Annotated in this window: 108 protein-coding genes, 4 tRNA genes and 1 other RNA gene; 68 read left to right on the forward strand and 45 right to left on the reverse strand. The window is 59.1% G+C overall.

From position 1 onward, the window contains the following. Positions 1-460 precede the first annotated feature (460 nt). Together G5221_RS13565 and fabR are read right to left on the reverse strand one after the other, a co-directional pair. The gene (locus G5221_RS13565) at positions 461-826 is read right to left on the reverse strand and encodes a YijD family membrane protein (RefSeq protein ID WP_005339919.1); all 366 of its coding nucleotides are present in this window, start codon (positions 824-826) and stop codon (positions 461-463) included. Between the two features lie 19 nt (positions 827-845). Then, complete coding sequence (gene fabR, locus G5221_RS13570; RefSeq protein ID WP_005339921.1) at positions 846-1466, reverse strand: HTH-type transcriptional repressor FabR; 621 nt, start codon at positions 1464-1466, stop codon at positions 846-848. A gap of 147 nt (positions 1467-1613) precedes the next feature. Here fabR and G5221_RS13575 point away from each other — a divergent pair, with 147 nt between their 5' ends. Beyond that, positions 1614-2732 (forward strand): fatty acid desaturase, encoded by a 1119-nt coding sequence (locus tag G5221_RS13575; protein ID WP_216952228.1) that lies wholly within the window; start codon positions 1614-1616, stop codon positions 2730-2732. A 216-nt stretch (positions 2733-2948) separates the two neighbouring features. Here G5221_RS13575 and G5221_RS13580 read toward each other — a convergent pair whose 3' ends face one another. Then, a complete protein-coding gene (locus tag G5221_RS13580) occupies positions 2949-3104 on the reverse strand; it encodes a hypothetical protein (RefSeq protein ID WP_164537866.1) in 156 nt (51 codons plus the stop codon). Positions 3105-3279: 175 nt separating this feature from the next. Between G5221_RS13580 and G5221_RS13585 the strand changes: the two genes are divergently transcribed. Next, positions 3280-3906: a lysoplasmalogenase gene (locus G5221_RS13585; protein ID WP_421223133.1), complete on the forward strand. Its 627-nt coding sequence runs from the start codon at positions 3280-3282 to the stop codon at positions 3904-3906. 77 nt (positions 3907-3983) lie between these two features. Here G5221_RS13585 and G5221_RS13590 read toward each other — a convergent pair whose 3' ends face one another. Together G5221_RS13590 and G5221_RS13595 are read right to left on the reverse strand one after the other, a co-directional pair. Continuing rightward, positions 3984-5537 (reverse strand): DHA2 family efflux MFS transporter permease subunit, encoded by a 1554-nt coding sequence (locus G5221_RS13590; protein ID WP_421263405.1) that lies wholly within the window; start codon positions 5535-5537, stop codon positions 3984-3986. Beyond that, the gene (locus tag G5221_RS13595; RefSeq protein ID WP_421263406.1) at positions 5537-6589 is read right to left on the reverse strand and encodes an HlyD family secretion protein; all 1053 of its coding nucleotides are present in this window, start codon (positions 6587-6589) and stop codon (positions 5537-5539) included. Before G5221_RS13595 ends, G5221_RS13590 begins: the two co-directional genes overlap by 1 nt. 96 nt (positions 6590-6685) lie before the next feature. Between G5221_RS13595 and G5221_RS13600 the strand changes: the two genes are divergently transcribed. Continuing rightward, on the forward strand, positions 6686-7588 hold the full coding sequence (locus tag G5221_RS13600) for a LysR family transcriptional regulator (RefSeq protein ID WP_019444678.1): 903 nt from the start codon (positions 6686-6688) through the stop codon (positions 7586-7588). 9 nt (positions 7589-7597) lie between these two features. Continuing rightward, positions 7598-7912: a DUF2007 domain-containing protein gene (locus G5221_RS13605; RefSeq protein WP_005339933.1), complete on the forward strand. Its 315-nt coding sequence runs from the start codon at positions 7598-7600 to the stop codon at positions 7910-7912. Positions 7913-7923: 11 nt separating this feature from the next. Here the strand turns inward: G5221_RS13605 and G5221_RS13610 are convergent, their stop codons facing one another. After that, entirely contained in the window at positions 7924-9207 is a 1284-nt protein-coding gene (locus G5221_RS13610) for a dicarboxylate/amino acid:cation symporter (RefSeq protein WP_421263407.1), read from the reverse strand. Between the two features lie 209 nt (positions 9208-9416). Between G5221_RS13610 and G5221_RS13615 the strand changes: the two genes are divergently transcribed. Continuing rightward, complete coding sequence (locus G5221_RS13615; protein ID WP_201984085.1) at positions 9417-9662, forward strand: YecH family metal-binding protein; 246 nt, start codon at positions 9417-9419, stop codon at positions 9660-9662. A gap of 99 nt (positions 9663-9761) precedes the next feature. Beyond that, positions 9762-10361 carry a YhgN family NAAT transporter gene (locus tag G5221_RS13620; RefSeq protein ID WP_042057060.1) on the forward strand — a complete coding sequence of 200 codons (600 nt, stop codon included), beginning with the start codon at positions 9762-9764 and terminating at the stop codon, positions 10359-10361. A gap of 76 nt (positions 10362-10437) precedes the next feature. Here the strand turns inward: G5221_RS13620 and G5221_RS13625 are convergent, their stop codons facing one another. After that, complete coding sequence (locus G5221_RS13625) at positions 10438-11406, reverse strand: LysR family transcriptional regulator (protein WP_005357635.1); 969 nt, start codon at positions 11404-11406, stop codon at positions 10438-10440. A gap of 276 nt (positions 11407-11682) precedes the next feature. On the opposite strand from G5221_RS13625, the gene tatA reads away from it, so the two are divergent. The 3 genes from tatA to G5221_RS13640 all read left to right on the forward strand — a co-directional run bounded on the left by tatA (position 11683) and on the right by G5221_RS13640 (position 13813). After that, positions 11683-11844: a twin-arginine translocase TatA/TatE family subunit gene (tatA, locus tag G5221_RS13630; RefSeq protein ID WP_005339944.1), complete on the forward strand. Its 162-nt coding sequence runs from the start codon at positions 11683-11685 to the stop codon at positions 11842-11844. Positions 11845-11860: 16 nt separating this feature from the next. Continuing rightward, a complete protein-coding gene (locus G5221_RS13635; RefSeq protein WP_101531245.1) occupies positions 11861-12163 on the forward strand; it encodes a YfcZ/YiiS family protein in 303 nt (100 codons plus the stop codon). Between the two features lie 228 nt (positions 12164-12391). After that, entirely contained in the window at positions 12392-13813 is a 1422-nt protein-coding gene (locus G5221_RS13640) for a transglycosylase SLT domain-containing protein (RefSeq protein WP_421263408.1), read from the forward strand. Here the strand turns inward: G5221_RS13640 and G5221_RS13645 are convergent. Further along, complete coding sequence (locus G5221_RS13645; protein WP_200879906.1) at positions 13791-13967, reverse strand: hypothetical protein; 177 nt, start codon at positions 13965-13967, stop codon at positions 13791-13793. The two genes, G5221_RS13640 and G5221_RS13645, sit on opposite strands and share 23 nt — an antisense overlap. Positions 13968-14040: 73 nt before the next feature. Here G5221_RS13645 and G5221_RS13650 point away from each other — a divergent pair, with 73 nt between their 5' ends. Further along, positions 14041-15294 (forward strand): phospholipase D-like domain-containing protein, encoded by a 1254-nt coding sequence (locus G5221_RS13650; protein ID WP_421263409.1) that lies wholly within the window; start codon positions 14041-14043, stop codon positions 15292-15294. 578 nt (positions 15295-15872) lie between these two features. On the opposite strand, the gene murA is transcribed toward G5221_RS13650, so the two are convergent. Genes murA through mlaF form a run of 7 tightly spaced genes read right to left on the reverse strand, consistent with a single transcriptional unit; the run spans position 15873 to position 20393 of the window. Further along, positions 15873-17129 carry a UDP-N-acetylglucosamine 1-carboxyvinyltransferase gene (murA, locus tag G5221_RS13655; protein WP_005336355.1) on the reverse strand — a complete coding sequence of 419 codons (1257 nt, stop codon included), beginning with the start codon at positions 17127-17129 and terminating at the stop codon, positions 15873-15875. A gap of 18 nt (positions 17130-17147) precedes the next feature. Beyond that, complete coding sequence (gene ibaG / locus G5221_RS13660; RefSeq protein ID WP_005306001.1) at positions 17148-17405, reverse strand: BolA family iron metabolism protein IbaG; 258 nt, start codon at positions 17403-17405, stop codon at positions 17148-17150. Beyond that, entirely contained in the window at positions 17405-17677 is a 273-nt protein-coding gene (locus G5221_RS13665) for an STAS domain-containing protein (protein WP_279500655.1), read from the reverse strand. The genes ibaG and G5221_RS13665 overlap by 1 nt, the downstream gene beginning before the upstream one ends. After that, a complete protein-coding gene (locus G5221_RS13670; RefSeq protein ID WP_005336350.1) occupies positions 17674-18306 on the reverse strand; it encodes an MlaC/ttg2D family ABC transporter substrate-binding protein in 633 nt (210 codons plus the stop codon). The genes G5221_RS13665 and G5221_RS13670 overlap by 4 nt, the downstream gene beginning before the upstream one ends. Positions 18307-18308: 2 nt before the next feature. After that, positions 18309-18806, reverse strand: a complete 498-nt coding sequence (gene mlaD / locus G5221_RS13675; RefSeq protein ID WP_005336348.1) for an outer membrane lipid asymmetry maintenance protein MlaD — start codon at positions 18804-18806, stop codon at positions 18309-18311. Positions 18807-18813: 7 nt separating this feature from the next. Next, positions 18814-19593: a lipid asymmetry maintenance ABC transporter permease subunit MlaE gene (mlaE, locus tag G5221_RS13680; RefSeq protein ID WP_005341787.1), complete on the reverse strand. Its 780-nt coding sequence runs from the start codon at positions 19591-19593 to the stop codon at positions 18814-18816. Next, the gene (mlaF, locus tag G5221_RS13685; protein WP_421263410.1) at positions 19593-20393 is read right to left on the reverse strand and encodes a phospholipid ABC transporter ATP-binding protein MlaF; all 801 of its coding nucleotides are present in this window, start codon (positions 20391-20393) and stop codon (positions 19593-19595) included. The genes mlaE and mlaF overlap by 1 nt, the downstream gene beginning before the upstream one ends. 207 nt (positions 20394-20600) lie before the next feature. Between mlaF and G5221_RS13690 the strand changes: the two genes are divergently transcribed. From G5221_RS13690 to npr, 10 genes are all read left to right on the forward strand, one after another. Continuing rightward, on the forward strand, positions 20601-21596 hold the full coding sequence (locus G5221_RS13690) for a KpsF/GutQ family sugar-phosphate isomerase (RefSeq protein ID WP_058057518.1): 996 nt from the start codon (positions 20601-20603) through the stop codon (positions 21594-21596). Then, the gene (kdsC, locus tag G5221_RS13695; protein ID WP_149151982.1) at positions 21596-22150 is read left to right on the forward strand and encodes a 3-deoxy-manno-octulosonate-8-phosphatase KdsC; all 555 of its coding nucleotides are present in this window, start codon (positions 21596-21598) and stop codon (positions 22148-22150) included. Before G5221_RS13690 ends, kdsC begins: the two co-directional genes overlap by 1 nt. Further along, positions 22147-22707: an LPS export ABC transporter periplasmic protein LptC gene (lptC, locus tag G5221_RS13700; RefSeq protein ID WP_421263411.1), complete on the forward strand. Its 561-nt coding sequence runs from the start codon at positions 22147-22149 to the stop codon at positions 22705-22707. Before kdsC ends, lptC begins: the two co-directional genes overlap by 4 nt. After that, on the forward strand, positions 22694-23221 hold the full coding sequence (gene lptA / locus G5221_RS13705) for a lipopolysaccharide transport periplasmic protein LptA (protein ID WP_421263453.1): 528 nt from the start codon (positions 22694-22696) through the stop codon (positions 23219-23221). The genes lptC and lptA overlap by 14 nt, the downstream gene beginning before the upstream one ends. 3 nt (positions 23222-23224) lie before the next feature. Next, a complete protein-coding gene (lptB, locus tag G5221_RS13710; protein WP_005336333.1) occupies positions 23225-23950 on the forward strand; it encodes an LPS export ABC transporter ATP-binding protein in 726 nt (241 codons plus the stop codon). 65 nt (positions 23951-24015) lie between these two features. Continuing rightward, entirely contained in the window at positions 24016-25455 is a 1440-nt protein-coding gene (locus G5221_RS13715) for an RNA polymerase factor sigma-54 (RefSeq protein ID WP_149151984.1), read from the forward strand. Between the two features lie 20 nt (positions 25456-25475). Then, on the forward strand, positions 25476-25763 hold the full coding sequence (hpf, locus tag G5221_RS13720; RefSeq protein ID WP_005336323.1) for a ribosome hibernation promoting factor: 288 nt from the start codon (positions 25476-25478) through the stop codon (positions 25761-25763). 2 nt (positions 25764-25765) lie between these two features. Next, positions 25766-26212 carry a PTS IIA-like nitrogen regulatory protein PtsN gene (ptsN, locus tag G5221_RS13725; RefSeq protein WP_005336322.1) on the forward strand — a complete coding sequence of 149 codons (447 nt, stop codon included), beginning with the start codon at positions 25766-25768 and terminating at the stop codon, positions 26210-26212. A 45-nt stretch (positions 26213-26257) separates the two neighbouring features. Next, positions 26258-27124, forward strand: a complete 867-nt coding sequence (gene rapZ, locus G5221_RS13730) for an RNase adapter RapZ (protein WP_021231839.1) — start codon at positions 26258-26260, stop codon at positions 27122-27124. A gap of 20 nt (positions 27125-27144) precedes the next feature. Beyond that, on the forward strand, positions 27145-27417 hold the full coding sequence (gene npr / locus G5221_RS13735; protein WP_005336318.1) for a PTS phosphocarrier protein NPr: 273 nt from the start codon (positions 27145-27147) through the stop codon (positions 27415-27417). Between the two features lie 146 nt (positions 27418-27563). Here the strand turns inward: npr and degS are convergent, their stop codons facing one another. The 3 genes from degS to G5221_RS13750 all read right to left on the reverse strand — a co-directional run bounded on the left by degS (position 27564) and on the right by G5221_RS13750 (position 30621). Next, on the reverse strand, positions 27564-28688 hold the full coding sequence (gene degS / locus G5221_RS13740) for an outer membrane-stress sensor serine endopeptidase DegS (RefSeq protein WP_421206659.1): 1125 nt from the start codon (positions 28686-28688) through the stop codon (positions 27564-27566). Positions 28689-28797: 109 nt separating this feature from the next. Next, positions 28798-30159: a Do family serine endopeptidase gene (locus G5221_RS13745; RefSeq protein ID WP_005336295.1), complete on the reverse strand. Its 1362-nt coding sequence runs from the start codon at positions 30157-30159 to the stop codon at positions 28798-28800. A gap of 81 nt (positions 30160-30240) precedes the next feature. Further along, on the reverse strand, positions 30241-30621 hold the full coding sequence (locus G5221_RS13750; protein ID WP_216952219.1) for a YhcB family protein: 381 nt from the start codon (positions 30619-30621) through the stop codon (positions 30241-30243). A 140-nt stretch (positions 30622-30761) separates the two neighbouring features. On the opposite strand from G5221_RS13750, the gene zapE reads away from it, so the two are divergent. From zapE to G5221_RS13790, 8 genes are all read left to right on the forward strand, one after another. Beyond that, on the forward strand, positions 30762-31856 hold the full coding sequence (gene zapE / locus G5221_RS13755; protein ID WP_421263412.1) for a cell division protein ZapE: 1095 nt from the start codon (positions 30762-30764) through the stop codon (positions 31854-31856). A gap of 266 nt (positions 31857-32122) precedes the next feature. After that, entirely contained in the window at positions 32123-32551 is a 429-nt protein-coding gene (rplM, locus tag G5221_RS13760; RefSeq protein ID WP_005341737.1) for a 50S ribosomal protein L13, read from the forward strand. 15 nt (positions 32552-32566) lie between these two features. After that, the gene (gene rpsI, locus G5221_RS13765; RefSeq protein WP_005336286.1) at positions 32567-32959 is read left to right on the forward strand and encodes a 30S ribosomal protein S9; all 393 of its coding nucleotides are present in this window, start codon (positions 32567-32569) and stop codon (positions 32957-32959) included. Positions 32960-33254: 295 nt separating this feature from the next. Then, the gene (gene petA, locus G5221_RS13770; protein ID WP_216952217.1) at positions 33255-33845 is read left to right on the forward strand and encodes a ubiquinol-cytochrome c reductase iron-sulfur subunit; all 591 of its coding nucleotides are present in this window, start codon (positions 33255-33257) and stop codon (positions 33843-33845) included. A 2-nt stretch (positions 33846-33847) separates the two neighbouring features. Further along, the gene (locus G5221_RS13775; RefSeq protein ID WP_005341735.1) at positions 33848-35065 is read left to right on the forward strand and encodes a cytochrome b; all 1218 of its coding nucleotides are present in this window, start codon (positions 33848-33850) and stop codon (positions 35063-35065) included. Next, the gene (locus tag G5221_RS13780; protein WP_201938939.1) at positions 35062-35796 is read left to right on the forward strand and encodes a cytochrome c1; all 735 of its coding nucleotides are present in this window, start codon (positions 35062-35064) and stop codon (positions 35794-35796) included. Before G5221_RS13775 ends, G5221_RS13780 begins: the two co-directional genes overlap by 4 nt. 87 nt (positions 35797-35883) lie before the next feature. Continuing rightward, a complete protein-coding gene (gene sspA / locus G5221_RS13785; protein WP_421263413.1) occupies positions 35884-36513 on the forward strand; it encodes a stringent starvation protein SspA in 630 nt (209 codons plus the stop codon). Continuing rightward, positions 36510-36935 carry a ClpXP protease specificity-enhancing factor gene (locus G5221_RS13790; protein ID WP_041234002.1) on the forward strand — a complete coding sequence of 142 codons (426 nt, stop codon included), beginning with the start codon at positions 36510-36512 and terminating at the stop codon, positions 36933-36935. Before sspA ends, G5221_RS13790 begins: the two co-directional genes overlap by 4 nt. A gap of 41 nt (positions 36936-36976) precedes the next feature. Here the strand turns inward: G5221_RS13790 and dolP are convergent, their stop codons facing one another. The 4 genes from dolP to G5221_RS13810 are packed head-to-tail and all read right to left on the reverse strand — an operon-like array spanning position 36977 to position 40260. Continuing rightward, positions 36977-37555, reverse strand: a complete 579-nt coding sequence (gene dolP, locus G5221_RS13795) for a division/outer membrane stress-associated lipid-binding lipoprotein (protein ID WP_227341815.1) — start codon at positions 37553-37555, stop codon at positions 36977-36979. 4 nt (positions 37556-37559) lie between these two features. Then, complete coding sequence (locus G5221_RS13800) at positions 37560-38150, reverse strand: D-sedoheptulose-7-phosphate isomerase (protein ID WP_005341724.1); 591 nt, start codon at positions 38148-38150, stop codon at positions 37560-37562. Between the two features lie 9 nt (positions 38151-38159). Continuing rightward, a complete protein-coding gene (locus G5221_RS13805) occupies positions 38160-38552 on the reverse strand; it encodes a YraN family protein (RefSeq protein ID WP_058057529.1) in 393 nt (130 codons plus the stop codon). Further along, complete coding sequence (locus G5221_RS13810) at positions 38473-40260, reverse strand: penicillin-binding protein activator (protein ID WP_421263414.1); 1788 nt, start codon at positions 40258-40260, stop codon at positions 38473-38475. The genes G5221_RS13805 and G5221_RS13810 overlap by 80 nt, the downstream gene beginning before the upstream one ends. A gap of 199 nt (positions 40261-40459) precedes the next feature. On the opposite strand from G5221_RS13810, the gene rsmI reads away from it, so the two are divergent. From rsmI to mutT, 20 genes are all read left to right on the forward strand, one after another. After that, positions 40460-41293, forward strand: a complete 834-nt coding sequence (gene rsmI / locus G5221_RS13815; RefSeq protein WP_421263415.1) for a 16S rRNA (cytidine(1402)-2'-O)-methyltransferase — start codon at positions 40460-40462, stop codon at positions 41291-41293. Between the two features lie 156 nt (positions 41294-41449). After that, positions 41450-41836, forward strand: an RNA gene (gene rnpB, locus G5221_RS13820) — RNase P RNA component class A. A gap of 442 nt (positions 41837-42278) precedes the next feature. Next, positions 42279-42737 carry a division/cell wall cluster transcriptional repressor MraZ gene (mraZ, locus tag G5221_RS13825; RefSeq protein ID WP_421263416.1) on the forward strand — a complete coding sequence of 153 codons (459 nt, stop codon included), beginning with the start codon at positions 42279-42281 and terminating at the stop codon, positions 42735-42737. Further along, on the forward strand, positions 42738-43676 hold the full coding sequence (gene rsmH / locus G5221_RS13830; RefSeq protein WP_005336168.1) for a 16S rRNA (cytosine(1402)-N(4))-methyltransferase RsmH: 939 nt from the start codon (positions 42738-42740) through the stop codon (positions 43674-43676). 3 nt (positions 43677-43679) lie between these two features. Continuing rightward, on the forward strand, positions 43680-43994 hold the full coding sequence (ftsL, locus tag G5221_RS13835) for a cell division protein FtsL (RefSeq protein WP_216952213.1): 315 nt from the start codon (positions 43680-43682) through the stop codon (positions 43992-43994). After that, on the forward strand, positions 43991-45745 hold the full coding sequence (locus G5221_RS13840) for a penicillin-binding transpeptidase domain-containing protein (RefSeq protein ID WP_216952212.1): 1755 nt from the start codon (positions 43991-43993) through the stop codon (positions 45743-45745). Before ftsL ends, G5221_RS13840 begins: the two co-directional genes overlap by 4 nt. Next, positions 45678-47210 (forward strand): UDP-N-acetylmuramoyl-L-alanyl-D-glutamate--2,6-diaminopimelate ligase, encoded by a 1533-nt coding sequence (gene murE / locus G5221_RS13845; RefSeq protein ID WP_407959327.1) that lies wholly within the window; start codon positions 45678-45680, stop codon positions 47208-47210. Before G5221_RS13840 ends, murE begins: the two co-directional genes overlap by 68 nt. Beyond that, on the forward strand, positions 47207-48562 hold the full coding sequence (locus G5221_RS13850; protein WP_421263417.1) for a UDP-N-acetylmuramoyl-tripeptide--D-alanyl-D-alanine ligase: 1356 nt from the start codon (positions 47207-47209) through the stop codon (positions 48560-48562). Before murE ends, G5221_RS13850 begins: the two co-directional genes overlap by 4 nt. After that, positions 48556-49638, forward strand: coding sequence for a phospho-N-acetylmuramoyl-pentapeptide-transferase (mraY, locus tag G5221_RS13855; protein ID WP_421258849.1), 1083 nt, complete (start codon positions 48556-48558; stop codon positions 49636-49638). Before G5221_RS13850 ends, mraY begins: the two co-directional genes overlap by 7 nt. 4 nt (positions 49639-49642) lie before the next feature. Next, entirely contained in the window at positions 49643-50926 is a 1284-nt protein-coding gene (gene murD, locus G5221_RS13860; RefSeq protein ID WP_421263418.1) for a UDP-N-acetylmuramoyl-L-alanine--D-glutamate ligase, read from the forward strand. Then, the gene (ftsW, locus tag G5221_RS13865) at positions 50923-52104 is read left to right on the forward strand and encodes a cell division protein FtsW (protein WP_421263419.1); all 1182 of its coding nucleotides are present in this window, start codon (positions 50923-50925) and stop codon (positions 52102-52104) included. The genes murD and ftsW overlap by 4 nt, the downstream gene beginning before the upstream one ends. Continuing rightward, positions 52104-53186 (forward strand): undecaprenyldiphospho-muramoylpentapeptide beta-N-acetylglucosaminyltransferase, encoded by a 1083-nt coding sequence (murG, locus tag G5221_RS13870; RefSeq protein ID WP_421263420.1) that lies wholly within the window; start codon positions 52104-52106, stop codon positions 53184-53186. Before ftsW ends, murG begins: the two co-directional genes overlap by 1 nt. Before the next feature lie 111 nt (positions 53187-53297). Beyond that, complete coding sequence (gene murC, locus G5221_RS13875; RefSeq protein WP_421263421.1) at positions 53298-54752, forward strand: UDP-N-acetylmuramate--L-alanine ligase; 1455 nt, start codon at positions 53298-53300, stop codon at positions 54750-54752. A gap of 97 nt (positions 54753-54849) precedes the next feature. Next, positions 54850-55602 carry a cell division protein FtsQ/DivIB gene (locus G5221_RS13880; protein ID WP_421263422.1) on the forward strand — a complete coding sequence of 251 codons (753 nt, stop codon included), beginning with the start codon at positions 54850-54852 and terminating at the stop codon, positions 55600-55602. Next, positions 55583-56842 (forward strand): cell division protein FtsA, encoded by a 1260-nt coding sequence (gene ftsA / locus G5221_RS13885; protein WP_005336148.1) that lies wholly within the window; start codon positions 55583-55585, stop codon positions 56840-56842. Before G5221_RS13880 ends, ftsA begins: the two co-directional genes overlap by 20 nt. Positions 56843-56881: 39 nt before the next feature. Continuing rightward, positions 56882-58033, forward strand: coding sequence for a cell division protein FtsZ (gene ftsZ / locus G5221_RS13890; RefSeq protein WP_005336147.1), 1152 nt, complete (start codon positions 56882-56884; stop codon positions 58031-58033). A 99-nt stretch (positions 58034-58132) separates the two neighbouring features. Next, entirely contained in the window at positions 58133-59056 is a 924-nt protein-coding gene (lpxC, locus tag G5221_RS13895; protein ID WP_026456701.1) for a UDP-3-O-acyl-N-acetylglucosamine deacetylase, read from the forward strand. Positions 59057-59196: 140 nt separating this feature from the next. After that, positions 59197-60102 (forward strand): peptidoglycan DD-metalloendopeptidase family protein, encoded by a 906-nt coding sequence (locus G5221_RS13900; RefSeq protein WP_257124209.1) that lies wholly within the window; start codon positions 59197-59199, stop codon positions 60100-60102. A 60-nt stretch (positions 60103-60162) separates the two neighbouring features. After that, on the forward strand, positions 60163-62883 hold the full coding sequence (gene secA, locus G5221_RS13905) for a preprotein translocase subunit SecA (protein ID WP_421263423.1): 2721 nt from the start codon (positions 60163-60165) through the stop codon (positions 62881-62883). Positions 62884-63068: 185 nt separating this feature from the next. Beyond that, a complete protein-coding gene (gene mutT / locus G5221_RS13910; RefSeq protein ID WP_257124211.1) occupies positions 63069-63473 on the forward strand; it encodes an 8-oxo-dGTP diphosphatase MutT in 405 nt (134 codons plus the stop codon). Positions 63474-63548: 75 nt separating this feature from the next. Here mutT and yacG read toward each other — a convergent pair whose 3' ends face one another. The 9 genes from yacG to G5221_RS13955 all read right to left on the reverse strand — a co-directional run bounded on the left by yacG (position 63549) and on the right by G5221_RS13955 (position 71301). Next, complete coding sequence (gene yacG, locus G5221_RS13915; RefSeq protein WP_005336142.1) at positions 63549-63743, reverse strand: DNA gyrase inhibitor YacG; 195 nt, start codon at positions 63741-63743, stop codon at positions 63549-63551. A gap of 9 nt (positions 63744-63752) precedes the next feature. Beyond that, the gene (zapD, locus tag G5221_RS13920) at positions 63753-64475 is read right to left on the reverse strand and encodes a cell division protein ZapD (RefSeq protein ID WP_216952203.1); all 723 of its coding nucleotides are present in this window, start codon (positions 64473-64475) and stop codon (positions 63753-63755) included. A 37-nt stretch (positions 64476-64512) separates the two neighbouring features. Continuing rightward, entirely contained in the window at positions 64513-65127 is a 615-nt protein-coding gene (gene coaE / locus G5221_RS13925; RefSeq protein ID WP_421263424.1) for a dephospho-CoA kinase, read from the reverse strand. Between the two features lie 14 nt (positions 65128-65141). Next, positions 65142-66014 carry a prepilin peptidase gene (locus tag G5221_RS13930; RefSeq protein ID WP_421263425.1) on the reverse strand — a complete coding sequence of 291 codons (873 nt, stop codon included), beginning with the start codon at positions 66012-66014 and terminating at the stop codon, positions 65142-65144. A 60-nt stretch (positions 66015-66074) separates the two neighbouring features. After that, positions 66075-67316 (reverse strand): type II secretion system F family protein, encoded by a 1242-nt coding sequence (locus G5221_RS13935; protein WP_421263426.1) that lies wholly within the window; start codon positions 67314-67316, stop codon positions 66075-66077. Positions 67317-67445: 129 nt separating this feature from the next. After that, positions 67446-69152: a PilB family type IVa pilus assembly ATPase TapB gene (gene tapB, locus G5221_RS13940; RefSeq protein ID WP_266134898.1), complete on the reverse strand. Its 1707-nt coding sequence runs from the start codon at positions 69150-69152 to the stop codon at positions 67446-67448. Positions 69153-69202: 50 nt separating this feature from the next. Then, positions 69203-69649 (reverse strand): type IVa pilus major pilin TapA, encoded by a 447-nt coding sequence (gene tapA, locus G5221_RS13945; RefSeq protein ID WP_421263427.1) that lies wholly within the window; start codon positions 69647-69649, stop codon positions 69203-69205. A gap of 314 nt (positions 69650-69963) precedes the next feature. Continuing rightward, on the reverse strand, positions 69964-70827 hold the full coding sequence (gene nadC / locus G5221_RS13950; protein ID WP_421263428.1) for a carboxylating nicotinate-nucleotide diphosphorylase: 864 nt from the start codon (positions 70825-70827) through the stop codon (positions 69964-69966). A gap of 3 nt (positions 70828-70830) precedes the next feature. Further along, the gene (locus G5221_RS13955; RefSeq protein WP_040068932.1) at positions 70831-71301 is read right to left on the reverse strand and encodes a retropepsin-like aspartic protease family protein; all 471 of its coding nucleotides are present in this window, start codon (positions 71299-71301) and stop codon (positions 70831-70833) included. 130 nt (positions 71302-71431) lie between these two features. Between G5221_RS13955 and ampD the strand changes: the two genes are divergently transcribed. The 5 genes from ampD (at position 71432) to lpdA (ending at position 79375) form a co-directional block, all read left to right on the forward strand. After that, positions 71432-72007 carry a 1,6-anhydro-N-acetylmuramyl-L-alanine amidase AmpD gene (gene ampD / locus G5221_RS13960; protein ID WP_069554218.1) on the forward strand — a complete coding sequence of 192 codons (576 nt, stop codon included), beginning with the start codon at positions 71432-71434 and terminating at the stop codon, positions 72005-72007. A 278-nt stretch (positions 72008-72285) separates the two neighbouring features. Beyond that, entirely contained in the window at positions 72286-73050 is a 765-nt protein-coding gene (gene pdhR, locus G5221_RS13965) for a pyruvate dehydrogenase complex transcriptional repressor PdhR (protein ID WP_335827370.1), read from the forward strand. A 79-nt stretch (positions 73051-73129) separates the two neighbouring features. Beyond that, complete coding sequence (gene aceE, locus G5221_RS13970) at positions 73130-75790, forward strand: pyruvate dehydrogenase (acetyl-transferring), homodimeric type (RefSeq protein ID WP_421263429.1); 2661 nt, start codon at positions 73130-73132, stop codon at positions 75788-75790. 119 nt (positions 75791-75909) lie between these two features. Further along, the gene (gene aceF / locus G5221_RS13975) at positions 75910-77799 is read left to right on the forward strand and encodes a pyruvate dehydrogenase complex dihydrolipoyllysine-residue acetyltransferase (protein WP_421263430.1); all 1890 of its coding nucleotides are present in this window, start codon (positions 75910-75912) and stop codon (positions 77797-77799) included. Between the two features lie 148 nt (positions 77800-77947). Beyond that, positions 77948-79375, forward strand: coding sequence for a dihydrolipoyl dehydrogenase (gene lpdA / locus G5221_RS13980; RefSeq protein WP_005341659.1), 1428 nt, complete (start codon positions 77948-77950; stop codon positions 79373-79375). A gap of 68 nt (positions 79376-79443) precedes the next feature. Here the strand turns inward: lpdA and G5221_RS13985 are convergent, their stop codons facing one another. After that, a complete protein-coding gene (locus G5221_RS13985; protein ID WP_005341657.1) occupies positions 79444-79626 on the reverse strand; it encodes a hypothetical protein in 183 nt (60 codons plus the stop codon). 143 nt (positions 79627-79769) lie between these two features. Next, on the reverse strand, positions 79770-81680 hold the full coding sequence (locus G5221_RS13990) for a methyl-accepting chemotaxis protein (RefSeq protein ID WP_421263431.1): 1911 nt from the start codon (positions 81678-81680) through the stop codon (positions 79770-79772). Positions 81681-81914: 234 nt separating this feature from the next. On the opposite strand from G5221_RS13990, the gene G5221_RS13995 reads away from it, so the two are divergent. From G5221_RS13995 to G5221_RS14015, 5 genes are all read left to right on the forward strand, one after another. After that, complete coding sequence (locus G5221_RS13995) at positions 81915-84176, forward strand: patatin-like phospholipase family protein (protein ID WP_421263432.1); 2262 nt, start codon at positions 81915-81917, stop codon at positions 84174-84176. 229 nt (positions 84177-84405) lie between these two features. After that, positions 84406-87003 (forward strand): bifunctional aconitate hydratase 2/2-methylisocitrate dehydratase, encoded by a 2598-nt coding sequence (acnB, locus tag G5221_RS14000; protein WP_019444774.1) that lies wholly within the window; start codon positions 84406-84408, stop codon positions 87001-87003. A 280-nt stretch (positions 87004-87283) separates the two neighbouring features. After that, positions 87284-88870, forward strand: coding sequence for an EAL domain-containing protein (locus G5221_RS14005; protein WP_263718051.1), 1587 nt, complete (start codon positions 87284-87286; stop codon positions 88868-88870). A 162-nt stretch (positions 88871-89032) separates the two neighbouring features. Beyond that, a complete protein-coding gene (locus G5221_RS14010; RefSeq protein ID WP_421263433.1) occupies positions 89033-90427 on the forward strand; it encodes a D-arabinono-1,4-lactone oxidase in 1395 nt (464 codons plus the stop codon). 9 nt (positions 90428-90436) lie between these two features. Further along, entirely contained in the window at positions 90437-91564 is a 1128-nt protein-coding gene (locus G5221_RS14015) for a CobW family GTP-binding protein (RefSeq protein ID WP_076494042.1), read from the forward strand. On the opposite strand, the gene G5221_RS14020 is transcribed toward G5221_RS14015, so the two are convergent. Both G5221_RS14020 and G5221_RS14025 read right to left on the reverse strand, forming a co-directional pair. After that, positions 91549-94656: an efflux RND transporter permease subunit gene (locus G5221_RS14020; protein WP_421263434.1), complete on the reverse strand. Its 3108-nt coding sequence runs from the start codon at positions 94654-94656 to the stop codon at positions 91549-91551. The two genes, G5221_RS14015 and G5221_RS14020, sit on opposite strands and share 16 nt — an antisense overlap. Then, positions 94653-95753 (reverse strand): efflux RND transporter periplasmic adaptor subunit, encoded by a 1101-nt coding sequence (locus G5221_RS14025; protein WP_421263435.1) that lies wholly within the window; start codon positions 95751-95753, stop codon positions 94653-94655. Before G5221_RS14025 ends, G5221_RS14020 begins: the two co-directional genes overlap by 4 nt. A gap of 90 nt (positions 95754-95843) precedes the next feature. Between G5221_RS14025 and G5221_RS14030 the strand changes: the two genes are divergently transcribed. After that, on the forward strand, positions 95844-96452 hold the full coding sequence (locus G5221_RS14030) for a TetR/AcrR family transcriptional regulator (protein WP_158113360.1): 609 nt from the start codon (positions 95844-95846) through the stop codon (positions 96450-96452). A gap of 11 nt (positions 96453-96463) precedes the next feature. Beyond that, positions 96464-97867, forward strand: coding sequence for a multidrug transporter subunit MdtD (mdtD, locus tag G5221_RS14035; protein ID WP_158113361.1), 1404 nt, complete (start codon positions 96464-96466; stop codon positions 97865-97867). On the opposite strand, the gene G5221_RS14040 is transcribed toward mdtD, so the two are convergent. The 3 genes from G5221_RS14040 to folB all read right to left on the reverse strand — a co-directional run bounded on the left by G5221_RS14040 (position 97839) and on the right by folB (position 99334). Then, positions 97839-98327 (reverse strand): YbaK/EbsC family protein, encoded by a 489-nt coding sequence (locus G5221_RS14040; RefSeq protein WP_158113362.1) that lies wholly within the window; start codon positions 98325-98327, stop codon positions 97839-97841. The genes mdtD and G5221_RS14040 overlap by 29 nt on opposite strands. A gap of 126 nt (positions 98328-98453) precedes the next feature. Further along, positions 98454-98963, reverse strand: a complete 510-nt coding sequence (gene folK / locus G5221_RS14045; RefSeq protein WP_107684303.1) for a 2-amino-4-hydroxy-6-hydroxymethyldihydropteridine diphosphokinase — start codon at positions 98961-98963, stop codon at positions 98454-98456. Next, complete coding sequence (gene folB, locus G5221_RS14050) at positions 98963-99334, reverse strand: dihydroneopterin aldolase (RefSeq protein ID WP_042053564.1); 372 nt, start codon at positions 99332-99334, stop codon at positions 98963-98965. Before folB ends, folK begins: the two co-directional genes overlap by 1 nt. 157 nt (positions 99335-99491) lie before the next feature. Between folB and plsY the strand changes: the two genes are divergently transcribed. From plsY to G5221_RS14080, 6 genes are all read left to right on the forward strand, one after another. After that, a complete protein-coding gene (gene plsY / locus G5221_RS14055) occupies positions 99492-100154 on the forward strand; it encodes a glycerol-3-phosphate 1-O-acyltransferase PlsY (protein ID WP_064337611.1) in 663 nt (220 codons plus the stop codon). Positions 100155-100201: 47 nt separating this feature from the next. Further along, positions 100202-100277, forward strand: a tRNA-Phe gene (locus G5221_RS14060). 52 nt (positions 100278-100329) lie between these two features. Then, positions 100330-100405 (forward strand) — tRNA-Thr (locus G5221_RS14065). 3 nt (positions 100406-100408) lie between these two features. Continuing rightward, positions 100409-100484, forward strand: a tRNA-Phe gene (locus G5221_RS14070). A gap of 8 nt (positions 100485-100492) precedes the next feature. Continuing rightward, a tRNA-Asn gene (locus tag G5221_RS14075) sits at positions 100493-100568 on the forward strand. Between the two features lie 105 nt (positions 100569-100673). Then, positions 100674-101846 carry a nucleoside recognition domain-containing protein gene (locus tag G5221_RS14080; protein WP_421263436.1) on the forward strand — a complete coding sequence of 391 codons (1173 nt, stop codon included), beginning with the start codon at positions 100674-100676 and terminating at the stop codon, positions 101844-101846. A gap of 76 nt (positions 101847-101922) precedes the next feature. On the opposite strand, the gene G5221_RS14085 is transcribed toward G5221_RS14080, so the two are convergent. Next, positions 101923-102615, reverse strand: coding sequence for a B3/4 domain-containing protein (locus G5221_RS14085; RefSeq protein WP_158113363.1), 693 nt, complete (start codon positions 102613-102615; stop codon positions 101923-101925). Positions 102616-103057: 442 nt separating this feature from the next. Between G5221_RS14085 and G5221_RS14090 the strand changes: the two genes are divergently transcribed. After that, complete coding sequence (locus G5221_RS14090) at positions 103058-103513, forward strand: hypothetical protein (protein WP_204477804.1); 456 nt, start codon at positions 103058-103060, stop codon at positions 103511-103513. A gap of 112 nt (positions 103514-103625) precedes the next feature. On the opposite strand, the gene G5221_RS14095 is transcribed toward G5221_RS14090, so the two are convergent. The 6 genes from G5221_RS14095 to argC form a co-directional block, all read right to left on the reverse strand. Beyond that, on the reverse strand, positions 103626-105737 hold the full coding sequence (locus tag G5221_RS14095) for a hypothetical protein (RefSeq protein ID WP_421263437.1): 2112 nt from the start codon (positions 105735-105737) through the stop codon (positions 103626-103628). Positions 105738-105969: 232 nt separating this feature from the next. Beyond that, positions 105970-107355, reverse strand: a complete 1386-nt coding sequence (gene argH, locus G5221_RS14100; protein ID WP_421263438.1) for an argininosuccinate lyase — start codon at positions 107353-107355, stop codon at positions 105970-105972. A gap of 211 nt (positions 107356-107566) precedes the next feature. Then, complete coding sequence (locus G5221_RS14105) at positions 107567-108802, reverse strand: argininosuccinate synthase (RefSeq protein ID WP_033115910.1); 1236 nt, start codon at positions 108800-108802, stop codon at positions 107567-107569. Between the two features lie 68 nt (positions 108803-108870). After that, entirely contained in the window at positions 108871-109782 is a 912-nt protein-coding gene (locus tag G5221_RS14110; protein ID WP_421263439.1) for an ornithine carbamoyltransferase, read from the reverse strand. A gap of 25 nt (positions 109783-109807) precedes the next feature. Then, the gene (gene argB / locus G5221_RS14115) at positions 109808-110611 is read right to left on the reverse strand and encodes an acetylglutamate kinase (protein ID WP_421263440.1); all 804 of its coding nucleotides are present in this window, start codon (positions 110609-110611) and stop codon (positions 109808-109810) included. 22 nt (positions 110612-110633) lie between these two features. Beyond that, positions 110634-111641 (reverse strand): N-acetyl-gamma-glutamyl-phosphate reductase, encoded by a 1008-nt coding sequence (argC, locus tag G5221_RS14120; RefSeq protein ID WP_110304444.1) that lies wholly within the window; start codon positions 111639-111641, stop codon positions 110634-110636. Positions 111642-111912: 271 nt separating this feature from the next. Between argC and argE the strand changes: the two genes are divergently transcribed. Beyond that, a complete protein-coding gene (gene argE, locus G5221_RS14125) occupies positions 111913-113058 on the forward strand; it encodes an acetylornithine deacetylase (RefSeq protein WP_005336095.1) in 1146 nt (381 codons plus the stop codon). The last annotated feature ends 186 nt before the right edge of the window (positions 113059-113244 follow it).

Here is a 113244-nt window from a genome sequence, read left to right on the forward strand (position 1 = left end):
AAAGGCCTTCCCAGATGGGAAGGCCTTTTTGCTATGGGCGGTTTTTACCCACTAACCCCGATGGTTGCACACCAGAATCAACACAAAGCCCGGTTTCATAACCGGGCTTTTGTATTTTTAGCGCCTTAAACCACCAATATCTGGCTTTTCTCTGCCAAGTAAGAGTGCCAGATAGCCGATTATTTCCACCATTTTCTGGCTATATCCGAGCCTTATCAGCCATTTGAGCGAGTTTACAGGCGGCCAAATCAGCCTTCTGCTGCCTGCTGGCTACAGGGCAGTTCCATATTGATCACCCCCTCTTCCATCTGCACATCGATCTTGAAGGCCAGCAGCTTGGCTAGGTTGGGAATACCGAGATTGCCGTATTAATCAGGTATCGTTCAAGCAAAGAGGCCTTCCCGACGGGAAGGCCTCTTTGCTTTATGTATCAGCTGATTACCATCACTCGGTCGATTTATCAGGGCTTCTCTTTGTTGCCAATGCTCAGGCCGAGCTTGATGGAGAGGGCTGCCAGTAACAGCAGCATCATGATCAGGGAGAAGAAGTTGCTGCCAAGCTCCGGGTATTGCACCTTGAGCAGCGCGGAGTGGCCGAAGACACCGATAAAGAAGCAGAGCAGGGTGCAGATGGGGGTGTTGCCCACCATGGGTTCATGGCGATAGTGCTGGAACAGCTGATAGGCCGCCAGCCAGAGGGCAATCAGCGGGAAGAAGGAGAAAGGCACGACCGAGTTGGTCAGCACGGCCAGAGAGGCATCGCCACAGATACCAATCAGCATGGCCATGGCGAGCGGTTTTTTCGGGATCATAAGCTGTTCAGTCATATCGTTCTCCATCCTGTGGTCATGGGTGAGGTTCACGGCGCTTCTGGTTTTGTACCTCGGCGCCCATGGCGATCATCCGCAGTTGGCGAATTGTTCGGTCGGAGAGTGCACGGCACTCTTCGCTGGTCATGTCGAGTGCATCGGCACCGGCACTGAAGACGATGGTGACCATGGCTTCTGCCTGGATGTAGGCATCTTCCCGTGGTGCTTCGGTGGTGGCTTCCAGATAATCGGTCAGCTCTGCGATAAAGTGCTGGATTTCGCGAGCCACCGCCTGACGAAAGGCGGCCGAGGTGCCGGAGCGTTCCCGCAGCAGCAGCCGGAAGATGTTGGGGTTGTTCTCGACAAACTCCATAAAGGTCTGCACCGAGGTGCTGATGACACTGCCACCACCGGCAATGCGCTGGCGTGCCTGGCGCATCAGTTGGCGCAGGGTAAGGCCTCCTTCGTCAACCAGGGTCAGGCCCAGTTCCTCCATATCGCGAAAGTGGCGATAGAAAGAGGTGGGCGCGATACCCGCTTCGCGAGCGACTTCCCGCAGGCTGAGATTGGAGAAACTCCGATTGGCGCACAGTTGGCTGAATGCAGCATCGATCAATGTACGCCGGGTTTTTTCTTTTTGTTGAGCGCGAATACCCACGAAATCAGTCACCTTCAGCTTAACGAGGACAAATGATAACCCGAAGGCGCCTCAGGATCAGGTTTGTATCCTATTTTTTTACCATTGACCGTGAGGAAATCACCATAGAAAATGGCTAACAGCTGTTCGCTGAAAGGATGCAATGAGATGGCCAGACCCCCCATTATTTTCACCAATACCCTGCTGTTCTCCCTCTCCGGGATAGTGGCGTTGATTGTCGTGCCCTGGTACGGCGTGAGCCACGGTTACGATCTCTGGCAGTGGGCCAGTTTCCTGTTGTTGTTCTGCCTTAGTGGTCTCTCCATCACCGCAGGCTATCACCGGCTCTGGTCGCACAAGGCCTACAAGGCGCACCCCGCTTTGCAGTGGTTGTTTGCCATCGGCGGTGCGTTGGCGCTGCAGAATTCGGCCCTGCACTGGTCGGCCGATCACCGCCATCACCATCGTCATGTGGATGACAACGATAAAGACCCCTACAGCGCGGGGCGCGGCTTCTGGTATTCCCACATCGGCTGGATGCTGCGGGAGCATCAGGGAGATCGCTATGGCGATTACAATAATGTGCGTGACCTGCAGAACAACCCGGTGGTCGCGTTTCAGCACCGTCACTATCTGACGCTGGCGCTGGCGGCCAATCTGGGGCTGCCGCTGCTGCTCGGCCTATGGCACGGGGATATGCTCGGCATGTTGCTGTTGGCAGGCGTGCTGAGAATGGTGATGACTCACCACACCACCTTCTTCATCAATTCGCTGGCCCACATCTGGGGCAGTCAGCCCTATACCGACCGCAATACCGCTCGCGATAACGGCATCCTGGCTTTTTTCACCTTTGGCGAGGGGTACCACAACTTTCACCACCTGTTCGAGAATGACTACCGCAATGGCATTCACTGGTGGCAGTTCGATCCGACCAAGTGGTTGATCCGGCTCGCCTCCTGGTGCGGTCTGGCGGGAGATCTCAGATCTTCGCCGGAGGAGCGTATCGAACAAGCCCGGCTGCAGATGCAGCTGAAACGGGCACAAGCCAAGTTGCGCAAGCAGGAAGATCGCGAACTGTGGCAGGCGCTGCTGCAGGAGGAGTACGACAAGCTGAGCCAGCAGTTGCAACACTATTACGCTAGTCGCAAGCGGCTGCTGGAGCTGCGCAAGCGCAAGGCGCTGGCGCGCTATGACCGCCTCAAGCTGCAACTGGAGTACCGGGCCCTGCGTGACGGCTTTATCGCTGGTAAACGCAACTGGAGTCGCCTGCTGGCAGGCATTGCATGATGCCTTGCCGGGGTATCACACATACTAAAAGAGAAGACCGCCTGCTGGCGGTCTTCTCTTTGGTATGCATGTTTGAACGGGCTAGTTGGTTTGGCTCTGCTGTTGCTGCAACTGATCCAGTGCCTGCTGCTCCTGCTGGCTGAGACCCAGCTGTTCACAGGCCTGCTCAAAGCTGATCCCCAGATAGCGCATCATGATATCCAATAACGGGAGGGCTTAGTTGGCTTGGCTCTGCTGTTGCTGCAATTGATCCAGTGCCCGTTGCTCCTGCTGGCTGAGACCCAGTTGTTCGCAGGCCTGCTCAAAGCTGATCCCCAGATGGCACATCATGATATCGATGGCGGGCAGATAATTCTTCATAGCTTCTTCCATGGTGATCCTCCAGACCCGTCACTTATGCCCTGAACCACTCGGGGCGGCAATTAGACTTTAGGCTTAGTCTGTCCATTTGATCAGCACCCCTGCCACTGGGGTAGGGAATTTGTTACCCTGCACCATGATAAAAACGGTTGCCGTATGACTGCGAGCAACAGGTGAGGAGCAGGGCATGTTATTGAGTTTCTTGATCATCGCTTCAGGTTGGTGGCACATCCGTGCTGCCTACGGTTCAGACAGCCGCCAGTTCTATATCAGCAAGCCGCTGACCATGCTGTTTATCATCGCGTTGGCGTTCGGCTACCAGAGTTATGACCACGACGGTTCCCACGCCTGGATCCTGCTCGGCCTCTGCCTCTCGCTGGCGGGCGATGTGCTGCTGATGCTGCCAAGCGATCGCTTCATTCAAGGGTTGGCGGCATTTCTTGTCGCGCATCTCTGCTATATCGTCGGCTTTGCCCAAGGACCGCTGCTGCTCAATCTGGTGGACGGCTTGCTACTGTTGCTGATTGCTGGCATGGTATTTGGCCTGTTGTGGGGCAAGCTGGGAGAGATGCGGATCCCGGTCTTTTGCTACATGCTGGTGATTATCGGCATGGCCTGGGTGGCCGCCGGTGCCTGGCACGCCTCTCTCACTGCCGGTTCTGCCGCAGCGTTGGTGGGGGCACTGATGTTCCTCTTCTCCGACAGCATGCTGGCGCTCGATCGCTTCCGCCGCCCCTTTCCCCACGCCCGCGCTTGGGTGATGAGCAGCTATTTTGCGGCACAATTCCTGATTGCGGGCTCGCTGGCGGGATAACACCACGTGGTGGAGTACAGGTAACAGATAAAGAAAAACGGGCATTGGCCCGTTTTTCGTTTTATGCCCGGTGGTTTTCACTCCTCTAGCGGTTCGGCATCCGCTGCCCGTGGGGCGGGGGATTTGAGCAACAGCATCAGGCCGCTGGCGATCAGCAGGAAGATCCCCATGATGTAGAACACCTGGTTGTAGGCCATGATGGCCGCCTCCCGGTTGATGGTATTGGCCAGCATGGCGTGGGCTTGCTGCTGGGCAATCTCGGGGCCTGACCCCTGCGCCATCATGCTCTGGGCCAGCTGCAGCAGATAGGTTTGTCCCTCGATGCTGCTGGCGGCCAGAGTGCTGCCAATTTGCAGCACATGGGTGCGGGTATCGTTGTCGAGCAGGGTCGCGATGATGGCGATACCGAACGCACCACCGAGGTTGCGCAGTACGTTGAGCAGGGTCGAGGAGGAGGGGATCTCGTCGTGGCTCAGGCTGGCGGTGGCGACCAGGGAGAGCGGCACCATGATGAAGGGCTGCCCCAGCGCCCGCACGATAAGCGACTGGATCAGCTGCGGCCCGGCGTAGTCGGCACTCATGTTGACGTTCATAAAGCAGCTGACGGCGAAGATAAGGAAGCCGAAGCTCACCAGATAGCGCGGGTCTATCTTGTGGGTCAGTTTGGGCACCAGCGGTAGCACCAGCAGTTGCGGCAGCCCCATCCACATCAGGACTTCGCCGATCTCCAGCGCGTTGTAGTTGTGGATCTGGGTCATGTAGAGCGGCAGCACATAGATGGAGCCCATCAACGCCATGCCGAGGATCAGATAGGCGAAGCAGGCCAGCGCGAAGCGCGGGTTGTGCAGCAACCGCAGATTGACCAGCGGGTGACGGCGGATCAGCTGGCTGATGACGAAGAACACCAGCGCCACTGCCGAGATGACCGCCAGTCGCACGATGAAACTTGAGCCGAACCAGTCTTCCCGATTGCCCTCTTCCAGTACCACCTCCAGCAGGCCGAGGCCAAGTGCCATGGTGACAATCCCGATGAGGTCTACCCGCTTGATCACGGCCCAGTCCACCGGTTTTTTATCAAGCCCGTGGGCCAGCATGGCCATCACCAGCAGTCCCGGCGGCACGTTGAGATAGAAGATGTAGTGCCACGACATCTGCTCGGTGAGCCAGCCGCCGAGGGTCGGACCGATGGCGGGGGCGAAGGTGGCACAGAGGCCAAACAGCGCCATGCCGGTGGCCCGCTTTTGTAGCGGCAACAGGGTGACGATGAGGGAGAAGGCCATCGGGATCAGCGCCCCGCCGGTGAAGCCCTGCAGCGCCCGGAAGACGATCATGCTGGTGAGGTTCCAGCTGAACGAGCAGAGCACGGAGGCGGCGATAAACGCACTGGTGGTCCAGAGCAGGTAGCGGCGCACGCTCAGCCCCCGGCTCAGCCAGCCGCTCAGGGGGATGGCGATCATCTCCGCCACCAGATAGGAGGTGGAGATCCAGGAGCTTTCGCTCAGGGTGGCCGACAGGGCCCCCTGAATATCCTTCAGGGAGGCATTGGTGATCTGGATATCGAGGATGGCCATGAAGGCGCCGATAAGCCCCCCCATGACCGCGATCCAGTTGCGACGTGGAATGGGTTCCATCAGTTGGCAGCCACCACGGGCTCAGGAGTGCGGGTATCCACGATCACTTCGGTGGAGAGACCCGGCAGCAGCTTGCCTGCCAGCGGGCCTGGCTCGGGGATGCGGATCTTCACCGGTACCCGCTGCACGATTTTGGTGAAGTTGCCGGTAGCATTCTCCGGTGGCAGCAGGGCGAACTTGGCACCGGTGGCCGGGGCCAGGCTGTCGATGATCCCCTCGACCGGTTGATCCGGGTAGGCATCGAGCACCACTTCGACCTTCTGGCCCGGCTGCATATGGGCGAGCTGGGTCTCCTTGAAGTTGGCCTCGACCCACACCTGCTGCAGCGGCACCAGGCTGGCGACCTGCATGCCGGACTGGACGTAGAGCCCTTCCCGCAGGCTGCGCTTGCCTATGATGCCGTCGGCTGGCGCCCGCAGTTCGGTGTAGCCGAGCTCCAGCTTGGCCTGCTCCAGTTGTGCTTCGCTCAATGCCAGCTTGGCCAGATTCTGTTTGCGTTCGGCATCCAGTACCAGCAGTCGTTCACGGGCCGCCTGCAGGGCGGCTTGGGCCTCCCGGGCTTGCGCCTGATTGACCTGCAGGCCGGCACGCACCTCGTCCAGACTGTCTTGCGAGCTGTAGTGGCGCTGGTTGAGCTGACTGATCCGGTTGACCTGCTGGCTGGCGCGCAGCTGTTCGGCATTGGCGGAAGCGACCTTGGCCTCGGCCTGCTGGATCATGCTCAGTTGCTGGGTGCGGGTGGCGGCCAGATTTTCGGCCGTCGCCTGATTGAGGCGCAGGTCGGCTTCGGCCTCCGCGACCCTGGTTTTGTATTCGCGATCATCGAGCCGGGCGATCAGCTGGCCCGCTTTGACCGGCTGGTTGTCGGTGACCAGCACTTCGCGAATATAACCGGGTAGCTTGGAGCTGATCCCGGTCACTTCACTTTGCAGATAGGCGTTGTCGGTGCTTTCAAAATAGCGGCCGTGAAGATACCAGTAACCGGCGAACAGCAGACCGAGCAGCGCCAATATCATGGCTGCCAGCAGGGGAATTTTTTTGTGTTGACTCATTTTTGTGATTCCTGAACTTAAGGGGCGCAGGCTAACACTGGTCAATTGTTTCGATTAGTATTGGTTCACGAGATATACAGTTTCACTGGTGCAACAATGGATCTCAATGCCGCGTTAATTCTGGTGCGTATCGTCGACAAGGGCTCGTTTACGGGGGCCGCCCGCGAGCTGGGGATGACCAAGGCGATGGTCAGCCGCCGCATCGCCGAGCTTGAACAGCGGCTCGGAGTGCGTCTGCTCTATCGCTCCACTCGTCAGCTCACTTTGACCGAGGAGGGGGAGAAGTACTACCTGCACTGCAGCAAGGCGGTCGATGCCCTGACCGAAGCCGAACTGATGCTGAGCGCCAGCCAGCAGGAGGTGACCGGCACCCTCAAACTGGCGGTGCCTATCGAGACGGGGCAACTGGTGGTCGGGCGCCTGGTCGCCAAGTTTTTGCAGGCCTATCCCGCCCTGCAGGTGGAGCTGGAGCTGACCAACCGGGTGGTGGATCCCATCAGCGAAGGGCTGGATGCGGTGGTGCGGATTGGCGACATGAGCGACTCCAATCTGGCGGCGCGCCGACTCTGGAGCACCGGACGGCTGCTCTGTGCCAGCCCGGACTATCTGGCCCGCAGCCCGGTCATCGAGCGGCCGGAGGATCTGGCCAACCACGAGCGGGTGACGGTGAGCAGCGGGTTTCTTGCCTCTCACTGGTGCTTCGAGCTGGATGGCAGAGAGGTGCTGGTTGACCCCCCCTCCCGTTTTCGGGTCAATAATATTACCTGTGCCCGGGAGGCTGCGAAGGCGGGGCTGGGGTTGGCTTCGTTACCCGCTATGCTCTGTCAGGATGAGCTGGCCAGCGGCGAATTGGTGATCCTGCTGCCAGAGTGGCAGCAACCCAGGGTGCCGATTTATTTGTTGTTTCCGGAGCGGCAACTGATGCCGCGCAAGTTGCGGGCATTCATCGATTTCATGATTGAGAACGGCGCCGAGTTTGGCATCGACAAGTTGTTGTAAGGGGGAGCTATGGATAACTGGATCAATCTCTATCGCGCCTCACACACCCTGGAGGCGCACGCGTTGAAAGGGGCGCTGGAGGCGGAAGGGGTGCTGGTGCGCCTCAATGGCGAGGGGCTGTCAGGCGCCCTTGGCGAACTGCCGGTCGACATGTTGCAGGTGACCCTGATGGTGCGGGCCGAGGATCGCAGCAAGGCGGGACGGGTCATCGAGCGTTACCAGCAGCGTCAGGGTAACGGCTGGCTGTGCGGCCAGTGCGGGGAGGAGAACGGCGCCAACTTCGACGTCTGCTGGCGCTGTCATCACGATCCCCACGACAGCTGATCTTTCTTCCGCTAGCGCGGCGGGAACTCGATATCTTCCCCTGCGCTGGCATCGTGATAGGTCGCCAGATCCAGCTCGTTTTCGCTGCGGGCGATCAGCACCGACACCAGAATATCCCCCGATACGTTGACCGTGGTGCGTGCCATGTCGAGGATCCGGTCAATGCCTGCAATCAGTGCCACCCCTTCCAGCGGCAAGCCCACCGCCGTCAGGGTCAGGGTCAGCAGCATCAACCCGGTGCCCGGGGTGCCAGCGGTGCCGATACTGGCCAGGGTGGCGATGCTGATGATGGTCAGGTAATCGACCATGTGCAGATCCACCCCGAATGCCTGAGCCACGAACAGCGCAGTCACTCCCTGATAGAGGGCGGTGCCATCCATGTTGATGGTGGCGCCGATGGGCAGCACCTTGGCAGTGATGGCGGGGGAGACTCCCAGCCGCTTCTCGGCGCAGGCCAGACTGATGGGCAGGGTACTGCTGCTCGAGCTGCTGGTAAACGCAACCGCCTGGGCATCAACGATGCTCTTGAAGTAGTGCAAAGGATTGAGCCGTGCCAGCAGGAGCAGCAGGCCGCTGTAGACCCCGAGCACGTGCAGCAGGCAGCCGAGGTAGACGGCGCCGATCACCTTGAGCAGCGGCAGCAGCAGGTCGAGGCCGTATTTGCCGGTCATCCAGGCCATCAGGGCGCAGACACCGTAAGGGGCGAGCGCCATCACCATCTGGGTCAGCTTGAACATCCCCTCGGCCAACGAGGTGAAGAAGAGGATGGCGGGGCGGCCACGGCGACCGCTGGCGTTGAGGGCGACCGCCAACGCCACTGCAAAGACGATCACTTGCAGGATCTTGCCATCCACCATCGCCTGTACCGGGTTGCTCGGCACCAGATGGCTCAGCACGCTGGCCAGGGTGGGTTGGGTTGCCACACCGAGTCGCTGATGGGGCCCCATGTCGGCACCCATGCCGGGCTCCAGCAGCCAGCCCATCATCAGGCCGATGCAGATGGCGATGGCGGTCGAGAAGAAGTAGAGACAAATCGCCTTGCTGCCGATGCGGTCGAGGGCCTTGCCCTTGAGCAGCGAGGTGAGGCCGGCGATGACCGAACAGAAAATGAGAGGCACCATCAGCATCTGGATGGTGTTGACGAACAAGACGCCAAGGGGCTTGAGCAGCAGGGCTTGCTCTTCAAAGCCGACGCCCAGGCCGACGCCAATCAGCATGCCGATCAGGGTCTTGAGCCAGAGTGGTCGGCGGGTCCAGATCTGCCAGGGCTTGAGAGCCTCTCCATGGAACAGCATGACGCCAATATCCTTATACATTGTCTGCGATGGCCAAAAAGGGGCGCCAGTGTAGCGATCCCTGACGCGGGTTGCCACATTATCGACAAAGCGGTGGCGGTGACCACTCCCCTGACCAGGTAATGCGCAATTTATTGGCCTATATCAAGATCCCTCCGGGCGGGGAGATATTTAATTGGCATTAAATATGTTTATTATTGAGGTGAGAGATGTCGCAATCGGTTCATGGTCACGAAGTGATGGAGATGATGTTGGCACACGGGGGGCAATTTACCCGTGCCAGCCTGAAACAGGCGATGGCCGAGCGGTTCGGTGCCGAGGCCCGTTTTCATACCTGCAGCGCCAGCGAGATGGATGCGGAAGCGCTGATCGACTTTCTGGCTGCCCGCGGCAAATTCATCGACTCGGCCGAGGGTTTCCAGACCCGCGCCGACAAGATCTGCAACCACGGTTAATCTCGCTGCGAGCGCATCATGGCGCTCGCTCAATTCTTCGCCCTTTGCTATATTTCGCCCCCTCTCTTTTCCCTATTCAGGGCGTAGCCCGGGCGTTGTATGGATACTTTCTCTGCCGCAGTCATGCTGTTTCTGATCATGGATCCGCTGGGCAACCTGCCGGTCTTCCTCTCTATCCTGCGTCATATCGATCCCAAGCGGCGCCGCAAGGTGATGATCCGCGAGCTGCTCTTCTCGCTGGCCATCATGATGCTGTTCCTGTTCGTCGGTCAGCAGATTCTCGGCTTCCTCAACCTGCGGCAGGAGGCGGTCAGCATTGCTGGAGGCATTATCCTGTTCCTGATCGCCATCAAGATGATCTTCCCCAGTGAGGGGGGCGTGACCGGACTGGCGGCGGGCGAGGAGCCCTTCCTGGTGCCGATGGCGATCCCGATGATCGCCGGTCCTTCGATCCTCGCCTCTTTGATGCTGCTGGCCAATCAGGAGCCCGCCCGGATGGTGGACTGGTCGCTGGCGCTCTTTATGGCCTGGGCTGCCAGCGCGGTGATCCTGATGTTCTACGAGGTATTCAACAAGCTGCTGGGTGAGCGGGGACTCACTGCGGTGGAGCGGCTGATGGGGATGCTGTTGGTGATGATCTCGGTCCAGATGCTGCTGGATGGGGTACATCACTATCTGGCAGTGACCGGCCAAGGCTGAGTGGGTTACATGTTGAAATGAATGAAACGGGGCTACGCAGAGCCCCGTTCTTTTTTGTTGCCGAGAAGGCGTGCCGTCAGCCGTGAGTGGTCGCTGCGGGTTCCAGTTTGCTCATGATGAGGGAGAGCAGCAATTCCCGCAGCCAGCGGTGGCCCGGATCCTCGCTGTGACGCTGATGCCAGATCAGCAGGTGGGAGATGCTGTCCAACCCGATGGGTAGCGGCAGCTGCAACAGCGGATAGACCTGGGTAGCGTGGCGGGCGTAGAGCCTGGAGAGGGTCACTATCATGTCGGAGTGCATCCCCATCCGCAACGCCGCCTCGAAGGAGGGCACGGTTGCCTCGATACGCCGGTAGAGATCCTGCTCTGCCAGCTTGTGATCCAGCATCCAGCGGTCCCGCCCCTCGCAGTAAGTCTGCACATGGGGATAACTGAGGTAGTGCTCCAGATTCCAGTTGGGCTCCCGCAGCGCGGGGTGGTGCTGCTGCACCAGACAGGTGAGATCATCGACCGCCAGCACTCGCTGACAGATGCTGTCGGGCAGGGTATCGAGTCGATAATCGGAGCTGATGCAGTTCTCCCGCACCGCGAAGGCGATGTCCACCTGTCCCTGACTCATCTCGGTCAGACTGTTCTCGGTCCACTCCTCGTAACGCAAGCGGATCCTTGGTGCCTGCCGCTTCAGCTCGCTCAGGTAGAGCGGGGCAAATAGGGTAAAGGCGCTGTCCATGCTGGCGATGACGAACTCTCGCTCCGAGCTGGCGGGGTCGAACTCGGGCGGCTGGATCAGGTTGTCCAGCGACAGCAGGATGGGCTGCAACTGCTGTTGCAGCGCAAGGGCACGGCCGGTGGGTTCCAGCCCGTAGGCAGAGCGGATGAAGAGGGGATCATTGAAGGTATCGCGCAGACGGCCGAGGGCTTTGCTGACGGCGGACTGGCTCAGATGAAGGCGGCGTGCCGCCTTGCTGCCGTTGCGCTCCTCCAGCAGTACCTGCAGGATAATCAGCAAATTGAGGTCGATGCGACCCAGTTGTTCCAGCAGCATGATATGAATCCTCTTCAATTCTAAGATGAATTTATACCATTTGTTTTCATATCTTGGCGATCTTATCCTCGAATGGTCTCAGGTTCGCATGAACCACTGGTACAGGATGTAGCGGTTGAGGGGACATGTAGCACAATCAATATGGCGACCTCAGGGTCGCCCTATTTTTTGGCTATGATTTATTTGCTCACTTGCACCTGCCTTGATTTTGCCCAACAATCCCTGCGCTCTATTTTGATACAAGTAACAGATATCTCTTTGTGAGGGAGTATCCCTATGGGACTCGGTGGAATTCATATCTGGCATATGCTGATCCTCTTGCTGGTCGTTGTGCTGGTCTTCGGCAGCAAGCGTCTTGCCAGTGCAGGTGAGGATCTGGGGACCGCCATCAAAGATTTTCGCAAGGCGATGCGTGACGACGCAAATCATCCGAAATAAGCAGTAGGAGTAGAAAATGTCTGTAGACGAGAAAGTTGAACTGAACGAAACCTGTGACAGCTGCGGCTGTTTTGCCGAGATCGGCACCATCATCGGCGAAGGCGACGATGTGATGGAGCTGGTTATTGAAGCCGCGGCCGAGGCGGATGCCCGCGCCAAGCTGGCTGCCTATGAAGCACTGGCCAAACAGGTCACCGCCGAAGCTCAAGTGAGCAGCGAACTGACCCAGGGCGCCAACGGCGTGATCCTGAAAGCCCGCCTGCAATTCACCTGCACCGCCGAAAAACTGATTTTCGAAATGCGGGCCCGCTCTATCTGAGTTGTCTGATAACGCGGCAGGTTTGCCTGCCGTGTTGACCCTTCTGCTGTGGGTCGGCGTTCTATAGTTACTCTATCCCACAGACGTTTTGCCCGGCGCGAGTCGGCCAACAGAAGGCGTAAATATCATGACGCAGCGATGGATCTCTGCCCCCAATCCCACCCTTTATCGTGATCCGTGCTGCCAACAGGCAGCAGGCGTGACCTCAGCACAGGGGCAGCCATCGTGATGCGACGCTGGATTTGGGCTCTGCTGGCCCTCTGCTGTTTTTCCCTGCTGGCGGCTGAGCTCAAGCCGGTGCGTTTGCCCCAACCCGGGGACCTCGAAAGCATTCTGCAAAAGCGCGAACTCAGGGCTCTGGTGGTCTATGAGCGCGGTTTCTATTTTCTCGATCGCGGCACCCAGTACGGCATTCTGGTCAATCAGCTGCAAGGATTCGAGCGCTGGCTGAACAACACCTATCTCGCTAAAGAGAAGGTCAAACTCAAGGTGGTCTACATCCCGGTGCGGCAGGACAAGCTGCTGGACTATCTGACCGAGGGGCGTGGGGATCTGGTGGCGGCGACCATGACGGTGACCCCGACCCGGCGTGAACAGGTGGCCTTCTCCCGGCCGCTCATCTCTTCCATCGAGGAGTGGGTGGTTAGCCAGAACAGCCTGCCCGCCTTCAGCCGCATTACCCAGCTCTCCGGCAGGCGGGTCTGGGTGCGGGCCAGCTCCAGCTACTACGAGAGCTTGCGCCAGCTCAACTGGTTGTTTCGCGAGTTGGGGCTGCCCCCCGTCTATATCGAGACGGTGCCCGAATATCTACAGGATGGCGATCTGCTGGAGATGGTGGCCGCCGGCATTATTCCCCTGACGGTGACCGACAGCTACAAGGGGCGGATCTGGCTGAGTGGCATGATCTCCGGTCTCAAGGCTCACAAGTTGATCCCCCTGCGCAGCAACGGCACCAGTGGCTGGGCGCTGCGCAAGAACAGCCCCGAGCTGCTGAAAGCGGTCAATGGCTATCTGGCGAGCGTCAGCCGCAACAGCCTCTACAGCGACATGACCCTGCGCCGGTTGCTGGTTCACAGCGAGCAGATGAGCAATATCCTGGCGCCAGATCCCATGGGGCGCCTTGCGACCATTCGCAAAGTGCTGGAGAAGTACGCCAATCAATACGATCTCGACTGGCTGATGCTGGCGGCGCTCGGCTACAAGGAGTCCGGCCTCAATCCCAAGGCGCGTTCGCACAAGGGGGCCGTGGGCATCATGCAACTGCTGCCCAGCACGGGGCGGGAGGTCGGCATCAACGGCGCCAGACTCACCACGCTGGAGGGCAATGTGGAGGCCGCCTGCCGCTACATGCGGTTGATCCTCGATACCTACTTCAATGATCCCAAGCTGGATCGGCTCAACCGCCACCTGTTTGCCCTCGCCGCCTACAACGCCGGGCCAAACCGGGTGCAGGCGCTGCGAGGCAAGGCGGAGAAACTGGGGTTCGATCCCAACGTCTGGTTCGGCAACGTAGATCAGCTGGTGGCCAACGAAGTCGGGCAGGGGCCGATCAACTATGTCGGCACCATCTACAAGTACTACGTAGCCTATCGTTTCAGCTTGCCCCAGATCGAGGGTAAGGCTGCCGCTATCGAAGCTGCTCAGCCCTGAGCCGGTTGACCGGCAGGGTCGCCTGCACGGTCGGCAATTGCCAGCCACCGTCCCTGTGTTGCAGGAACCAGTGGGCGGGGCCGGTGGCCGGGATGAGATCTGGCTGGCTGAGCTGGCCCAGATAGCGCAACATCGGGGTATCATGCAGTTCCATCAGCAACTCCTTTTGAATATGTGAAGAGGCTCGCCAGCGTTATGACACCCGGCCATGACAGCAGGATGACACCATGATCCCCGGATCCTTTGCCCTGATCGACGATCCCCAGCTGGCGCTCAAGGTGCGTTGTCACTGGATCCGCCATGCTCGCGAGCGGATCCAGGCGCAGTACTACAGCTGGGAAGAGGACAGCAGCGGCAAGCTGCTGCTGAGCGAGCTGCTCCACGCCGCTCGGCGCGGCGTCAAGGTGCAGCTGCTGGTGGATGATCTCTATGCCGGTGACAACCGCTTTCTGGAGATGGTGGCTCACTACCCCGGGATCGAAGTGCGGCTGTTCAACCCCTTCTGGCTGCGGGGCTGGCGCCCGCTGGCACTGCTGCTGGAGGGGCTGCTCAGCTTTCGCCGCATCAACCACCGGATGCATAACAAACTGCTGCTGGTGGATGGCAAGCTGGCGCTGATCGGCGGGCGCAACATAGGCGATCGCTACTTCGGTCTGGATCCGCAAGCCCCCTTCGTGGATCTCGATCTCGCCTGTCAGGGGGGACTGTGCCAGCAGATGGCGCAGGGGTTCGAGCAGTTCTGGCACAGCCGTTGGAGTCACCCCATCCGCCATCTGCTGCGCCGCGAGCTGCTGCCCGCCGAAATAGAGGTGGTCAACGACTTCCTGTTCACCATGACGGATCCGGCGGTGGCGACGGTCTATGATCTGCCCGCGGCGCTGTTTGACGAGAGCGATGTACCGCTGCAGTGGCACGAGGGGCGGGCAGAGGTATGGTTCGACCGTCCCGGCAAGGGGCTCATCTCCCGTCCCACCACCGCCCGTCAGCTCTGGCGTCAGCTGGCTGACAATCCAGGCTCGCTGGGGTTGGTGACCCCTTACCTCATCCTTACTCGCGGGTTTCGGCACCGTCTGGCGCGGCTACGTCAGCAGGGGGTCGCCATCGACATTCTCACCAACTCGCTGGCCAGCACCGATGTGCCGCTGGTCTATGGCCCCTATCAGCGCTATCTCGGCTGGTTGCTGCGCCGCGGGATCCGGGTCGCCGAGTTTGATCATGGCCACGGCAGCCTGCACGCCAAGCTGATCCTGCTGGGGAAGGAGCGGGCGCTGTTTGGCAGCCTTAATCTCGATCCCCGCTCGCTGTTTCTCAATACCGAACTGATGCTGCATCTGCACTGCCTGCCGATCTGCGAGGCGCTGCGAACGTGGCTGGCTCGCTGGCAGGAGCAGGCCGGTGGATTGCCGCGCAAACCCGAGGGGTGGCCAAGGCGACTGATAGCCCGTCTGAGTGACTGGTTGCCCCTGCGCCGTTGGCTGTAAGGCAGCCATTTTTTGTGCGAGATCTCGCAAAGCCTTGTAAGCCATTGCTGATGCCCTTTGCGGGTGAATAACCATGAATGAATCTATCTTGCTGTTTTATAACAATTTAGTGGTGATGATAAGGCTGTTTTTTGTACTCTGATGTGAATGGAATTAGCATAAAAACGTTTTTTATTTTGTTTTTATGCGTAATATTTCAGTTGCAAGGACAAACACGGCGGCTTGTCTGCCGTGTGGACGAAGGTTGTAACGGGTAGCTGGCCGGTTGCATTGCTGCAATTGGCGCGTACTTAAGATGGGTCGCGAACTATCGGAAAGTGAAACAGAGACCTGGCGTGGCCGGACTCCAATATGGAACATGCTATTTGCGAGGGGGTGACATGGACATGTCACCCCACTTTTTTGGTTCTTTGGCGAGTCTCGAGCCAATGAACGTTGGCCGCCAGGGGGCTGGTAAATAGCCTGACACGATATGGACCACTCTCGACCGCATTGAATCTCGGCAGCCCAGGTGAATGTAAAAAGGCCCCCTTGCATTAGCGAGGGGGCCTTTTTATCGGCCAGCGATCAGGGAGATATCAGCCCTTGATGCGCTCGATGCGGCCACCCAGACCCTGCAGCTTCTGCTCGATGTCTTCGTAGCCACGGTCGATGTGATAGATACGGTCGACGATGGTGGAGCCTTCGGCCACGAAGCCGGCCAGTACCAGGCTGGCGGAGGCGCGCAGATCGGTCGCCATCACCTGGGCGCCCTTGAGTTGCTCGGTGTCACGGCAGATGGCCACATTGCCCTGCAGTTCGATGTCTGCACCCATCCGTACCAGTTCGGGAACGTGCATGAAGCGGTTCTCGAAGATGGTCTCGGTGACCATGCCGGTGCCTTTGGCGACGGCGTTCAGCACAGTGAACTGTGCCTGCATGTCGGTCGGGAAGGCCGGGTAGGGGGCAGTCTTGATGGTGACCGGTTTGAGGGTGCGGCCAGTCATGTCGAGGGTGATCCAGTCTTCACCCTTCTCAATCAGGGCGCCAGCCTCTTCCAGCTTGACCAGTACCGCTTCCAGCAGGGTCGGGTCTGTCTTGCGGCAGGTGATCTTGCCGCCGGTGACCGCTGCACCCACCAGGAAGGTACCGGTTTCGATGCGGTCAGGCTGCACGCTGTAGTTGCCGCCGTGCAGACGCTCGACACCGTCGATGGTCAGGGTATCGGTGCCCGCGCCCTGGATCTTGGCGCCCAGAGTATTGAGGAAGTTGGCCAGATCGACCACTTCCGGCTCGCGCGCGGCGTTTTCGATCACGGTGCGGCCATCAGCCAGGGTCGCGGCCATCATCAGGTTTTCGGTACCGGTCACGGAGACCATATCCATCAGGATGTGGGCGCCTTTCAGGCGGCCATCGACACGGGCCTTGATGTAACCATCTTCGATGGTGATCTTGGCGCCCATCAGCTCCAGGCCGTGGACGTGCAGGTTGACCGGACGGGCACCGATGGCGCAGCCGCCGGGCAGGGAGACGTCAGCCGCGCCGAAACGGGCAGCCAGCGGGCCCAGCGCCAGAATGGAGGCGCGCATGGTCTTCACCAGCTCGTAGGGGGCGACGTGGTTGTTCACCGCACCGGTCAGCACTGTGACGTTGCCGTTGACCTTGGTGGTCGCGCCCAGCATCTCCAGCAGCTTGATGGTGGTGCCCACATCTTTCAGGCGCGGCACGTTGGAGAGGTGAACCTCTTCATCACAGAGCAGGGTTGCGAACAGGATCGGCAGGGCGGCGTTTTTGGCGCCGGAGATGGTCACTTCGCCGTTGAGAGTACAACGACCATCGATTTTGAATTTGTCCATTTTTACTTCGTTACCAAATCAGGAGGGCAATAGGAATTTACGTTCGCGTTTCCACTCGGCGTCGGTGAACGCCTTGATGGAGAGGGCGTGAATGGCGTTGCTGGCGATCTTGTCCATCAGCGGGGCATAGATGGCCTGCTGCTTCTTGACCCGGCTCATGCCGTCAAACATGTCACCGACGGCGATCACTTGGTAGTGACTACCGTCCCCTTTGACATGGACTTCGGACAATGGCAGAGCCTCAAGGAGTATCGCTTCAATTTCAGAGACTTGCATTATGCGTCCTCAGTTGTGAGCGGGGTTGACTGAAACAGCCCGGCCACCCCGTAGAGGTTGGCCAGGGTATAGAAATCACTGGAGGCGCCCACCAGTTGCGGTGTGGCGCCTCGCGCTAATACGGCTTTGGCCCATTTGACCAGCAGGGCCAGTCCGGCGGAGTCGAGGGTGGTGACGCTGCCGAGCTCGAGCTGGTCGTCCTGCCACCATTCGGCGCGGCGTTGCCACAGGTCATTGACCTGTGGCGCCTGCAGTTCACCGCTGAGGGTCATGGTTTGAGTACCAGCGGCTTGGCGTTGTGCTCGCGCAACTGGGCGATCACCGCATCGATGCCGTTCTGGCGGATCAAACCGCCGAGCTCGCTCTGCTTGGCGGAGAGCAGGCTGATCCCCTCGGCCACCATGTCGAAGGCTTTCCACTCGCCGGTCTTGTTGTTCTTGCGCAGCTTGAACTCGAGGAAGATGTCCGGCTTGCCGGCCTCTTTCACGCTGACGTTGACGGCGGTGATATTGCCGCTGGGGGCTTTGCCCGGCTCGACCTTGACGGTCTGCTTGTCAAAATGGGCCAACGCATCGGCGTAGGAGCTCACCATGTACTCGGTGAACACCTCGACGAAGGCATTGCGCTGCGCTTCGGTGGTCTCTTTAATCTGGTTGCCAAGCACCTTGTAGGCGGCGAAGCGGTTGTCTACATAGGGCAGCAGCTCTTCGCGGATGATCACCCGCAGGTGATCCGGATTGCTCTTCACCTGGGCCTGATCGGCCTTCAGGCGGGCAAAGGTCTGCTTGGCAGCCTGATCAACCAGCGCGTTAGGGTCGGTGGCATCGACTGCGGCCTGGGCAGACAGGGAAAAGAGCATGCTGGTCATCAGACCCAGCAGCAGGGCGATTTTCTTGAACATGGTTACTCCTTCTTGCTGTCTGATTTGCTGTCGGAGGATTGGCTGTAGAGGAACTTGCCAATCAGATCTTCCAGCACGATGGCGGATTTGGTGTCTTCAATCAGGTCGCCATCCTTGAGCATCTCGGTGCCCATCTCCTCATCGCTGAAACCGGGGGCCAGACCGATGTACTGCTCGCCGAGCAGACCGGAGGTGAGGATGGAGAGGGAGCTGGTATCGGCAAACTCGCCAGCGCTCTTTTGCATCATCAGGGTCACTTCAGGCACCTGGGTTTTCGGGTCCAGTACGATATCGCTGACCCGACCGACCACCACGCCGCCGACCTTGACCGGCGAACGGACTTTCAGGCCGCCGATATTATCGAAATGCGCGCGCAGGGTATAGGTTTCTCCTTCCGGTTTGAAGCTCAAACCGGCCACTTGCAGGGCCAGTGCCAGAATGGCACCGATGCCAGCCAGCATGAAGGTGCCGACCAGGAATTCTACTTTGCTGAACTTCATCTTTACCTTATCCAAACATGACTGCAGTGAGTATAAAATCCAGGCCGAGTACGGCGAGGGATGAGTGGACCACGGTACGGGTCGTGGCCTGACTGATCCCGGCCGAGGTCGGCTTGGCATCATAGCCGTTAAAGAGCGCAATCCAGGTAACCACCAGGGCGAAGATCAGGCTCTTGATGGCGCCCTGCATGATGTCTTCACCCCAATCGACGGAGGCCTGCATGGCAGACCAGAAGCCCCCTTCGTCCACGCCGAGCCAGTCCACGCCGACCAGTTTGCCGCCGAAGATACCGATCAGGCTGAACATAAAGGCCAGCAGCGGCATGCTGATGACGCCAGCCCAGAAGCGGGGGGCAACCACCCGGCGCAGTGGGTCGACCGCCATCATCTCTAGGCTTGAAAGTTGCTCGGTGGCCTTCATCAGGCCGATTTCAGCGGTCAGGGCCGAACCGGCACGGCCGGCAAACAGCAGCGCCGTGACCACAGGACCCAGCTCCCGCAGCAGGGAGAGGGAGACCAGCGGCCCCAGGCTCTGCTCGGCGCCGAAATCCTTCAATACGTTGTAACCCTGCAGCGAGAGCACCATGCCGATGAACAGGCCGGAGACCAGAATGATGGCCACCGACTGTACGCCCACCACATACAACTGCTGGACAAGCAGCGGGAAGTGCTTGCGCGGCTCGGGTTTGCCCGCCAGCGCATGGAACAACATGATGGTGGCGCGACCGACGGAGCTGATAAACCGCACTCCGACCCGCCCCAGCTTGCTTATTTGACTTATCAACATCAGAGATCCTGTAGCAGATCGCCTGCCGGAAAATGAAACGGAACAGGACCATCGGGCAATCCTTTGAGGAACTGCTCGACTTCGGGATTGTGCTCCTCGCGCAGCTGATCCGGCGTACCGTGCGCCACCACCTTGCGATTGGCAATGATGTAGGCGTAATCGGCGATGCTCAGCACCTCTTTTACATCGTGGGTGACGATGACGGAGGTGATATCGAGGGCATCGTTCAGCTCCTTGATCAGCTTGACCAGCACCGCCATGGTGATGGGATCCTGCCCGACAAACGGCTCGTCATACATGATGAGGTCGGGGTCAAGGGCGATGGCCCTAGCCAGCGCCGCCCGGCGCGCCATGCCGCCGGAGAGCTCGGAGGGCATCAGTTTCGCCGCGCCGCGCAAGCCCACCGCTTGCAGCTTCATCATGACGATGGTGTGGATCAGCTCCTCCGGCAGGCCGGAGTGCTCCCGCAGCGGGAAGGCCACGTTGTCGTAGACCGTCATGCCGGTAAACAGGGCGCCACTCTGGAACAGCATGCTCATCCGCTTGCGCACTTCATAGAGGCGCGAACGGGAGAGGGGGGGGATGTCTTCCCCGTCAAACAGAATGTGACCGGACTCCGGCTTGAGCTGGCCACCGATCAGCCGCAGCAGGGTGGTTTTACCGATGCCGCTCGGGCCCATGACGGCGGTTACCTTGCCACGAGGAATGGTCAGGTTGATCCCGTCATACAACAGCCGATCTCCGTGACTGAAGGTCAGATCGGAGATGGTGATCAGGTCATTGTTCAAACAATTGTCCATCCGGTGTAAATGAGGTGCGAATTTTATGGGGTAGTCTAGGTCTAAGCAACAGCAAGGAACAACTATTGAACAGGCTGCAAGCCCATTTGCACGACAGTTTTCTGTAACAAAGTGCGTCATCGAGAGCGGGACTTGCCATCCGATTCGCTTATCCGGGCAGACTTTTTTATAATCCCGCAGCTAATTTCGGCCCGGAGCTGTGTCTTTATGTCTGTAAAGCCTGAGAAAGTGTCTGAACTGTTCGATTTTCGTCGCAGTGCCCGCGCGGTGCTGGACACAGAAAAGCAAGCCATTGATGGACTCTATCAGTATCTGAACGACGCCTTCGACAAGGCGTGCGAGATGGTGCTGCGCTGTGGTGGCAAGATAGTGGTCACCGGCATGGGCAAATCGGGCCATATCGGCAGCAAGATCGCCGCCACCCTCGCCAGCACCGGTACACCGGCCTTCTTCCTTCACCCGGGAGAAGCGAGTCACGGCGATCTGGGGATGATCTCCAGTGGCGACCTTATCATCGCTATCTCCAACTCCGGTGAGAGCGATGAAATCCTGGCCCTGCTGCCGGTACTCAAGCGCCGCGGCATTCCGCTCATCTGCATGACCGGTAATCCGGCCTCCACCATGGCCAAAGAGGCCAACGTGCACCTGTGTATCAAGGTGGAGAAAGAGGCCTGCCCGTTGGGTCTGGCACCCACTTCCAGCACCACGGCAACCTTAGTCATGGGCGATGCCCTGGCGGTCGCCCTGCTGGAAGCGCGCGGTTTTACCGCCGATGACTTCGCCCTCTCTCACCCGGGCGGGTCGCTCGGCAAGCGTCTGTTGCTGCGGGTTGGCGACCTGATGCACAGTGGCGAGCTGTTGCCCCGGGTGGGGATAGATGCCACCATCAGCCAGGCGCTGCTGGAAGTGAGCCGCAAGGGGCTCGGTATGACGGCGGTGGTCGATGGCAATGGCCTGCTGGCCGGGCTCTTTACCGACGGCGACCTGCGCCGCATTCTCGACCAGCAGATCGATATCCATCACACCCCCATCAGCCGTGTGATGACGGCCAACTGTGTTACCGTAGGTCCAGAGATGATGGCTGCGGAAGCCGTCAAGCTGATGGAAACGAGAAAAATCAACGGATTACTGGTCGTGGATGAAGAGAAACGCCCGCTCGGCGCCTTCAACATGCACGACCTGCTGAAAGCCGGAGTAATTTGATGCAAAACGTACCGACCCTCTATGGTCCGGTGACGCGCAGCCAGTTCGACAAGGCGGCGCAAATCCGCCTGCTGGTGTGCGATGTGGACGGGGTGCTCTCCAACGGCCTCATCTACATGGGAAACAACGGCGAAGAGCTGAAAACCTTCTGTACCCGCGATGGTGCGGGCATGCGAGCGCTGCTCAATGCCGGGATCGAGATCGCCATCATCACCGGGCGCAACTCCCGAATCGTCAGTGATCGGATGAAAAGCCTGGGGGTGGCTCATGTGGTGCAGGGGGCTGATAAAAAGCTGCCTCACTTCGAAGCGCTGCTGGCCAAGCTGGGGCTGACTGCTGAACAGGCCGCCTATATGGGCGATGACACCATCGATCTGCCGGTGATGGCCGCCTGCGGCCTGGGTATCGCGGTGGCCGATGCCCATCCGCTGGTGCTGAGTCGTGCCGATATGGTGACCCGGCTTGGCGGTGGCATGGGCGCGGTGCGCGAGGTGTGTGACCTCATTTTGCAGGCGCAGGGTCACGACGATTATCAGCACGAGGCCTCGGTATGAGCAGACAGACCCTGTTGTTTGCCCTGCTGTTTCTGGTTGCGCTGGTTGCCTGGCAGTTGGGCAAGGTTGAGCTGGTGCCGGAGAGCGCCGTCAAAATCGAAAACTATCAGCCGGATTTTGTCGCCAAAGATCTGGTGACCACCAGTTTTGATATCAATGGCAAGCGCACCGAGCGGTTGGAGTCGACCTACGCCGAGTATTATCAAATCCTCGAGCAGGCCAACTTCGACAAGCCGGTGGTCTACATGTATGACGATCAGGGTGCCGCCGAGTGGAAGGTGACCGCCGAAACCGGCGTGCTCAACACCGGCGACAACGTCATCCTGCGGGACAAGGTGCATCTGGATGGTCTGCTACCTACCTCTTTCATCTCCACACTGGATACTCCCTATCTGGAGCTGGATCTGGTGACACAGGATGTGCGCAGCAACCGGGAAGTGAACATTCTGGGTCGGGATTTCCAGACCCAAGGGGTTGGCCTCAAGGGCCATCTGGACCGCAAATATTTTGAGTTACTGGATCAAGGCCATGCCATCTATTTCAATGAAAAACGCTAATCTGGCCCTCGCAGCCCTATTGTTGTGTGGTGCGGTGACCGCCAAAGAGTCCGACTTTGCCGAGAAGGTCTACGTCGATGCCGTCAAACAGGTGGCCGAGATGCAGGACAACCGCATCACCTTCGAAGAGGATGTGACCATCAATCAGGGCACCATCCGGATCAAGGCTGACAAGGTGGTAGTGACCCGCTCCGGCGAGAAAGGGGCGGAGGTGATGACTGCCTACGGCAAGCCCGCCACCTTCTTCCAGATCCTGGATAACGGCAAGCCGGTCAATGCCCACGGCAATACCATCCGCTACGAGCTGAAGAACCGTCTGGTGACCATCACCGGCAATGGTCAGCTCAAGCAGGAAGATAGCCAGGTCAATGGCGATCTGATCCGCTACGACATCGTCAAACAGAAGATGATTGCCGAGAGCAAGAGCCCGAGCCAGCGGGTCAAAACCGTGTTCCTGCCGGATCAGGTAGAGAATTTCGACAAGCCCGCCGACCAGAATAAGCAGGGAAAATAAGCCATGGCAGTGTTAAAAGCAGTGGGCCTGCAGAAGAGCTACAAGCGCCGCATGGTGGTGAGTGACGTCAGCCTTGAAGTGGGCACTGGCCAGATTGTCGGCCTGCTCGGCCCCAACGGGGCGGGCAAGACCACCTCCTTCTACATGATAGTGGGGCTGGTGCAGCGCGATGCCGGTCTCATCACTATCGACGATCAGGACATCAGCCTGCAGCCCATGCATGTGCGGGCGCGCAATGGCATTGGTTACCTGCCGCAGGAGGCCTCCATCTTCCGTCGCCTGTCGGTGTTCGACAACCTGATGGGCGTGATGCAGACCCGCAAGGGGTTGAGTCGCGAGGAGCGTGAGGACAAGGTTCAGCAACTGCTGGAAGAGTTCAATATCACCCACATTCGCGACAACCTGGGTCAGAGCCTCTCCGGCGGTGAACGCCGTCGGGTCGAAATTGCCCGTGCGCTGGCGGCCGAGCCGCGTTTTATTCTGCTGGATGAACCCTTTGCAGGGGTTGACCCGATTTCTGTGATAGACATCAAGAAGATCATTCAGCATCTGAAAGATAGAGGCCTTGGCGTCTTGATTACCGACCACAACGTCAGAGAGACTCTGGACGTATGTGAGAAGGCCTATATCGTCAGCCACGGCAAGATGATTGCCGAAGGTGCACCGGCTGACATCCTTGCCGATGAGCAGGTCAAGCGCGTCTATTTGGGCGATCAATTCAGTCTATAGTAAGGGGGCATGCCTTCATTTCCTTTGACGAGTGCCTCGCTGAACATAAGGATATCCCGACGTAGATGAAGCCGACATTACAGTTGCGTCTCGGTCAGTCCCTGACCATGACGCCGCAATTACAACAAGCGATTCGTCTGCTCCAGCTCTCCACTCTGGAACTTCAGCAGGAAATTCAGCAAGCGCTCGAAAACAACCCTCTGCTGGAGCAGGAAGAGAGCGAGGCGCAAGAGACCAGTCCGGAAGCGCCGGTCGATGCCAGCCAGCTGGATTCCAGCGATGCCATGGCTCAGGAGCAGATGCCGGACGAGTTGCCGGTGGATACCACCTGGGACGAGGTTTACTCTGCCGGGACCGCCCAGAGCGCGGGCCCCATCCACGATGGGGAAGATAGCGTCTATCAGGGTGAAACCACCGAAAACCTGCAGGATTATCTGCTGTGGCAGATGCGGCTCACACCGTTCAGCGATGTCGATGCTGCCATCGCGCTCGCCATCATCGATGCCATCGACGAATCCGGTTATCTGACCGTTGCGCTGGAGGATATCCAGGCAGCCGTCACCAGCGATGACGTAGAGGTGGAACTCGATGAGGTCGAGGCGGTACTCAAGCGGGTGCAGCACTTCGATCCGGTCGGTATTGCTGCCCGTTCTGTGCAGGAGTGTTTGCTGATCCAGCTGGATCAGTATGACCCGCAGACCCCCTGGCTCAACGAGGCCAAGGAGGTGATCCTCGAGCACATGGAGCTGCTCGGCAACCGGGATTACCGCACCCTCGCCCGCAAGACAAAACTCAAGGAGAGCGACCTCAAGGATGTGCTGGATTTGATCCAGCTGCTGGAGCCGCGCCCCGGCAATGGCATCATCCAGAGCGACTCCCAGTACGTGATCCCCGACGTCTCCGTGGTCAAGAAGGGCAGCAAGTGGGTGGTCGAGCTCAATCCCGACTCCGCCCCCCGCATCCGGGTCAACGAGACCTATGCCGCCATGGCCCGCAACGCCCGCAGCAGCACCGACACCCAGTTTATTCGCTCCCATTTGCAGGAAGCCAAGTGGTTCATCAAGAGCCTGGAAAGTCGCAATGACACCCTGCTGAAAGTGGCCAGTTGCATTGTCGAGCAGCAACAGGGCTTTTTCGAGTATGGTGAAGAGGCGATGAAGCCGATGGTGCTCAATGACATCGCCGAAGCGGTGGAGATGCATGAGTCGACCATCTCCCGGGTGACGACCCAGAAGTACATGCATACCCCCCGTGGTATCTTCGAATTGAAGTTTTTTTTCTCCAGCCATGTGAACACCGAAGGAGGAGGAGAGTGCTCATCGACCGCAATTCGCGCGCTCATCAAGAAGCTGGTCACGGCAGAGAATCCTGCCAAGCCGTTAAGTGATAGCAAGATCGCGGATTTGCTGGCCGAACAGGGTATTATGGTGGCGAGACGCACGATCGCTAAGTATCGCGAATCCTTGTTTATCCCACCTTCCAATCAGCGCAAACGCCTGGTTTAGGCAAACAAAAGGATGATGTTATGCAAATTAACCTGACCGGACACCATGTCGAGATCACCGAAGCTCTGCGTGATTATGTGAATAACAAATTTGCCAAACTCGAGCGTCACTTTGACCACATCAACAATGTTCATGTGGTGCTTAGCGTGGAAAAACTGAACCAGATAGCGGAAGCCAAATTGCACGTCAGCGGTGGCGAAGTGTTTGCCAACTCTGAACATGCAGATATGTATGCTGCGATAGACACCTTGCTCGACAAGCTGGACAGGCAGATCATCAAGCACAAAGATAAGTTAAATAAAAAATAACCATGCAACTTGAACACATACTGAGTCGGGACTGCACCAAGAGTGCAGTCCCTTGTACCAGCAAGAAACGCGCCCTCGAAATCATCAGCGAGCTGGCCGCCGAACGCCTTGGCACCTCCCGTCAGGCGCTGTTTGAATGCTTGCTGGCCCGTGAAAAAATGGGTAGTACCGGGATCGGTGCCGGTATTGCGATCCCCCACGGTCGCATTGACGATGAGTTCCCGCCAACCGCGATCCTGATGACCTTTGCCGACCCTATTCCTTTCGACTCCATCGACAATCAACCGGTTGACCTGTTGTTTGCCTTGCTGGTGCCGGAAAGCGAGTGCAAGCAGCATCTCAAGACCCTTTCTCTGATGGCTTCCAAGCTGGGTGACAAGGCGGTTTGCCGCCAGTTGCGTCAGGCAACCAGCGACGAAGAGCTCTATCAGATCATGACCTCGGCCTGACAGCAGGCCAAGGATGAGACACCTGTTTTGGCGTGAGGGAACAAGATGCAGTTAATCGTGGTAAGTGGACGTTCGGGCTCCGGTAAAACGGTAGCCCTGCGAGTGCTGGAAGATCTGGGTTACTACTGTGTGGACAACCTGCCGGTCAATCTGTTGCCCCAGCTGATTGTCTCGGTGGAGAGCCAGTACGACAAGCTGGCGGTCAGTATTGATGTGCGCAACCTGCCGAGCGATCCGGAGAAACTGGAAAATTTGCTGGCTCAAGTGCGCAATGAGGGGCGGGTAGAGTTCTCCAGCTTCTTCTTCGACGCCGACAACGGCACCCTGCTCAAGCGCTATGGCGAGAGCCGCCGTTTGCACCCCCTCTCGCGCAACAAGCTGTCGCTGGATGAGGCGATTCGGGAGGAGACCCACCTGCTGGCGCCCATCTCCTCGACCGCTGACCTGCGTATCGACACCACCACCCTCAGCATTCACGACCTGAGCGAGCTCATCAAAACCCGGGTACTCGGCAAGAAAGAGAACGAGCTGGTGCTGGTGTTCGAGTCGTTCGGTTTCAAATATGGCATCCCCAAGGATGCCGACTTTGTGTTCGATGCCCGCTTCCTGCCCAACCCGCACTGGATCCCCGAGCTCAAGCCGTTTACCGGCAAGGATGAGCCGGTCGCCAACTACCTCTCGGCGCAGGCTGACGTGATGCTGTTTACCCAGCAGATCGAGAACATGCTGGTGACCTGGTTGCCCCATCTGGAGCGCAACAATCGCAGCTACCTCACGGTCGGCATCGGTTGCACCGGTGGTCAGCACCGCTCGGTCTTTATTGCAGAGCGGCTGGCCAGTGCATTCCGTTTGCTCGGCAAGAACGTGCAGATCCGCCACCGCACTCTCGACAAGAGTGCCCCCCAATCCTGACGGACCAATAGGACGATCCGATGACTGTTTCCGCCTCGGTTGAAGTGAAAAACAAGCTGGGTATTCATGCCAGACCGGCCATGATGCTGTTCGAGCTGGTGCAGGGTTTCGATGCCCACGTGCTGCTGCGCAATGAAGATGGTGTGGAGGCCGATGCTGACAGCATCATCGGCCTGCTGATGCTGGATTCCGCGCAAGGGCGGCAGGTGGAAGTACAGGTTGAGGGCCCCGAAGAGGTCGAGGCCCTGGCCGCCGTGGTGGAGCTGTTCACCTCCGGCTTCAATGAGGAGTAGTCACTCCTCGTTCTTCTTCTATTCCTTTCACTTGTATTCGGTCGCGCTATTGCGGCATGACATGGCTGACTATGTAGTTCCATGGAGAAATGAGAGTTAGGCGCAGCCTAACAGGCTGCAGGCTGATGCAATAGACCGTTGCCGCGTTAGCTGGCCGATGAGACATTGCTGACTCCAGCCCGGTTCTGATAGCGCACATCCTCTTCAATGGTGACCACCACTTCCAGCGGCTTGCCGGAGCGTAACACCGATATGGTCAGCTTGGTGCCGGGGCGGCTCTCGGCGATCTTGTCCAAGGCGGCTCTGGGACCGCTGATGGCTTCACCGTTGATCTTGAGCAGCACATCCCCTCGTTGCAGACCGCCTTTGGCTGCTGGACCGTAGGGATCCAGACTCTTCACTACCAGACCACGCAGATCGCCGAGATTCATCATCCGCGCGATTATCGGGTTGATCTCGACGCTGGATATCCCAAGGTAGCCTCGAATGACCCTGCCATTGGTGATCAGCTCATCCATGATCCGCTTCGCCAGCCGGTAGGGGATGGCAAAGCTGATGCCGTAGCTCTCCTGATTGCCGTTGAGGTGATAAGTGGCGGTGTTGATGCCCACCAGATCGCCACGGCCGTTGACCAGCGCGCCACCCGAGTTGCCCTCGTTGATGGCGGCATCGGTCTGCAGCAGATCCTGCCGGCCATTGCTGTCGGGCCCCATGCTGGAGAGACCGGTGCGGCCAGTCGCGCTGATGATGCCCTGGGTGATGGTCTGGCCGACGTTGTAGGGATTGCCGATGGCGAGTACTACATCGCCCACTTCTGGCAACCGCTCCGGATCTTGCGGGATTACCGGCAGGTTATCTGACTCGATATAGAGCACGGCAAGGTCGGTAAGCGGGTCTGTGCCGACCAGCTCGGCACTGAAAACCCGGCCATCCTGCAGGGCTACGATGATCTGGTCGGCGTCAGCGATGACGTGGTAGTTGGTCAGCACGTAGCCGCGCTGGGTCATGATGACGCCGGAGCCCAGTCCTTGTGGACGCAGTTCTCCCTGATTGCCCTGGTTAGGAGCAAAGCTGCGGGTGTAGATGTTGACGACGGCGGGGCCGGCCCGATGAGCGGCATAGGAAAAACTCAGTTCTCGGGCATTGGTGATGAGCCCCGGGAGTTGGGCGCCACCGCGAAAATTGGGAAACAGCAGCAACAGCAGCGCCGCGACGGTCAAACCGAAACCGACAGACTTGCCCAAGTAACTGACTAAAGGGGAAATTTTCATGTCATTCTCATCCGTACAGGCTGCGCGCAGAGAATAACACTATCGATGGATAAAAATCACCCGCGGTGAAGGCCGCGGGTGATAGAGGGGTTGGCGAACAACTTGAGCGTTAGCGGATCACCAGATAGAGCGAGGAGTCGCCGCGCTGGATGTTGAGTGCCAGCACGTCAGGCTTGTTCTTGAGCGCCTTGGTCAGCTCGCCCAGGGTGTTGATGCGCAGGCGGTTGACCCCGATGATGATGTCACCCTTCTGCAGGCCGGAAGCGGCTGCCGGAGAGCGAGGATCAATATCGGCCACCGCAACACCGGAGACCGGGTCGGTAGTGGTGCTCAGCTTGGCCCCTTCCAGTGCTGGATGCAGCGCGCTGGCGCGTACTTCGCTGTCATCGGCCTGCTTCAGGGTCACCTTGGCAGTTTGTGACTTGCCATCGCGGATCAGCCCCAGTTCGACCTGCTTGCCAGCGCCCATGGTGGCGATCTTGGCGCGCAGCTCGCCGAAGGAGCGAACCGGTTTGCCATCGATGCTGACGATGATATCGCCAGCCTTGATGCCCGCTTTGTCGGCCGCCGAATCAGGCATGACCTGATTGACGAAGGCACCATCCTTCTTGTTGTAACCGAAGGTTTTGGCGATGTCGGAGGTGAGCTCGGTGCCGGTAATACCCAGCTGGCCGCGACGCACTTCACCGTACTTGACGATCTGCTCGGTCAGATCCCGCACCATGTTGGAAGGGATGGCAAAGCCGATGCCAATGTTGCCGCCGTTCGGGCCCAGAATCGCGGTGTTGATACCGATCAGCTCGCCACGCAGGTTGAGCAGGGCTCCTCCGGAGTTACCGGAGTTGATGGCCGCATCGGTCTGGATGAAGTTCTCCAGATTTTCGATGTTGAGGCCGCTGCGACCCAGCGCACTGACAATACCGGAGGTGACGGTCTGACCCAGACCAAACGGGTTGCCGATGGCCAGCGCATAGTCACCTACCCGCAGCTCGTCGGAGTCGGCGAACTTGATCTGCACCAGATCCTCGGCCTTGATTTGCAGCAGGGCAATGTCGGACTGCTTGTCTTCACCGATCTTCTTGGCCGCATATTCACGACCATCCTTCAGGTTGACCTTGATCTCGTCCGCCTCGTGCACCACGTGGGCGTTGGTGATGACGTAACCCTTCTTGGCATCGACGATGACACCGGAGCCGAGCGCCTGGAACGGCTGCTCGCTCACCTGTTCATCGGGCATGTTGGGGCCGAAGAAGAACTTGAACTGTTCCGGCAGACGCTGACGGGTAATTTTTTTGCCAGAAACCGAGATATTGACCACCGCCGGGGTGACCTGTTCGAGAACAGGCGCCAGGCTTGGCATCTCCTGATTAGAGCCTAACAGGGAAGGCAGTGCGGCCTGAGCAGGGGCCGCAGACATGGCGATACCGACGCTGAGGGCTAGCACACTGAGCATGGAAAGAGGTTTACGCATATGAAAAACAGCTCCCAGAAAAAGTTGCATTGCAATCGTCAAGGTCAGACCACAGGGCTGGCCAATTAGTTCCGCGAGGAACTAATTTGGTTGTTTGAGCAGTCCGGAAGAGGCGCCGGCATAGTCGCGAGGCGGTACGCCCGGCTCATCTGCTTCTTTGGTTGGGGCTTCTTCTACCAATGATTCACGGAACAGGGGTTCCTGTGCCTTGGCCAGGAATTTGCTCTGCTCGGCCATGTGGCGATAGAGGGTCTGATACTGCTCGGCCAGTTGCTCCATCAGCGCGGCGCTGTCGGCGAAGTGGGTATTGATTTGGCCCTGATAGCTTTCAAGCTCCTTGTGGGCCTTTTTCAGTTCCTGTTCCAGACGGCCGGCATCGCGGCTGCGTACCGAAAAACGGCCGAGAACGATACCGATAATCAAGGCCGCGACAGCCAGCAGGATCCCAGTTAACAGACTCATAGATGCTCCTTGTTACAGCTAAAACAGAGTGGGTTTATGCGGTCGTCATAACCGCCATGCCTTGATGGCACTATACCGTGCGTCCTGAGGCCGTGATACCATTTTGTCCTCGATTCAGGGACTTGGAGAGGCGCTCAAGGATGACACCGCAGCAAAAATACCAGCAGGATCTGCTGCGCCCCGGCTTTGTGGCCGACCCCGCGCAGGGGATGGCCATTAGCAGGCTGGAGCGACTGTATCAGGATTTGCTACGGCGCCCGACTCCGACCAGATCTCGAGGGTTGCTGGGTTGGCTGCAAAAGCCCAAGCCGCCGGAGCCCGTCCTCGGTATCTATATGTGGGGCGGAGTGGGCCGAGGCAAGACCTGGCTGATGGATACCTTTTTCGACAGCCTGCCGGGGACGCGCAAGATGCGCAGCCATTTCCACCGTTTCATGCACCGCATTCACGATGAATTGCAGGGGTTGAGCGGGCAGTCCGATCCCCTCAAACTGGTGGCCAGCAAGCTTGCCAGCGAGACAGACATCATCTGTTTCGACGAATTTTTTGTCTCCGACATCACCGATGCCATGTTGCTGGGCACGCTGTTTCAGGAGCTGTTTGGTCACGGCGTTGTGCTGGTCGCCACTTCAAATATTCCGCCGCAGGATCTTTATCGCAACGGGCTGCAGCGAGCCCGTTTTCTGCCAGCTATCGAGCTGATCGAGCGTCATTGCGAGGTACTTAACGTAGATGGCGGTATCGACTATCGCCTGCGTACGCTGGAACAAGCGGAGATTTATCACTGCCCGCTGGACTTGCAGGCAAAAGCCAATCTTGACCGCTATTTTCAGCAATTAACCGGTGGGCACACGGCTTGCGAGGGGACGTTCGAGGTCAATCATCGTCAGCTGACGTCGCTCGGAATGGGGGAAGGGGTGCTCTATATGGAATTTGAGCAACTTTGCTGTACTCCCCGCTCCCAGAACGACTATATCGAGCTGGCCAGACTGTTCCATACTGTTCTGCTGGCCAATGTGCAGCCAATGGGCACAGGCACGGATGACGCGGCTCGCCGCTTCATTGCCATGGTCGATGAGTTTTATGAACGGCACGTCAAGCTCATTATGTCGGCGGCGGTTCCCATGGCAGAACTCTACGGTGAAGGGCTGCTGAATTTCGAATTCCAACGCTGTCTTTCACGGCTTCAGGAAATGCAATCGCACGAATACCTTGCCAGAGTGCACCTTCCTTAGTCACAATACCGCGCCTGCCAGTCGGATGGGCATCTGCGGCAGGTAGGGCCGGGCGACATTTGCTGGTTTCATGGCAGTGAAATTAGCAGGTGATATTTAAGGCAACTTCACTTATAATCGCCCGGCCCACGTTACAGCTGTCGATAAGACAGCAACACTTTAAGCTTTACTTGTATTCGAAGGGGTACAGGTAGGCCATCGTTTGTTGTTTGTGGGAGAGCCCCCATAAACAATTGGGTCTGTAACAGGTAATTGGGTTTAACTTAATGAAAACTTTCGTTGCCAAGCCAGAAACCGTAAAACGTGACTGGTACATTGTGGACGCAGAAGGTAAAACTCTGGGTCGTATCGCAACCGAGATCGCTGCTCGTCTGCGTGGTAAGCACAAAGCTGAATACACTCCGCACGTTGACACCGGTGATTACATCATCGTTGTAAACGCTGAGAAGGTACGTGTTACCGGTAAGAAAACTACCGACAAAATGTACCACGCTCACTCCGGTTTCCCGGGTGGTATCAAGTCCATCAGCTTCGACAAGCTGATTCAGCGTAAACCGGAAATGGTAATCGAAGCTGCTGTTAAAGGCATGCTGCCGAAAGGTCCTCTGGGCCGTGCCATGTTCCGTAAACTGAAAGTTTACGCAGGCGCCGAGCACGCTCACGCTGCTCAGCAACCTCAAGTACTGGATATCTAATCGGGAACTGGCAACATGGCAGAAAATCAATACTACGGTACCGGCCGTCGCAAAAGCTCCACTGCTCGCGTATTTATCAAAGCGGGTAGCGGTAAGATCGTAATCAACCAGCGCTCCCTGGAGCAGTACTTCGGTCGTCCGACTGCCCGCATGGTAGTTCGTCAGCCGCTGGAACTGGTTGAGATGACCGAGAAACTGGATCTGTACATCACCGTTAACGGTGGTGGCATCTCCGGTCAAGCTGGTGCGATCCGCCACGGTATCACTCGTGCTCTGATGCAGTACGATGAAACCCTGCGTTCCGAACTGCGTAAAGCAGGCTTTGTTACTCGCGATGCCCGTAAGGTTGAGCGTAAGAAAGTCGGTCTGCACAAAGCTCGTAAGCGTCCGCAGTACTCCAAGCGTTAATTCGCTTTCGGTGCTCACTCTTTCGAGTGTCAAAAAAGCCTGGCAACCGCCAGGCTTTTTTTATTGGTAATATTACCGACATCAATGCTAACCACGCGTCACAAAAGACAAAAAATTGTTTCTTTATTGTTTTTATTGCTCACCGCTCTTTCTTGTCAAGTTGTTATCTTTTCTTTAAAATTTCCCCTGTTTTCTGTGGCAATTGTAAATCCAGCTTCCGCCGCTGTTGTCACGGGAAAAATGGGGAACAGGGACACTATAAGAATGTGCGGAGTCCACATGGGAGAGTTTTTGGATGAGCAATGCGCCAGTTGATACCGGTCGCCGCAGATTTCTTACCTGGTCAACGGTTGCCGTTGGTGGGGTAGGAGCTGCGTTTACCGCAGTGCCGTTTATAAAGTCATGGAATCCGAGTGCCAAGGCCAAAGCAGCCGGTGCACCGGTTGAAGTCGATATCAGCAAGTTGGAACCGGGTCAGCTCATCCGTGTCGAGTGGCGTGGCAAACCCGTCTGGGTGGTGAAACGCACCAAGCAGACGCTGGATGCCCTGGCAGCACATGATGACAAGTTGCGGGATCCCTCATCAGAAGAGCCGCAGCAGCCTGACTATGCCCATAACGGGTACAGATCGATCAAGCCCGAAATTTTTGTCGCGGTCGGTATCTGCACCCATCTCGGGTGTTCACCTTCTTATCTGCCTGACAGTTTTGGTGAGCAGGTGCAGGGGGTTGCGTCCGGCTTCTTCTGCCCGTGTCATGGCTCCAAGTTCGATATGGCTGGCCGTGTGTTCCAGGGGGTGCCTGCACCACTGAACCTGGTTATTCCGCCGTATCAATTCATTAACGACACCACCATTCTGGTCGGTGCCGATGGCAAGGAGGCCTGATCATGTTGAGCAAACTGATGGGCTGGATTGACGATCGCTTTCCGCTTACGGCCATGTACAACGACCACATGGCCAAGTATCCGGCTCCGAAGAACCTGAACTTCTGGTATTTCTTCGGTTCGCTGGCCATGTTGGTGCTGGTTAACCAGATCATCACCGGCATCTGGCTGACCATGAACTACAACCCCTCTGCGGAAGGTGCGTTTGCCTCCGTCGAGTACATCATGCGGGATGTGGAGTATGGCTGGCTGCTACGTTACATGCACTCTACCGGTGCCTCTGCCTTCTTCGTGGTGGTCTACCTGCACATGTTCCGAGGTATGATTTACGGCTCTTACCAGAAGCCGCGCGAGCTGCTGTGGATTTTCGGCATGCTGATCTTCCTGGTGCTGATGGCGGAAGCCTTTATGGGCTACTTGCTGCCCTGGGGACAGATGTCATTCTGGGGGGCCCAGGTCATCATCTCGCTGTTTGGTGCCATTCCGGTCATCGGTGACGATCTTACCCTGTGGATCCGTGGTGACTACGTTATCTCTGGTGCGACCCTGAACCGCTTCTTCGCGCTGCACGTCATCGCGTTGCCGCTGGTTTTGGTGATGCTGGTTGCCATGCATATCCTGGCGCTGCACGAAGTCGGCTCCAACAACCCGGATGGCATCGATATCAAGAAGCACAAGGACGAGAACGGCTGGCCGCTGGATGCGGTGGCGTTCCACCCTTACTTCACCGTCAAGGATATGATCGGTGTGGCCGGCTTCCTGTTCTTCTTCTGCGCCATCATCTTCTTCAAGCCGGATATGTGGGGTTACTTCCTCGAGAAGCCGAACTTTGAAGTGGCCAACGGCCTGAAGACTCCGGCTCACATCGCGCCTGTGTGGTACTTCACCCCCTTCTACGCGATTCTGCGTGCGGTACCTGACAAGCTGCTTGGCGTCATCATGATGGGCCTCTCTATTGTGGTGTTGTTCCTGCTGCCCTGGCTGGATCGCTGCAAGGTGCGTTCAGTACGCTATCGCAGCAAGCTGCACAAGCTGAACATCGCCCAGTTTGTGGTCTGCTTCATCATTCTGGGGGTGCTGGGTGTACTGCCGTCGACGCCGACTCTGACGCTGGTTGCCCAGATCTGTACCTTGGGTTATTTCGGTTTCTTCGTGCTGTTGTTCTTCTACAGCAAAAACGAACGCACCAAGCCGCTGCCGGAGAGGGTGACATTTAAATGAAAAAAATAATATTTGCAGTGCTGACCCTGCTGCCCTCTCTGGTGTTTGCCGCTGGAGGTGCGGTTGCACTGGACAAGGCCAATTACGATCTGAGTGACAAGGCATCCCTGCAACGCGGAGCGGCCACCTTCATGAATTATTGTGCCGGCTGCCACTCTACCCAGTACCAACGTTACAACCGGGTTGCTGCCGATCTGGAGATCCCTGAGGATCTGATGAAGGAGAACCTCATTTTCACCGATGCCAAAGTGGGTGATCTGATGAAGAGTGCCATGTCCGAGAAGGATGCCGCTAAGTGGTTTGGTGCGCCGCCTCCCGACCTGACTCTGGTAGCCCGAGTACGTGGTGCGGACTGGATTTACACTTATCTGCGTTCTTTTTACGTGGATCCGACCCGTCCGTTTGGTGTGAATAACGTGGTGTTCCCGTCAGTGGGCATGCCCCATGTGCTGGAGCCGCTGCAGGGGACTCCCCGTGCCGAGTTCGCGACTCACATGGTCGATGGCGTCGAGACCCAGCAGGTTGTCAGCATCAAATCTGACGGCAACGGTGAAATGGATGACGAAGAGTATGATAAGACGGTACTGGATCTGGTAAACTTCTTGGTCTACTCGGCTGAACCGGTACAACAGGAGCGTGAACGCATGGGCTTCTGGGTGCTTGGTTTCATCGTGATCTTCTTCATCTTTACTGTGCTGTTGAAGAAGGAATTCTGGCGCGACGTTCACTAAGCGACCAGATCCGGGTAATATAATGCACGGCAATGAAGACCAAGATGCTTCATTGCCGTTTCTGCTTTTTTATGACGGGAGGGTTCAATGGCTGTAGCTGCCAATAAGCGTTCGGTAATGACGCTGTTTTCCGGTGCCAACGATATGTTCAGCCATCAGGTGCGTATTGTCCTGGCGGAGAAGGGTGTTAGTGTGGATATCTGTCAGGTTGACCCAGCCAATCTGCCGGATGAGCTGGCCGAGCTGAACCCGTACAACTCTGTACCGACCCTGGTTGATCGTGAGCTGGCACTCTACACCTCACGCATCATCATGGAGTATCTGGACGAACGCTTCCCGCATCCACCCCTGATGCCTGTTTATCCGGTTGCGCGTGGTAACAGCCGCCTGATGATGCACCGCATCGAGCTGGACTGGTATTCCCTGGCTGACAAGATCATGGCCGGTAGCGATGCAGAAGCCGCACGCAACGAACTGCGTGACAACTTGCTCGCCATTGCACCGATCTTCGGTGAAATGCCCTATTTCATGAGCGAAGAGTTTGGTCTGGTAGATTGCTATATGGCTCCGTTGTTGTGGCGTCTGCCGAGCCTGGGTATCGACTTGACCGGCCGTGGCGCCAAAGAGCTGAAGGCCTACATGGTTCGTCTGTTCGAGCGTGAGTCCTTCCAGGCATCCCTGACCGAAGCCGAACGCGAGATCCGTGCTGGCGTATGAGCATGGAACCGACAATGACGCCGAGTCGCCCGTACCTGTTACGGGCGTTCTTTGACTGGTTGCTGGATAACGATCTGACTCCCCATCTGGTGGTCAACGTCAACATTCCCCATGTGATGGTGCCGATGCAGTTTGCTCAGGACGGGCAGATTGTGCTGAATATCGCGCCCCGTGCCGTAATGCAATTTCACATGGATAATGAGGCAATCAGCTTCAGCGCCCGCTTTGGCGGGGTATCCCAACAGGTCTATATCCCGATGGCGGCCGTGCTGGCTATCCATGCTAGGGAGAACGGCGTGGGAACCCTGTTCCCCCCCGAGCCTGGTTACGATATCTGGCTGGAGCAGGCCGAAGCACCGGTGGAGCCAGAGCCGGAACCGCCGCGTCCAAGCGGTCGTCCGACCCTGAAAGTCATCAAATAAAAAACGCAGCCAATTGGCTGCGTTTTTCATATCCGTAATTATCAGTTCTGGGCGTATTCGAATGCCTTGATGACTCGCTTCACACCGCTAACGTGGCGAGCGATGTTGACCGCCTGCTCTCCCTCCTGACGGGTGACAAGACCAATCAGGAATACTTCGCCGTTTTCGGTGACCACCTTGACCTTGGCGCTATCGAAGTTTTTGGTGCCGAACATGTCGGCTTTCACCTTGGAGGTGAGCCAGGTGTCATTGCTGCGTGTGGTCAGGCTGACTGGCTGACCAAGGCGTAACTCGTTGTAGACGTGGCGGACCCCCTCGATGCGGCCAACAATCTTGCCTGCTTCCAGCTTGTAAACGTCAGAAGGTGTCTGACCGACCAGCAGCACGCGGCCATTGTTGCTGTAGACGCTGATCTTGCTGGCTGCGCTGAGCGGTTTGTTGTCGGCCAGCAGATTGGCTGCTTTCAGCTCGATGCTCTGGTCATCCCACTGGGCGCTCATGGTACGGCGGTCGCCAGAAACCTTGGCGGTACCAGCTGCTCCGCCAACCACCACGGCAGCACAGCCCTGCAATAGCAAGGCGCTGGCTAGCAGGCCAAGGATGAGTATCTGCTTGTTCATGGTTTCAATCTTCCTGTTGCGGGAAAAGAGTCTGGTCGATGAGATCACACAGACAGTGCAGGGTCAACAGGTTGACCTCAAGAATACGGGGGCGGCGGGCAGAGGGTACTCGGATCTCCACATCGTTTGGCCCCAGCAAGCCAGCCATTTCGCCACCGTCGCCGCCGCTCAGCACCACTATGGTCATGTCGCGGGAGAGAGCTGCCTCGGCCGCCTTGATCAGGCTTCGGCTGTTGCCCGTGGTGGTGATGACCACCAGAATGTCGCCAGGCTGGCCCAGCGCGCGGATCTGCTTGGCGTAGACCTCTTCAAAACCATGGTCGGTGGCGATGGCGCTGATGGTCGCCATGTCCGGGGTCAGAGCCATGCCGGGAAGAGAGGGGCGCTGGGTCTCGTAGCAGTTGACCAGCTCGGAGATGAACAGTTGCGCCAGTGCGGCAGAAGGACCGTTACCGCATGCCAGCACCTTGTGGCCATTGAGCAGGCAGATGGTGATCATCTGGGCTGCAGTATGGATGGCATCCGGCAGCGCCTCGGCGGCGGCTATTTTGGTCTGGATGCTTTCGGTGTAGTTCTCTTTGATGCGGTCAGTCATAGGGTCCTCTTAAAATGCGTTCTGGATCCAGGCTGGCTGGTCGCCCTCGAACGCAATCACATCGAATCGGCAGGCCTGATTGGCCTCGTTGATGGCATGTTGCTTCAAATAGTGGCGCGCTGCCAGCATGATCTTGTGCTGTTTGCTGCGGGTGACCGAGCTGGCGGCCCCGCCATGGCTGCCGGTGGCCCGGTAGCGCACCTCAACAAACACCAGGGTCTGGCCCTGGTGCATGATGAGATCTATTTCACCGCCACGACAGCGGTAGTTGCGAGCTACCGGTTGCAGGCCCCTAGCCTGCAACCAGCGTTCAGCGACTTGTTCAAAGTGCTGTCCCTTGCTCGTTGGTGAGGGGAACAGGCTCGGCAACTGCTGGCGTATCCGTTTCCATAGTTCCTTCATTGGAGGGCTCCTCCAGTTGCTGAACGGCGTTCTCGTCGACCAGTTTGCCGTTCTGGTAAGTACCCCAGCTCAGCATCCGCACGATATTGCCCTGGGTATCCACGCTCAGCTGACCGCTCATGCCGGCCTGCTGCATGCCACCCACCTTGCGCATCTGCTGCAGGTTCTCAGCCAGGCTGACGGCATCGTAGCCCATGGCAAACAGACGCAGCAGGTCACCCTGAGTCTGCGGCCAGAGCAGGGCGATCTGCTCGCGCTGTTTCTCGTAGCCGCCCAGCAGCAGCGGCATATCGGCGATATGCATGCCGTTGAGCTCGGAGGCGACCTCGGTTGCGGCGCTGTCGTAGCCACGGGAGCTGGTGTAGATGGGCAGGCTGCCCATCGGATTGACCGAGATATCAACGTAGGGCTTGATCATCCGGGTTTCCAGGCTGTTGGCCACCACATAAACGGCATCGATGCTGCGCGGTGCGGCATCAGAGAGTTGCACTACCTCGCCAGCACGGGCGGTAGAGCGGCCGCTCAGGGCATTTTTGACCATCCCCTGTACTTCGTTGCGGGCACCGAAGGTGGCAACGACTGGCTTATCCTGGCTCAGGGTAGCCCAGCTCTGCTCGAACGCCTTGATACTGCTGTAACCGATCCGCCCCTGGGCGGCGATCAGCAGCGGTTTGCGGTAGCCCTGTGTGTAGAGGTACTGGGCTGCCTGCGCGGCATCTGCGGCGGCAGAGAGGGAGAAGTAGTAGGTGGTGTCGTTGACGACCGGCTTGTCCAGCTCGTTGAGCGCCAGTACCGGCACGGTCGGATTGGCCTTGAGCAGCTCCTCGACACGATCTTTCAGCAGCGGGCCGATGATCATGTCTGCCCCTTCCTGAATCGCCTGCTTATAAAGGTCGCCGGTCGACTTGCTCTGGGTGTCGTAGAAGTTCAGGGTGAATTGCCCCTGATTTTCCTTATAAGACATCAGCATACCGTTACGGATGGCGGCGCCCTGCGGTTCCAGATTGCCTGAGAGGGGCAGCAGCACAGCGATCTGTTGCACCGAGGTGCTGGCGGTGGCCGCCAGATCGCCCAATCCTGCCGGCATATCCTTCTGGGCTGGATGGTTGGGGAAGTCGCGCTTCCAGCCTGCCAGCTGGCGGGCCAGCAGGTTCGGCTGGGCGCCAAACTCGTTGACCAGTGCCGCCAGTCGCAACCAGCCGGTGGTCACATCAGGGGCCGGAGCCTCTTCCAGCGCTTGCAGGGTGGAAGGGGTCATGCTTTTGAGCAACGACCAGATCTGCTGATGGTTGGTCGCCTGCTCGCTCTGATTGAGGTAGGGCTCCAGTGCAATCAACGACTTGGCTGCGCCAAACTTGTTGTTGATGTCGAGCTGCAGCACTACGCGCTGGCGATACCAATCCTTCTGGGTATCGGCATCCAGCACCACCTCGGGTTTGCCTTCTAGCAGGATCAGCGCCTGATTGGCGTGGCCTTGCGCCAGCAACAGATGGGCTTGCAGCAGTTGCAACTGCGCCTTCTGAACGGGATCCTTGGCCTGCTTCTGCAATTGCTGGAACAGTGCCGAGGCCGGTTTGGCCTGGCCCAGCGCCAGATAGCTGCGTGCCGCCAGCATCTGCCAGGTAAAGGCCTCGGCCGGCTTGGCGGGGTCCACCTGCTCAAGATACCACTGGGCATTCTTGGTCAGATTGGAGAACGCAGAGGGCATGCCTGACTGCCCTGACGGTTGATTGGGCTCCGACGCACAGGCGGCGAGCAGTACTGCCGCGAGTATGATGCCGAAGAGTCGTGATACACTTAGCTGCTTTGTAACCCGGTTCAAGTTCATTCCCCGACCAGTGTTGAAGTTCCCCATAGTGTAAACGGGCCAATATGGCGACACAATTGTCGGGGCACTCGGAGATCCCATGAGTGACATCCCAACCCTGTATATAGTCCCCACTCCGATCGGCAATCTGGCGGACATCACCCAGCGTGCATTGGACATTTTACGCAGTGTCGACCTGGTGGCAGCTGAAGATACCCGTCATACCGGTATCCTGCTCAGCCACTACCAAATCTCGGTGCCGACCTTCGCCCTGCACGATCACAACGAGCAGCAGAAAGCCGATGTGCTGATCGGCCGGATCAAAGAGGGCAAGAGTGTTGCGCTGGTCTCCGATGCCGGCACCCCGCTCATCAGCGACCCCGGTTATCACTTGGTCACCCGCTGTCGTGAAGCCGGGGTCAAGGTGGTGCCGCTGCCCGGTCCCTGTGCTGCCATTACCGCCCTGAGCGCGGCCGGTCTGCCCACCGATCGCTTTGCCTTTGAAGGCTTCCTGCCCGCCAAGAGCAAGGGACGTGACGATCGCCTGCAAGCCGTTATCGAAGATACCCGCTCGCTGGTGTTCTACGAATCCCCGCGCCGTGTGCAGGATACAGTGGAAGCGATTGCTCGCATTCTCGGCGAGCGTCAGGTGGTGGTGTGCCGCGAGCTGACCAAGACCTTCGAGTCGATCCACGGTCTGCCAGCGTCCGAAATGCTGGCCTGGCTTGGTGAGGATGACAACCGCTGCCGCGGCGAGATCGTGCTGGTCGTGGCTGGCGCCTCCAAAGAAGAAGAGGAGCTGCCCGCCGAGGCGATCCGTACTCTGGGTCTGCTGGTGACCGAACTGCCACTGAAAAAAGCGGCCGCCCTGACCGCCGAGATCCACGGCGTGAAGAAGAATGCCCTCTATAAATACGGTCTCGAGCACTATTGAGTCGGTCAATAGGTCATCAGACTGTTTTTTGACCTGCGCAATCCCCCGAACCGGCGAGCATTCAGCATGTAAACGGGGGCCAAAGCGCGATAAATGGCTGTAAACGGGAATTGCCGGTTTACCCCGTGCGTATCGCAAGGCTATAATCCGCGCCTCGGAGTTGGCTGGGCAATCGCTGCTTCGTCGTTGTGTCCCTCGGGACAGACGGGCGGAGGGGAGGAAAGTCCGGGCTTCACAGGGCAGGGTGCCAGGTAACGCCTGGGGGGCGTGAGCCTACGACCAGTGCAACAGAGAGCAGACCGCCGATGGCCCGCAAGGGATCAGGTAAGGGTGAAAGGGTGCGGTAAGAGCGCACCGCGCGACTGGCAACAGTTCGTGGCACGGTAAACTCCACCCGAAGCAAGACCAAATAGGCCCCTATTGGCGCGGCCCGCGTTGGGGGCGGGTAGGTTGCTTGAGCCAGCGAGCGATTGCTGGCCTAGAGGAATGATTGCTACCCGGGGCAACCCGGTACAGAACCCGGCTTACAGGCCGACTCCGACCTCATTCCGAAGAGCCCTGCGATTTATCGCGGGGCTCTTTTTTATGCATGAGAAAATATGGCTTCGTTGGCAGGATATTTTCGACCTTGTCATTTTGCATGAAAATATATGTTTTAAATCAATCGAATAGTTTTGTATTTGGCACGATGGCAGCGATAGATGGTGATAGAACCCAGGATGGTTGTTCGCACCCACATATTGTGTGTGTTCTCAGTTCATTCACTTATTTCAATTAATCACCAGAGTTTAACGCCAAATAACTTGTGGAAAATCAACCCACTCAATCCGCAGCATGCAATTGCTGCGTCAATATGTTCCCTCTGTCCCATCTCCTTGCTTGAAAAGCCCCCTGCACGTCCTTAAACTTCAAGGTGGGGAAAAGTGGATCAAAGTGGTTTTTAGAGGGGCAATCTGCCTGCTCACTCACCTTCAGGGACTGCAATTTGTTGCGTGGCGCTCATGCCATCAGCCTGGACAGTAAAGGGCGGCTGGCAATTCCGACCAAATTCCGTGATTGGCTGCGCGATGAAAGCGACGGCCAGCTGGTCTGCACCATCGATATTGCCCATCCCTGTCTGCTGCTTTATCCCCTGAATGAATGGGAAGATGTCGAGCGCAAGCTCAAGACTCTCTCCAGCATGAATCCGCAAGAGCGCCGTTTGCAGCGACTGCTGCTGGGACATGCAACCGAATGCGAGCTGGATGGCAATGGCCGTCTGCTGCTCAGTCAGCCACTGCGCAACCATGCGGGGCTGGACAAGAAAATCATGCTGGTGGGCCAGCTCAACAAGTTTGAGCTGTGGGATGAAGCCCGCTGGCAACAACAGGTCAATGACGACATCTTGGGTCTGCCCGGGGACGATTGGGCAAGCTCACCACGACTACAGGATTTCTCTTTATAAATGACCCAAGCTGCTGAACACATCACAGTGCTGCTGCACGAAGCCGTTGAAGGTCTGGCCATCAAGCCGGACGGTGTCTACGTCGACGGTACTTTTGGCCGTGGTGGTCATTCTCGTCTGATCCTGCAGCACCTTGGCCCCAATGGCCGCCTGATCGCCATCGACCGCGATCCCCAGGCGATCGCCGAAGCAGCCAAGATCCAGGATCCCCGTTTCGAAATCGTGCACGGCCCCTTCTCCGGCATCGCCTCCTATCTGGATGAGCGCGGTTTGCTGGGCAAGGTGGATGGCTTCCTGCTGGATCTGGGGGTCTCTTCACCCCAGCTGGATGATGCCGAGCGCGGCTTCAGCTTTATGAAAGATGGTCCTCTCGATATGCGGATGGACCCCACCTCCGGCCAGAGCGCCGCCGAGTGGCTGGCCAAGGCCGATGTGGATGACATCGCCTGGGTGCTGAAGACCTTCGGTGAGGAGCGTTTTGCCAAGAAGATCGCCCGTGCCATCGTGCACGACCGTGTGACCGAGCCTTATGTGCGTACCCGCCAACTGGCGGAGATGATTGCCCGGGTCAATCCGAGCAAGGAGAAGGGCAAGCATGCGGCAACCCGCAGTTTCCAGGCCATTCGCATCTATATCAACAGCGAGCTGGACGAGATCGAAACCGCGCTCAACGGTGCACTGGAAGTGCTGGCACCACATGGCCGTCTGTCGGTGATCAGCTTCCATTCTCTGGAAGATCGATTGGTAAAGCATTTCATCCGCAAGCACGAGAAGGGGCCGGAAGTGCCTTACGGCATTCCGTTGACCGAGGCCCAGCTGGCAGGCGGTCGCAAATTGAAGTCGGTCGGCAAGGCGCTCAAGCCTTCTGATCATGAAGTATCTGAAAACAGCCGGTCACGCAGCTCGGTGCTGCGGGTCGCCGAGCGGCTGGCGGAGTAAGCGATGAGCGAAGTACGTGTCCACCTAGCCAAGGAGATCGTTGCCGATCTCTGGCGGCACAAGCTGCAGATTTTTCTGTCGGTTGCCGTACTGGTGACCGCGTTTGCCGTGATCCTCGTGACCAACATGACCCGTGGCCTCACCGCCAAACAGAATGACCTGATGGCGGAAGAGGATCGCCTCAATATCGAATGGCGCCACCTCTTGCTGGAGCAGGGCACTCTGGCGGAACACTCCCGGGTCGCCACGCTGGCCATGGACAAGTTGCAAATGGGTCGCCCTCTGGTGACCACCGAGAAGGTAATTACTCTGCCATGAAACGGAAGGCTACAGCCAAAACCGCTAAAGCGAACGTTAAAGCGCCATCTATCTATCCGTGGCGCTTCCGCACGCTGGTCGTATTCATCGGCATCGCCTTTGTCGGGCTGATCCTCCGTCTGGCCTGGATCCAGGTGATCAATCCGGATCGTCTGCGTCAGGAGGGGGACATGCGCTCTCTGCGAACAACCTCCACCCAAGCGGTGCGCGGCATGATCACCGATCGCAATGGTGAACAGTTGGCTGTTTCCGTTCCGGTCGAGGCGGTCTGGGCCGATCCCAAGACAGTGCACGAGTCCGGCGCTATCCACAATGAGCGGGCCTGGATGGCGCTCTCAGCAGTCCTCAAAATCGATATCAATACTCTCAAGCAACGTATCGCCAACCCCAGCAAGCGCTTCGTCTATCTGCAGCGTCAGGTAACGCCCGCTGTCTCTGAATACATCAAGGGGCTCAAGCTGGGTGGTGTCTATCTGCGTCCCGAGTCGCGCCGCTTCTATCCGACTGGCGAAATCAGTGCCCACTTGGTGGGGGTAACCAACATCGATGGCAACGGGATCGAGGGGATCGAGCGCAGCTACAACGAGTGGCTGACGGCGACACCGGGCGAGATGCGGGTGCGCAAGGACCGGCAGGGCAGGGTCATCGAGCGTCTTGGTATCGTCAAAGAGGGCAAGAACGCCAACGATCTGCAGCTCAGCATCGATCAGCGGGTGCAAGCATTGGCCTACCGTGCCCTCAAGCGGGCAACCGACGAGAACAAGGCAACGTCCGGCTCCATGGTGATGCTGGATATCAAGACCGGCGAAGTGCTCGCCATGGTCAATACCCCCTCCTATAACCCGAACAACCGCGGCCAGTATCAGAGTTTCCGGGTACGCAACCGGGTGGTGACCGATACCTACGAGCCGGGCTCCACAGTCAAGCCGCTGATTTTGCTAAGTGCCTTGCAGGCGGGTGTCACCAGCTGGAAGGATTTCATTCCCGGTGGTCCGCTCTTTATCGGTGCCAAGCAGATCAAGGACGTCAGTATTCACAAGGCGACCAACCTTTACGATATCCTGCGCTACTCCTCCAACATCGGCATGTCGCGCATCGCGCTGCGGATGCCGGCCCAAGAGATGATCAACACCCTCAGTATGTTCGGTTTCGGTATGGATACCGGTAGCGGACTGATGGGCGAGAGCGGTGGTATGTTGCCTCAGCGTCGGCGCTGGTCCGATATCGAGCGGGCGACCCTTTCGTTTGGTTATGGTCTGCGGGTTACCCCGCTGCAACTGGCTTCCGCCTACGCCACCCTGGCCAACAAGGGCAAGCGAGTGCCCATCTCCATCGTCAAGGTGACCACGCCGCCCAAGGGTGAGCAGGTGATCGATCACAATAACGCCTCCGCCATGCTGCAGGCGCTGGAGTACGTAGTCGACAACGCTATTCCCAAGGCCAAGATTCCGGGTTATCGGGTCGGTGGCAAGAGTGGTACCGCCAAGGTCGCCGTTGCCGGAGGCTACGGCAAGGATTACATGGCCTGGTTTGCCGGTTTTGCCCCTGCCAGTAATCCCCGTTTCGTCATGGTGGTGGTGATTAACGAGCCAAAAGGTAGTGCCTACTATGGCGGTGCCGTGGCGACCCCGCCGTTTGCAGAGGCCATGGGCGGGGTACTGCAACTCTTCAATATTCGTCCTGATGCGGTGCCCACAGCGGTGCCCGCCAAACTTGCCCGTACGGAGGCTCCTCTTGTCCCGCGCACTTGATGCATTACTGCGCCCCTTCGGTATTCAGGCGCCGGCGCTCACTCTGACCGATATCCAGCTGGATAGTCGGCGGGTCAGGCCCGGCACGCTCTTCGTGGCCATTTGCGGTCATCAGGTGGATGGCAGACGTTTCATCGAACAGGCGGTGGCTCAGGGAGCGACCGCTGTTGTGTTTGAGGAGGATGGTGAATTTATCCCACCATCGACTCCGGTTCCCTGTATCGGGATGCGGGATCTGCCCGCTCATCTCTCTGCGCTTGCCGGGTATTTCTACGACCAGCCCGCCAAAAAACTGGCGCTGGTCGGGATCACCGGTACCAACGGCAAGAGCACCACTGCACTGCTGGTCGCCAACTGGCGCACCCTGCTGGGTGGCAAGGCCGGGGTGATGGGCACCATCGGCAACGGCCTGTTTGGCCATCTGATCGAAGCGGAAAATACCACTGGCAGCGCCGTGCAGGTACAAGCCAATCTGGCTGCGCTGCAAGAGCAGGGGGCGGATCTGGTGGCGATGGAGGTCTCCAGCCATGGTCTGGTGCAGCACCGTGTCGCCGCGCTGCCCTTTTCCGCCGCTGTCTTTACCAACCTGAGCCGGGATCACCTCGACTACCACGGCACCATGGAAGCCTATGGCGCGGCCAAGGAGCAGCTGCTGCAGCTGGTCGATGAGTCGAATGCGGTGATTAACCGGGATGACGAATTGGGTGCCAAGTGGCTCGAAAAATACCCGGCAGCAGTGGCTTTCAGTGTGAGTGGCCCGATTGAATACCATTTTGGCCGTCAATTAACGGCGCAGCAGCTCGATTTTCACCAGCAAGGTTTTCGCGCGCAGATTAACTCCAGTTGGGGGAATGGTGTATTATCCGCCCCCTTGCTCGGGCGCTTCAACGTCAGCAATGTGCTGGCGGCGATGGGCGTAATGCTGGTGCTCGGTTACGACTTCCATGAGCTACTGGCAACTGCCCCGAAATTGCAGCCGGTGACCGGTCGCATGGAGTGTTTCGGCGGTGGTGATACGCCGCTGGCGGTGGTCGATTACGCCCACACTCCTGATGCGCTGGAAAAGGCATTGCAGGCCCTGCGGGTGCACTGCACCGGCCAGCTTTGGTGTCTGATTGGCTGTGGTGGCGACCGCGATCGCGGCAAGCGTCCCATGATGGCCGCCATGGCCGAGCAGTATGCGGATCGCGTGATCCTGACCGACGACAATCCCCGTACCGAGGAGCCGGCCCGGATCATGGCCGACATGGTGGCGGGTCTTCGCGATCCTGCTGCGGTGCAGGTGGAGCACGACCGGGTCAAGGCGATTGCGCTGGCCATCGGTCAGGCGAGCAAGCAGGACATCATCCTGGTGGCCGGTAAGGGCCATGAGGATTATCAGATCATTGGAACCGACAAGCGGCACTACAGCGACCGGGAAACCGTCGCGGCCGCCTTGCACACATTATTGGAGTCATTCAAATGATGACCCTCAGGCTTGCCGAGCTGGCGCAGGTACTCGATGCCCGTCTGATTGGTGACGACGGCGAGATCACCGTCGTCAGTACCGACACCCGCACTTTGGGCGCGGGTGCCCTGTTCGTTGCCCTGCGCGGCGAGCGTTTCGATGCCCACGATTTTTGCGAGCAGGCTGTTCAGGCAGGGGCCTCTGCCTTGCTGGTCGAGCGTGAGCTGCCGCTGGCTATTCCCCAGCTGGTGGTGGCGGACAGCCTCAAGGGGCTGGGCCGACTCGGCAAGCTGGTGCGCGAGCGCATCAATCCGAAAGTGCTGGCCATTACCGGCAGCTGCGGCAAGACCACAGTGAAGGAGATGGCAACTGCCATCCTGCGCAACGAAGGGGAAGTGCTGGCCACCGCTGGCAACTTCAACAATGAGGTGGGCGTGCCGCTCACCCTGCTGCGCCTCGAGCCGCAACACCAGTTTGCGGTGATGGAGCTGGGAGCAAACCACAAGGGCGAAATCGCTTGGACTACCTCGCTGGCCAAGCCCGATGCCGCCATCATCAACAACGTCGCAGCTGCCCATCTTGAGGGCTTCGGCTCTCTTGAGGGGATCTACCACGCCAAGAGCGAAATTTTTGAGGGCTTGAGCGAAGGCGGCACCGCCATCGTCAACGCCGACAACGAATTCTGGCCGAAGTGGCGCGAGCGTGGCATTCGCTGCGCCTTCTCCATCGAGGATCAGAGCCAGCCGTTCCATGCTCGCGATGTGGTTCTCAACGCTCAGGGTTGTGCCGAGTTCGTCATGGTAACCCCGCAGGGTGAGGTGAGCCTGACTCTGGCGATCCCCGGCCGCCATAACGTGGCCAATGCGCTGGCTGCCGCCGCGGGCTGTCTGGCCCTCGGCGCATCCCTCGCCTGTGTCAAGGTGGGGCTGGAGCAGATGGCACCGGTCAAGGGACGCTTCTGCGTCCAGCGCTGGGGCGGTCTGACTCTGGTGGATGATACCTACAATGCCAGCGTGGAGTCCGTGCTGGCGGGCATCGATGCCTTGACCGCCATGAGCGGCTTTAAGGTGCTGGTGTTTGGCGACATGCGGGAACTGGGTGAGGAGTCTGCCGAGCAACATGCCCGGGTTGGCCGTCATGCCCGCGAGTGCGGTCTGGATGCTGTGCTGACAGTAGGGGAACATAGTCGCTATACCGCAGATGCCGCGGCTGGCCGACATTTCGATAACAAGGCGTCGTTGTTTGAAGTGCTTGCGCAAATGATAAATACACATCAGGAAATTTCGATTCTGGTCAAGGGTGCCCGTGGCTCCCGCATGGAAGATATCGTCGAGATGGTCAAAGGCCATCAGGAGTCAGCCACATGCTAGTCTGGCTGGCCGAACTGCTCACCCCGCACTTCACCTTCTTCAACGTCTTCTCCTACCTGACGTTTCGCGCCATCCTGTCGATCATTACCGGTCTGGGAGTTGCCCTCTGGATGGGGCCACGACTGATCCGTCGCCTGCAGATCCTGAAGTTTGGTCAAGTGATCCGCAACGACGGTCCCGAGTCCCACCTCAGCAAGCGGGGCACCCCGACCATGGGTGGCCTGATGATCATTGCTGCGATTTTCACGTCTGTGCTGCTCTGGTGCCGCCTCGACAACCCTTATGTCTGGCTGGTGCTGTTTGTGCTGGGTGCCTACGGTGCCATCGGCTTTGCCGACGACTACCTCAAGGTGGTGCGCAAGAATACCGACGGCCTGATCGCGCGCTGGAAGTACTTCTGGCAATCCGCGGTAGCGCTGGCGGTGGCTGTGTTCCTCTATGCGACCGCAACCCATGATGGGCAGACCCAGCTGGTGGTGCCTTTCCTCAAGGATGTGATGCCGCAGCTTGGTCTGATGTTTATCGTGCTGACCTACTTTGTCATCGTCGGTACCTCCAACGCGGTCAACCTGACCGATGGTCTGGATGGCTTGGCCATCATGCCGACCGTGATGGTGGCGGGCGGCTTTGCGTTTATCGCCTGGGCAACCGGCAACGTCAACTTCGCCAGTTACCTGCATATTCCCTATGTTCCCTATACCTCCGAGCTGGTGATCGTCTGTACCGCCATCGTCGGTGCGGGTCTGGGCTTCCTCTGGTTCAATACCTATCCGGCACAGGTCTTCATGGGCGACGTCGGCTCTCTGGCGCTGGGCGGCGCGCTCGGTACCATCGCCGTACTGGTGCGTCAGGAATTTCTGCTGGTGATCATGGGCGGTGTCTTCGTGATGGAGACCGTCTCGGTGATCCTGCAGGTGGGGTCATACAAGCTGCGCGGCGTGCGGATCTTCCGCATGGCACCGATCCATCACCACTACGAGAAGAAGGGCTGGCCGGAGCCGCGCGTTATCGTGCGATTCTGGATCATCACCCTCGTGCTGGTGCTGCTGGGTCTTGCCACCCTGAAGGTGAGGTAAGGCCATGGTCATCATCATCGGATTGGGTAAAACCGGACTCTCCTGCGTTGACTACTTCCTCGGCCGTGGCGTTACGCCGCTGGTGATGGATACCCGTGCCAACCCGCCTGGCAAGGATCAGCTGCCGCCAGAAGTGGAGTTTATCCACGGGCTGGATGAAGAGCTGCTCAAGCAGGCGCATATGATCGTAGCGAGTCCGGGTATTGCCCTGGCTACCCCTGAATTGAAAGCGGCTGCCGAATGTGGTGTGCAGATCGTCGGCGATATCGAGTTGTTCGTTCGCGAGACCGAGACACCGGTCATTGCCATCACAGGTTCCAATGGCAAGAGCACTGTCACTACGCTGGTGGGTGAGATGATTGCCGAAGCCGGGCTCAAGGTGGGCGTGGGCGGCAATATCGGTACGCCTGCGCTGGAGCTGTTCAAGCAGCCGATGGATCTCTGCGTATTGGAGCTCTCCAGCTTCCAGCTGGAGACCACTCACAGTTTGCGTGCTGCAGCCTCTGTGGTGCTGAACCTCTCTGAAGATCACATGGATCGCTATCAGGGTATGGCCGACTACCGCGCCGCCAAGATGGAGATCCATCAGCACTCCAAACACATTCTGGTCAATCGCGACGATCCCCAGACTTTGCCCGATGTGGGTCAGGTGTGGCAGAGCTTCGGTCTTGACTGCAATGGCTATGGCCGCTGCCTGCTGGATGGCCGCTACTGGTTGACCCTGCACGGCGAGCCGCTGCTGGCGGTGGACGAGATGAAGATCGTCGGTGCCCACAATCAGGCCAACGCGCTGGCCGCCATGGCGCTGTGCGATGCGGTCGGCATTCCCCGCGCTGCCCAGCTCACCGTGCTGCGCCGCTTTGAAGGCTTGCCCCACCGTGCCCGTTTCGTGCGCGAAGTGAACGGGGTGCGCTGGATCAACGACTCCAAAGCCACCAACGTGGGAGCTACGCTAGCTGCCGTTGCCGGTGTGCGCGAGTCGGTCAAGGGGCGCCTGTTGCTGCTGGCCGGTGGTCAGGGCAAGGGGCAGGATTTTGGCCCGATCCAGGCGCTGCTGGGCAACCAGATCGATCACATGTACTGCTTCGGTCAGGATGCCGAGGTGCTGCTGGCGCTGGGCGAGCAGACCGAACGGGTGGCCGACCTGGCCACTGCGGTTGCCAAGGCGGCTGCCGATGCCAAGCCCGGTGACTGGGTGCTGCTGGCGCCAGCCTGTGCCAGCCTCGATCAGTTCAAGTCGTTCGAGGTGCGTGGCGATCGCTTTACCGAGATGGTGATGGCGCTATGAATGCCCTTCGCGCAGCCGCAGGTCTGTTCCAGCGCTGGCTATTGCCGGCGCGCCCTGCCGGCCTCTATGACCGGCAGTTGGTGTTGCTGGCGATCTCCCTGATGGCGGTCGGGGTGGTGATCGTGGCATCAGCCTCGATCCCGGAGGGGATCTCCCTGGGGGATGATCCCTTCATGTTTGTGAAGCGTCACGCCATGTTTCTGGTGATGGCGATCGGTATCTCCTGGTTTGTGTTGCAGGTGCCGATGGCGCGCTGGCAGGAGTACAACGGACCCATGCTGTTGCTGGCCATTCTGCTGCTGGTACTGGTGCTGGTGGTCGGGCGCAATGTCAACGGTGCGGTGCGCTGGCTGCCACTGGGCCCCTTCAACCTGCAGCCGGCCGAGTTTGGCAAGCTGGCCCTATTCGTCTATCTGGCCGGTTATCTGGTGCGGCGTCAGAACGAGGTGCGTGAAGCCTGGCTTGGCTTCCTGAAGCCCTTGGCAGTATTCGGGGTGTTGGCGATCCTGTTGCTGCTGCAACCGGATCTGGGGTCGACCGTGGTGATGTTCGTCACCTCGTTCGGCATGCTGTTTCTGGCTGGCGCCAAACTGTGGCAGTTCATGATCCTTATCGGTGGCGGTCTTGGTGGGGTGATCATGCTGATCATCGTCGAGCCATACCGGATGCGTCGGGTGACCTCTTTTATGGATCCCTGGGCCGATCCGTTTGGCAGTGGCTACCAGTTGACCCAGTCGCTGATGGCGTTTGGCCGTGGCAGCTGGTTTGGCGAAGGGCTCGGCAACTCCATCCAGAAGATGGAGTACCTGCCGGAAGCGCATACCGACTTCGTGTTTGCGATCCTCGGCGAAGAGCTGGGTTACGTCGGGGTACTGGGCGCCCTGTGTCTCATCTTTGCGTTGGCGATCAAGGCGTTGAAGCTGGGGCATCGCGCCCTGCAAGCCGACCGCCTCTATGATGGCTATCTGGCTATCGGTATCGGCATCTGGTTCAGTTTCCAGACTTTCGTCAACGTTGGCGCAGCCAGCGGCATGATGCCGACCAAGGGGTTGACCCTGCCGCTGGTCAGTTACGGCGGCTCGAGTCTCATCATCATGACAGTGGCGGTGAGCATGTTGATTCGAATCGATTTTGAGTTGCGTCAGGCGACTGCCCAGGCGCGGGTGCGGGAGGTTTAGTGAGCAAGACGCTGTTGGTGATGGCAGGTGGTACCGGGGGGCATGTCTTTCCCGGTCTGGCCGTGGCCGATCGACTGAGGGAGCAGGGCTGGACTGTCCACTGGCTGGGGACGGCGGACCGGATGGAGGCGGAGCTGGTGCCCGCCCATGGTTATCCCATCTCCTTCATCGATATTCAGGGGGTGCGTGGCAACGGCATCAAGCGACTGCTGATGGCGCCCTATCGCATCGTCAAATCAATCTTGCAGGCGCGTCAGGTGCTCAAGACTGTTCGCCCGGATGTGGTGCTCGGTATGGGGGGCTTTGCCTCCGGTCCGGGGGGAGTGGCTGCCTGGTTCTCCGGCATCCCGTTGCTGCTCCATGAGCAGAATGCTGCTGCAGGCATGACCAACAAGCTGCTGGCGCGTATTGCCAAGCGGGTGCTGATGGCATTTCCGGGCGCCTTCGCGCCGAGCCGCCGTACCGCCGTGGTAGGCAATCCGGTGCGTCCCGAAGTGGTCGCCCTGCCGGATCCGCAGCTTCGCAGCGAAGCCGAGCCGCTGCATCTGCTGATCGTCGGTGGCAGCCTGGGTGCCCGGGTGCTCAACCAGCAGGTACCCGCTGCGGTGGCGGCGGCTGGTGTGCCTATCGAGGTGCGTCACCAGTGTGGCAAGGGCAATGCCGAGACAGTGTCTGCTGCCTATACCCAGCACGGCATCAATGCCGAGGTGAGTGAATTTATCAAGGATATGGCCGGCGCCTATGCCTGGGCCGATCTGGTTGTCTGCCGGGCGGGAGCCCTGACGGTATCCGAGGTGGCCGCCGCCGGGGTGGCAGCCATTTTCGTCCCGCTGCCCCATGCAGTGGATGATCACCAGACCCGTAACGCTCTGACTCTGGTCGACGGTGGTGCGGCCGAATTCCTGCCCCAGTCCGAGCTGACCACCACCTCGCTGGCGGCGCGCCTCTCCTGGCTGGCTGGCCGCAGGGAGACCCTGTTTAGCATGGCTCAGGCCGCCCGTCGCGTTGCCATTACCGATGCGGCCGAGCGGGTTGCTGATGAGTGCAAGCGGCTCGCCAGTGGGCAGCGTGGTAAAGATTAATGAGCAAGGTTGCAGTGGTGACTCCGTGCAGCCTTGTACCTGTATGTATTGATGCCGCCGTGCAGCCGAGCTTTGACGGTACATGGCCTGCGGCAGACTAAAGAGACGATTATGACCAAGGTTGAACTGGCAAAACTGCGTACTGTGATCCCCGAAATGCGCCGCGTGCGTCGCATCCACTTTATCGGCATCGGTGGTGCCGGTATGGGCGGGATCGCCGAAGTGCTTGCCAACGAAGGGTATCAGGTAACGGGTTCGGATTTGGCTCGCAACGCCGTGACCGAGCGGTTGGCCGGACTGGGCGCTCACATCTTCGTCGGTCACAGTGCCGAACACGTCGAGGGGGCCAGCGTGGTGGTGGTCTCTACCGCCATCAAGCAGGACAACCCGGAGCTGCTGGCTGCTCGCGAACTGCGGATCCCGGTGGTGCGCCGTGCCGAGATGCTGGCCGAGCTGATGCGTTTCCGCCACGGTATCGCCATCGCCGGTACCCACGGCAAGACCACCACCACCAGTCTGGTGGCGAGCATCTATGCCGAAGCCGACCGCGATCCGACCTTCGTCATCGGTGGCCTGCTCAACAGTGCCGGCACCAATGCCCGCCTGGGCAGCAGCCGCTACCTGATTGCCGAGGCGGATGAGAGCGACGCCTCTTTCCTGCATCTGCAGCCGATGGTCTCTATCGTGACCAACATCGAAGCGGATCACATGGATACCTACGGCGGTGACTTCTCCAAGCTGAAGGCCACCTTCATCGAGTTTCTGCACAATCTGCCCTTCTACGGACTGGCGGTGGTTTGCATCGATGATCCGGTGATCCGTGGCATGTTGCCGGAGATTGCTCGCCCGACCCTGACCTACGGTCTCTCTGAAGACGCTGACGTGCAGGTACTGGATTTTGTCCAGACCAACAACCACAGCCGCTTCCGGGTGCGCCGCAAAGAGGCGGGTGAACTGCAAGTCACCCTCAATTTGCCGGGCATTCACAACGCCTTGAACGCCGCCGCGGCGATTGCTGTCGCGACGGAAGACGGTGTCAGCGACGAGGCCATCATCTCTGCGCTGGCCAAGTTTGAAGGTGTTGGCCGTCGCTTCCAGCAGTATGGCGAGTTCGAAACTGGTCGTGGCAAGGCGATGCTGGTGGACGATTACGGCCACCATCCGAGTGAAGTGAAGGTAACTATCAATGCCGCTCGTGCCGGCTGGCCCGAGAAGCGGCTGGTGATGGTGTTCCAGCCACATCGCTACACCCGAACCCGCGACCTCTACGAAGACTTTGCCGACGTGCTCTCCAAGGTAGACGTGCTGGTGATGCTGGAGGTTTATGCTGCCGGCGAGGATCCGATCCCGGGGGCTGACGGTCGTGCGCTGTGCCGCTCCATCCGCTCGCGCGGCAACCTGGAACCCATCTTCGTTGCCACCCCGGATGACGTACCGGCGGTACTGGCTGACCTGATTGGTGAAGGGGATCTGGTGCTGACCCAGGGGGCGGGGAACGTCGGGGCGCTGGCCCGTCGTCTTGGCGAGATGAAATTGAGCATAGATAGCATGAAATCTGGTGCCTGAGGGCCCAATGAGTATTTTGACCGCCAAGCCGGGGCCTATATAATGGCGAACCGGTCTGTCAAAGGCCGGTTTAGCGCGTTACACGGGGATCGAACGGGTGGAGGCAAGGGCACAGGGGCGCACCAAGGGTGGCTTCATCGCAGGGGTGATGTTTTTCCTGCTGGTGATATGGGGCTGCTACCGGACGGCGCTGGATGTTAAAGATTGGCTGACGGATGCCAATCGGTTGCCCATGAGCGAATTGTTGCTGCAGGGGCAACATCAGTATCTGGAGACGGAGGAGCTGCGGTTAGCGGTACTGGATGGTGCCGAATTACGCAACTTCTTCGAGTTGGATGTCAATGAATTGCAGGCAAGGCTCAACGCCCTGCCATGGGTGGCCTCGGTCTCGGTACGAAAGAAGTGGCCGAACAAGATCAAGATCTACCTCACGGAACAAGATGTGGCGGCGCGCTGGAATGGCAACCGCTTCGTCAACACCAAGGGCAAGGTATTCAGTGCCCCGGATCGGGTCAAGACGCCGCTGTTGCAGCTGTCAGGGCCGGATGACCAGGCCGCCCGGGTGTTGAAAGAGAGTCGGCAGTACGAGTCGCAACTGGCTGCCAAGGGATACAAGTTGCTGGGGGTGAATCTGACCCCCCGCCATGCCTGGGAACTGACCCTGGATGGCAATATCAAGCTGTTTCTGGGTCGCAACGACATTGCGCTCCGGTTGCAGCGGTTTATCGATGCCTTCCCGGTTATCGAACCCCGTGCGCAAGTCGCCTACGTGGATCTTCGATACGACACCGGAATGGCAGTTGGCTGGAAGAAGAGCGAAGAGAAAGTGCATGACCAACACCGCAGATAGGAATTTGATTGTCGGACTGGATATCGGCACAACCAAGGTGGCGGTTCTGGTCGGGGAAGTATTGCCGGACGGTGAACTGAACGTCATCGGTATGGGCAGTCACGCTTCTCGCGGAATGGAGAAGGGCGGGGTCAATGACCTCGACTCCGTGGTCAAGTCACTGCGCCGCGCGGTGGAAGAGGCCGAGATGATGGCAGATTGCCAGATCAGCTCGGTCTATCTGGGGTTGTCCGGCAAGCATATCGACTGCCGCAACGAGACCGGTATGGTGCCCATCTCTGATGAAGAGGTGACGCAGGAGGATGTGGACAACGTGATCCACACCGCCAAGTCAGTTCGCCTCTCCGACGAGCTGCGCGTGCTGCATGTCCTGCCTCAGGAGTTTGCGATCGATTATCAGGAAGGGATCAAGAATCCGGTCGGCCTCTCCGGTGTGCGGATGGCGGCCAAGGTTCACCTGATCACCTGCCACAACGACATGGCTCGCAACATTGAGAAGTGTGTGGAGAAGGTCGGTTTGCGCGTGGATCAACTGATCTTCTCCGCGCTGGCCTCCAGCTATGCCGTGTTGACCGAAGACGAGAAAGAGCTGGGTGTCTGCGTGGTGGACATCGGTGGCGGCACCATGGACATGTCGCTGTTTACCGGCGGTGCCCTGCGCCACACCAAGGTGATCCCGTACGCTGGCAGCACTGTGACCAGCGACATCGCCTATGCCTTCGGCACGCCGCCGCTCGACGCGGAAGCGATCAAGGTGCGCTACGGTTGCGCCCTCGGTCGTCTGGTCAGCAAGGAAGACAATATTGAAGTACCCAGTGTCGGCGGTCGCCCGGCGCGCAGCCTGCAACGGCAGACACTGGCTGAAGTGATTGAGCCCCGTTACACCGAGTTGCTCTCCATGGTGAATGATGAGCTGGTGCGGGTACAAAGCGAGTTGAAAGCGCAGGGGGTCAAGCATCAGCTGGCAGCCGGTGTGGTCTTGACCGGCGGCGCTGCCCAGATTGAAGGCATTGTGGAGTGTGCAGAGCAGATCTTCCAGAGCCAGGTCCGGGTGGGAGAGCCCATGAACATACGTGGTTTGAGTGATTACGTGCAGGCACCGGTGTACTCGACTGCGGTCGGGTTGCTGCAATATGGCCGCACCCATCAAGCCACAGGTAGCAACAAAGAATATGCCGCCAAGGCAAGTGTCGGTGGCCTGGTCAAACGGGTTAGCAACTGGCTGCGTGGCGAGTTCTAAGAATTTTGCTGAGTCAGGCAAATAAAGCGGAGAGACAACATGTTTGAATTTATGGATAGCCACACTGACGAAGCCGTCATTAAAGTGATCGGTGTAGGTGGCGGCGGCGGTAACGCTGTCGAGCACATGGTTCGTCAAAATATTGAGGGTGTTGAGTTCATTACCGTCAACACCGATGCCCAGGCACTGCGTAACTCCAGCGCCAACACTACCCTGCAGATCGGCGGTGGCATCACCAAGGGTCTGGGTGCCGGCGCCAATCCGGAAGTGGGTCGTGATGCGGCCATGGAAGATCGCGAAGCACTGCGTGAGCTGCTGACCGGTTCCGACATGGTGTTCATCGCCGCCGGTATGGGTGGTGGTACCGGTACCGGTGCTGCGCCGATCGTGGCCGAAGTGGCCCGCGAGATGGGCATCCTGACCGTTGCTGTGGTGACCAAGCCGTTCTCCTTTGAAGGGAAGAAGCGGATGGGCTTCGCTGCGCACGGTATCGAAGAGCTCTCCAAAAATGTTGACTCCCTGATCACCATCCCCAACGACAAGTTGCTGAAGGTGCTGGGTCGCGGTATCTCCCTGCTGGACGCCTTCAAGGCTGCCAACGATGTACTGCTTGGTGCGGTACAGGGCATTGCCGAGCTGATCACCCGTCCGGGCTTGATTAACGTCGACTTCGCGGACGTGCGTACCGTAATGCGCGAAATGGGTACCGCCATGATGGGTACCGGTTCCGCCTCCGGTGATGACCGTGCCGAAGAAGCGGCCGAGAAAGCCATCTCCAGCCCGCTGCTGGAAGACGTGGATCTGGCCGGTGCCCGTGGCATCCTGGTCAACATCACCGCCGGTATGGACATGACCATCGAAGAGTTCGAAACCGTGGGTAACGCGGTCAAGGCCTTCGCTTCCGAGAACGCCACTGTAGTTGTGGGTACCGTAATCGATCCGGAAATGCACGACGAGCTGCGTGTGACCGTGGTTGCTACCGGTATCGGTGCCGAGCGCAAGCCGGACATCACTCTGGTTAAGAGCAGCCAGGTGCAAGAGCGTCCGGTGCGTCAGCCGCTGGTTAGCGACATGATGCAAGGCCGCGTGATGGACGAAGCCCCGGCCAAGGTGGTCAACGCCGAACCGCAAGCTCGTCGTGAACCGGATTACCTGGATATTCCGGCGTTCCTGCGCAAGCAGGCAGACTAAGTCTCTTATGAGGCGTGTTTGTCTGTTGCTTAAGGAATGTGCTAAGATGGCCTGCCAACGACCATCTGGTCCGGATTTTAAGCTGTTTAGGGTACACCCATGATTAGACAAAGAACCTTGAAAACGAGTGTACAGGCGACTGGTGTCGGCCTGCATTCGGGCCGGAAAGTCACCATGACGTTCCGTCCGGCGCCTGTGAACACAGGAATCGTTTACTTGCGTACCGACCTGAATCCTGTGGTGGAGCTGCCAGCCAATGCCGATCAGGTGCGCGATACCGTGCTCTGTACCGCTCTGGTCAACGAAGCCGGTGTCCGTGTCTCTACCATTGAGCACCTCTCCGCCGCGCTGGCCGGGATGGGGATCGACAACCTCTATGTCGAGGTTGACGCGCCCGAGATCCCGGTGATGGACGGCAGTGCGCATCCCTTTATCTACCTGCTGCAGGAAGTCGGGGTCCGTGAGCAGAATGCTGCCAAGCAGTTTGTGCGGATCAAGAAGAGCATCCGGGTTGAAGACGGCGACAAGTGGGCGGAATTCCACCCTTATCGCAACGGCTTCAAGATGGATCTCGAGATCGATTTCCAGCATCCGGTCTTTGAAGGGCGCAATCAGCGTTGCGTACTGGACTTCTCCGGTGCCTCCTTCGTGAAAGAGATCAGCCGTGCCCGTACCTTTGGGTTCATGCGCGATATCGAGTACCTGCGTTCCCAGAACCTGGCGCTGGGCGGAAGCCTGGAAAACGCCGTGGTACTGGACGATTATCGAGTGCTGAACGAAGACGGTTTGCGTTATGAGGACGAGTTCGTCAAGCACAAGATGCTGGACGCGATCGGTGACCTCTATATGTGTAACCGCAGCATCATCGGTGAGTTCCGTGCCTACAAGACCGGACATGCCCTGAACAACAAGCTGCTGCGTGCCTTGCTGGCCGAGCAGGAGGCTTGGGAACTGGTGACCTTCGAGGGTGAGGGCGACAAAGCGCCTATCGCTTACTACGATAACGGTCTGGTTCTGGCCTGATAGCTGTGCAACGGAACGTCGGTCCTCTCTCCGCACCGACGTTCCGTCATTTGTTTACTCCATCCTTTAATACCGATTATCTCCCGGTTTTATTTCCCGTGCAGGCTCCTGGCCGCACCTGACCGAGCAGACTGATTTCTATGAGCATTACCCTGATCCTCCACGGCAAGCAGCGACGCAAGTTGCACCTGCCCAAACAACGTCTGGCATGGGTCGGCGGTATTGTTTTCTCCCTGTTGGCCCTTGGTGGTGGCTGGCTCTGGCAGAGTTGGCACCAGAAAATGGAGGCGCTGGAAGTAGCGCTGGCCATGGCCGAACAGCGCTCTGCCGAGCAGAGCGGTGATGAAGCGCGCGAACAGCTGGCCATGTTGGCTGCTCAGGTGGGCACCATGCAGGGGCAGCTGGGTCGTATCAATGCCCTTGGCGAGCGACTGACCGAACAGGCCGACCTCGATCCCGACGAGTTCAATTTCAAAGAGCTGCCCCCCATGGGCGGTCCCTCTTACGATGAAGATCTGGAAGTGAGCCTCAACGAGCTGCAGGCTTCGATGAAACACCTCAGCCAGCAGCTCAGCAGCCGCGAAGAGCAGCTGTCGGTACTTGAATCTTTCATCATGAATCACCATATCACCGATGCCGGTTTTATTTCCGGCACGCCAGTCAAACAAGAGCGAGTTTGGGTCTCATCCGGCTTTGGCGGACGGGTCGATCCGTTCAATGGGCGTGCCAAGATGCATAAAGGGGTCGATTTCCGTGGCAAACCCGGAACCCCGATTCTGGCCACCGGGCCCGGCATTGTCAGCTGGGCCGGCCGTCATCCGGAATTTGGCAATATGGTGGAGATTAATCACGGCAATGGTCTGGTCACCCGCTATGCCCACAACTCCAGGTTGCTGGTCGAGGTGGGCACCCTGGTTGATCAGGGGCAGAAAATTGCCTTGATGGGGCGCACCGGTCGCGCGACCGGGGTCCATTTGCATTACGAAGTGTTGAAAGATGGTCGTCAGGTCAACCCCGCACGCTTTCTCAGTGCCAGCCGGGGTTAGGTTTTTTTCTTCAGGTTCCAGTGACGGAACGCTTTATATAACCAGAAATAGTTGGTACCCATGATTAGCACACTGCTTACCAAGATTATCGGCAGCCGGAACGACAGAACGCTCAAGGCTTTGCGCAAAATTGTAAAACAGATCAATGCCATGGAGCCGCAGTTCGAGGCTCTCTCCGATGCCGAGTTGCAGGCCAAAACGGCTGAATATCGTCAGCGTATCGAGCAGGGTGAGACTCTGGAGCAGTTGCTGCCGGAAGCGTTCGCGACCGTGCGTGAAGCCTCCAAGCGGGTGTTTGGCATGCGTCACTTCGATGTGCAGCTGATCGGCGGCATGGTGCTGAACTCCAACCGCATCGCGGAAATGAAAACCGGTGAAGGTAAGACCCTGACCGCAACCCTGCCAGCTTACCTGAATGCCCTGAGCGGTCGTGGCGTCCACGTGGTGACGGTAAACGACTACCTGGCCAAACGTGATGCGGAGGCGAACCGCCCGCTGTTCGCCTTCCTCGGCATGACCGTTGCGTGCAATGTGCCCGGCATGGATGCGTCCCAGAAGCGTGACGCCTACGCCGCCGACATCACCTACGGTACCAATAACGAATTCGGTTTCGACTACCTGCGCGACAACATGGCGTTCTCGCCGGAGCAACGGGTACAGCGTCCGCTCAACTACGCGCTGGTGGATGAGGTTGACTCGGTGCTTATCGATGAAGCTCGTACCCCGCTGATTATCTCAGGCCCGGCCGAAGACAGCTCCGAGCTCTATATTCGTGTCAACAAGCTGATCCCCTTGCTGGTCAAGCAGGACAAGGAAGATACCGAAGAGTACACCGGTGACGGTCACTACACGGTAGACGAGAAGAACCGTCAGGCGCTGCTGACCGAAAACGGCCAGATCTTCGTGGAAGAGCTGCTCAAGAAAGAGGGGCTGCTGGATGAGAACGATTCCCTGTTCTCCGCCTCCAACATCAGTCTGTTGCACCACGTGAACGCCGGTCTGCGTGCTCATACCCTGTTCGAGCGCAACGTGGACTACATCGTCCAGAAAGACGAGATCGTCATCGTCGATGAGCACACCGGTCGTACCATGCCGGGTCGTCGCTGGTCTGATGGTCTGCATCAGGCCGTTGAAGCGAAGGAAGGGGTGAAGATCCAGAACGAGAACCAGACGCTGGCATCCATCACCTTCCAGAATTACTTCCGTCTCTACAACAAGCTGGCGGGAATGACAGGTACTGCAGATACCGAAGCCTTTGAATTCCAGCAGATTTATGGCCTGGATACCGTGGTTATCCCGACCAACAAGCCGATGGTGCGCAAGGACATGGGCGATCTGGTCTACCTGACCGCCAATGAGAAGTATGCTGCCATCGTCAAGGATATTCGCGAGTGTGTGGAGCGCGGCCAGCCGGTGCTGGTGGGTACCGTCTCCATCGAAAACTCAGAGCTGCTCTCCGGCATCCTGACCAAGGAGAAGATCCCGCATCAGGTGCTGAACGCCAAGTTCCACGCCATGGAAGCGGAGATCGTTGCCCAGGCTGGCCAGACTGGCGCGGTCACCATCGCCACCAACATGGCGGGTCGTGGTACCGACATAGTGCTCGGGGGCAACTGGCAGGCGGAGATCGCCAAGCTGGAGAATCCGACCGAGGCACAGATTGCCGAGCTGAAAGCGGCATGGCAGGTGCGTCACGATGCGGTGCTGGCTGCCGGCGGTCTGCATATCATCGGTACCGAGCGTCACGAATCCCGTCGTATCGACAACCAGCTGCGCGGCCGTTCCGGTCGTCAGGGTGACCCGGGCTCCTCCCGCTTCTACCTCTCCATGGAAGATACCCTGATGCGGATCTTCGCCTCCGATCGCGTCACCGGCATGATGAAGAAGCTGGGCATGGAAGAGGGCGAAGCCATCGAACACCCCTGGGTCACCAAGGCGATCGAAAATGCCCAGCGCAAGGTGGAAGGTCGCAACTTCGACATCCGCAAGAGCTTGCTGGAGTTTGACGACGTGGCCAACGACCAGCGCAAGGTAGTGTACGAGCAGCGTAACGAGTTGCTGGATACCAACGATATCTCCGAGACCATCCACGTTATCCGTGATGATGTCTACGGCAGCGTGATTGACGAGTACATCCCGCCCCAGTCTCTGGAAGAGATGTGGGATGTGCCGGGTCTGGAAGCGCGCCTGAAGGCAGACTTCGCGCTGGATCTGCCGCTGCAGCAGTGGCTGGCGGAAGATGACAAGCTGTATGAAGAGAAGCTGCGCGAGCGCATTCTGGACGAAGCCACCAAGCTCTATGCCCACAAGGAGGAGCTGGTTGGCAAAGAGGTGCTACGCAACTTCGAGAAGGCAGTGATGCTGCAAACTCTGGATGGTCTGTGGAAAGAGCATCTGGCGGCCATGGATCACCTGCGTCAGGGCATCCATCTGCGCGGCTACGCCCAGAAGAACCCCAAGCAGGAGTACAAGCGCGAATCCTTCGATCTGTTCACCCAGATGCTGGAAACCCTCAAGCGCGACGTGGTCAGCATCCTGAGCCGTGTTCAGGTGCAGGAGCGCGATGTGGAAGCGATGGAAGAGCAGCAGCGCCAGCAGGCGGAAGCCGCTCCCCGTACCTACACCCATGCCGCGGCTGAGAGCCAGCTGGCCGATGAACAGGCCGCAGGTGAAGAGGGCCACACCACCTTCGTGCGCGATGAGCAGAAGGTTGGTCGCAACGATCCCTGCCCGTGCGGTTCAGGCAAGAAATACAAGCATTGCCACGGTCAGTTGACCTGATCGATGCAGTGCTATGACAAGGCGGGCCCGGTGCCCGCCTTGTTTTTGTCAGAGGGTGGCGACGTCACTGTGGTGGCGCCATCTGACCAAGGGTTATCGGATATCAGGCATCATCGGCCGTTCATCCAGCCGGAGGTTGGGCACATTGAACGGCCTGGTCAGCCATAGCGTACAAAGGTAACAAGATGGAACAGAAAAAGCGGATCTGGGTAGCGGTTGGCGTCATCGAGAATGAACAGGGCGATATCTTTATCGCCAGACGCTCCTCCGATCGCCATCAGGGGGATCGCTGGGAGTTTCCAGGTGGCAAGGTCGAGTCGGGCGAGGATCTTCTCACCGCACTGGATCGGGAGCTGTGGGAAGAGATCGGCATCCGGGTGCAGGATTGTGCCCCTTTCATGGAGCTGCAGCACGACTACCCCGAGAAGCAGGTGTTGCTGGATATCTGGAAGGTGACCCGTTTCAGCGGCGAGCCGTTCGGCAAAGAGGGGCAGGAGTGTCTATGGGTGCCGGTGTCCGAGCTGCACAACTACCACTTTCCCGATGCCAACGGTCCGATTGTCGCGCGGCTTCAAGGCCTGCTGGCTTGAACCGGTTGCAACAACAAGCATCAAAAAAGGGCCCATCGGCCCTTTTTTATTTTATAGCGGAGAGTGACCAGGGGCTTATAGCCACTGATCGCCCTCTTCCGGCTCCGGCAGCAGATCCGGGTTGATCTCCCCGGGGATCCGCTTCTCTTCATCGGCCCACTCGCCGAGATCGATCAGCTGGCAGCGTTTGCTGCAGAAAGGTCGGAACGGACTCTGCGGGCCCCACTCCACTTCGCTCTGGCAGGTCGGACACTTTACCTTGGTGACCATAAGAACTCCTTAGCAGCAGGCGAGCTGGAATGGCACATCGCCAATCTGCTGCTCGCCCGTAGGCAGGAAGCGCAGGGCAAAACGATTCTTGTGGCCGCTCAGGGTCGGGTAGCAGAACAGATTGCCCGGCAGCTTGATGCGGATCAGCTCGGCGCTTTCGGCGGTGTCCTGGAAGAAGCCGTTGGTCGCCACCTGCTCGCTGAAGCTGCCCGATTCACGCCACAGACGCAGCAACAGGGTGATGGCGTTCATCAGCAGGGTGATGTCGCTAAGCCAGCCCTGCATCTGCTGGTGACGGGTGATGGCCGGGGTTCCGAGCCAGTGGTGCAGCTGGGGCACGTCGAAGGCACACAGGCCACCCGGGATGGAGAAGCGCTGGCGAATGGAACCGAGCAGACGATCCTCTTTCAGGCGGGCTCCCGGGCGTGGCGAGTTGAGCAGGTTGCGGGAGAGCTGGCTGCTCTCTTGCTGCATCTGTTTGATCTGCTCCAGATCGACGTCGGGCAGGCTGGCCCAGTGGCTCAGACGTTGGCCGAGACGCTCCAGATCCTTGATAAGGTCAGCGCGCAAGTCACCACGCTCCAGCAGCTCCTGCAGATCGAACAGCCCTTTGAAGAAGGCGATATGGGCCCAGGATTGCTCGCTCTCCAGATTGTCGCGAATTTGGGAAAACAGGGACTCCAGACGCAGGTAGGTCCGGCTTTTTTCATTGAGGGGAAAATCGTAAATCATGCCTAATCCTGGCCAGCCATAAACCGGCCTAGTGTACTCACTGTTGACGGGGTTGTTGAGAGGCAAATGCCAGATATGTCTCGTGCAGTGCCAAAATCCGCGTTTTTATCGCCATTTCGCTGCCATTGGCGTTCTCGATGACATCATCCGCCGCAGCTAGCCGTTCTGTCCGGCTGGCCTGTGCTGCGATGATGGCTCTGGCCTGCTTGGTGCTGACGCCATCACGATGGCAGGTGCGCTCAATCTGGGTCGCTTCGTCCACATCGATCACCAGCACCCGGTCGGCGAGGCCGGTGAGTTTGTTCTCCACCAGCAGCGGCACCACCAGCAGGCAGTAAGGAGAACTGGCTGCGGCACACTGGCGCAGCATTTCACTGCGAATCAGCGGATGGAGCAGTGCATTGAGCCACTCCTTGGCCTGCGGGTCGCTGAAGACCCGCTCGCGCAGGGTGCGACGGTCGAGTTGACCGCTCGGCTCAATCACATCCGGGCCAAAATGGTCGGCGATGGTGGCAAGGGCCGGGGTGCCCGGCTCTACGACCTCGCGGGCGATCACATCGGCATCCACCACCTCGATACCCAGTTCGGCAAACTGATTGGCGATGGTGGTCTTGCCACTGCCGATACCACCGGTAATAGCAACTACATACATGGGGGGCCTCTTGCTCAAAGCAGGTTAGAGAGATACCAGTTGGTGATGGTATCGCCCCACAGCAGGGCAATCCAGCCCGCGATGGCGAGGTAGGGGCCGAAGGGGATGGGCTTACCCTGATGGTGTTTGTGCAAGGCGATCAGGCTGATGCCGATCACGGCGCCGACCAGGGATGAGAGCAGCAATATGATCGGCAGCGCCTGCCAGCCGAGCCAGGCACCCAGCGCCGCCAGCAGCTTGAAGTCGCCATAGCCCATCCCCTCCTTGCCGGTGAGCAGCTTGAAGGCCCAGTAGAGGCTCCAGAGCACCAGATAGCCGACCATGGCGCCAATCACGGCATCCGCCAGCGGTACAAAGCCACCTGCCAGATTGAACAGCAGACCACCCCACAGCAGGGGCAGGGTGAGCTGATCTGGCAGCAACATCTTGTCGAGATCGATAAAGGTGAGGGCGACCAGCACCCAGGTCAGCAGCAGGGCGGCCAGTGTGCCCCAGCCCGGCGTTATGACCATGGCAACGGCCACCGAGAGCAGGGCTGTTATCAGCTCTACCAGCGGATAGCGGGCCGAGATGGGCGCCTGACAGTCGCGGCAACGCCCCTTGAGCCAGAGCCAGCTCAGCAGCGGAATGTTCTCGATGGCGGTAATGGGGTGACCACAGTGAGGGCATGCGGAGCGCGGTACCATCAGGTTGTAGCGCTCTGGTGCGATGGCCTCTTCGTCGGGGGAGAAGTAGCTGCGATACTCGGCCTGCCACTCTCGCTCCAGCATGATGGGCAGGCGGTGGATCACTACGTTGAGGAAACTGCCGATCATCAGGGAAAAGATAAAAACCAGCGAAAAAAAGAGCCATGGCAAGCCGTGAGCCAGCTCGAGAAGAAGTGTCATAACCAACCGTCAGTTATTGAATGAGTGAAGGGCATGGCTTTGGCTCCATGCCCTGATGAATCAACCCACCACGTCGCCAAGTTTGAAAATGGGCAGGTACATGGCGATAACCATGCCGCCGACCAGCACCCCGAGCACCACCATGATGAGGGGTTCCAGCAGGCTGGTAAGGCCATCGACCAGGTCGTCCACCTCTTGCTCGAAGATGGTGGCAACCTTGGAGAGCATATCATCGATAGCGCCGGACTCCTCGCCGATCATCACCATCTGGATCACCATGTCTGGGAAGAGATCGACGGTGCGCATTGCCACGTTGATCTGCATACCGGCCACCACCTCGTTGCGAATGGCCATAACGGCGGTGCGATAGACATAGTTGCCGGAGGCTCCGGCCGCCGAGATGAGAGCATCCACCAGCGGGATACCGGCCGAGAAAGTGGTTGAGAGTGTGCGGGCAAAGCGGGCCATGGCCGCCTTGTGCAGGATCATACCGACCACCGGGATGGTGAGCACAAACTTGTCGGTATTGTCCCTTACCTTCTGGGAGGCGCGCCAGGCGCGCACATAGAGGAAGATGGCGAGCGCAGCCCCGCCAAAGAAGACATACCACCAGTTCTGCATAAAGCGTGAGATGCCGATGACAAACTGGGTGAACACCGGCAGCTCGGCGCCAAAGCTCTTGAAGATATCCTCGAACTGGGGGATGACGAATAGCAGCAGGATGGAAGTCACCACTATGGCCACCAGAATAACCATGGTGGGATAGAACATGGCCTTCTTGATCTTCGACTTGAGCGCTTCCGACTTTTCCCGATAGGTGGCGATACGGTCGTAGATGGTCTCCAGCGCACCGGATTGCTCCCCCGCCTCAACCAGATCGCAGTAGAGATCGTCAAAATGGCGAGGGTGGCGGCGCAACGCCTCTGACATGGGGGTTCCGGTCTCAACATCGGAGGCGATCTCACCCATCAGCTCGCGCATGGCGGCTTTCTCGTGGCTGCGGGCGATGATCTGCAGGCTTTGCACCAGCGGTACGCCAGCGGAGAGCATGGTGGTGATCTGGCGGGAGATAATCGCGATATCCATCGGCTTGATCTTGGCGCCGCCCTTGGAGAAGAGCCCCTGGGATTTTTTGGCCACCTTGGTGACGTTTACCCCCTGCTTGCGCAGCTCCGCCTTGACGGTATTGATGCTGTCAGCCTGCAGCTCGCCGGAGACCTTCTGCCCCTTGCGATTGACCCCGTGCCAGCGGAAGGCGAAGACTTTTTTCGGGGTGTTTTTCTTTTTCGTTAGGGTTGCCATCTTTGCATCCTGCAATTGGGCGGATGGTCAGGGAGCCCCTGAACCATCTGACCTGATAAATATCCTCAAACGGCTTGGCACCATCTGGTCGCTTGCTGGTAGATCATCTTGCTCGCATCTTGGCGAGGTTTAATTGGTGGTGACCCGGTTGACCTCGGCCAGGCTGGTAACACCAAGCCGTGCCTTCTCCAGTCCCGAGGTGCGCAGGGTGCGCATGCCCTCTTTCTGGGCAATCGCCGCAATTTGCAGGGAGTTGGCCCCCTGCATGATCAATTTTGCGATATTTTCCGACATTAGCATGATTTCGTAGATGCCGACTCGCCCCTTGTAGCCACCGGAACACTCCTTGCAACCAACCGGTTTGAACAGTCGCAAGCCGGCTGCCAGCTGCTGTGGGGTAAAACCCAGCTCCAGCAGCTCAGCTTCCGGCACTACCTCCGGCGCCTTGCAGTGGTCGCACAGCTTGCGGGCCAGCCGCTGGGCCATGATCAGGGTGACCGAAGAGGCGATATTGAAGGCGGGCACCCCCATATTCATCATCCGGGTCAGGGTTTCGGCGGCCGAGTTGGTATGCAGGGTCGAGAGCACCAGGTGGCCGGTTTGTGCCGCCTTGATGGCGATCTCGGCGGTTTCGAGATCCCGTATTTCCCCCACCATCACCACATCCGGATCTTGCCGCAAGAAGGAGCGCAGAGCGCTGGCAAAGGTGAGCCCCGCCTTGGGGTTGACCTGCACCTGGTTGACGCCCGGCAGGTTGATCTCCACCGGATCTTCAGCGGTAGAGATATTCACCTCGGTGGTGTTGAGAATATTGAGGCCGGTATAGAGCGAGACCGTCTTGCCCGAGCCGGTGGGGCCGGTGACCAGTATCATCCCCTGCGGTTTCGAGAGGGCTCGCAGGTACTGTGCCTTCTGGCGGTCGTCGAAGCCAAGCTGCTCGATATTGAGGCGGGCCGCCGAGGAGTCGAGCAGACGGATAACGATCTTCTCCCCCCACATGGTGGGCAGGGTGTTGACCCGCATATCCATCGACTTGTTGCGCGACAGCTTCAATTTGATGCGGCCATCCTGCGGCAGCCGCCGCTCGGCGATATCGAGCCGCGCCATCACCTTGAGGCGGGCAGAGAAGCGGTTGGCCAGATTGACCGGCGGGGTTGCGATTTCGTGCAAAATGCCATCGATGCGAAAGCGCACTCGATATTTGAACTCATAGGGCTCGAAGTGCAGGTCGGAGGCACCGCGCTTGATGGCATCCATCAGGATCTTGTTGATGTACTTGACGATGGGGGCGTCGTCATCGGCGGTATTGACGCTCTCGTCCAGCCGGCTGTTCTCGTCGGAGACTTCGAGATCGGAAATCTCGGCCTCATCGATCTCCTCCATGCCGAGGGCATCGTTTTCGCTCTCCAGCAGCTTGCCGATGGCGGCGGTGAGCTTGTTCTCCTCCACCAGCAGCGCCTCGGTATGGAGTCCGAAGCTGAAGCCGAAGTCCTCCAGGGCCGAGACATTGGTCGGATCCGACATGGCGATATAGAGAGTGTGGCCTTGGGTATAGATGGGCAGCACATGGTGTTTCTCAATCAGCTTCTGATTGAGGTACTTCTGCGGGATCTCGGCCAAATCGAAGGCGGCAAGATCCAGCAGAGGTACCCCATACTCCAGCTCGCAAAAATCGGCGAGCGCCTTGCTGTCGAGGATGTCGTTTTCTATCAGAAAGGTCACAAAGGGTTTGCGCTGGGCCTTGGCCTGGCTCAGATAGCGCTGGGAATCCTCTTCACTTATCAATGAAGAGGCGGCCAGGCTTAACGCCAGGCCGCTATTAGGGCTAGAGGTCATGCTAAATGCTTACCTCCTGTACCCACTTATATTGAGATTCACGTAGGCCATTAGTTACAAATACCATCAGCTTGGCATGTTCCACCGGTTACCCAGGTAATTTTGCCAGATGCTTCGACAGTTGGTGTGATTGTATATGTGTATCCAGCATTGTCTGCGTCAACAAGGCCGCTAGCTACAGTTGCTGTGGCAGTAACAACAGCAGTATCAGCAGCTATTGCGATTGACTCGAGATTGCCTTCTGCTGCTGCAGGAACTGCCGGTATACCATTAGTACCTGCAGTATCACAATCAGTGAGCGCCCTGCCTCCTTGAACGCACATTTCAACTGCTGATTTAAATGGCCCTGTAGCAGAGACAACTTCGGTAAACTTGGCCTTTTTGGTGTAGGTCTGATACGCCGGCAGCGCGACGGCGGCCAGAATGGCCACGATCGCGACCACGATCATCAGTTCAATAAGGGTAAAGCCTGATTGTTTCTTCATTTTGCTGTTCATGGAAAATATCCTTTTATCCTTGGTTCCTGGGAAGTGCCGGTGGAAAATCATCTGCACGTCAGTATCTTATCCGAGCTGTCAGGGGTGGCAACAGAGATTGTCCATTTTGTTAATTACACTTCTTTCATTTAGCAAAAACTTGATGCGTGTCATAAAAGAAGTGGCTTCCTATGACTCTTTCTGTGGCCGGATTAGGGTCCGTCTGTACACTCCTTTGCCGAGGGATCCTGCATAAAGAAAAGGCGCCTCTGGCGCCTTTTGCAAGTTGTTTGTCCGGTTATATCGAGTGTTTGCTCAAGCCTGTGGGGGGCGTCTCACGGTTGAATAAAGCGCATGGAGAGATCGAGCGCCCGTACATGCTTGGTGAGCGCCCCGACCGAGATAAAATCGACGCCGGTGGCGGCAAACTCTGCCAGGGTGTCCAGCGTCACATTGCCGGAGACCTCCAGCTTGGCGCGGCCCTGATTGATGGCGACCGCTTCCCGCATCATGGTCACGTCGAAGTTGTCCAGCATCACGATATCGGCCTTTGCCGCCAGCGCTTGTTCGAGTTCTGCCAGTGATTCCACTTCCACCTCCACCGGTTTACCCGGATTGAGATGACGAGCCTCATTAATCGCCTCGGCAATGCCGCCGCAGGCGAGGATATGGTTCTCCTTGATGAGGTAAGCGTCGTAGAGGCCGATGCGGTGATTCTTGCCGCCGCCACAGGTGACTGCGTACTTCTGGGCGGTGCGCAGCCCAGGGATGGTTTTGCGGGTGTCGAGCAGGCGGCAGTCAGTGCCCTCCAGCTCTGCCACATAGCGCGCGGTGAGGGTGGCGACACCGGAGAGGGTCTGGACAAAGTTCAGCGCATTGCGCTCGCCGGTCAACAGCAGACGGGCAGGGCCATGGAGGCGGAACAGCTCCTGATTGGGGGAGAGCACTTCCCCATCCTGCACCTTCCACTCCACCTTCACGTCGCCGCCGAGTTGTACGAACACTTCATCCACCCAGGGCTGGCCGCAGAATACTCCTGCTTCACGGGTGATGACCCGGGCGCTGGCCATCCGGTCGGCCGGGATCAGCTGGGCGGTGATATCGGCGCTGGCGTCCGGTTGGTCCAGCGTGGTGAGGGCATCGCCCAGATCTTCGAGTAGTGCGGCGCGCACGGCGCGGCTGACATCCTGTTGAAACATGCCTTATTCCTGCAAGGGTCTGAGCAGCAGTTGCCGCTCCTTTTGAACCAGCTCCAGCCGACCGAGGGCGTTCATGCCAACCAGCACTTCGTCACCGTCTGCCGCCGGATTGATAAAGATGGCCAGATCGTACAAGGTCAATGGCCCCATCGCCAGCGTTTCGATGGTGCCGTTGCCGACCCGGATCTGCCCCGCGGCGGTATTGACCTGGCTGCTGCCATGAGCGGTCAGGCCGAGCCGCTCGGCAACCTGCTGCGGGATGGTGATACGGGTGGCGCCGGTATCGAGCAGCAGTTGCACCGGCTGGCCGTTGATGGCACCCTCCAGACGATAGTGGCCGCTCTGGTCGGCCCGCAGCAACAGCTCGCCGCTGGCGGTGACGCTGGGTTGGTTGCGGGAGTGAAAATAGAGGGTCAGCAGACCCATCAAAGAGAGCCAGGCCAGTAACCACATCCAGCGTGCCGTGTGCTGCATACCCCATCCATATCGAGCGGAAGATGACCCAGCCTAACATACCATTTCCCTTGGATTCAGTGAGTTGGTGCCGGATTGCCTATCAGGTATCTTCGTTTTCTCGCCATTTATCAGCCAACTCGAGTAGCCGATGACTCAACTCGCTTCGCAACCTTGTTTCTCTATCGATGCCGCTGGCTGGTGCCAGCAGGCGCGCCGGGTGCCTTCTCCCCATCACAACGAACGGGCCGCGCCGGATGATATCTCCCTGCTGGTGGTGCATGGCATCAGCCTGCCGCCGGGGGAGTTTGGCGGTCCCTTTATCGACGATCTCTTTATGGGGCGACTCGACCCGGAGGCTCACCCCTATTTTGCCGGTATCCATCAGCTGAGGGTCTCGGCCCACTGCCTGATCCGCCGTGATGGCGAGCTGGTGCAGTATGTGCCATTCGGCGCGCGCGCCTGGCACGCTGGTGTCTCGAGCTGGCAGGGGAGGGAGGCATGCAATGACTTCTCCATCGGCATCGAGCTGGAAGGGACTGACGAAATCCCCTACACCGAGGCTCAATACCGGGCATTGGCAGGGCTCACTCGAGCCATCTCGGAGCGCTATCCGGCCATCACCCACGAAAAAATTGTCGGCCATTGCGATATCGCGCCAGGGCGCAAGACGGATCCCGGAGCCAGTTTCCAGTGGGATTACTACCGTCAGTTACTAAACAGCTAAAGTAAATATTCAAATTTAGTTTGGATTTTAAAATCAATGGCTTGCCTATCTGGCAGGCCATTTTTGTCTCTGGTTGCGCAAATGTTATTTGTGAGCGCGGTCAAGAATATTGGTCAGACCATTTTCTATGAGCTAAATCATGTTTCCCCTGCTTTACCTCTTAAGTGGTGGGGCCAATTCTTGACTCAGATCATCTTTTGAGTGGACTTTTCAAAAGGCCTCTGCTAATTTTCGCCCCATCCATAAAATTGGTAATACCAATTTAACAAAGTAGCCTCATGCCCTATCGCAAGATTACGCAACCCAAGTTGGCCGATTCCATTGTCGCCGAGCTGGAACAGATGATTCTGGAAGGCAGCCTGCAGCCGGGACAGAAATTGCCTCCCGAGCGGGAACTCGCCATCCAGTTTCAGGTATCGCGCCCCTCCCTGCGCGAAGCCATCCAGCGACTGGAAGCGCGCGGATTGCTTTATCGCCGTCAGGGCGGCGGCACTTATGTGCAGAATGCCCTGAGCAAGGGGATCGCCGATCCTCTGTTCGAACTGCTCAGTACCCACCCGGAAGCCCAGTATGATCTGCTGGAGTTTCGCCACGCGCTGGAAGGCATCTGTGCCTACTACGCGGCCTTGCGGGGAACCGGGTCTGATTTCGAGCGCATTCGTCAGGTGCAAACCACCATCGAAGAGGCGGGCCTGCTGGGCTCGCTGGTGGCCGAGTCGGCAGCCGTCACCCAGTTCTATCTGGCGGTGGCCGAGGCGTCCCACAACGTGGTGCTGCTGCACCTGCTGCGGGCCATGAGCCCGATGCTCGAACAGAACATTCTGCAGAATAACGAGATTTTGAATCGCCGCCCGGGAGTGGTAGCCAAGATACGTCGCCATCGCGCGAATCTGATCGAGGCTATTCTTTCGGGGGCTCCGGAGCGGGCCAGAACAGCTTGTCATGAGCATCTGGCCTTTATCGAGGACACCTTGTTGGATATGCAGAGGGAAGACAGCCGGATCCAGCGATCCATGCGTCGGATCCGTCAGCAGGAAAACTAATCCCACAAGGCTCTATTGTCGAATGCTTGCGCCCTTCGCCGTGCAATGCCGTGCAATCACAACAACATAGGAACCAGCCATGTCTGATATCCTGAAGAACGATGTGGACCCGATAGAAACGCTGGAGTGGCTTGCCTCTCTGGAATCCCTGCTGCGTGAAGAGGGTCCGCAACGCGCTCAGTTCATCCTTGAACAGTTGGCCGAGAAAGCCCGCGTAAGCGGTGTGGACGTGGCTGCCAAGGCAAATCGCGATTACATCAATACCATCCCGTCCAGCGATGAGCCGGACTACCCGGGTGACCTGGAGATGGAACGCCGCATTCGCGCCATCATCCGCTGGAACGCCATGATGATCGTGCTGCGCGCGTCCAAGAAAGACCTGGACCTGGGTGGTCACATGTCTTCCTTCGCTTCTTCTGCGACCATCTATGATGTCTGCTTCAACCACTTCTTCCGTGCTCGCAACGAGAAGGATGGTGGCGATCTGGTTTACTTCCAGGGTCACATCTCCCCGGGCATCTATGCTCGCGCCTTCGCTGAAGGTCGTCTGACCGAAGAGCAGCTGGACAACTTCCGTCAGGAAGTGGACGGCAAGGGTATCCCTTCCTATCCGCACCCGAAACTGATGCCGGACTTCTGGCAGTTCCCGACCGTCTCCATGGGTCTGGGCCCCATCGCCGCCATCTATCAGGCTCGCTTCCTGAAGTACCTGACCGACCGTGGCATCAAGGATTGCTCCGAGCAGACCGTTTACGCCTTCCTGGGTGACGGCGAGATGGACGAGCCGGAAGCCAAAGGCGCCCTGACCGTTGCTGTGCGTGAAAAGCTCGACAACCTGGTGTTCGTGGTTAACTGCAACCTGCAGCGTCTGGATGGTCCGGTTGTCGGTAACGGCAAGGTCATCAACGAGCTGGAAGGCCTGTTTGCTGGCGCCGGTTGGGATGTCACCAAGGTGATCTGGGGTCGCAAGTGGGATGAGCTGCTGAAGAAAGACACTTCCGGCAAGCTGATCCAGCTGATGAACGAGACCGTGGACGGTGACTACCAGACCATGAAGTCCCGCGACGGTGGCTACATCCGCGAGCACTTCTTCAACCGTTATCCGGAAACTGCCGCGCTGGTCAAAGACATGACCGACGAGGAGATCTTCGCTCTGAACCGCGGTGGTCACGATCCTCGCAAACTGTTCGCCGCGTTCAACAAGGCGACCCAGACCAAGGGCAAGCCGACCGTTATTCTGGCCAAGACCATCAAGGGTTACGGCATGGGTGAAGCGGCCGAAGGCAAGAACATCGCTCACCAGGTCAAGAAGATGGAGCTGGACTCCGTGCGTCACCTGCGTGACCGCTTCAACCTGCCGGTGGCCGACGAGCAGCTGGCCGATCTGCCGTACCTGAAGATCGAAGAGGGCAGTGAAGAGCACAAGTACCTGCATGCTCGTCGTGCAGCCCTGAAAGGCTATGTGCCGACCCGTCTGCGCGAAAGCACCACCAAGCTGGAAATCCCGGCGCTGGATGCCTTCGGTCCGCTGCTGGGTGAGCAGGCGCGCGAAATCTCCACCACCATGGCGTTCGTGCGTTCCCTGAACGTGATGCTGAAAGACAAGTCCATCGGCAAGCGCATCGTTCCGATCCTCGCTGACGAAGCCCGTACCTTCGGTATGGAAGGTCTGTTCCGCCAGATCGGTATCTACAGCCCGCACGGTCAGCAGTACACCCCGCAAGACCGCGACATCGTCTCCTACTACAAGGAAGACAAGCAGGGTCAGGTTCTGCAAGACGGTATCAACGAGCTGGGCGCCATGTCCTCCTGGCTGGCTGCTGCGACCTCTTACAGCACCAACGATTGCCCGATGATCCCGTTCTACATCTACTACTCCATGTTCGGCTTCCAGCGGATCGGCGACATGGCGTGGGCAGCCGGTGACCAGCAAGCCCGTGGCTTCCTGCTGGGTGCAACCTCCGGTCGTACTACCCTGAACGGCGAAGGTCTGCAGCACGAAGATGGTCACAGCCACATCCTGGCGAACACCATCCCGAACTGCATCTCTTACGACCCGTCCTATGCCTATGAAGTGGCGGTGATCGTACAGGACGGCCTGCGTCGCATGTACGGTGAGAACCCGGAGAACGTGTTCTACTACATCACCACCCTGAACGAGAACTACGCCATGCCGGCCATGCCGGAAGGCGCCGAGGAAGGCATCCGCAAGGGTATCTACAAGCTGGAATCCGTCGCCGGTGCCAAGGCGAAAGTTCAGCTGCTGGGTTGTGGTTCCATCCTGGGTCACGTGCGCAAGGCTGCCCAGATCCTGGCCAGCGAGTACGGCATCGGTTCCGATGTGTTCAGCGTCACCTCCTTCAACGAGCTGGCCCGTGACGGTCAGGACGCGGATCGCTGGAACATGCTGCACCCGACCTCTGAAGCGCGTGTTCCCTACATCGCTCAGGTACTGGGTTCCGAAGCCACCATCGCTGCGACCGACTACATGAAGTCCTTCGCCGATCAGGTTCGCGCCTTCGTTCCGACCGAGAACTACCGCGTGCTGGGTACCGACGGTTACGGCCGTTCCGACAGCCGTGCCAATCTGCGTCGTCACTTCGAAGTGAACGAGTTCTACGTGGTGGTTGCTGCTCTGACCGAACTGGCCAAGCGCGGCGAGGTAGACAAGCAGGTTGTGGCCGACGCCATCGCCAAGTACGGCATCGATGCCGACAAGGTCAACCCGCTGTACGCGTAAGTGGATCAAGGGTCGCGCCGTCATGCGGCGTGACCCTGCCAGGATTTAAAACGGTTAACGCGAGATGTGCGTGGCGGCATCAACCCGTCACGCGGATCGACGCAAGAGGATAAAGCACAATGTCCAAACAGATTATGGTGCCGGATATCGGCGCCGATGAGGTTGAAGTCACCGAGATTATGGTGGCCGTGGGTGACAAGGTCGAGCTGGACCAGTCCATCATCGCGGTAGAAGGCGACAAGGCCTCCATGGAAGTACCGGCCCCGTCTGCCGGTATCGTTAAAGAGATCCTGATCAAGGTAGGCGACAAGGTTGCCACCGGTTCCCAGATCATGATCTTCGAAGCCGAAGGCGCTGCCGCCCCTGCTGAAGTGGCTGCACCGGCTGCCGCTGCTCCGGCCGCCGCACCTGCCGCTGCCGTGCGCAAAGATGTGCACGTACCGGACATCGGTGACGACGAAGTGGACGTGACTGAAATCATGGTTGCCGTGGGCGACATGGTTGAAGCTGACCAGTCCATCATTGCCGTGGAAGGTGACAAGGCCTCCATGGAAGTGCCAGCGCCGTTTGCCGGTCGCGTGGTCGAGATCAAGGTTGCCGCTGGTGCCAAGGTCTCTACCGGTTCTCTGGTGATGGTATTTGAAGTGGCTGGCGCTGCGCCTGCTGCCGTTGCTGCTCCGGCTCAAGCTGCCGCGCCCGTGGCTGCTGCCCCGGTTGCCGCTGCTGCCAAAGAGGTCAACGTACCGGATATCGGTGGCGACGAAGTGGAAGTCACCGAGATCATGGTTGCCGTGGGTGACAAGGTTGAAGCTGACCAGTCCCTGATCGCCGTGGAAGGTGACAAGGCCTCCATGGAAGTGCCTGCGCCGTTCGCCGGTGTGGTCAAAGAGATCAAGGTGAAGGCGGGTGACAAGGTCTCCACCGGTTCCCTGATCATGGTATTCGAAGTGGCTGGCGCAGCTCCTGCTGCCGCGCCGGTTGCTCAAGCTGCCGCTCCGGTCGCCGCTGCCCCTGTTACTGCTGCTCCGGCTCCGGTTGCTCAGGCTGCTGCCGCTGCGACCGATTTCGTTGCCAACGACGCTTATGTACACGCCTCTCCGGCGGTACGCCGTCTGGCGCGCGAGTTCGGCGTCAACCTGGCCAAGGTGAAAGCCTCCGGTCGCAAGGGCCGCATCGTCAAAGAAGACGTACAAGCCTACGTGAAGGATGCCATCAAGCGTGCCGAGTCCGCTCCTGCTTCTGCCGGCGTAGCCGGTGGCAACGGTCTGGGCGTACTGCCGTGGCCGAAGGTAGACTTCAGCAAGTTCGGTGATGTGGAAGAGATCGAGCTGACCCGCATCCAGAAGATCTCCGGTCCGAACCTACACCGCAACTGGGTCATGATCCCTCATGTCACCCAGTTCGACGAAGCCGATACCACCGAGCTGGAAGCGTTCCGCAAAGAGCAGAATGCGATGCTCGAGAAGCAGAAGGCAGACGTGAAGATCACCCCGCTGGTGTTCATCCTGAAAGCCGCCGCCAAGGCGCTGGAAGCTCACCCGCGCTTCTGCAGCTCCCTGTCCGAAGATGGCAGCAAGCTGATCATGAAGAAGTACATCCACATCGGTGTGGCGGTGGATACCCCCAACGGTCTGGTTGTGCCCGTGGTGCGTGATGTTAACAAGAAGGGCATCATGGAACTGTCTCGCGATCTGGCCGAGATCTCCAAGAAGGCCCGTGCCGGCAAGCTGACCGCTGCCGACATGCAGGGCGGTTGCTTCACCATCTCCAGCCTGGGTGGCATCGGCGGTACCAGCTTTACCCCGATCGTCAACGCGCCGGAAGTGGCCATCCTCGGTGTTTCCAAGTCCGAGATGAAGCCGAAGTGGAACGGTAAAGAGTTCGCGCCGCGCCTGATGCTGCCGCTGGCTCTGAGCTACGACCACCGGGTGATCGATGGTGCCGATGGGGCTCGCTTCATCACCACCATGAACGGTGTGCTGTCCGACATTCGTCGACTGGTCCTGTAAGTGAGAGGGCGGGCCCAGAGCCTGCCCTTTTTACTTCTCATTTCATTAACATGATCGTAAACTTGCCCCGTTTTTTTCACGGCTGCAGCCACCCGTTTCGGTATAAGACTGCGCTGTCCGGGGATATAAGAACGACAAAGAGGTCATGATGAGTAAAGAAATCAAAACCCAGGTCGTAGTACTGGGTGCTGGCCCTGCCGGTTATTCCGCTGCTTTCCGTGCAGCCGATCTGGGTCTGGATACTATTATCGTCGAGCGTTACTCCACCCTGGGTGGCGTCTGCCTGAACGTGGGCTGCATCCCCTCCAAGGCGCTGCTGCACGTTGCTAAAGTGATTGAAGAAGCCAAAGCGCTGGCCGAGCACGGCATCGTCTTCGGTGCACCGCAGACCGACATCGACAAGATCCGTCTGTGGAAAGAGAAGGTTATCAACCAGCTGACCGGCGGTCTGGCTGGCATGGCCAAGATGCGTAAAGTTCAGGTTGTTAACGGCTTGGGTAAATTTACCGGCCCGAACACGCTCGAAGTGACCGGGGAAGACGGCAAGACTACCGTGACCTTCGACAACGCCATCATCGCGGCCGGTTCCCGTCCGGTGAAGCTGCCGTTCATCCCCCACGATGACCCGCGCGTATGGGACTCTACCGATGCGCTGGAGCTGAAAACCGTTCCCGGCAAACTGCTGGTTATCGGTGGCGGCATCATCGGTCTGGAGATGGGTACCGTTTATTCCTCTCTGGGTTCCGAGATCGACGTGGTGGAATTTGCTGACCAGCTGGTTCCGGCTGCCGACAAAGACATCGTCAAGATCTACACCAAGCGTGTGGCCAAGAAATTCAACATCATGCTGGAGACCAAGGTCACTGCAGTTGAAGCGCGCGAAGACGGCCTGTACGTCTCCTATGAAGGCAAGCACGCTCCTGCCGAGCCGGTTCGTTACGACAACGTGCTGGTTGCCGTAGGTCGTGTGCCGAACGGCAAGATGCTGGATGCCGAGAAGGCTGGCGTTGCCGTGACCGAGCGCGGCTTCATCGAGGTGGACAAGCAGCTGCGTACCAACGTGGCGCACATCCACGCCATCGGTGACATCGTGGGTCAGCCGATGCTGGCACACAAAGGTGTTCACGAAGGTCACGTTGCCGCCGAAGTCATCGCCGGCAAGAAGCACTACTTCGACCCGAAAGTGATCCCGTCCATCGCCTACACCGAGCCAGAGATGGCATGGGTTGGTCTGACCGAGAAAGAGGCCAAGCAACAGGGTCTGAACTTCGAAGTTGCTACCTTCCCGTGGGCAGCTTCCGGCCGCGCCATTGCATCCGATTGCTCCGACGGCATGACCAAGCTGATCTTCGACAAGGAGAGCGGTCGCGTCATCGGTGGTGCCATCGTGGGTACCAACGGTGGTGAACTGCTGGGTGAAATCGGTCTGGCCATCGAGATGGGTGCTGACGCCGAAGATATCGCGCTGACCATCCACGCTCACCCGACTCTGCACGAGTCCGTGGGTCTTGCTGCCGAAGTGTTCGAAGGCTCCATCACCGACCTGCCGAACGCCAAGGCCAAGAAGAAAAAGTAATCTTCTGCCATCTTCATGAAAAAGCCGCTCATTTGAGCGGCTTTTTGTTTTCGGGTTTGGCTAAGAGGTTAGCAGCGCCCCTTCTTGGCCTGACCGGGCGGGCAGAAGGTGCCATAACCGCCACCACTGCCGTCACTGACCCGGATCCGGGTATCGTCTACGCTCACGTCGGCGCCGTGTACTCGTACCGGCCCGCTGCTGCAGGCGCTGAGCACTCCCCCCAGCAATATCATTACGATCAGCTTGCCCATAACTCCTCCTCATATTTCCCTGATTATGAGGCATTTCGAGAGCCGCATAACGGCGGTTGAATGGCCGTGCGTCACCGTTTGCCGTGGCTATGACAGAGGGCGCCGCAGCGCCCTCTGGTGAGTCTTCATAAGTGGGATGCAGACTACAGACGGAAGTTGCCGACCAGCTTGTCGAGTTGACCGGAGAGCTGCTGCAGGCTGCGGCTGGACTCGGTCAGCTGGTGGGCAATGTCGGCGGTCTCCATGGTGAGCTGGTTGATGTCCTCTACGTTACGGTTGATCTCGCCCACTACGCTGGATTGTTCCTCGGTGGCGGTGGCGACCTGGATATTCATGTCGTTGATCTGGGTGATGTGGGCGGTGATCTGGCCGAGGGCGGCGTTGGCCTCATCGGCCTGGCTCACTACCTCCAGACTCTGGTTGCGCCCCTGTGCCATGGCGCTGACGGCGCGGGCACTCTGCTCCTGCAAGCGGTTGATCATCCCCTGGATCTCGGCGGTCGAGGCGGCGGAGCGGTTGGCCAGATTGCGCACCTCATCTGCCACCACGGCGAAACCGCGACCCTGTTCACCGGCCCGTGCGGCCTCGATGGCGGCGTTCAGTGCCAGCAGGTTGGTCTGCTCCGAGATGCTGCGGATGGTTTCGAGGATGCTGCCGATGGAGTCGGTCTGGCTTGCCAGCGACTCGATAACCCCTGCCACCTGCTCAATCTCGCCGGAGAGGCCGACGATGCCGTGGCGCGCCTGCGCTACCACTACTGCCCCTGCATCGGCCTGATCGTTGGCCTGTCTGGCTACTTCTGCTGCCAGCGAAGCGTTACCGGCGATCTCGCTCACCGTGGCCCCCATTTCGTGGATAGCGGTGGCCACCTGCACGGTGCGATCGCGCTGTGCAGTACAGTTGTGCTGGGTCAGCTGTGCCTTGTTGGCCACCTCGTTGGCGGTGGCCGCGAGCTGGCGGGAGTTCTCCGCCACCTGCTCGATGGAGCCGTGGATCTTGGCGACGAAGTTGTTGAAGCCGGTCGCAACCTGACTCAGCTCGTCACGTCCTTCCACTTTCAGGCGCTGGGTAAGATCCCCATCGCCGCTGCCCAGCTCCTTGAACAAGCGGGCCAGTTCGTTGAGCGGGCGGCTGACCGAGCCTGCCAGCAGCATCCCCATCAGCCCCATGGCCAGCGCAATCACCAGCGAGATCATCAGGATCTCGTTGCGGGTCTGATCCAGCTCGGCATAGATCTCGGCTTGCGGCACCTGGGCCACCAGATACCAGTCGAGCAGTGGGATATAGCTGCTGGCCAGTACCATGGGCTCGCCATTTACCTCGGCGTTGATAACGGCAAAGGGGCGTTTGGCTAGCAGGCTGCCGGTATCACCGCTGGCGATGCCGCCCAAGGTATCGCGTTCAATACGGTTGGCCTCGGGGTGCAGCTTCACCTTGCCGCTGCCATCGACCATAAAGACGATGCCGCTCTCTTCCAGCCGGAAGTTGGAGACCATGGTCACCATGGTGTCGAGGGATTTGGCAAAGCCGGCCAGCCCGCGCCCGTTGAGCTGCTGGAAGTTGACGAACAGCTTCACCTCGCCGGTGCTCTCGCGGAAGATGCTGAGGGTCATCTCCTTCTGGCTCTTGGTGTAGTCATAGAACCAGGCGTCTTGCGTGGGTGTCAGGTTGCGCAGAAAGCCATCCTGGTTGTAGTAGGCAGCGGTCTGGCGATCGGCGAAGGAGGCGGTCACCAGTCCGTACTGGTTGGCCACATCCTTGAGCTGGTTGATGAGGATTGGCTCCTGCTCTTTTGGCATGCCCCGATCCACCCAGTCGAGAATGAAGCGGTCGGTAGCCAGTTGGCGGGCGGCCTGGGCGATGCCGTGGAGATCCTGTTCAATCTCCTTGCTGATCCGCTGGGTCAGGTTGGGGAGCTCCTGCTCGAACATCCGGTTTTCGATCAGTTGCTGGGCCGAGCGTTGACTGAAGTAGCCTACCAGCAGGCAGGAGACGACCACGGCCAGGGTGACCGTGGCCAGTATTTTCTGTTTAAGAGTGAGGGTTGCCAGCATAAAGGTGCTCAAAAGGTTGAGATTGACGACGCTCATATTAGCGGCAGCGCGGCGCTACCCATGAGGCTTGCAGCCCTTTATTTGCGGATTACGTTTGCGCTCACAGGGGCGGCGGCGTGCCCCTTCGCCATGCGGCACAGGCGGGATGCGGATTGACGGTTGCGCTAACTGCCGGGCCCCTTATAGTAGAGGCCATCCTTGGTGACTGACCCTCTGAATAATATGGAAAATATGATGCGCAGCTTAGGTGCGGGATGGACCCGTCTGCTTTTGGTGATGCTGGCGGCCTGCCCGCTGCTGGCTGTGGCGGCACAGGGGGAGCGCCCGAAAATTGCGGTGGTGCTCAGCGGCGGCGGCGCCAAGGGTTCTGCCCATATCGGCATCCTCAAGGTATTGGAGCAGAAACGGATTCCGGTCGACATCATAGTCGGTACCAGCATGGGCTCTTATGTGGCGGGGATGTACGCCATGGGGCTCAGTGCCGAGGAGGTGGAGCGCACCACCTTGGCCATCGACTGGAACAAGGGGTATCAGGACAAGGTTGGCCGCGACGAGCTGTCGCTGCGCAAGAAGCAGCAGAACGAGCAGTATCAACTGCGCACCGACATAGGGGTGAATGGCGACACCACCCAGCTGCCGGACGGTTTCTTCCAGGGCCAATCCATGGCCAGCCTGCTGCGGGGGGCCACCTCCAACCTGCCGGTGCAGGAGAGCTTCGATGATCTCCCCATTCCCTACCGCGCCATGGCGACCGACATGGAGACGGTCACCCCCTTTGTGCTCGATCACGGCAGCCTGGCCAAGGCGATGCAGGCCTCTATGTCCATTCCCGGCGCCCTCAAGCCGGTGGAGTGGGAGGGGCACATCCTGGCGGACGGCGGCAGCGTCAACAACATGCCGGTGGATGTCGCCAAGGCGATGGGGGCCGACGTGGTGATCGCGGTGGATATCGGTGCCAAGCTGCGTACCCGGGAGTCCCTCAAGTCAGGGTTGGCGATGATTGACCAGCTCACCACCTACATGACCCAGGTGGGCACCGACAAGCAGAAGGCGCTGATGGGACCGAAGGATATTCTGATCGCCCCCGAGTTTGGCGATATGGGGATCGCCGACTTTGCCCGGATGCCGGAGGGGATCAAGATCGGTGAGACGGCGGCTGACAAGGTGTCGCTGCAACTCGATAAACTGTCGCTCACCAAGGCGCAGTACAACGCCTATCGCAACCAGAAGCTGAGCCGCCGTGCCGAGCGTAGCGGTCAGCCCGCCTACTTCATCGACAAGGTGGAGATCATCAACAAGTCGCGTCTCTCCGACGAGACGGTGCGCGCCATGCTGAAAGTGCGGCCGGACAAGGTACAGACCAATGAGAGTCTGGAAGCGGGCATTCGCCGCCTCTATGCGCTGGAGTCGTTCGATCGCATCACCTACGAGGTGGAGGAGCGTGACGGGGAAAACGTGCTGCTGGTTGATGCCAGCGAGAAGAACTGGGGGCCGGGCTACCTCAACTTCCAGTTCGGTTTCACCGATGACTTCGAGAACACCTCCAACTACAACGTCGGCATGTCCTATACCCTCACCAACGTCAACGAGTGGGGGGCCGAGTGGCTGACCGAGGCGTCGCTGGGCACGGCCAAACATATCAAGACCGACTTCTATACCCCCCTCGAACCCTCCCAGACCTTCTATGGTGAGGCGAGCCTGGCCTATGACCAGACCCTGCGCCGCCTGTTTTTCCCCAATCCGGATCCCGAGGCGGTTTCGATAAGCTATCTCGACTCCGAATACTCCTTCTTTAGCGGCGATCTGGCGGTGGGCTGGAACCGCCAGCCCTGGAGCCGGTTGTCGATGGGGCTGGAGGGACAACTGGGCACGATTAATGTGAAGAACTTCAAGGGGCTGGAGATGGATGCCACGGCGTGGGGCCCCTATGTCCGTTTTGAACACGACAATCTGGATAGCAGCTATTTCCCCTATCAGGGGGTGAAATGGGACATGAAACTGGGCCACTCCCACGTCAGTGTGGATGGACTCGAGTCAGCAGATGGGCGCAGTGAAGGCTGGAATTATCAGCTCTCGATGATCAAGCCCTGGTCATGGGACAGGCACAGCCTCAACCTGATCCTCGAAGGGGGCGGCTCGGGCAGTGAAGAGGTGGTGCCGCTGCATATTCAGGATCTGGGCGGGCTGTTCCGCCTCTCCGGTTTCCAGCGCTACCAGCTGAGCGGTCGCTACAGCCTGTTTGGTGGCCTGCGCTACATCTATCGGGTGGCGGACAATGACTTCGGTGCCCTCAAGATGCCGCTCTATCTGGGCGGATCTCTGGAGCAGGGCGGGGTCTGGAACAAGGGTGAGGATATCAGTCTGGAGAGCTCGTTTACCGCCGGGTCGCTTTATGTCGGGGTGGAGAGCTTCCTCGGCCCTGTGTTCCTCGGCTACGGCATGGCGGAGGGGGGCAATGACGTCTTCTATCTGCAATTGGGCAGTACGTTCGAATAATGCCGAAATGATGCCAATTTGTTAACTCTGGTTGGGGGTGTTCAATTAATTTTCAAAAAAAACCAATCTGTTTAATTGGTTACGATCTTGTGGTGAATAAGTAAACAGGGTTTGGATTTTAATTAGTCGTTAAAACTTATATAGTGGGGAGCACCCTACGGGGTGTCCCGCAAGGACGATCGCCGCGAGCGTGGGCGAACCCCAAAAAAAGACCAAAGAGGAATTAGTCGTGCTTGAAACATACCGTAAACACGTCGCAGAACGTGCCGCCGAGGGCGTGGTTGCCAAACCTCTGGATGCAGAGCAGGTCGCCGCCCTGGTAACGCTTCTCAAGAACCCGCCCGCTGGCGAAGAAGACTTTCTGAAAGAGCTGTTGTCCTCCCGTATTCCCCCCGGTGTTGATGAAGCGGCCTATGTCAAAGCCGGTTTCCTCACCGCCGTCGCCAAGGGCGAAGCCCACTCTCCCATCCTGACTGCAGCCGAAGCCGTTGAGCTGCTGGGCACCATGCAGGGTGGTTACAACATTCAGCCGCTGATCGACCTGCTGGATCACGCAACTCTGGCGCCGCTTGCCGCCAAGGGGCTCTCCCACACCCTGCTGATGTTTGACTCCTTCCATGACGTGGAAGAGAAGGCCAAGGCGGGCAATGTCCACGCCAAACAGGTGATGCAGTCCTGGGCTGATGCCGAGTGGTTCCTCTCCCGCCCGGAGTTGGCCGAGAAGATCACCGTCACCGTGTTCAAGGTGACCGGCGAAACCAACACCGACGACCTCTCTCCGGCACCGGACGCCTGGTCCCGCCCGGACATTCCGCTGCACGCGCTGGCGATGCTGAAAAACGCTCGTCCCGGCATTACCCCGGACAAGGATGGCGCCGTTGGCCCCATCAAGACCATCGATGCCCTGAAAGAGAAAGGCTTCCCGCTGGCCTATGTGGGTGACGTGGTCGGTACCGGCTCTTCCCGTAAATCCGCCACCAACTCGGTGCTCTGGTTTATGGGCGACGACATTCCGTTCGTGCCGAACAAGCGCGCTGGCGGTGTCTGTCTGGGTGGCAAGATTGCCCCGATCTTCTTCAACACCATGGAAGATGCTGGTGCTCTGCCTATCGAAGTGGACGTCTCCAAGCTGGAAATGGGCGATGTGATCGACATCTACCCCTATGCCGGCAAGATCTGCAAACACGGCACCGAACAGGTGCTGGCGCAGTTTGAACTGAAAACCGACGTGCTGATCGACGAAGTGCGCGCCGGTGGCCGTATCCCGCTGATTATCGGCCGCGGCCTCACTGACAAGGCCCGTGAAGCGCTGGGTCTGCCGTTCTCCACCGTGTTCCGTCGCCCGCAGCCGGTGGCCGATACCGGTAAAGGCTTCACCCTGGCCCAGAAGATGGTGGGCAAGGCGTGCGGCGTGAAGGGCATTCGCCCGGGCACTTACTGCGAGCCCAAGATGACCACGGTCGGCTCCCAGGACACCACGGGCCCGATGACCCGCGACGAGCTCAAAGATCTGGCCTGCCTCGGCTTCTCCGCCGATCTGACCATGCAGTCCTTCTGCCACACTGCCGCCTATCCGAAGCCCATCGACGTACAGACCCACCACACCCTGCCGGACTTCATCATGAATCGCGGCGGTGTCTCTCTGCGTCCGGGTGACGGCGTCATCCACTCCTGGCTGAACCGCATGCTGCTGCCGGATACCGTGGGTACCGGTGGTGACTCCCACACCCGTTTCCCCATCGGGATCTCCTTCCCGGCGGGTTCCGGTCTGGTGGCTTTCGCCGCTGCTACCGGCGTGATGCCACTGGACATGCCGGAGTCCGTGCTGGTGCGCTTCAAGGGCGAGCTGCAACCGGGCATCACCCTGCGTGATTTGGTTCATGCCATCCCCTACGCCGCCATCCAGAAAGGGCTGCTGACCGTCGAGAAAGCGGGCAAGAAGAACATCTTCTCCGGCCGTATCCTCGAGATCGAAGGTCTGCCGACCCTGAAAGTGGAGCAGGCGTTCGAGCTGGCGGACGCCAGCGCCGAGCGCTCCGCTGCCGGTTGCACCATCAAGCTGGATAAAGAGCCGATCATCGAGTACCTGAAGTCCAACATCGTGATGCTGAAATGGATGCTATCCGAAGGTTACGGCGACGTGCGCACCATCACCCGTCGCATCAAGGGGATGGAAGAGTGGCTGGCCAACCCGACCCTGATGGAAGCGGACAAGGATGCTGAGTACGCCGAAATCATCGAGATCGATCTGGCCACCATCAAGGAACCAATCCTCTGTGCGCCGAACGATCCGGACGATGCCCGTCTGCTGAGCGACGTGGCTGGCGACAAGATCGACGAGGTGTTCATTGGTTCCTGCATGACCAACATCGGTCACTTCCGTGCCGCCGGCAAACTGCTCGAGAAGTATCAGGGCGAGCTGCCGACCCGCATGTGGATTGCTCCGCCCACCAAGATGGACAAGGATCAGCTGACCGAAGAGGGCTACTACGGCATCTTTGGTCGCGTCGGTGCCCGCATCGAGATCCCGGGCTGCTCCCTCTGCATGGGCAACCAGGCGCGGGTAGCGGAAGGAGCCTCCGTGGTCTCCACCTCCACCCGTAACTTCCCGAACCGTCTGGGTAAAGGTGCCAACGTCTATCTGGCCTCTGCGGAGCTGGCCGCCGTTGCCGCCATCCTCGGCAAGATCCCGACCGTGGCGGAGTACCTGCAGTACGCCAAGGCGCTGGATGCCACTGCGGCAGATACTTACCGCTACCTCAACTTCAACGAGATCGCCTCCTACACCAAGAAGGCTGATGCGGTGATCCTGCAGCAAGCCGTTTAACGGAGTTCTTGCGCGATTTGCGCGATAAGAAGCCAATAATGCCGCGTATTTACGCGGCATTATTTATTTGTATGTTATTCACCGTCTTTTTTGAAGATTGTTTGCACGATCCTTGCTAGAGAGATCCAACCACCTGTTTGGTGGTTCGTTTTATAAACGCTTTGGGTTATGTTGTTCGGTTATGTGCGGTAATGATGAGGCATCGTTATCGAGGGAAAGTGGATATCTGTTCACTGAGTGCTTGCGTTGGCAGGCCTGACGAATTGCGGCGTGGTTCTTTATGTTTCTGTTCAGGATCGATCTCTCCCGAACCGGGTTACGCTTCGGCGGTGCCTTGCTGGTCTTTACTCTGCCGCTGCTGGTGGGAGCTTGGCTCATCCACAGCAATTATGTGCAGGAGCTGAAAGCGGAATCCAGCGCCTCGGCCCACAAGGCCAGAACCCTGATGGAGTCGATGCTGGATCATGCGGAGCAGGCCAACCGCTCCGTGCTGCCTCTGGTGAATGCTCCCTGTCGCGACAACCTGCTGGTGCTGCGCAAGAAGGTCGCCATCGAGCCTTTCCTGCGTTCGGTCAATCTGGTGCGAAACGGCATCATCAATTGCACCTCGCTGTTTGGTGAGGCCAATGATGCCGATGACGGCTCCATCTACACCGGCCGCAAGCTGCTGCTGATGAGTGGCAACCGGGTGCGGCAAAATCACCCGCTGCTGGTAGTGCGCACCGAGCAGGGAAAGGATGCCGCCTTGAGCGCCATCGATAGTACCCAGCTCAGCTTCATGCTCTCCATGAGCGGAAAATCCAGTGCGCTCTATCTGCAGGTGGGGTCGGCCTGGCTCAATGAGTCTGGCCGCTATCTGAGCGAGGCGCCCACCCTCCATCGCGGGATCAGCCAGGCCCTCACATCATCCCATTATCCTTTCACCATCCATGCCGGTTATGCCATGCCGGTCTACTGGAAGTCGCTGTGGGCCGCGCGGCATGTCGCGCTGTCGTGGCTGGCGGTTTCCTCGCTTTTGCTGGCCTGGCTGGTGTGGTGGGTGCTGGGGCGGCCCGGCTCGCCAACAGATGAGTTGCGACGTGCCCTGCGGGCCAGGGAGTTTGTTCCCTATCTGCAGCCGCTGATTGCCAGCCACGACGGCAAGATGATGGGCGCCGAGGTGCTGATGCGCTGGGAGCATGTCAATGAAGGGGTGATCCGGCCCGATCTCTTTATCCCGCAAGCGGAGGAGTCGGGACTGATCGTTCCCATGACCACCCATATCATGAAGCAGGTGGCGACACGGTTGAACCGCTCTCAGGAGCAGTTGCCCGATGGGTTTCATATCAGCTTCAACATCAGCGCAGCCCATTGCCACGATTTTGCCCTGCTGGCCGAGTGTCGCGCCTTCCTCGGCCACTTCCTCCCCGGCAAGGTGGTACTGGTGCTGGAGCTGACCGAGCGGGAGCTGCTGATGTCAGATCCCCAGACCCTCTCCCTGTTCCGCCAGCTGGACGAGATGGGGGTCAAACTCGCCATCGACGACTTTGGCACCGGCCACTCCAGCCTGGCTTACCTGCAGCAGTTCCATGTGGATTACCTCAAGATCGACAAATCCTTTATCGCCCGCATCGGTACCGAGTCGCTCTCGGAACATATCGTGGACAACGTGATCGATCTGGCGACCCGGCTCGGTCTGGCGCTGGTGGCGGAAGGGGTGGAGAGCGAGCGTCAGGCTGACTACCTCAGGGCCAAAGGGGTCGATTATCTGCAGGGATACCTGTTTGCCCGCCCCATGCCGCTGCGCCAGTTCTGCGAGGAGCTGCTGCCGGAAGAGGCTCAGACCCGCCAGCCAGATGGGGTGCGAGGCATCTCGAACGCCACCTGATTTATCGGTGACAGACGGGCGGCCAAGCTCCCCTCTGGCAGGGTAGGGAAGTGCTCTATCCCTATCCCCCCTCGAATGCAGGGGCTTGTTTTTCATGCCTTGCGGCTCGCTTTTCGGTAGAATCAGCGCTCATTTTGACGTCAGTAAAAGATGAGGCGCGGTATGACGGTTCAGTTCCAGGCATTTCACAGCATCAAGGCGATCGGTAATCGGGAGGTGCTGTTCAACTGGTCGAGAACCAATCCTCTCGGGGCGCTGGATCAGGTGTGGCGCCCGAAAAGCCGCGACGAGTTGCAAGCGCTGCTGCGGGAACACCCCGAGCGCAAGCTGCGCCTTATCGGCTCCGGCCTCTCTTTTGAACCCATCCACAGCGTCTATGCCGAAGGCAGTCAGGCGCTGCTGGTGGACTTGCACCACCTGCGCGGCCAGCTGGCGAAAACTGCCGATACCGTGACCTATCAGGCGGGGACGCCCCTCGATACCGTCTATGCCGGGCTGATCGCCATGGAGCGGATGCTGCCCGCATCCCCCGGCGTTATCGGCATCCAGACCCTGGGCGGCGCCCTCAGCACCGGCACCCACGGTCAGGGGCTGCACCAGTCTGCCCTCTGCGATGCGGTGGAGGCGATGACGGTTATGCTGGCCAATGGCGACATCATCCGGGTGGATCGCACCGACCCGCGTTTCGGTGCCTTCGTGATGGGGATGGGGATGCTCGGCATCCTGCTCGACGTTACCCTGCGTACCGTGCCGAACCGCATTATGCGCTGCACCAAGTTCACCACCGACTATCCCTTCCTGTTGGAGCACAACGAGCGGCTCAACCGCGAGCACGGCTTTGTGAAGAGCTGGTGGTTTGCCTGGACCGGCGAGAGCCACATCTGGCTGGTGGATCCCGCCTCTGATGAGGAGGTTGCCCGCTATCGCGCCGGTGGCAGCGAGCCGCTGCTGCTGGATGGTGATATCGACGTCCGCATGAATGCCACCATTGATGCCACTTTGCAGAAGATGGCGAAAGACACCAAGGATGAGGCGTTGGCGGGTGAGCACTTCGAGACGGTGCGCCGCTTCAAGGATGCCTCCGATCTGGTGGGCAACGTCTACCAAATTCTCTGCAAGGGGATCCCGGCCCCCCAGATCAACTGTGAGGTGGCGGTACCGCTGCATCGGATGAACGAGGCGCTGGAGACCCTGCAGGCGTGGCAGGAGGCCAATCCGGGCGTGCTGCACTATCCCTTTATCCTGCGTTGTACCGGCCCTTCCGAGGCCTGGCTCAGCGCCGCTTACGGCCAGCCGGTCTGCTGGATCGGTTTTCTGGTCTATCTGGCGGCGGACGGCACCTTCGTCAACGGCTCCATGGAGCAGATGCGCGAGCTGCAGCAACTTCTGGCGCCCCTTGGCGGCATCCCCCACTTCGGCAAGCATCTGGCGATGGATCTCTACGACTTCCCGGCCCTGTTGCCGCGTTGGAACGACTTCGTGGCGTTGAAAGCCGAGCTCGACCCCCACGGCCGCTTTGAAAACCGCTGGCTCAGCGACCTGTTTGCTAACCGGTAAGGATCTGACATGACCGATATGCAAGATACCCGTATCCCTGTGACCCTGCTGACCGGCTTTCTCGGCAGCGGCAAGACAACGCTGCTCAACCACTGGGTCAAGCAGCCGGAGCTTGGCGAGTGCGCCGTGCTGATCAACGAGTTCGGCTCGGTGGGGCTGGATCACCATCTGGTGCAGCAGGTGGATGAGCAGGTGATGTTGCTCGACTCCGGCTGCATCTGTTGTTCGGTGCAGGGCTCTTTGGTGGAGGCGTTGCAGGGGCTCTTTATGAAGGCCATCCAGCGCAAGATCAAACCGTTCAAGCGGCTGATTATCGAGACCACTGGTCTGGCAGATCCGGCCCCCGTGCTCTTTACCCTGCGCGAAGAGGGCTTTATCGCCCAGCGCTACCGCTTCGATGGCACCGTTACTGTGGTAGATGCCGGTCATATCGAGCAGCAGCTGGCAGCCCAGTATGAGGCGGTGAAGCAGGTGGCGCTGGCGGATCTGCTGGTGGTGAGCAAGGGGGATCTGGTGGATGGCGAACAGCTGGCACGGGTCGAAGCCCAGCTGGCGGCCCTCAATCCGGCGGCCCCGATCGAGCGGGTGACCAATGGCGAGCTGTCGCCCAAGGTGCTGGAGAAGCTCGGCGCCTACAACGAAGCGGCGGGGCGCGATGTACGCCAGCTGCTGGCCTGGCTGCGCACCGAATCCCCCAAGCAGGGGCTGGCGTCACCCATGCAGCCGAAGATGCAACCGTTCGCCGCCAAGGTGGGCACAGCTGCGCCCACCCACTTCGAGCACGGCAACATCGAGAGTTTCTCCCTGCGCATCGGCGAGCCGCTCAAACCCTCTCGTTTGCTGGCCGCAATCGATGCGGTGCAGGCCCAATACGGCGATGCCCTGCTGCGCCTCAAGGGGATCTTGCAGCTGGAAGGGGAGAGCCAGCCGGTGGTGATCCACGGCGTCCACGGCCAGCTCTATCCGCTGCAGGCGCTGGGCGACTGGCCGGAGGGCAAGGCCCAGTCCCGACTGGTGTTTATCGTGAAAAGTCAGGACAAGGCCGGTATCGAGCAGCTCTTTATGGCGACCCTCAAGGCCCCCGAGCCCACCCTGGAAGAGCGTCTCAAAGCCATGCTGGGTCAGCCCGACAACTGATCTTGCGCGTTGCAGCTCTCCTGTACCGGGTCAGGACGGCGGCGGTTGAACAGCACAAACGCCACCGGCACAAAGTAGAACGAGAGCAGGGTCGCCAGCGCTGTGCCACCGGCGATGGCGATGGCAAAGGGGGGCCAGAAGCCGCCGCCCCCCAGCAATAGCGGGATGAAGCCGCCCACCGTGGTGATGGTGGTCGAGACGATGTGGCGGCTGCAACCGGCCACCAGGTCACGGATCTGCGGCAGATTGCCCTGTTGTGCCAGCGGGTCTGCCCTCAGCTCGGCCAGAATGACGATGGCGGCGTTGATGGCCAGCCCCATCAGTCCCAGCAGGGCGATGATCACCGTAAACCCGAAGGGGTAGTCCAGCAGCCAGACCCACAGCAGGCCGAGCCCCGCCGACTGGATCGCCACCAGGGTGACGATGCCTGCCAGCCGAAACGAGTTGAAGCTGAGCACCAGTACGGCCACCAGCAGCACGGCGACCAGGCTGACGTGCGCCATCAGATTGCCCACCGATTCATCCCGCTTGGCGGCTTCTCCGCCGAACTCCAGTCGATAGCCCGGCGGCAACGCCAGCGCCTTGGCGGCCAGCCTCTCTTTGACTTGCTCCAGCACGGTTTGCGGCAGTACGCCGACCGCCAGATAGGCCTCCAGCACATTGACCCGCTCACCATCCCGACGGCTGATCTCCCCCCAGCTTGGCAGCAGCTCGGGAGTGGCCAGTGCCCGCAAGGTGAGATTGGCTGCCCCTTGCTGGCCGGTGCCGGTGAGCGATAGCGGCACATTGAGCAGCGCATCCGGATCCTGACGCAAGGGCTTGGCCAGCCGCACCCGAACCGGGATCGACTCGGTGCCTTCCAGCACAGTGCCGCCCAACCTGCCATCCAGTGCGCCCGCCAGCCGAGAGGCAACATCGGTCAGGCTCATGCCTGCCAGTCGGGCGGCTTCCTCATCGACCTGCAACCAGAGTTTGGGGGCTCCGGCCTGCAAGGTGGCGCGGGTCTGCACCACGGCCGGGGTATTGGCGAGCAGACTGCGCAGCTCCTCTCCCAGACGGTGCAGCTGTTCAAGGTCGGGGCCAAACAGCCGCAGCTCGACCGGGGCATTGAAAGGCGGCCCCTGTTCCAGCTTGCGAACCAGGATCTGCGCTTCGGGAAATCTTGCATCGAGCCGCTGCTGCAGTTGTGGAATGAGCCGCTCGGCGGCATCGGCATCCTGCAGGGTGATCATCCCCTGGGCGTAATCGGCCCGCCCCTGTTTTCTGGGCACCAGGTTGTAGTAGAAGCTGGGGGCGTTGTCGCCCACCACCCAATCCTGACGAACCAGCTCGGGGAGGCTGGCCAGCTCGGCGGAGATCCCCAGTGCCAGCTCGCGAGTGCGCGCCAGGCTCGCCTGTGGGGAGAGGCTGGCCTCGATGTGGATCATGTTCCGGTCGGCAGGGGGGAAGAACTGTTCGGTGAGACGGCCCGCCACCCAGAAACCGAGCAGGGGCAGCAGACTGACCAGCAGCAGGGTACGCCAGGGGTGAGCCAGCGCCATGGCGATGCTCTGCTGGAAACGGGCGCTCACCCGGGGCAGGTGCAAGCCATCCTGATACCAGCGTCCCCCCTGATCACTGCCAATCCAGCGGGCTGCGAGGCCAGCCACCAGGGTGTGGGCGATGAGGTAGGATCCCAGCAGCGAACAGATCACCGCCCAGGCGATGCCGCCGACAAACTCGCCCGCCGGGCCCGGCATCAGAATGATCGGCATAAAGGCGAGCATGGTGGTGAGGGTGGAGCCCAGCAGTGGCAGCCAGAGGTGGCCGATGGCTTCCAGTGCGGCGGCACTCATGGTCATGCCGTGGCGGCGCTGATACTGCACCCGATCCGCCATGACGATGGCGTTGTCCACCATGATCCCGAGCGCCACCACCAGACCGGTGACCGACATCTGGTGAATGGGCAGATTGATCAGGTTCATGCAGGCGAATGAGAACGCCACGGTAAGCGGCAGCGACAGGGCCACGATAATGGCGGCCTTGACCCCCAAGGTCACCAGCAGCACCGCCACTATGATGAGGAAGCCCTGCACAATGTTGATGAGCAGGGTGTCGAGTCGCTGATCGGTATAACGCTGCTGATCGAAGCTGGTGACGAGGCCGATATTATCCGGCAAGTCCTGTTCCAGCTGGGCCAGCATGGTATCGACCCGTGCCGACCAGAGGTCGATGCGGTGATCCTGTGCCATGCGCAGGCCGACCACCACGGCCCGCTCACCATTGGCAAAGGCCAGCTGACTCTCCGGCTGGTGCAGGGTACGTCTTACCTCGGCCAGATCGCCAAGGCGCAGGGTCTGGCCCTGCTCGCCGGTACGCAGCGGGATCTGGCGGATCCGTTCCAGGGTATCGAGGGCGCCGCGGATCTCCACCTGAAAGCGATTGTGGCTGCCCTGCAGCTCCCCGGCGGCCACTTTGGCATCGGCACCACTCAGCGCCTGGGCAAGCTGTTCGCCACTCATGCCGCTGGCACTGAGGGCGAGGGGATCGAACCGTACTTCGATCTCCTCCTGCGGTGCCCCGACCCGCTCGACGTATTCGGTACCCGGCAGCTGGCGAGCCCGGCGCTCCAGCTCGGCGCTGTAGCGGGCGAGGCGATCCAGCTGCGGCTGGCCCGGCCCGCGCCAGACCACATTGACCAGCCGGGTGAAGGGGTAGCCCTTCTCGTCATCCAGCTTGGGGGCACTGGCGCCGGCTGGCAGTCCGGCGGCAAGATCTGCCAGCCGGTCACGGACTCGGGACCAGACGGGCTCGACATCGCTGACTTCATCCTTGAGCTCCAGATTGATGATGGAGAGACCGGGGCGAGAGCTCGACTCGATCAGCTTGATCTCGCTCTGGGCCCGCAGCCGGTTCTCGATGGGCTCGCTCACCAGTGCCTCCACCCGCTCGGCGCTGGCCCCGGGGAAGTGGGTAACCACGCTGGCAAAACGGCTGGTGAGCTGGGGATCTTCGGTTCTGGGCAGGGTCTGCAATGCCGCAAGGGCGGCCGTCAGCAGCAGCGCGAACGTCAACAGCAGCAGGCGGCCATTCTCGATAAACGGGCGGATCATGACTGTGGCTCCGGATGCGCCGCCTGATGATCCACGCTGGTGGTCAGGGTGACCTGCTGGCCCGGCACCAGTTTATGCAGGCCATCGGTCACCAGCTGTTCCTGTCCGTTCAGGGCACCACTGATCCAGGCCCGCTCGCCATCTTGCTGCAGCAGGGTGACGTCCCGACTGACCACCCGGGGTGGCGTTTCGTCGTTGAGCAGATAGAGGGTCCAGCTGCCGCGCAATCCCTGGGTCAGTGCGGTGAGCGGCACCTCGTAGGCGCGGGTGGGCTCGCGGGTCTGATGCAACAGGGTGATCAGTTGCCCCTCTGCCAGCTGTTCGCCGCCCCGGGTCAGCTGGAAGCGGGCGGTACGGGTGTGGGTCTGCCCGTCCACTTGTACCCCCAGATTAAGCAGGCGCCCCTCCAGTGATTGCGCATCGCTTTGCAGGGGGTAGTGTTGGCCGACGATCAGGGACTCGGCCTGTTTCACCGGCACGCCGATATCGGCCTCCCACTGGCCGCTGCGGGTCAGGGAGAAGAGAGGCTGACCTGCGGCCACCACGGCCCCCAATGCCTGCTCGCGGCTGACTACGATTCCGTTGAAGGGGGCGCGCAGCTGTGATTTCTCCTGTTTGACCCGGTTGGCTTCGAGGGCGGCGGCCAGCTGGTTGGCGCTTGCCTCCAGCATGCGGACTTTGCCTTGCTGTTCATCCAGCGCCTGACGGGAGCTGAACTGCTGCTGGCGCAGGGCGGTGAGCCGGTCGAGCGTCTGCCGGGCAAGGGTCAGCTCGGCCTCGTTCTGGGCAGCCCGGGCGGCCAGCTCTTTGGCTTCCACTGCCAGCAGCCGGGTGTCCAGTGTGGCGAGCTGTTCGCCAGCCGCGACCGGCTCTCCGCGTCCCTTGTGCAGGGTGGCGATCCGCCCTGCCAGCTCGAAGCCTACCTGGCTGTGCTCGGGGGCGATCACCCTGCCATTGAAGCGGTGCAGCACCGGGTAGTGATCGCTGGCTTGCAGCGGCTGGGCGATCACCCGGGTCAGGGCGGGTGTTTCTTCTGACTCTGTGACCGGGCTGCAGCCACTCAGTAACAGCGCCAGCAGGATTAAGCAAAGTGTCATGACATCATCCTCTGGTTGACATAACATCAAATCACACCGGTGAGTCTAGTTTTTCGAAACTAGACTGTCCAGTTTGATTGTGGAGGAAAAATGAACATTTCACCCCGTAGTCAGCAGAAGCGGGCTGCGATCCTCGATGCTGCCGGGCGGCTCTTCTGTCAGCACGGTCTGCATCTGGTCAGCATGGACATGGTGGCCAGTGAAGCGGGCGTCTCCAAGCAGACGGTCTACAGCCATTTTGCCAACAAGGAGTCGCTGTTTGCCGAAGCGGTGGGCAGCAAGTGCGTCAGCAGCGAGCTGATGCCGGAGGTGTTGCTGCGTGGCAACAATGTGCGGGAGAGCCTGATTGCCTTTGGTCGCAGCTTTCGCAAGTTGATCCTGAGCGATGATGCCATCAATATCTTTCGCACCTGCATCAGCTGCAACGATGCCCAGCTGGCCACCCTTTTTTTCGAAGCGGGCCCGCTCTATGTGACCGAGATGCTGTCCAACTGGCTGGAGCAGCAGAAGCAGCAAGGCCTGCTTTGCCATCAAGACAGTGAACAGGCCGCCATGCAGCTGTTGCTGATGTGGCAGGGCAAGGAGCGAATGCTCCGTGAGCTGGGTCTGCCGTTGACCCAGAGCGCTGCCGAGCAGGATGCCTGGACCCTGAGTTGTGTCGATCTCTTCCTGACCGCCGCCGCTCCCCCGCAAAAATAATGGAGGTGGCAATGAGCCACACAGTGACAGATGCCCAGCGCAAGTGGCTGCCCCTGCTGGCGGCGGTCGGTTTCTTTATGCAGGCGCTGGATGGCACCATTCTCAACACCGCCCTGCCCAGCATGGCCGAGACCTTGGGAGAGAGCCCGCTGCAGATGCAGTCGGTGATCATTGCCTACATGTTGACGGTGGCGTTGCTGATCCCGGCTTCCGGCTGGCTGGCTGACAGGTTCGGCACCCGCCGCATCTATCTGGCTGCCATCTCGCTCTTCACGCTCGGCTCGCTCGCCTGCGCCGCCTCCAATTCGCTCTCCATGCTGGTGGCCGCCCGTGTGCTTCAGGGGATTGGCGGTGCGCTGCTGATGCCGGTGGGACGGTTGGCGGTGCTGCGGGTCTATGACAAGCACGAGCTGCTGCGGGTGATGTCGTTTGTCACCATCCCGGGGCTGCTCGGCCCGTTGATGGGGCCGGCGCTCGGTGGCTGGCTGGTGGAAGTGGCGAGCTGGCACTGGGTGTTTCTCATCAACCTGCCGGTGGGGCTGCTCGGCTTTATCGCCAGCTGGCACTTTATGCCGGAGCTGCGGCAGCAGACCGCCCGGTTCGACTGGCAGGGCTTTGTGATGTTCAGCGTCGGCATGGTGCTGGTGTCGGTCGGCTTGCAGGGGCTGGGGGAGCACAGCATCTCCACCGGTTGGGCGCTGTTTGCACTGATCTTCGGCTTGGCGGCGATGGCGAGCTACTGGCTCTATGCCGCCAATGCACCGCAGCCGCTCTTTAGCCTGAACCTGTTCAAGACCGCCACCTTTGCCATCGGCATCTGGGGCAACCTGTTTGCCCGCCTCGGCAGCGGCGCCATGCCCTTCCTCACTCCGCTGTTTCTGCAACTGGGGCTCGGTTTCTCGCCGAGCAAGGCGGGGATGACCATGATCCCTACAGTTATTGGCGCCATGCTGACCAAGACGCTGGTGAACAAGCTTATTCCGAAGGTGGGCTATCGCCGCATTCTGATCGGCAACACCCTGTTGCTGGGGGCGATGATCGCCAGCTTCTACTTTATCGACAACCAGCTCCCTTACGGTGTCTTGCTGGGCTGGCTGGCGATCTTCGGCGCCATCAACTCGCTGCAGTTCTCCGCCATGAACACTCTCACGCTGCAAGATCTCAGCCCGACCCTGGCCAGCAGTGGCAACGGTCTGCTCTCGGTGGTGATGCAGCTCTCCATGAGTTTGGGTGTGGCGATTGCCGCCAGCCTGCTCGGGCTCTTCTCGGCGGGTACCTCAGCGGCCAACGGCCAGTGGCTGGCCGGGTTCCATCTTACCTACCTCTGTGTCGGCCTGCTCTCCATGCTGGCGGCGCTGATCTTCGCCCAGCTGGCGCGCGATGGGGCTACGCCATCGGGGCGGGCAGATAGCTGACTTGGCAGGGGAGCTGCGCCAGCACTTCGGCCAGATGCTCGGTCGCCAGCAGAAAGGTCTGCTCCGGGTGGCCCGGAGTCCAGGTGAAGGCGGTGTGGTTGAGCAGTTGCGGATCCACCAGTAGCGGAATATCGGCACGGGGCAGGAAGGGGCAAACCGCCCCCGGCAGGCAGCCGATCTCCGCCTGCATCTCTTCGGCGGTGCAGATGGAGGGCTTGGCACCGAGTGCGGCCTTGACCGCCTTGTTGTCGAGCCGTCCGTCCCTGTGGGTCAGCAGCAGGGCGAAGCGGCCATCCTTGAACTTGAGAAACAGGGTCTTGCTGAACTCCGCCTGCCAGCCGAGGCGGGCCTTGACCTTTTCATCGGTGGCGTAGTCGAGGATGGGTTCATGCTCATAGCGCTGGTGGGGCAGTTCTGCCAGCAGTTGGCAGTTGAAATGGTGAATGGTATCGAGTGGCATGGGGTTCTCCTGTAGTGGGCGCTATCCTGCCAGCCTCGCAGGGTCAGGCCCAATGACACTTTCTTATCCGTGATAAGCAACCCTGTCTGTGCAAACAACAAGGGCGCCGTGAGGCGCCCTTGCGGATCAGTGATGCTGCAATTCGCACGCTTCCCAGTGAAAGGGAATGGGGCACAGCTGCTGGGAGGCCTTGTCATAGGCTTGCCACAGCTCGCCCATGGTGCGGCCATCGACGGGGTGGCGCAGTTTGGGGGCCAGCTCGGCCAGTGGCCAGAGCACGAAGGCGTTGGTGAGCACTTCACCACGCGGCAGCACCAGCGGGGTGTCGCAGACCAGATCGCCATAGAGCAGCAGATCGAGATCCAGGGTGCGCGGGGCGAACTTCTTGGCATCCGGCTCGCGGCCGTGGGCGAACTCCATGGCCCGCAGTCGCTGGCAGACGGTGGTCAGCGGCAGATCGGTCTCGGCAGCCGCCACCAGGTTGTAGAAGGGGCGGCCGTTGAAGCCGACCGCCTCGCTCTCGAATACCCGGGAGACCCGCAGCTCGCCAAACTCGGCGTGCAGGGCATCGAGCCCGGCGCGAATATGGCGCTCTCGCTCGATGTTGGAGCCGAGGCTGATATAGATGGTGGTCATCAGTTGCTGCTCGCAGTTGGTGTGCGATGGCGCAGGATCTCGACGCCGACCCCGGCGGCATTGGGCACGGCGCCCGGCTTGGTGAGGGTCACCTTGACCCACTGTACCCGCTCGTCGGCGAGCACCAGCATGGCAACCTGCTCGGCCATGGTCTCGACCAGCTCAACGACTTTGCCGGTGACATGCTCGCAAATCTTGTTGGAGAGGTCGGCATAATCCAGTGCCAGATTGATGTCGTCGGTTGCTGCCGCGGGGCGGTTATCGAACCCCATCTCGAGGTCAAAACGGAGCTTTTGGCGAATGCCCTTCTCCCACTCATATACACCTATGGTGGTCAAAACTTCGAGTCCGCGAATAAACACCTTGTCCATGACTGTACTTCTTCTTTACTCTTGATGGGCTGTGATGACAGCGCAGGGATGCTGGCCGGGCAACAGGCTTGCCGAGGCGCTCTGGGTGGGCATGGGCCCATGCCAGCGTATGTGGCCCGCATCATACCCCATTCATATCGTGGTAAAAACGACCAAGATGACGGCCCTGACGATTTTGATGATTATTCTGGCCTACCTGGGTGGTTCACTATCCAGTGCTGTGCTGGTCTCCCGCTGCACCGGTCTGCCCGACCCGCGGGATCATGGCTCCCACAATCCGGGGGCAACCAATGTGCTGCGCCTCGGTGGCCGGATGGCGGCGTTGGTGGTGCTGCTGCTCGATGTGCTCAAGGGCACTGTGCCCGTCTATCTCGCCTGGTATCTGCAGATCAAACCCGTTTACCTCGGCTTTATCGGGGTCGCCGCCTGCCTCGGCCATATGTACCCCATCTTCTTTCATTTTCGTGGTGGCAAGGGGGTGGCCACGGCACTGGGGACCATGATGCCCATCGGCTTTACCATGGGGGGCGCCGTGATTGGCACCTGGCTGCTGGTGCTGCTGGTGAGCGGCTACTCCTCGCTGGCCTCCATCATTACCGTGCTGCTGACGCCGCTCTTTACCTACCTGCTCAAACCCGAATATACCCTCCCTGTCTCGCTGCTCTCCTGCCTCATCCTGATCCGCCATCACGAGAACATCTCCCGCCTGCTCAAGGGGGAGGAACCCAGAGTCTGGGGGCGAAAAGGCACGGCCTGTGCCGAAGAAGTGGCAGAAATGGACGATGTTGCGCAAAAAAGAGACGAACGAGACAAAAAGTGAAATTTCCCGTTGACCATCCGCCTTAAAATCCGTTTAATAGCGCCCACGCCCAGATAGCTCAGTCGGTAGAGCAGGGGATTGAAAATCCCCGTGTCGGCGGTTCGATTCCGTCTCTGGGCACCAATTTTGGTGCCATGAAATAAAAAATTTGTTCATGCACAATGGTTTAAAGTGTGCCGGCTTAGCTCAGTAGGTAGAGCAACTGACTTGTAATCAGTAGGTCACCAGTTCGATTCCGGTAGCCGGCACCATTTGCCCAGATAGCTCAGTCGGTAGAGCAGGGGATTGAAAATCCCCGTGTCGGCGGTTCGATTCCGTCTCTGGGCACCAATTACAATTCCTCCTTAGTTCAGTCGGTAGAACGGCGGACTGTTAATCCGTATGTCACTGGTTCAAGTCCAGTAGGAGGAGCCAATTCAAAAAGCCCTTGTCGCAAGACAAGGGCTTTTTTCTATTTGGCGCAGCCATTTTTTAACCATAAAAACAACCACACACGCACAGATGAACCGCAGGATAGATATGGAAAATCATGTAGTTATAGAGTCAAAGGGGCGACTTGCCGCCATTAGGAACTGGATGGAACCCGTGCTGGTGCTGCTTATTCTAGGCAGCCTGTTCGGTTACCTCGGCAGTCAGATGGGCCTCTCGGCCATGGTCAACACCCTGTTCAATACCGCCCACCAGCTGCTGCTCAATACTGTGCTCTTTATCATGGGGATCACAGTGCTCTCTGGTGCCCTGAGCCAGCTCTTGAGCGAGTTCGGGGTGATCCGCCTGCTGGAAGTGCTGCTGGCGCCCCTGATGAAACCAGTGTTTCGTCTGCCCGGTCGCACCGCATTGGCGGCGCTGATGACCTTCTTCTCCGACAACCCGGCGGTGATCAGCCTCGCCAAGGACAGCCGCTTTCGCAAGGGCTTCACCCCCTGGCAGCTAGTGTCGCTGACCAACTTCGGCACCGCCTTTGGCATGGGGCTGATCGTGGTCACCTTTATGGCCACCTTGCAGCTGCCGAGCGGTGAATCCACCGCCAGCGCGGCGCTGATCGGGCTGCTGGGCGCACTGGTGGGCTCGGTGGTCTCTACCCGATTGATGCAACGGATGATCCGCCCACTGGTGGGGGAATTGCTGAACGATGACGCTGTATCGTCCGACGGCCGCAAGGTAGGGGTGACCAAAGAGGCGGCTCCCGGCTGGCTGCGGATCCTCAACTCTCTGCTCGATGGCGGCAAATCCGGTGTGGAGCTGGGGATGGCGGTGATCCCCGGGGTGCTGATCATCAGTACCTTCGTGATGCTGCTGACCTTTGGCCCGGGGGAGAAAGGCTATACCGGCGAAGCGTTTCAGGGGGTTGCCCTGCTGCCGGTGCTGGCCGCCAAGGTGAGCTGGCTGTTTGACCTGCTGTTTGGCTTCCAGCAGCCGGAGCTGGTCGCTTTCCCCGCCACCTCGCTCGGTGCGGTCGGTGCCGCCATGTCGCTGGTGCCCCCCTTTATCGCCAAAGGGTGGATCACCGGTAACGAGGTCGCGGTGTTTACCGCCATGGGGATGTGCTGGAGTGGCTTCCTGAGCACCCACACCGCCATGCTGGATGCTCTCGGTTATCGCCACCTCACCTCCCGCGCCATCGTCGCCCACACCATCGGCGGCCTGTGCGCCGGGGTAGCCGCTCACCAGCTTTATATGCTGCTGGGCTGAGCAGGGTGAAAAGAGAGAGGGGCGCTGTGGCGCCCCTCTCTGTATCTATCGGTGACGAGTTGGCTCGTCCTTCGGTTTACTCAACATAGCCGAGCAGGCTCTGTGCGATCACCGCTTCCGGCATCATCTCCCGCAGCCCGGCGATCAGTTTTTCTCCCGCCTCATGCAGCGCAGCCAGCGGCATCTCGGTCAGGCTCTCCAGAATGAACCACATCTGGCCCGAATCGACACTGAGTCGGGTACGCACACCCTGCCGCCAGTTCCAGCGCCGACAGGTGACCCCCTTGTCATCCCGCCAGACCACCTCGCCGGGTTCCGGAGATTCGTGTGCGGGTTCGCCCCCCTTCATGGTATCGAACTGCTCGCTGCCATCGGCTACCACCAGTCGCGGTAGTCCCTCATAGGTGAGCAGGTTTTCGCCCCCCACCGGAATGGCGTAGCGGATACTGATGGCGTTGTAGAGATCGACTACGGGATCGATGGCGGGCAGGTTGCCATCGCGGGCGACCCGCTTTCTCAGAGCCTCGGCGGAACAGGGAGTCCGCTGCGGCTTGGCGCCAAATTTTCTGAACAGCTCGCCCCAGGCGGCGAGATGCGCCTCTGCCCACGGCACATCGGCGGTCAGCATGGCGGTGCAGGCTTCATCAAGGGCGCGCGCCCCCACGTTCGGGTCGACCACGGCGGCGGCCTGCACCGTGATGCTCAAAGCGCGAAAGCCGGGAGCCAGCTGGTTGACTTCGGGGGAGATATAGGGGGTGATCAGGGACATAGCGACTCCATAAACGAAAGAGGCTGGGAGAAGGCGGCTGCCAGCCAGCATAGCGGCAACGGCAAATCCGGTTTGAGAGCCATCATGCGCGAACATGTTAGATAAGAAAATTTACATTATCTTAATGCCCATAAGTTTAATGAATGAAAAATGACGTGATCAAGGGGATGGCGGGCATGTAGCGGTATATAGCGAAGAGGAGCCCTGCCGTCTCCGGTTTGCTGCGGTAATGCCCCTTTGCCGCCTGGAACTGCAGCGGCAGCCGCTGGCCGCCCGGCTCTCTTGTGATGACCTCAGTTGCAATGCCCAAGCACGAGGCGGTCACTCAAATTGCTAGGTTGTTCAATGAGTTGGCTATGGTTGGCGTTTTTTCATCGTTCTGGCCCCGCTTATGCATTCCTCTTGGCAACACCATCAAGGGTCGTTGTCGCGGAGAGATATCATGATCAGCAACCAGCTTCCCCTTGCCTCTATCGCCCTCAAGCTGGGCAGTCAGCTGCTCGGCAGCAGTGCCAAACCTGAGTCTGTGCAGCAAACAGTGCAGGAAGATCGCCTCGCCCCTACCGTCCAGAGCTTGTTCCAGCGGCTGGGAATCAAGGATGCCAATAGCGAGCAGAACCGCGCTGCCATCAACCACTTTATGGGGGAGCTGATGCAGACTCTGGGGCAGGAGAATGGCGGCCAATCCCTCCCTGCCGCCATCGATAGCGCCCGTAGCCAGTTGGCTAATGGTACCCAGAGCACCCGCCTCGATGCGCTGCAAAGCGAGCTCGATACCCTCAAGGATTCCCTCGGTGCCAGCAATCTCAACCTCGACCAGCTGCTCGGCGCCTTTAAACAGACCCTGCCCAATGGCAAGGGGGAGGGGGTGGGCAAACTGCTCAATGCCAGCGCCTGAACGGCGGTGAGCAATAAAAAACGGCAACCCAGGGTTGCCATTTTTTCAGATGACATCAGATGTGTATGGCAAATAAAATTATTCATTTTGCAGAGCTGGGGTGTTGATAAAATTAGTCTAGGTCGTGGGTCGGCTTTCCCTTCTTCCACTCATCCCACCATTTAAAGAGGGGGCGTTCATAGCGTTCAGATAAAACGTAGCTGGGTCGGCCATCATATACCGCTGGCCCCTTAACAATATAATGTGATTGTTCGAGAATTGTCGTTATTTCCTTCTCGTTCATTCCCATGCTGTCGAGTTTTTGCTCACTTATCCCTCTTCGTTTTAATGACTCTCTAATTCCCTTTGCCGTGCGCACATCATATTTCGGTCTGGCAAGTTCGGTATAGATTAGGCGCTGAGCTTCTGTCATTTTTTCTGCATCCCACCAACCAGTCAACTGGTCACGACGAACTAGCTCTGATAGCAGGGTAAAACGCATGTAATCTTTCACGTCATCTTTTTTCCACCACCAGAAAATGCCCGCCGCCATGGCGGTAGAACGGTTCTGACTCCTTAGCAACTCTGTCTTAATCGACGTTAATCTTGCCATCGCCAGATCAATGCACTTTTCTACATCTTTGATTTCTACCCTTGGCCATGCGGGAATTTCTATCTCCTTTTCTAAGGCCCCCACTAGTGGAATTAATGGTAGTTTATCCATCGTATTCTGGGTTAGCGTTATCTTGCTATAACCAGTATTGACAATTGCATAGTGGGGGGGGAGTGATAAATGTTGGCGCAAAAACTGTTGGCAGTTGCGTCGTCCTAGTTGATAGTCATGGTGGCGAAAATTTTGTGATAGAAAACCACCAAAACCACCCAACAAGCCACAGGCAATTGCATAGTCGTGCGCCTTGCCATTAACGTCTCTAATCGGAGCAATAAGATGACGACTGTAGATACTGTCATCCATAGCTGCAAAAGCCTCTTCCATCTTGCAGCGAGCCTGTGCCTTCATCATGGGAAACAACTTGGAGATCACGTTCGTCAGGAGACGATCCTTGGGTGACCAATCGGACCAAATATCTGGTTCAGGAAAGGGATCTATCATGATAACCGCACGATCGACGATTTCTCCGTTTTTTATCCGTGCCTCAAGGGGAGTGTTAATATCTTCGTTACGGGTATTGGGTTTGCCGGGTGTGCGCATTAGGCACCAGCGAGCCAGTTGAAATGGTTCATTGTCCAGTACTCCGCCATCCACACCGGTATATTTGAAATCGGGAATAATGCCATCAGGAATTGCTGGTTTTATCTGTTTATATTGTTCCTTCGCTTCTTCCCAACTATTACAAGGGTGACTTAACATTGGCCACGCTCTCGTTTTTACGCTGGTAGAGTCTTGATAGTTGTAATCGACAGCGGCTAAACCAATCGGAAAGGCGCCAGATAGAATTGCTGCATTAATATAACCAGGCCAATGCCCAGAAAAACTGGCTGCATCAGATATTTTTAATGGAAAAGCATATTCACAATCTGCCCAGCCTTGCTGTATCGGATGATTACCTGTATCTTTCAGAGCAAAATGCGTTCTGTCAGCATGCAGCATCATATTGTATCCATCATTTGTTTCATCTTTGTTATGTTTATTTTCTAAGTTATACTGCACGGTATTGAAAAGAATTTTGTAAGGAATGCCACGTAAATTGCTATGAGTGAAAAATAAATGTAGTTCATCGGCCAGATATGGTTTGGCTGGTGTAATGGTGTGAGCGTTCTTAAGTGCCTCATTGGCAATAAGTTGCAAACTGCTGCTATCAAGTAAGGAGTAAACTTTGCCATCCCCTTTAAGGTCATTTTGTGCAAGTAAGCCTTGTCCTTTGAGTGGATCAAAACGGAGCTGTTCTACCCAAGGGCGATAGAGGTTTTTTAGGGTATAATCTTTCTCCTGCACAAATCCAGCAGATAATGCTGGGATGGTAAGTGCCGCTGTGACGGCACCTGCGGAAGAGCCTGTCATCACTGAAATAACTACTTGATGATTCGGAACAGTTTTTTCCCCGTTTTCAAGGTCTATTCGTTTCTGTTTTTCCCACTCTTCCAATGCGGACAGTAGAAAATCCATCACTCCTGCCGAATAGGCACCTGCGGAGATGGCACCAGCCATAGTAAGACCGATATAAAAAGTGGGAGGTACTGTATCTTCACCTATCTTGATGTTGTTATCCTTTATAACTGCCATAGCTGTGCTCCTGAACAGACAGAGTTAAGAGACACGCCTCAGATATACAAAACTACATATAATGTAATCGGGGGACCGCGGTGCCGATGATGAGATATGAAGCCTAGATAGTGTGAAATCGTTTCACAACATGGAAAATGTGCGCTGAGCGACAGAACTGATAGATGCTAAAAAGTAACGGCAACCTCGGGTTGCCGTTTTGCTTTCAACTTTGGATCACAAGCCGGTTGGCTTAACCCACCCGCTTGGCCAGCCAAGCTTCGGCGGCAGTCAGGGCTGCCTCAACCTGCGCGCGGGCAACGCCGCCTTTGGCAACCCGCTTGGCCAGGGTCGCTTCCAGTTCCAGATTGGGGTAGACGTCGAACTCAATCACCGGGCTGAAGCGCTGGAACTCGCCGATGGAGAGCTCCTCCAGCGGTCGGCCCACGCTGATGGCAAAGACCACTGTTTCGCCGACGATATGGTGCGCTTCACGGAACGGAATCCCCTTAGCCACCAGATAGTCTGCCAGCTCGGTAGCGTTGGCATAGCCGCCCTGCGCCGCCGCCATGGTGCGCTCGCCGTTCACCTTCAGATCGATCAGCACCAGCGCCGCCATATCGAGGCAGTCGTGCCAGGTGTCGAGGGCATCAAACAGCCCCTCTTTGTCTTCCTGCATGTCCTTGTTGTAGGCCAGCGGCAGCGCCTTGAGGCTCATCAGCATGCCCATCTGGGCGCCCACCACCCGGCCGGTCTTGCCGCGGATCAGCTCCAGCGCATCGGGGTTTTTCTTCTGCGGCATCAGGGAGGAGCCGGAAGTGACCGCATCGGAGAGCTCGACAAAGCCCGCCTCGCCGGTGTTGTAGAAGATAAGGTCTTCGGCAAAACGCGACAGGTGGGTCATGGAGAGGGACGCCACGTGCATCAGCTCCACCACGTGATCCCGATCGGAGACCGAATCCAGACTGTTGCGGGTGGCACCAGCAAAGCCCATGTCGAGCGCCAGCGCTTCACGGTCGATGGCGTAGGCGGTGCCCGCCAGCGCGCCGCAGCCGAGGGGGCTGGTGTCGAGGCGCTTGAGGGCATCCTGCAGGCGGGAGTAATCCCGCTCCAGCATCTCCACATAGGCCAGCGCCCAGTGGGCGTAGGTGACCGGCTGGGCCCGCTGCAGGTGGGTGTAACCCGGCAGCACGGCAGCCTGATTTTCGCGAGCGGAGGCGATCAGCCCCTGCTGCAGGGCGGTGATGGAGCCGAGCAGCAGCTCGCCCTGTGCCTTGCACCAGAGTTTCAGGTCGGTGGCGACCTGATCGTTGCGCGAGCGGCCGGTGTGCAGCTTCTTGCCAAGATCGCCGACGGCGGCGATGAGCTGGCTCTCGACCCAGGAGTGGATATCTTCGGCGTCCGAGCTCAGGATCTGCTGAGGATCCTGCTGCACCGAGGCGAGCAGCACCTCCATCGCCTGTTGCAGTTTGCCCTGCTCATCGGCGGTCAAGACGCCCACTTTCACCAGCGCTTTGGCCCAGGCCATGGAGCCCTGAATATCCTGCTCCGCCAAGCGGTAATCGAACCGCAACGAATCGTTGAACTGCTTGAACCGGCTATCGGCTCCCTGAATGAAGCGTCCACCCCAAAGTGCCATACTGCTCTCCTTGAATGCGTTGTCGGCGGCGCCCTGGCCACCGAGCTTGAAATCGTGCCCTGTTTTTCTGCGAGCCTGTTATCTCACAGAAGCGGCCGGGGCGCTGCCGCTCTTGTCACACCAGCTGATGATGGGTCAGGGGGCTATGCTCTCTGCCTGTAGAAGAGGGGGCCATGCCCCCTCAACGGAATCAACGGGTTATCGCGCTTGCTTAGCCGTGGGTATGATCGCCACCGATGGCCTGATGCTGCTCCTTCATGGCGCGGATCCGGCTCGCCAGGGTGTAGAGACGGATAAAGCCTTCGGCATGGCTCTGGTCATACACTTCATCGGCCCCGAAAGTGGCGAAGTCTTCGGAGTAGAGGCTGTTCGGCGACTTCTTCTGAACCGCGGTGACCTGACCCTTGTACATCTTCAGCACCACTTCACCGTCGAGATCTTCGGCGATGGCGTTGGCCGAGGCGAGGATCGCCTTGCACAGCGGGGTGAACCAGCGACCGTCATAGACCAGATGGGAGAACTCGGCACCCAGCTTCTCCCGCCAGGCGCGGGTCGGGCGATCCAGTACCAGCTCTTCCACGGCGCGCAGCGCGGCGACCATCACGGTACCGCCCGGGGTCTCGTAGCAGCCACGGGACTTCATCCCCACCATCCGGTTTTCGGTGATGTCGATACGGCCCACGCCGTGCTTGCCTGCGCGCTCGTTCAGGGTCATCAGGATCTGGTGCGGGCTGAGCGGCTGGTCGTCAACGGCCACCACTTCACCCTGCGCCACGGTCAGCTTGACGTACTCCGGCTGATCCGGTGCCTGCTCGGCAGGTACGGTCCACTGCCAGACCGCTTCGGAGGGCTCGTTCCAGGTGCTCTCCAGCTCGCCACCCTCGGTGGAGATGTGCCAGGCGTTGGCGTCGCGGCTGTAGATCTTCTTCAGAGTCGCCTTGCAGGGGATGTTGCGGGTCTCCAGATAGGAGAGCAGATCTTCCCGGGAGCGCATGTCCCAGATCCGCCACGGGGCGATCACTTTCAGCTGGGGTGCCAGCGCGGCGACCGCACCTTCGAAACGCACCTGATCGTTACCCTTGCCGGTGCAGCCGTGGGAGATGGCATCGGCCCCTTCCGCCAGTGCCGCTTCGACCATCGCCTTGGCGATCACCGGACGGGCCATGGAGGTGCCCAGCAGATAGGTGCCTTCATAGACGGCGCCGGTCTTCAGGGTCGGGTAGACGTACTCTTTGACGAACTCTTCGCGCAGATCCTTGATGATGCACTTGGTGGCGCCGGAGGCGATGGCCTTCTGCTCGATCCCTTCCAGATCGTCGCGCTCCTGACCGACGTCGGCCACGAAGGCGATGATTTCGGCGTCATAGTGCTCTTTGAGCCAGGGAATGATGGCCGAGGTATCCAGTCCACCCGAGTAAGCCAGTACGATCTTGTTGATTCCGCTCATGTTACTTCTCTCCGTGATGATTCGATGATGATTCAATAAAGGTGTCGTGATTCAGGTTGATTGCCGCGTTACTTGTTGCCGAGAAGGGTCAGCAACACGGCGTTCTGGATATGCATCCGGTTTTCGGCCTCGTCCATGATGAGGGAGGCGGGGCCATCCATCACCTGCGAGGTGATCTCCAGCTCCCGATGAGCCGGCTGGCAGTGCAGCACATATGCAATGCCAGTGCGGTCGAGCAGGGCCTGGTTGATCTGGTAAGGCATAAAGAGGTCTTTGACCTGCTCCATCGGGGTGTTGTCACCCATGGAGACCCAGGTGTCGGTGTAGGCCACGTCGAACCCTTCGATATCAGCCACGTCATCGCTGATGTGGATGGTCGCCCCCGACTTGGCCGCCAGTGCCTGCGCCTGCAGGAAGATCTGGGTATCCGGGCCGTGGCCTTTCGGGCAGATCAGGGTGACGTCGGTGCCGAGGGTGGCCCCCAGCAGCAGCAGAGAGTGGCTGACGTTGTTGCCATCACCGAGGTAGGCAAGCTTCACCTTCGACAGGTCGTCGTAGTGCTCGGCAATGGTCATAAAGTCGGCCAGCCCCTGACAGGGGTGGTAGAGGTTGCACAGGCTGTTCACCACCGGCACTGTGCCATGCTCTGCCAGCTCGACCAGGGTCTGGTGATCGAACACCCGGGCGACGATGGCATCACACCAGCGGGACAGGTTGGCGGCGAAATCCTTCACCGACTCCCGCTTGCCCAGCGCGCCGTTCTGCTGATCCAGATAGACGCTGTGGCCGCCCAGTTTGGCGATGCCGATGTCGAAGGTGACCCGGGTGCGCAGGGAGGGCTTCTCGAACAGGGTGACCACGCTCTTGCCGGCCAGCGCCTGGCTGTACTTCTTCGGGTCGGCTTTCACTGCTTTGCCCAGCGCAATCAGCGCTTCGATCTGGGCTTTGTTCAGATCACTGTCTTTCAGAAGATGTTGCATCGGATGTTCCTTGTTCCGGTGGAGATTAGATAGCGACCTGATTGCCATCGGCAATCTTGACCAGAGTGCCGACGGCGCCGCCAGCCAGCAGCTTGAGCAGCTGATCCGGGTAACGCCAGCTGGCGACACAGACCGGCTTGCCGAGGGTCTCGGCAGCGTGCAGGGCCGCTTCTACCTTGACCGCCATACCATCGCGGATCACCCCTTTCGCCATCAGATCCAGCGCGGTCAGCTTGTCGAGCTGGGGCACCAGCTTGCCCTTGCCATCGAGGATGCCGCTCACGTCGGAGAGCATCACCAGATCGGCACCGAGCGCCTCGGCAATGGCGGTGGCCGCCTGATCCGCGTTGACGTTCATCAGTTGCCCCTCGGCGGTGATGCCGATGGAGCTCACCACCGGCAGGAAGCCCTGACCGAGGATGCCCGCTACCAGCGCCGGGTTGCCCGGCTTGCACTCGCCGACCGCGCCGAGATCCGGGTCGAGCTGGGTCACCTGACAGAGGCCGCCGTCGGCGAGGCAGAGCCCCACCGCTGGAATGCCGGTGGCGATCGCCTTGGCCATCATCTGCTTGTTGGCGGTCCCTGCCAGCGCACCGGCAATAAAGGGGATCTGCTCGAACGGGGTTACCCGCAGGCCGTTCTTCTTGGTAGAGGTGAGACCCAGCCCCTTGAGCAGGTCATCCACCAGACAGCCACCGCCGTGCACCAGCACCAGCGGACGGTGCTGATCGTCGAGAAAGGTTTTGAGGGTGGCGAACAGGGCGGTCAGCGCCTCGTCGTTCTCGATAAGGGCGCCGCCCAGCTTGATTACCAACGTCTGTTTGTCCATGTTCAAGATCCTTCCTAAGTCCTTAAATCAGGCCGGTGGCCGGTTCAAAACCAAATTTGATATTTATGCACTGCATGGCTTGCGAGGCGGCGCCCTTGAGCAGGTTGTCGATGGCAGAGACCACCACCAGCATGTTGCCCTGCTGTTGCCAGGCGATGTCGCAGTAAGGGGTGTTTGCCACACCGCGAATGGATGGCATCTGGCCGGTGAGGCGCACCAGCGGCTTGCCTTCGTAAGCCTTGAGAAAGGCCTGATCCACCTGCGTGGGGGTGACGCCGTCCGCCAGCTGCACATAGATGGTGGCCAGAATGCCGCGCACATAGTTGCCAAGGTGGGGCTGGAACAGCACCTCCTTGCCGAGGTGATGGCTGATCTCCGGCTGGTGTCTGTGATTGAAGGTGCCGTAAGGGTTGAGGCTCACTTCGCAGAAGCTGGTGTTGATGGCTGCCTTGCGCCCGGCACCGGAAACCCCTGAGACGGCGTTGATGATGGGCTGCCACCCCTTGGCAATCAGGCCATCCTGCTGCAGCGGCTTGAGAGCACAGAGGGAGGCGGTCGGATAACAACCCGGCACCGCAATCAGCTGGGCGGTAGCGATGGCATCGGCATTCCACTCCGCCAGACCATAGACGGCCTGATCCAGCCACTGTTCGCTGTCGTGGGTGAAGCCGTAGAAGCTGTCGTAAAAGCCCTGATCCTTGACCCGGAAGGCACCGGAGAGATCGAACACCGGCAGCCCCTTGGCGAGAAACTTGGGCGCCAGCTCGGCGCTCACCTCGTGGGCGGTGGCCAGCAGCACCAGATCGGCCTGGGTCAGGATCCGGGTCATGCCATCGTCGTCCAGCGGCAGCAGCGGCTGATCGAGGGCGCCTACCCACTGGGGATGCAGGGAAGAGAAGCGCTTGTGGGCATCCTGACTGCCGGCGGAGACGTAGAGGCCGAACAGTTTGAGTTGTGGATGGTTCTGTACCAGTGCGGCCAGTTCGGCTCCCGCGTAGCCACTGGCACCGACGATAACGGTGTTAAGCATGTTGAATATTCCAAGTCAGAGTTCGAGATTCACAGCATGACGCTGCAGTGCACAAGGGTGTTCGAGCGCCCCTTTGCACAAGTGCGGAGGGGCAATTCAGGCGGGTGTGTGTCGTCGGTTATAGATCAGGTGACAGAACATTAACTTTCCCTTACAACTAGAAGCCTTTGTTGATGAGCCAGATATTCAGGTAAAATTACAGAATATTCATGCACTCACTTTGCATTTGTATTTTCTAACAGAAACATTCCGGGGACGCAAGGAGGAGCTGATGGCCAATCTGGATTTTTTTTCACTTTATAAGAATATTATTGCGATTCCCTCTATCAGCAGCACGGATCCCAAGTGGGATCAGAGCAATGAGGCTGTGATCCGGCTGCTGGCCGACTGGTTCGGTCAGCTCGGTTTTCAGTGCGAGGTGACGGCACTCCCCGATCTGCCGGGCAAGTTCAATCTGGTGGCTACGATCGGTCAGGGGGAGGGCGGTCTGCTGCTGGCAGGTCACACCGATACGGTACCGTTCGATGAGGGGGGCTGGAGCAAGGATCCCTTCAAGGTGACCGAAGAGGGCAACCGCCTCTATGGTCTCGGCACCATCGATATGAAGGGCTTCTTCGCCTTTATCGTCGAGGCGCTCAAAGAGATTGACCTCACCAAGCTCAACAAGCCGCTGCGTATTCTCGCTACCGCCGATGAAGAGACCACCATGGCGGGGGCCCGCGCCATCGCCGCGGCGGCCGAGCTGAAACCCGACTACGCCGTGATTGGCGAGCCGACCGGGCTGGTGCCTGTGGTGGCCCACAAGGGGCATATGTCTGAGGCGATCCGTATTACCGGCAAGAGCGGTCACAGCTCGGATCCCGCCAACGGCGTCAACGCCATGGAGATCATGCACAAGGCGATGGGGCAGGTGCTGCGCTTGCAGCAGGATCTGAAAGATCGCTACGCCGACCACCGCTTTGCCGTGCCACAGCCAACCCTGAACCTGGGTTACATTCAGGGGGGCGACAGCCCGAACCGCATCTGTGGCTGTTGCGAGCTGCATATCGACCTGCGACCCACTCCGCAGGTGGGGCCGGATGAGTTGATGGGGATGCTCAAAGAGGCGCTGTCGCCCATCGAGATCCACCAGCCGGGCTGCCTGCATCTGCAGCATCTGCATGAGCCCATTCCCGCCTACGCCTGCGCCGATGACTCTGTGCTGGTGCGCGAAGCGGAGAAGGCGAGCGGCCGCGTCGCCGAGTCGGTCAACTACTGCACCGAGGCGCCGTTTATCCAGCAGCTTGGCTGCGAGACCATAGTGATGGGCCCCGGCCATATCACCCAGGCGCACCAGCCGGATGAGTATCTCGACCTCTCCTTCGTCAAGCCGACCACCTCGGTGTTGCAGCACCTGATCAGACGTTTTTGCCTGTAGCGGCGGCGGTGAAAGGGGCGTAAAAACTGTAAGTAAGTTACATAACAAGCCGGTTGTGGAGTGGTGATGGAAATACATGTTCTGAATCGGCCTGTTATTTGACCTTGCGCAGACAATCTGGGTAGATTGTCACCCTAAGATGACGGAGCATATGTTGTAATCGCACAACAATAAGTGAGGTCGTCT

The sequence above is a fragment of the Aeromonas sp. 602200 genome (assembly GCF_049173895.1).
Classification (GTDB): domain Bacteria; phylum Pseudomonadota; class Gammaproteobacteria; order Enterobacterales; family Aeromonadaceae; genus Aeromonas; species Aeromonas veronii_A.

Bases quoted from the DNA above. Each gene is read 5' to 3' on its own strand.
- G5221_RS13955 (WP_040068932.1), bottom strand. From the start codon at position 71,301: ATGCAGCACACGGCACGCTGGATGTGGTTACTGGCCTGGCTCTCTTTG.
- mraY (WP_421258849.1), top strand. From the start codon at position 48,556: ATGCTAGTCTGGCTGGCCGAACTGCTCACCCCGCACTTCACCTTCTTC.
- coaE (WP_421263424.1), bottom strand. From the start codon at position 65,127: ATGTATGTAGTTGCTATTACCGGTGGTATCGGCAGTGGCAAGACCACC.
- mlaD (WP_005336348.1), bottom strand. From the start codon at position 18,806: ATGAAGTTCAGCAAAGTAGAATTCCTGGTCGGCACCTTCATGCTGGCT.
- petA (WP_216952217.1), top strand. From the start codon at position 33,255: ATGAGCAATGCGCCAGTTGATACCGGTCGCCGCAGATTTCTTACCTGG.
- G5221_RS13575 (WP_216952228.1), top strand. From the start codon at position 1,614: ATGGCCAGACCCCCCATTATTTTCACCAATACCCTGCTGTTCTCCCTC.
- G5221_RS13635 (WP_101531245.1), top strand. From the start codon at position 11,861: ATGTCTGTAGACGAGAAAGTTGAACTGAACGAAACCTGTGACAGCTGC.
- folK (WP_107684303.1), bottom strand. From the start codon at position 98,963: ATGACCACCATCTATATCAGCCTCGGCTCCAACATCGAGCGAGAGCGC.
- ftsZ (WP_005336147.1), top strand. From the start codon at position 56,882: ATGTTTGAATTTATGGATAGCCACACTGACGAAGCCGTCATTAAAGTG.
- G5221_RS13565 (WP_005339919.1), bottom strand. From the start codon at position 826: ATGACTGAACAGCTTATGATCCCGAAAAAACCGCTCGCCATGGCCATG.
- mlaE (WP_005341787.1), bottom strand. From the start codon at position 19,593: ATGTTGATAAGTCAAATAAGCAAGCTGGGGCGGGTCGGAGTGCGGTTT.
- pdhR (WP_335827370.1), top strand. From the start codon at position 72,286: ATGCCCTATCGCAAGATTACGCAACCCAAGTTGGCCGATTCCATTGTC.
- G5221_RS13985 (WP_005341657.1), bottom strand. From the start codon at position 79,626: ATGGGCAAGCTGATCGTAATGATATTGCTGGGGGGAGTGCTCAGCGCC.
- G5221_RS14005 (WP_263718051.1), top strand. From the start codon at position 87,284: ATGTTTCTGTTCAGGATCGATCTCTCCCGAACCGGGTTACGCTTCGGC.
- nadC (WP_421263428.1), bottom strand. From the start codon at position 70,827: ATGTTTCAACAGGATGTCAGCCGCGCCGTGCGCGCCGCACTACTCGAA.
- ibaG (WP_005306001.1), bottom strand. From the start codon at position 17,405: ATGCAAGTCTCTGAAATTGAAGCGATACTCCTTGAGGCTCTGCCATTG.
- sspA (WP_421263413.1), top strand. From the start codon at position 35,884: ATGGCTGTAGCTGCCAATAAGCGTTCGGTAATGACGCTGTTTTCCGGT.
- rapZ (WP_021231839.1), top strand. From the start codon at position 26,258: ATGCAGTTAATCGTGGTAAGTGGACGTTCGGGCTCCGGTAAAACGGTA.
- G5221_RS13900 (WP_257124209.1), top strand. From the start codon at position 59,197: ATGAGCATTACCCTGATCCTCCACGGCAAGCAGCGACGCAAGTTGCAC.
- tapA (WP_421263427.1), bottom strand. From the start codon at position 69,649: ATGAACAGCAAAATGAAGAAACAATCAGGCTTTACCCTTATTGAACTG.
- argB (WP_421263440.1), bottom strand. From the start codon at position 110,611: ATGGACAAACAGACGTTGGTAATCAAGCTGGGCGGCGCCCTTATCGAG.
- G5221_RS13995 (WP_421263432.1), top strand. From the start codon at position 81,915: ATGCGCAGCTTAGGTGCGGGATGGACCCGTCTGCTTTTGGTGATGCTG.
- murA (WP_005336355.1), bottom strand. From the start codon at position 17,129: ATGGACAAATTCAAAATCGATGGTCGTTGTACTCTCAACGGCGAAGTG.
- G5221_RS13580 (WP_164537866.1), bottom strand. From the start codon at position 3,104: ATGGAAGAAGCTATGAAGAATTATCTGCCCGCCATCGATATCATGATG.
- G5221_RS13595 (WP_421263406.1), bottom strand. From the start codon at position 6,589: ATGAGTCAACACAAAAAAATTCCCCTGCTGGCAGCCATGATATTGGCG.
- G5221_RS13775 (WP_005341735.1), top strand. From the start codon at position 33,848: ATGTTGAGCAAACTGATGGGCTGGATTGACGATCGCTTTCCGCTTACG.
- lptA (WP_421263453.1), top strand. From the start codon at position 22,694: ATGAAAAACGCTAATCTGGCCCTCGCAGCCCTATTGTTGTGTGGTGCG.
- lptC (WP_421263411.1), top strand. From the start codon at position 22,147: ATGAGCAGACAGACCCTGTTGTTTGCCCTGCTGTTTCTGGTTGCGCTG.
- rplM (WP_005341737.1), top strand. From the start codon at position 32,123: ATGAAAACTTTCGTTGCCAAGCCAGAAACCGTAAAACGTGACTGGTAC.
- murC (WP_421263421.1), top strand. From the start codon at position 53,298: ATGACCAAGGTTGAACTGGCAAAACTGCGTACTGTGATCCCCGAAATG.
- G5221_RS13750 (WP_216952219.1), bottom strand. From the start codon at position 30,621: ATGAGTCTGTTAACTGGGATCCTGCTGGCTGTCGCGGCCTTGATTATC.
- G5221_RS14040 (WP_158113362.1), bottom strand. From the start codon at position 98,327: ATGCCACTCGATACCATTCACCATTTCAACTGCCAACTGCTGGCAGAA.
- G5221_RS13715 (WP_149151984.1), top strand. From the start codon at position 24,016: ATGAAGCCGACATTACAGTTGCGTCTCGGTCAGTCCCTGACCATGACG.
- ftsL (WP_216952213.1), top strand. From the start codon at position 43,680: ATGAGCGAAGTACGTGTCCACCTAGCCAAGGAGATCGTTGCCGATCTC.
- G5221_RS14090 (WP_204477804.1), top strand. From the start codon at position 103,058: ATGATCAGCAACCAGCTTCCCCTTGCCTCTATCGCCCTCAAGCTGGGC.
- G5221_RS14105 (WP_033115910.1), bottom strand. From the start codon at position 108,802: ATGAGCGGAATCAACAAGATCGTACTGGCTTACTCGGGTGGACTGGAT.
- degS (WP_421206659.1), bottom strand. From the start codon at position 28,688: ATGAAAATTTCCCCTTTAGTCAGTTACTTGGGCAAGTCTGTCGGTTTC.
- mlaF (WP_421263410.1), bottom strand. From the start codon at position 20,393: ATGGACAATTGTTTGAACAATGACCTGATCACCATCTCCGATCTGACC.
- lpdA (WP_005341659.1), top strand. From the start codon at position 77,948: ATGAGTAAAGAAATCAAAACCCAGGTCGTAGTACTGGGTGCTGGCCCT.
- G5221_RS13640 (WP_421263408.1), top strand. From the start codon at position 12,392: ATGCGACGCTGGATTTGGGCTCTGCTGGCCCTCTGCTGTTTTTCCCTG.
- mutT (WP_257124211.1), top strand. From the start codon at position 63,069: ATGGAACAGAAAAAGCGGATCTGGGTAGCGGTTGGCGTCATCGAGAAT.
- zapD (WP_216952203.1), bottom strand. From the start codon at position 64,475: ATGATTTACGATTTTCCCCTCAATGAAAAAAGCCGGACCTACCTGCGT.
- G5221_RS13605 (WP_005339933.1), top strand. From the start codon at position 7,598: ATGGATAACTGGATCAATCTCTATCGCGCCTCACACACCCTGGAGGCG.
- ftsW (WP_421263419.1), top strand. From the start codon at position 50,923: ATGAATGCCCTTCGCGCAGCCGCAGGTCTGTTCCAGCGCTGGCTATTG.
- lpxC (WP_026456701.1), top strand. From the start codon at position 58,133: ATGATTAGACAAAGAACCTTGAAAACGAGTGTACAGGCGACTGGTGTC.
- argH (WP_421263438.1), bottom strand. From the start codon at position 107,355: ATGGCACTTTGGGGTGGACGCTTCATTCAGGGAGCCGATAGCCGGTTC.
- G5221_RS13585 (WP_421223133.1), top strand. From the start codon at position 3,280: ATGTTATTGAGTTTCTTGATCATCGCTTCAGGTTGGTGGCACATCCGT.
- aceE (WP_421263429.1), top strand. From the start codon at position 73,130: ATGTCTGATATCCTGAAGAACGATGTGGACCCGATAGAAACGCTGGAG.
- G5221_RS14110 (WP_421263439.1), bottom strand. From the start codon at position 109,782: ATGCAACATCTTCTGAAAGACAGTGATCTGAACAAAGCCCAGATCGAA.
- G5221_RS13930 (WP_421263425.1), bottom strand. From the start codon at position 66,014: ATGACACTTCTTCTCGAGCTGGCTCACGGCTTGCCATGGCTCTTTTTT.
- npr (WP_005336318.1), top strand. From the start codon at position 27,145: ATGACTGTTTCCGCCTCGGTTGAAGTGAAAAACAAGCTGGGTATTCAT.
- G5221_RS13625 (WP_005357635.1), bottom strand. From the start codon at position 11,406: ATGCTGCTGGAACAACTGGGTCGCATCGACCTCAATTTGCTGATTATC.
- G5221_RS14095 (WP_421263437.1), bottom strand. From the start codon at position 105,737: ATGGCAGTTATAAAGGATAACAACATCAAGATAGGTGAAGATACAGTA.
- rsmH (WP_005336168.1), top strand. From the start codon at position 42,738: ATGACCCAAGCTGCTGAACACATCACAGTGCTGCTGCACGAAGCCGTT.
- ampD (WP_069554218.1), top strand. From the start codon at position 71,432: ATGACTCAACTCGCTTCGCAACCTTGTTTCTCTATCGATGCCGCTGGC.
- ptsN (WP_005336322.1), top strand. From the start codon at position 25,766: ATGCAACTTGAACACATACTGAGTCGGGACTGCACCAAGAGTGCAGTC.
- mdtD (WP_158113361.1), top strand. From the start codon at position 96,464: ATGAGCCACACAGTGACAGATGCCCAGCGCAAGTGGCTGCCCCTGCTG.
- yacG (WP_005336142.1), bottom strand. From the start codon at position 63,743: ATGGTCACCAAGGTAAAGTGTCCGACCTGCCAGAGCGAAGTGGAGTGG.
- G5221_RS13990 (WP_421263431.1), bottom strand. From the start codon at position 81,680: ATGCTGGCAACCCTCACTCTTAAACAGAAAATACTGGCCACGGTCACC.
- murE (WP_407959327.1), top strand. From the start codon at position 45,678: ATGCGGTGCCCACAGCGGTGCCCGCCAAACTTGCCCGTACGGAGGCTC.
- zapE (WP_421263412.1), top strand. From the start codon at position 30,762: ATGACACCGCAGCAAAAATACCAGCAGGATCTGCTGCGCCCCGGCTTT.
- G5221_RS14025 (WP_421263435.1), bottom strand. From the start codon at position 95,753: ATGACACTTTGCTTAATCCTGCTGGCGCTGTTACTGAGTGGCTGCAGC.
- G5221_RS13645 (WP_200879906.1), bottom strand. From the start codon at position 13,967: ATGGAACTGCATGATACCCCGATGTTGCGCTATCTGGGCCAGCTCAGC.
- G5221_RS13745 (WP_005336295.1), bottom strand. From the start codon at position 30,159: ATGCGTAAACCTCTTTCCATGCTCAGTGTGCTAGCCCTCAGCGTCGGT.
- folB (WP_042053564.1), bottom strand. From the start codon at position 99,334: ATGGACAAGGTGTTTATTCGCGGACTCGAAGTTTTGACCACCATAGGT.
- kdsC (WP_149151982.1), top strand. From the start codon at position 21,596: ATGCAAAACGTACCGACCCTCTATGGTCCGGTGACGCGCAGCCAGTTC.
- aceF (WP_421263430.1), top strand. From the start codon at position 75,910: ATGTCCAAACAGATTATGGTGCCGGATATCGGCGCCGATGAGGTTGAA.
- G5221_RS14015 (WP_076494042.1), top strand. From the start codon at position 90,437: ATGACCGATATGCAAGATACCCGTATCCCTGTGACCCTGCTGACCGGC.
- murD (WP_421263418.1), top strand. From the start codon at position 49,643: ATGGTCATCATCATCGGATTGGGTAAAACCGGACTCTCCTGCGTTGAC.
- G5221_RS14020 (WP_421263434.1), bottom strand. From the start codon at position 94,656: ATGATCCGCCCGTTTATCGAGAATGGCCGCCTGCTGCTGTTGACGTTC.
- rpsI (WP_005336286.1), top strand. From the start codon at position 32,567: ATGGCAGAAAATCAATACTACGGTACCGGCCGTCGCAAAAGCTCCACT.
- G5221_RS13665 (WP_279500655.1), bottom strand. From the start codon at position 17,677: ATGACCCTCAGCGGTGAACTGCAGGCGCCACAGGTCAATGACCTGTGG.
- tapB (WP_266134898.1), bottom strand. From the start codon at position 69,152: ATGACCTCTAGCCCTAATAGCGGCCTGGCGTTAAGCCTGGCCGCCTCT.
- G5221_RS13690 (WP_058057518.1), top strand. From the start codon at position 20,601: ATGTCTGTAAAGCCTGAGAAAGTGTCTGAACTGTTCGATTTTCGTCGC.
- argC (WP_110304444.1), bottom strand. From the start codon at position 111,641: ATGCTTAACACCGTTATCGTCGGTGCCAGTGGCTACGCGGGAGCCGAA.
- G5221_RS13670 (WP_005336350.1), bottom strand. From the start codon at position 18,306: ATGTTCAAGAAAATCGCCCTGCTGCTGGGTCTGATGACCAGCATGCTC.
- argE (WP_005336095.1), top strand. From the start codon at position 111,913: ATGGCCAATCTGGATTTTTTTTCACTTTATAAGAATATTATTGCGATT.
- dolP (WP_227341815.1), bottom strand. From the start codon at position 37,555: ATGAACAAGCAGATACTCATCCTTGGCCTGCTAGCCAGCGCCTTGCTA.
- G5221_RS13610 (WP_421263407.1), bottom strand. From the start codon at position 9,207: ATGCTGTTCCATGGAGAGGCTCTCAAGCCCTGGCAGATCTGGACCCGC.
- G5221_RS13780 (WP_201938939.1), top strand. From the start codon at position 35,062: ATGAAAAAAATAATATTTGCAGTGCTGACCCTGCTGCCCTCTCTGGTG.
- G5221_RS13590 (WP_421263405.1), bottom strand. From the start codon at position 5,537: ATGGAACCCATTCCACGTCGCAACTGGATCGCGGTCATGGGGGGGCTT.
- G5221_RS13840 (WP_216952212.1), top strand. From the start codon at position 43,991: ATGAAACGGAAGGCTACAGCCAAAACCGCTAAAGCGAACGTTAAAGCG.
- rsmI (WP_421263415.1), top strand. From the start codon at position 40,460: ATGAGTGACATCCCAACCCTGTATATAGTCCCCACTCCGATCGGCAAT.
- G5221_RS14085 (WP_158113363.1), bottom strand. From the start codon at position 102,615: ATGTCCCTGATCACCCCCTATATCTCCCCCGAAGTCAACCAGCTGGCT.
- G5221_RS13615 (WP_201984085.1), top strand. From the start codon at position 9,417: ATGTCGCAATCGGTTCATGGTCACGAAGTGATGGAGATGATGTTGGCA.
- G5221_RS13805 (WP_058057529.1), bottom strand. From the start codon at position 38,552: ATGAAGGAACTATGGAAACGGATACGCCAGCAGTTGCCGAGCCTGTTC.
- G5221_RS13600 (WP_019444678.1), top strand. From the start codon at position 6,686: ATGGATCTCAATGCCGCGTTAATTCTGGTGCGTATCGTCGACAAGGGC.
- G5221_RS13800 (WP_005341724.1), bottom strand. From the start codon at position 38,150: ATGACTGACCGCATCAAAGAGAACTACACCGAAAGCATCCAGACCAAA.
- G5221_RS13935 (WP_421263426.1), bottom strand. From the start codon at position 67,316: ATGGCAACCCTAACGAAAAAGAAAAACACCCCGAAAAAAGTCTTCGCC.
- G5221_RS14080 (WP_421263436.1), top strand. From the start codon at position 100,674: ATGGAAAATCATGTAGTTATAGAGTCAAAGGGGCGACTTGCCGCCATT.
- G5221_RS14030 (WP_158113360.1), top strand. From the start codon at position 95,844: ATGAACATTTCACCCCGTAGTCAGCAGAAGCGGGCTGCGATCCTCGAT.
- lptB (WP_005336333.1), top strand. From the start codon at position 23,225: ATGGCAGTGTTAAAAGCAGTGGGCCTGCAGAAGAGCTACAAGCGCCGC.
- tatA (WP_005339944.1), top strand. From the start codon at position 11,683: ATGGGACTCGGTGGAATTCATATCTGGCATATGCTGATCCTCTTGCTG.
- G5221_RS13620 (WP_042057060.1), top strand. From the start codon at position 9,762: ATGGATACTTTCTCTGCCGCAGTCATGCTGTTTCTGATCATGGATCCG.
- G5221_RS13810 (WP_421263414.1), bottom strand. From the start codon at position 40,260: ATGCCCTCTGCGTTCTCCAATCTGACCAAGAATGCCCAGTGGTATCTT.
- G5221_RS13790 (WP_041234002.1), top strand. From the start codon at position 36,510: ATGAGCATGGAACCGACAATGACGCCGAGTCGCCCGTACCTGTTACGG.
- G5221_RS13650 (WP_421263409.1), top strand. From the start codon at position 14,041: ATGATCCCCGGATCCTTTGCCCTGATCGACGATCCCCAGCTGGCGCTC.
- plsY (WP_064337611.1), top strand. From the start codon at position 99,492: ATGACGGCCCTGACGATTTTGATGATTATTCTGGCCTACCTGGGTGGT.
- hpf (WP_005336323.1), top strand. From the start codon at position 25,476: ATGCAAATTAACCTGACCGGACACCATGTCGAGATCACCGAAGCTCTG.
- secA (WP_421263423.1), top strand. From the start codon at position 60,163: ATGATTAGCACACTGCTTACCAAGATTATCGGCAGCCGGAACGACAGA.
- G5221_RS14010 (WP_421263433.1), top strand. From the start codon at position 89,033: ATGACGGTTCAGTTCCAGGCATTTCACAGCATCAAGGCGATCGGTAAT.
- G5221_RS13850 (WP_421263417.1), top strand. From the start codon at position 47,207: ATGATGACCCTCAGGCTTGCCGAGCTGGCGCAGGTACTCGATGCCCGT.
- ftsA (WP_005336148.1), top strand. From the start codon at position 55,583: ATGACCAACACCGCAGATAGGAATTTGATTGTCGGACTGGATATCGGC.